Below are 86,501 nucleotides of genomic sequence, written 5' to 3'. Positions count from 1 at the left end.
GGTCGGAGGCGCCGCCCATAGTGGTCTGGACTACCAGGCTTCGCCGGGTGGTCGCGGGCTGCGAGTGGGGGATTCGCCGCATGATGGTGTGGAGATCCCCCTCCTCGTCGCGCAGTGTGCCCCATAGATAGAGCGCCTCGGGCGGCATACCGAACAGTGGTTCGTCGGAATCCATCGAGGCTGCATCGGGTTCGAACGGTGAGACAAGGGCGTGGCCACCGAAGTTCCCGCGCGGTGGAAAAACCTTGTTCTTCCCGGTCGAGGCGGACGAAGTCACCATATTCTCTCCTAAACATAGAACACTGGACGGTTTCGGCGGTTCGGCATCGGTCGTCGAACCGGCTGAAGTGGTCGGCAGTCGCGTTATTCACTCGTCGAGGCCGAATTCTGCGGGTCGGACCACGGGGTCGCTATGGGCGCGGTGTACTCGCGATTCGGCCGGAATTCGACGTCGGACCTTGTTCTTCGACAGGGAAATCTGTACTGGCCGACACCGCCGACCACTCGTCCAATTCGCTGAGGATCGAGGTGCTCTTTGCGCGAAGCGCCTTGGCCGCATCGCTGCCCAGCGGTAAACGCAGCGGCGGTTTCGGGGAGTCGATCAGCGTGACAATCACCGCCGCAGCGCGTTCCGGATCGCCGGGCTGCGATCCGCTCTGCGAGCGCAGCCGCTTTCGGATCCACTCGGTCGAGGGCGCGTATTCCGGAATTTCGTTCTCGGACATGACGAGACCGGGGCCTGCCCAATTCGTCCGGAAACCGCCCGGCTCGACGATGGTCACGCGTACCCCGAGCGGTTCGAGTTCCAGCCGTAATGCCTCACTCATACCCTCGAGCGCGAACTTCGACGCATCGTATAACCCCATGGCCGGCGCACCGCTGAAACCGGCGATCGACGATACGTTGACGATATGCGCGGCCGAGGAGGCGCGCAGGAACGGAAGCGCCGCGCGCGTCAGTTTCCATGGACCCCAGAAATTGGTTTCGAGCTGATGACGCGCCTCGTCCTCCGTTGTCTCCTCGACAGCCCCGATCAGCCCGTAACCTGCACAATTGACGAGGATATCCAGGCCGCCGAGCTGCTCGATCGCCTGCTGTACCGCTGCTGTGACGTTATCGGCACTGTCGGTGAGATCGATTTGCACAGGGATGACCCCGGAGCCCAACTCCGCGAGCCGGTCTCGGTCGGCGGTCTTGCGCACTGTTCCGATAACCTGCTCGCCGTCGGCAGCGAGCTTCTCGAGTAATGCGCGTCCCAATCCGGAGGATACCCCTGAGATCAGCCAGCGGCGGGTGCGATCGGTCATCGGCTCCTCCTGATACAGCTACACGATCGCCAGCAACTGCTCGCCGCGAACGATAACCGTGTGTGATCGATGGTTCGCTACGCGAAATCGTCGCGCAGATGATGTGCCGCTTCGTCGGCAGCGGGCACCTCGCAGAACCTGAGAAAGGCGAGCAGCTCCAGCTCAATATGAGATTAATCATTTATCTATTCTGCTGTCAATGCAGGGAGCCTTACTCCGCCGCTCGGCGTGACGGATCGCCTCGGTCGCATCGGCCGAGGTGGCCGCCGGATATTCCAGCTCGGCAGGGGAGGGTCGCAGACGTCGCAGAGTAGACGTCGTCTCCTTCCTCGGTGAGCGGCACCGCCTCGGCGCGGCACCGGTCACCAGGGCGACCCTGCCCTGCGCTCGCTCATGGCTATTTCTTCGATGCGTTGTGATTCAGTCTTCGGGCAACGGGGCCGGCACTGTCGACGTGGCCGGATCCCACGGCGCGAAGGCGGGCGGGCGCTTCTCCAGGTAGGAGGTGACACCTTCCTTGAAGTCGTGGTGGTTTCGCAGCGTGTCGTACCACCAGCGGATCGCCATGGTGCGCGCTTCCTCGTGCGTGGTCTCCAATGCCTCGTAGACCTGCTGCTTGATCACGCCCATCGCCACCGGAGAGCTGTTGGCGGCCAGTCCGCGCGCGTATTCGAGAGTGCGGGGCATCAGCTCCTCGGGCTCGTAGACCCGGTCGACCAGACCGAGGTCGAGCGCTTCCTGCCCCATCACGATGCGCGAGGAGAACAGCAGATCCAGGGCCCGGGACGTGCCGATCTCGCGAGGCAGGGTGAAGGCCAGACCGTGCTCGGCCATGATTCCGCGCTGCGAGAAAGCGCAGGTCACCTTCGCTTTGGACGACAGGAAGCGGATATCGCAGTTCATCGCGGCGATGAGGCCGATACCGGCGCACGCACCGTTGATGGCCGCGATGATCGGCTTACGGATGGAGCGCGGGGTGGTGATCGGAGCCCGTTTGTGCGGCTCTGTGGTCAGGGTGGGGTCGGCGACCTGGTCCGCGAGCGCCGAGGTATCCATTCCCGGGCAGAAACTGCGGCCGGCGCCGGTGACCACGATTACCCGGACCGCGGGATCGTCAGCGCATTCGCGCAGTAGCCGGTAGTACTCCAGCTCCATGGGAACCGACCACGAGTTGTTGCGGTCTGGCCGGTTGAAGCTCAGGATCGCGACGCCGTCGGTGTCCTCGCGGAGCACGATCGGGGCCTGGGGGGTGGAATCGCTCATGGTTGCCTCCTGGCGTTTTCGGCACGGTCGCGCGCGACGCACCGAAGGGGAATCATTGCGGGCGGGGTTCTCTGGGCAGGCCGAGTACCGACTCGGCGAGGATGTTGCGCTGTACCTGCGAGGTGCCGGCATAGATGGTGCCGGAGATCGCCGCCATCCAGGTCTCGGTCCAGGAGGCCGACGAATTCGGCGCGCCGGGATCGTCCGCCCGATAGTGCCGGATCGGTGAGCGGCCGGTCGGCGCGAGCGCGTCTGCCCCGAGCAGGCCGACCGCGAGGTCCGTGGTCTCGCGGTGATGTTCGCTCCAGTAGAGCTTCGAGATGGAGGCGTCACGGCCGGGGACCTCGCCTTTGAGCCAGCCGGTGAGGGTCCGCAGCCCGAGATAACGCATGATCTCCACCCGGGTGTAGGCGCGCACCAGCTGGTCACGGACCAGTTGGTCTTCGGCGAGACCACGTTCGCGGGCCAGATCGATCAGCCGGTCGACTTCGGCACGGAAGAAGATCGGGTTGGTGGCGACCTCGTCGCCCCGCTCGAGGCCCAGCAGTGCCATGGCGGCCTGCCAGCCCTGCTCGGGGCCGATCACGACGTTCGCCGCCGCCGTGCGGGCGCCGTCGAAGAACACCTCGTTGAAATTGCTGCCGCCCGTCATCATGGTGATCGGCCGGATCGTGATACCGGGCTGGTCCATCGGGACCAGCAGCATGGTGATGCCGCGGTGCCGGGTCGCGTCGGGATCGGTCCGCACGAGCAGGAAGATCCAGTTCGCGGTGCGTGCGTCCGAGGTCCAGATCTTCTGCCCGTCGATGATCCATTCGCCGTCGACGAGATGTGCCCGGGTGCGCAGGCCGGCCAGATCGGATCCGGCGCCCGGTTCGGAAAAGCCCTGGCACCACGTATCGTCCCCGTGCACGATCCGTGGCAGGAAATGTTGCTTCTGCTCCTCGGTGCCGAAGCGCAGCAGCAGGTTGCCGATCATCTTGATCGAGAAATTGTCGTTGAGCCCGTAGGGCGGGACACCGGCCTTCGCGAATTCCTCGGCCAGAACGACCTGGCCGAGCTTGCTCAACCCGGCCCCGCCGTACTCGGTCGGCCAGCTGGGCGCGATGTATCCCGTCTCGGCGAGCCGTCCACGCCACCAGGCCGTGAATTTGCGGGCTTCGTCGCTGTCGAGCGTTCCCAGACCGGCCCAACCGTCGGGGAGCTCCCGGGCGAGGAACTCGCGGACTTCCGCGCGCAGGGTCTCGGCCTCGGGAGGGTAGTCGATATTCATCGCCGCTCCACCTCGAATCGGGGCGCCCGCTTCTCGACGAATGCGCGGAATCCCTCGCGGCCGTCCGCGCTGTCGTGCAGATCGGTGGCCACGGCCCGTTCCCGGACGATACCGTCGGCGACGGTGCAGGTAGCTGTCTCGCGCAGCAGCGTTTTGGTCATCTGCGGGACCAGGGCCGCGCCGGCGACGAGCTCCTCGGCGAGTGCCCGTGCGTCGGAGAGCACCGATTCCGGTGAGTCGCTGAGATGGTTCGCCAGTCCGAGTTCGTACGCGCGGGCTCCGGTGAGGGTCCGGCCGAGCATGATCATCTCCGTGGCGATCCCGCGCGGGAGGAGCCGGGGCAGGCGCTGGGTACCCCCCGCGCCCGGCAGCACACCGAGTTTCGCCTCCGGCAGCGCGAGTTTCCCGGCGGCGTACACCACCCGCAGGTCGCAGGCCAGCGCGAGCTCGAGGCCGCCGCCCATCGCCGCGCCGTCGATCGCGGCGACGAAGGGCAGCGGGCTCGCTTCGATCAGCTCGAGCGCGTCGGTGAACGTGTGAATGAATTGCTCGAACTTGTCGCGGTGATCGAATCCGGCGATCTCGTCGATATCGGCGCCGGCCGAGAACGTGCGCCCGGCACCGTGTACGACGACTGCTCGGACGCGGCGGTCGCCCTCCAGTTCGCAGACCGCCGAGGCGAGCGCGGTGCAGGTCGCGGTGCCGATCGGGTTGAGCCGCGCGGCCCCGTCGAGGATCAGGGTCGCTACGCTGCCGTCACGCACGACCGTGACGCTGGTCGCCGCGGTCATGCCATCGTGAGGCCGCCGCTGACGGACAGCGTCTGGCCGGTGATATAGGTGGCGCCCTCGCTCGCGAAGAACACGACGGCCGGTGCGACATCGTCGGGCTGCCCGATTCGCTTCATCGGTACGGCGCGGCGCGTGGCCTCGAACATCTTCTCGCTGTAGTCGGCAACCTGCTGGAGTAGCGCGGTGTCGGTCGGGCCGGGGCAGACGGTGTTGACGGTGATGCCCTTGGTGGCCACCTCGCGGGCCAGCGCCTTGCCGAAGGCGATGACCGCGCCCTTCGTGCCCGAATAGACGACCTCGCCGGAGGACCCGACCCGGCCGGCGTCGGAGGAAATGTTGACGATACGCCCGGATTTGCGCTCGATCATCCCGTCGAGAACGGCGCGAGTCACGGTGACGGTGCCCAGATAGTTGACCGAGACGATCTTCTTCCAGGTGTCCTCGGTGGACTGGACGAAGGGCTCGATCTTGTCGATGCCCGCGTTGTTCACCAGGACGTCGATCGGGCCGAGGTCCGATTCCACCGTCGCGACCGCGGCCGCGACAGCGGAGCTGTCGGTGATATCCACACCGACCCCGATGCTGCGCGTGGGCAGCGACGCCGCCAGTTCGGCCGCGGCCGCGGCATCCAGATCACCGGCCGCGATCGAATATCCCGCCTCGGCCAGGTGGCGGGCGATGGCGCCGCCGATCCCGCCGCACGCCCCGGTCACGAGCGCGACTTTGGTGGTTCCCATATCAGTTCTCCTCCGGCGCCGGTTCGGTCACGAACTGCGGCGCTCGCTTCTCGCGGTGCGAGGCCAGGCCTTCGCGTACCTCGGGGCCGCCGAATCCGATGAACTCCATACCGAGGGAGGCCTCGAACGCGGGGATCGCCGAGCGGTACCAATGGTTGAGGCTGTGCTTGGTCCACTGGATCGCGGTGGGTGCGCCCTGGGCCAGCCGGGTCGCGATGTCCTCGGCTTTGGCGATCACCTCGTCGTCGTCCACGCAGAGCGAGACCAGGCCGATGCGCTCGGCCTCCTCGCCGTCGAGCGGATCGCAGGTGAGCAGGTAGTACTTGGCCTTGGCCATGCCCATCATCAGCGGCCAGCAGATGGCGGCGTGATCGCCCGCGGCGACGCCGAGCCGGGTGTGTCCGTCGATGATCTTGGCCTTCTTGCCGGCCACCGAAACATCAGCCAGCATGCCGACCACCAGGCCCGCGCCGACGGCGGGGCCGCGAATGCCGGAAACGACCGGCTTGTCGAACGCGACGAGGTTCAGCACGAGGTCACGCGCCTCGCGCATGGTCTGCAGGCGGGTTTCGTAGTCGTTGGTCATCTGCTCGATATGGTCGAAATTGCCACCCGAGGAGAAGGCCTTCCCGGCGCCGTAGACCAGGACCGAACGTACCTCCGGGTCCTGCCCGAGGACAGGCCAGACATCGGCGAGATCGCGGTGCATCTGCGGGCTCACCGAGTTGAGTGCGGGGCCCTCCAGGATGAGGTGCATCACCCCGTGCTTGCCCAGCTCGAGCCTCAGGCTGGGGAAATCGGCGTATCGCTCGCCCATGGAAACTTCCTTCGATAGACCGGATGGCTGGTGCTCTACTGTCGCGGCCGACCGCCCGAGCACCCTGTTGTTCTCTCACCTCGAGAGTCTTTATAGTTCGATCAGGTAGATAATAGTAATACTGTGGTGGTGTCCGCACCCGTTTGCGGAGCCTTCGGTGAGAGGAAGTTATTCGTGACCGGTCACAACATCGACGACGCGAACGGACCGGTGGTCTTCACCGATCTCGAGCAGATCCGGGACTCGGTGGGCAAACACCTGGGGCACAGTGCGTGGTTGACGATCGAACAGTCGCGGATCGACCAGTTCGCCGACGCCACCGGGGATCTGCAGTGGATTCACGTCGACGCTAAGCGCGCCGCCGAGGGCCCGTTCGGGACCACGATCGCGCACGGCTGGCTCACCGCCTCCCTGCTGCCCGTTCTGACCGGTCAGATCTACCGGGTGCAGGCGAAGATGGCGATCAACTACGGCGTCAACAAACTGCGTTTCGTTTCGCCGGTGAAGGTGGGCGCACAGGTCCGCGCCGGATCGACGCTCGTCGACGTCACCGAGCACGGTCCGGCCGTGCAGCTCACCGTGCAGACCGAGATCGAGATCGCGGGTGGCGAGAAGCCGGCGCTGGTCGTCGAATCGCTCGGCCGCTACTACCTGTGACCACCAGCTCATGAGGAGAGATATGTCCGACGTGGTGATCGTCGAAGCCGCCCGCTCCGCGGTGGGTAAGAAACGTGGCGGTCTCGCCCATTACCCGGCACCCGACCTGTTCAGCGATATTCTCGCGGCGACAGTGGAACGGGCCGGGATCGATTCGGCGGTCGTCGGCCAGGTGGCCGGTGGCTGTGTGAGCCAGGTCGGCCAGCAGTCCGGCAACGTGACCCGCAGCGCCTGGCTGGCCGCGGGCCTGGACGAGCGGACCGCGGCGTTCACCGTGCACACCCAGTGCGGCTCTTCGCAGCAGGCGTTCACGCTGGCCTACGGGCTCGTCGCCGGCGGTGTCACCGATGTCGCGGTCGCCGGTGGGGTGGAGTCGATGAACCAGGTGTCGATGACCGCGTCCGTGCTGCCGGAACTGGGTCGTTCCAAGACCGAGCGTTACGAACAGCACTACGAGATCACCACCCAGTTCGAGGCCGCCGAGCGAATCGCCGAGAAATGGGACCTGTCCCGGTCCCAGCTGGAACAGTTCGCCGTGACCTCGCAGGAACGGGCCGCGCGCGCGATCGCCGAGCAGCGGTTCGCGGGGCAGATCGTCCCTGTGTCGGCACCGGTGGTAGACGAGACCGGTGCGGTGACCGGAACGCGGACCATCTCGGTGGACGAGGGCCCACGGCCGACCACCGCGGAAACCCTCGCCGGACTGCGACTCAATCTGCCGGACCGGCCCGGTGCCCGGCACACGGCCGGGACGTCGTCGCAGATCTCCGACGGAGCGTCCGCGCTGCTGCTCATGACCGGGTCACGCGCCGAAGAGTTGGGCGTGCGTCCCCGGGCCCGGGTGGTCGATACCCTGCTGGTCGGCAACGACCCGGTGATGATGCTGACGGGGCCGATCCCCGCCACCCAGGCGCTACTGGAACGCACCGGATTCACCCTTGAGGATATGGACGTCATCGAGATCAACGAGGCGTTCGCGTCGGTGGTACTGGCCTGGGCGCATGAGACCAAAGCCGATATGAGCCGCGTGAACATCAACGGCGGAGCCATCGCGCTCGGCCATCCGCTCGGGGCCACCGGGGGCGTACTGCTGACCAAGGCGCTGAACGAGCTGGAACGCACCGGCGGGCGCTATGCGCTGGTCACGATGTGCGTGGGCGGCGGAATGGGCACCGGCACGATCATCGAGCGACTGTAGATCGCTCACCCACCGACTGGAGGACCGTCACAGTGGATTTGTCACTCACCCCGGAACTCGCGGACTTCCAGCAGGAGGTGCGCACCTGGTTCGACGAGCATGTCGTCGGCGAGTTCGCCCGGCACCGCGGCGTCGGCGTCTCATGGGACGCCGAAGCGTTCGACGTGCGGCTGGCCTGGGATCGGGAACTCGCCGCCGGCGGCTGGTTGTGCATGGGCTGGCCCGAGGAATACGGCGGACGTAATGCCTCCGTCGACGAGCAGCTCATCTACCAGCTCGAATACGCGCGCGCCGATCCGCCCTTCCGGGCCACCACGCAGGGGCAGGACCTCTTCGGTCCGACCTTGCTCGCGTTCGGCACCCCGGAACAGAAGACCCGCTTCCTGCCGCCGATCACCCGGGTGGAGGAGCTGTGGGGCCAGGGGTTCAGCGAACCGGGCAACGGCTCCGATCTCGCCGGATTGCGCACCCGGGCCCGGCTCGACGGTGACCGATGGGTCATCGATGGCCAGAAGGTCTGGACGTCGCACGGCGGATCCGCCGATTGGCTCTACGTGCTGTGCCGGACCGATCCGGACGCCCCGCGCCACCGCGGTATCTCCATGCTTCTCGTCCCCGCCGACCAGCCGGGTGTCGAGATCAGGCCGATCCGCAACATGCTGGGTGGCGACGACTTCTGCGAGGTGTTCTTCAACGGGGCCGTCACGTCCGCCGACCTCGTCGTCGGTGCGGTGAATCAGGGTTGGGGCGTGGCTATGGGCGCCCTCGGCACCGAGCGCGGCACCACACTGCTCGGCGACCATCTGCGGATTCAGCACGAAGTCGACGCGATGATCGAAGCGGCCCGCTCGCACAGTCGCACCCCCAGCGGTGCGCTGCGCCGCGACCTCGTCCGGGCTTGGACCGAGGCCCGCATCATGGAATGGAACGGGCGGCGGCTGATGACGGCCATCAAGGGCCGCGGTATCGACGCCACGGTGCAGGCGTCCTTGAGCAAGGTCTTCGCGAGCAACTCCCACATCCGCATGGGGGAGACCGCCGTGCGTGCGCTCGACGTCGCCGCCGAACTCGTCGGTGACGAGTATGAGCTCAACCGGTTGCAGCAGGTGTTCCTGGGCAGCCGCTCGGAGTCGATCTTCGGCGGCACCACGCAGATTCAGCTGAACGTGCTCGCCGAGCGCACTCTCGGCCTGCCCCGGGAGCCGCGCCCGGCCTGAGTGCGGTCGGCGCCGGAGACGGTAGCGAAGCGTAACCACGTAGGCGCGAGCGCTCAGGCTGATCGGGCACAGCCTGAGCGCGGTCAGCGCTGGAGGCGGTAGCGGAGCGTAACCACGTAGGCGCCGGCGCTCAGGCCCATCCCGCACGGCCTGAGCGCGGTCAGTGCGCCGGAGGAGGCAGCTTGCGCCACCACGCAGCGCGAGCGCTCGAGGCTGATCCCACACCGCCTGAGCGTGTCAGCGCCAGAGGTGGTAGCGGAGCGTCACCACGCAGGCGCCCACGCTCAGGCAAATCCAACACAGCCTGAGCCGGGCACGGACCCGATACCGTCAGATCACTCCGGCTGCGGCCAGGTCGGCGATCTTTTCGGCGTCGTAGCCGAGAAGATCGCATAGCACCGCGTCTCGGTCGGCGCCCAGCGCGGGCGGTGCCGTGTAGTCCGCGACCGGGGTGCCCGACATCCTGATCGGATACCGCAGTCCGGGAATCGGCCCCTCCTGCGGATGCTGCATGGTGATCTGCAGCTCGCGGGAGCGGACGTGCGGGTCGGCCAGTGCCCCGGCGATATCGTTGACCGGCCCCACCGGGACATCGACGGCCTCGAGTTCGGTGAGCCAGTGCGCGGCGGGTTTGCTCCGGAAGATCTTCTCCAGGATCTCCAGCAGTTCGAGCCGGTGGCCGATGCGTGCGGCGATCGAATCGAAACGGGGATCCCGGGCGAGCTCCGGTTGCCTGAGGGCGCCGCAGGCGCGGGCGAACTGGTCGTTGGAGGAGGCCACCAGGAAGATCATCCGGTCGTCTGCGCAGGTGAACGCCTGGGACGGGATTCCGCCGAAGCCACCGTTGCCGCGGCGTTCCGGCACCGTTCCCGATACCAGGTAGTTCTCCGCGTAGTGCGACAGGCTCGCGATACCGCAGTCGAGCAGTGAGACGTCGAGATGCTGTCCCTCCCCGGTGCGGTCGCGGTAGCGCAGGCCGGCCAGGATCGCCGAGGTCGTGTAGAGGCCGGTGAGGATGTCCACCAGCGACAGCCCGGATTTCATCGGCCCGGCGCCGGGTTGCCCCTCGGGTATCCCGGATACGCTCATCATTCCGCTGACCGCCTGGAAGATGCCGTCGTAGCCGGGCCGCGCGCGGTAGGGGCCGTCCTGGCCGAAGCCGGTCACCGAACACATCACCACATGCGGGAACTCGGTGTGGACGTCGTCCCAGCCCAGGCCGTACTTGTCGAGTACACCGGGCCGGAAATATTCCACCACGACATCGGAACACGACATCAGCTCGCGCACGATCTCCTGCCCGCGGGCGGTCTTGAAATCCACCGTCACCGACCGCTTGTTGCGATTGCAGCTGAGGAAGAAGGCCGCCATCCCGCTCTCGGCGCGGTCGCCGAGGAAAGGCGGGCCGTATTCCCGCGCGTCGTCGCCGCGGCCCGGTTGCTCGACCTTGATCACGTCGGCACCGAGGTCGGCCAACTGCTGCGTCGCGAACGGTGCGGCGAGGATCCTGCTGAGATCCAACACCCTGACTCCCTCGAGTGCCTTCGGTGCCATGGTTCGTTACCTCTTTCCGATTCGGCCGGCCGGTCGGGCGGTCCCCGTGTCGTACTCGTGGTTGCACGTCGCCGGGCGGGTGTGACAACTCGAGCAACAGTCGGTATAAATAGTTTTATCTTTCTACTGTTCGGCTCGTCAACGCCACCGGCTACGGGGCGTGGGGAACCGAATTCTGCACCTACTCGCACGAGGAGTGTGAACATGACAGACGAGCCCGTACTCGTCTCCGCGGACGGACCCGTCAGGGTGATCACGCTCAACCGTCCGGACGCGCGCAACGCGTTCAGTTCGGATATGCACTTGGCGCTGCTGGCGGCGCTGCGTGAAGTCTGTGCCGATCCCGGCGCACGCGCGATCGTGCTGACCGGAGCCGGTCGCGCTTTCAGCGCGGGCGGCGATATCGAGGACTTCGCGGTCCTGGCAGATGATCTCGCTCTGCGCCGGTCCCGGTTGCGCGAGGGCCGGCAGATCTTCGAGGACCTGCTCAACGTCCACCTGCCCGTCGTGGCGGCGGTGAACGGCCCCGCCGTGGGATTGGGCTGCACGCTGGCATCTGCCTGCGATATCGTGCACATCTCCGACTCGACCTACTTGGCCGATCCGCATGTGCAGGTCGCCCTGGTGGCCGGTGACGGCGGAGCGGTGGCGATGCCGCTGAGCATCGGCCTGCTGCGGGCGAAGCGCTATCTGCTCACCGGCGAACGCATCCCCGCGGCCGTGGCCGTGGAATTGGGTCTGGCAACCTACGCCGACCCCGCCGACCAGGTGTTCGACAAGGCGATGGCCAGCGCCCGCCAGCTCGCGGAGTTGCCCGCGCAGGCGGTGCAGGACACCAAGATGGTCCTCAACCAGCACCTGCGCCAGGCCTCGGTGTCGATGCTCGGTTACGGCTTGGCCGCCGAAAGCCAGTCCCACGACACCTCCGAGTACCGAGCGGTGCCGGAGAAGTTCGCCGCTCGGAAGGGGTGAGTCGCGGTGGAATTCGCACTCAACGACGAACAGACCACACTGCAGGACGTAGTGCGGGAGTTCCTGACCGAACGCGCCGCCGAGGACGCCGTCCGCGAGCGGATGGCCGAGCCCGCCGGCTTCGACCGTCAGCTGTGGAAGCAGATGGGTACGGAGATCGGTCTCCAGGGCATCGCTGTTCCGGAGGAATACGGCGGCGCCGGGTTCACCTTCGTCGAGCTCGGCATCGTGCTCGAGGAACTCGGCCGGGCGCTGACGGTGTCTCCATTCCTGGCTTCCGGTGTGATGGCCCCGCAACTGCTGATGGCACTCGGAGACGAGGCTGCCTGCGCGCGGTGGTTGCCCGGGATCGCCAACGGGGACCTGGTGGCCACCGTGGCGCTGGCCGAGGAGGCGGGCTCGTGGCAACCGGACGCGGTGGCCCTGGCCGCCCGATCCTCGGGTGACGGCTGGCGACTCGACGGCCACAAGTCTTATGTCGTCGACGGCGCGGGTGCCGATCTGATACTGGTTGTGGCGCGGGCGGGCGAAGAGCTCGGTGTTTTCGCGGTCGACGCGGCCGCGTCGGGGCTCGAGCGGACGCCGCTGCCCACGATGGATCAAACCCGCAAACTGGCCCGCCTGACCTTCGCCGATACGCCCGCCGAGCGGCTGGCGTCCGCCGATGCGGAGGGTGCGGTCGCCCGGATGCTCGACCTGACCTCCATCGCGTTGGCCGCCGACTCCCTCGGGGGCACCGGACGAGTACTCGATATGGCCGTGGATTATGCGAAGGTGCGCGAGCAGTTCGGCCGTCCCATCGGCTCGTTCCAAGCGATCAAACATATGTGTGCCTCGATGCTGGTCGAACTGGAGTCATCGCGGTCCGCTGTCTACTACGCGCTCTGGGCCGCCGCCACCGGGCATGTCGATGTGCCCGTGGTGGCACCGATGGTCAAGGCGCACTGTGTCGACGCGTACCTGCAGGCCGCCGGGGACAATATTCAGATCCACGGTGGTATCGGGTTCACCTGGGAACATCCGGCGCATCTCTATCTGAAGCGCGCGAAGAGCTCCCAGGCTCTGCTCGGCGGTTCCGACTTCCATCGTCAGTTACTCGCCGACCGCCTCGGCATCTGAGGGGGACGGGCGTGGCCCGGTCGCGGATATCCGCGACCGGGCCACGCCCGTTTTGTGCTGGATACGCATTACGCCGGTCGTTCGGTGACCACGCCCGAGTCGATCAGCGTGCCGACCCGCTCAGCGGACAGGCCCCAGTCGAGCAGCACCTCCCGTGAATGGGCGCCCGGCACAGCGGGCGGTCGGGTGATGGCCGCCGGTGTACCGCCCAGGCGGGGTGCCGGCGCCGGCTGCACCACACCGAATTCCTCGACGAAGGTGCCCCTGGCCGCATTGTGCGGATGCTGCCTTGCCTCGGCGAAGTTGAGTACCGGGGTGACGCACGCGTCGGTCCCGTCGAACAGGCCGGTCCAGTGCTCCCGTGGTTTCGTGCGGAAGATTCCGGCGAGCAGTTCCTTCAATTCGGCCCAGTTGGCCGGATCCTCGCGATCGGGCAGTTCGTCGAGCGTCAAGCCCAGCAGCTCGATCATGGTCGCGTAGAACTGTGGTTCGATTGGCGCGACCGCGAGGTACTTGCCGTCCGCGGTCTCGTAGACGGCGTAGTAGGGAGCGGCGCCATCACAGAAATTGGTGCCGGGCCGATCCATGTTCCAGCGGCCCTGGGCCGTCATCGAATAGATCAGCGTCGTCAGTGACGCGACGCCGTCCACCATGGCCGCGTCGACGACCTGGCCGGAACCGGAACGCTGAGCCTCGTGCAGTGCGCTGACGATTCCGAAGGCCATCATCAGTCCGCCGCCACCGAAATCGGCGATGAATCCGGGGGGTGACGGGGGAGGGGAATCGGCGGAGCTCTGCAGGAGCGTCAGGGCGCCGGTGAGCCCGAGATAGTTGAGGTCGTGTCCGGCCATCCGGCTGAAGGGGCCGTCCTGACCCCAGCCTGTCATCCGGGCGTAGACGAGCCGGGCGTTGCGGCTGTGGCAGACGTCCGGGCCGAACCCGAGCCGTTCGGCGACACCGGGCCGAAAACCTTCGATGAGGATATCCGCGGTGTCGACCAGATCCAGCAGCGTCGCCAGGCCCTCGGCCTTCTTCATATCGACCGCCAGCGAGCGGCGGCCGCGGGCCAGCGCGTAGAGCTCCGGCTGCCCGGACACCGGTCCCGGGCGGTCCACCCGCACCACATCGGCTCCCATATCGGCGAGGAGCATCGCGGCGTAGGGGCCGGGACCGAGGCCGGCGATCTCGATCACCTTGACTCCCTGTAGCGGGCCGCGCGGCGCAGGGGACCCGCTGCGATCAGCAGCTGTCACGGCGACCCACCAAGGTATAAGATAGATAAATCATTAAGTTATTATCGCAAGGAGGTTACCTGGCGGGCAAGGACTACGCCCGGAAACCCACGGAGCCTGCGTATTTGGTCGGTGGGAATACTCGGGCGCACACTGATCGCGCACGGCCCCGCTGGCCGGCGAGGGTATGCGGACCTGCTATAGGGTACAGTTGAGTAACTAGATGATCGTGCGACGGAGCGCAATCGACCTGCGAGAGAAACCGAGAGGAAGGCCGTGGTCCAGCTCGATACGGTATCCGCCGAGAGGCTCCAGCCGCCCCGCCTGCCGAAGACCGCGGAACTGATCGCCGACCAGTTGCGCCGGCAGATCGTCCGCGGCGACCTCGCGGAGGGTGCTGCCCTGCCGTCGGAGGCCGAACTCCTCGAACGGTTCAACGTTTCCCGTCCGACACTGCGTGAAGCCTTCCGCGTGCTCGAATCCGAATCTCTCATCACTGTTCGCCGCGGTGCCCATGGCGGCGCTCGTGTCCAGGTGCCGAATATCGATGTGGCCGCGCGGTATGCCGGCTTCGTACTCGAGTTCCGCGGCACCACGCTGGCGGATGTGTACGAGGCGCGGATCCTGATCGAACCGCCCATCATCGGCCTGCTCGCTGCCCGCCGGACCGACGCCGATGTCGAGCGGTTGCGTGCGGCGCTCGACGAACACGAAGCGGCGGCCGATTCCCCTTTGCGCGCGATCAGGACGCACACCGCGTTTCATGCCCTGCTGGTCGAGCTCACCGGGAACCAGACGCTGCGGGTGCTGACCGGTATGGTCCAGCACATCATCGACCGGGCGAATATCGATTGGGTGGAGTCGAAAGTCGCCACACCGGAGGAAACCGGTATGAGCCTGGGGCTCAAGGCACACCATCGGGTCGTCGATCTCATCGAGGCGGGCGTGGAGACCGGTGCCGAGGAGGTCTGGCGCAAGCATCTGACCGAGGCACGCGACTATCTGCTGCGGCCGGATGTCACCACAGTGCTCGATCTGATGGGCTGATTCGCCGACGTTCGTCTTCTTTCGGGAATTCAGGGCGGGTAGGCGCGCGCTGCGCCGAAATCGAGTTGCTCACCGCTGAACCGATCAACGCTCGCTGCCTGCTCGGCGGGTCATGACGGCCGCGGGCGACCCCGCGCGATCGTCCCATCGCAACGTACGGGTTTCGGTGACCCATCATGCCGGGAGAATCTTGGTGAAGCTTCGGTCCGTCCGTGTGCGATCCGATGCCACCGGCGTCATGGCGTTCCGATGTCTCGCGCAGTTCGGGAACTTCTTTGAGGACTTTGGCCCGAGTGAGCTCGGGCGTCCGGTTTCGTAGCATTCGGGTGGATGCCGGGCACCGATGCGGCGCCGCTGCCCAAGTAAAGAGATATCTCATTTACTTGTTGGCCGCGGATTTGATGTTGAAATCGCGCATAAGTGCAGGTGGGCTGGTCAAGCGCCAGCGCTGAGCCGCCGGAAGTATATAACTAATTAAGCGTCTTGGTGTGCGGTGGGGCAAGTTCGGGAAAGAACGGTGTTCCCGTCATTGCGAGCCATGTCTCGTCCTACGGTCTGGTCTACATCTCTTGCTGATGTTCGACCTACGAAGGAAGACGACGTGGACGCAACCAGGTCCAGTCCGCTAGTAGCGGGTGCGGACGATCCGAACCGGCGGTTTCTCCAGCCGGACATCGAAACGATGCCGCGCGAGCAATTGCGCGCGTTGCAGGAGCGGCGGGTGCTCGAGCTGGTGCCTGCCGCGTACGAGAACTCACCGTTCTACCGTGAGCTCTGGTCCGCCGCAGGTGTGAATCCCGCTCGGGTGCGTTCCCTCGACGACTTCTTCGAGTTGGTGCCGACTTTCACCAAGGACGACGTACGTGCCTACCGGGACCGGACCGGCGATCCGTTCGGCGGTTTGCTGCAGGTTCCGACGAGCCGGCTGACATCGATCATGACCACATCGGGTACGACCGGAATGCCGGAACTGGTACCCGAGATCTGGGAAACGGCGCCGCCGCTGCCGGCCTGCTCGGGCCGCGATCTGTGGGAGCTCGGGGTCCGGCCCGGAGATCGGGTCCTGGTGCCGCCGGGCGCGATGCGCGGTTTCTACGACACGTTCTATCAGCAGATGGGGCTCGTCCCGATCTACCTCGACGGCTGGATGGGCCAGGGTGCGGAGATCATTGCGGCCCTGCGCCGCTTCCGGCCGAGCTATCTGCAGTTGCTGATGCCCACGGTTCTCGAATTCGAGCGGCTCGAGGACGCCTACGATCTTCGCGAAGCGTTCTCGTCGCTCAAAGGCGCCGCGTTCGCGGGGCAGCCGCTCGGCGCTGCCCTGGCGGCAAAGGTTCGCGACGAGTGGGGTATCGAGTTGTTCACCTACAGCAGCGCCGGTGATACCGGAACCGCGTGGGAATGCCGGGAACACAACGGTTACCACCTGTGGGAGGACTTTGTCGTCGCCGAGACCCTGGAAACCGACAGCCTCCGAGCTGTTCCGGCGGGTACGGTCGGCGAGCTCGTCGCCACCGACCTGGACAACAATGCTGCCCCACTCATCCGGTACCGCAGCGGTGACCTCGTCCGGATCGATCAGGAGAGGTGCGGTTGCGGTCGTACCCATGCGCGGCAGTGGATCATCGGCCGGCTCGGCGACGAGACGATCGTGCAGGGCCGGCCGGTAGTGGTCGGCCAGGTATGGAAAGCGATCGAAACACAGAACGAGACCCATGACGGGATGTTCCAGATCATTCGTGAGTCGCGGGTGGTCGATCAGCTGCGGTTGCGCGTCGGGTACCAGCCGGCCGGCGGAGTGGACCTCGACGATCTGCGCCAGCGGCTGCGTAGCGCGGTCACCGCGGAGGTGGGCATCGAACCGGAGATAGAGCTGGTGCCGGTCGACGATCTGGTGGCGCGCAGTTCGAGTGTGGCCAAGTTCCCAAGAGTGGTGAAGGCATGAGCCGTGAATTGATGACGAAAGCCATGGCCGGGCGGGATCCGTCTTTGGTGGGTATCGGGTACTTCCCCCGCGCGGGCGGGAGTCTCGCATTCGAGATCGGCTGGCCGGAATACGAGCGCGATACCGCGTGGGCCCGGCGGCTACTGGACATCTGGGGCGTCGGTCCGGGGCAGCACGCAGTGCAGACCGTTCGCAACTCCGAAAGCCCATGGCTCGGCCCGGTGGTGCATGCAATGCGTGAAATCGGTGTCGTGTACAGCAACGCCGAACCCTATGCCTGGGACTCCCGGCGGGTCGCGGCGCTGCTGAGTCTGCTGCCCGTCGAAGCGATTCTCGGACTGCCCGGCGAGACGGCCGAGTCGCTGCTCGCCGATGAAGGTGCGGCAGCGAAATTGGCCGATATGCCGGTGATCTGGGCGCGGCGCGATGCGCTCGAACCGCTCCGCGGGGCCGGGCTGCGACCGGCGGAGATGGCAATGCTCGGTCCTGCGCTCGGACTGTCCTGCCCGGAAGGAACCGGGCTGCATCTCGACCCCGAGGAATGGCAGGTGAACGCCGTCTCGGGGCGGCCCACCCTGACGGTCGTCGGGGACCGGAGGTATCGGGGTCGCGATATCGAGTTGGACGTCGACGGGGTGATCGACCGAGCGCCGTGTGCCTGCGGCTTGCCGGGAGATCGGATTCGTACCCGGTGACACCGGATCGGGCTGCGCCGGCGGGCCCGTGGTCGTGCCGAACGGAATATGGTGCGCCACTTGCTCACCGGCAAGGTCTGCGCGCCGCGAAGGAAGGGTGAGCAGTGGAGAACAACTTCGAGCCAGTGCTCGATCGTCCACTCGGGAGGACGTTGTGACGGGCGCGGGTCATGTTGCCGTCGTGACCGGCGCAGCGGGCGGTCTGGGGCTCGGTCTGGCAGCCGGTCTGTCCGATCGCGGCGCACGGGTGGTTATCGCAGATATCGACACAGAGGCCCTGGGCGAGGCCGAGTCCCAGCTCCGGGCCGCCGGTGCGGAGGTGCTGGCCGTGCCCACAGATGTCACGAAATCCGATTCGGTGGCCGCGCTGGCCGATCGTGCGTTCGAACGGTTCGGTCGCGTGGACGTGGTCTGCCTGAACGCCGGCGTTTCGGTGCGCGGGCGTTCCTGGGAACTGACGGTCGAAGACTGGCGCTGGGTGTACGACGTGAACGTGTTCGGTGTGGTGCACGGGGTACGAAGCTTTGTTCCCCGGCTGCTCGAACAGGGAGCGGGCCACGTTCTGATCACCGCGTCGAACAGTTCGGTGACGACACTGCCGTCGGTGGCGGCCTATATCTCCAGCAAACATGCCGTGCTCTCGCTGGCCGAGACTCTCCGGCAGGATCTGCTGGCCGCCGGTTCGCAGGTGGGGGTATCGGCGGTGCTACCCGGGGCGATTCGGTCGAGGATGGCCGATGCTTTCCGGCGCCGGCCGGCCGAGTACGGAGCGTACCGAGTCGATCCGGAGGTGGTGGACCGGAGCAAGGCGTTCTTGGCGCAGCACGGGATGGATCCGCGGGTGATGGCGGACGGGATCCTGCAGCAGGCGCTCGACGATCACGTGTTCTGCATTTTCACCGACTCCGGTGACAGCGCGATGCTCGAAGCCCGGACCGAAGCGCTCAGCGCCGGCCGTCTTGCCAGTGTCGACATGCTAGTGAACAAGGAGGTCAAGTGAGCAACGAAATCACTGTGGAAGATGCCGAGGCCCGGGCGCGTGCGGCCGGCGTACAGATACTGGACTTCGATCCCGAATGCGACCCGGCGTTCCGCGATGACCCGCTGGGGACGATGCTCGCGGCCCGGCGTGCCGGAGACATCTTCTACAGCACGGCTGCCCGTGGATTCTGGGTGGTGACGAGTTATCCGCTGTGCAGGGAAATCGGCACCGATACCGACAACTTCTCCAACCGGGAGACCTTCACCTTCTACCGGAAGCCGTCACCCGGCATACACATTCCCCCCAATCTCGATCCGCCCGAGCATACGAAGATCCGCAGAATGCTCGCGCCGCTGTTGTCGCCGAGTGCGGTGAAGAAGCTGGAACCGGCGGCGCGGGAATCGGTGCGACGGCTGGCCGATGAGGTGGTGGCGCGAGGCCACTGCGACTTCATGGCCGATGTGGCGCTGCGGGTCCCGGCCGATGTGTTCCTCGAACATATGGGTCTGCCCGTGGAGCACACCGACGACATCGTCGCCACGCGGTTGCTGGCCGGAGAGCTGAACGCGAGCAACGATCCGGACGGTTCGCGCCTCGCGGCGGCGACAACGAAGATCAACCAAATGTTCGTGGAGGTGATCGCCGAGCGCCGCCGGCGCCCTGCCGACGATATTCCGAGCTACCTACTGGCTCAGGAAATCGATGGCAAGCCGTTGACCGATAAAGAGATCTTGACGATGTGCTACACCCTGCTCGGCACGTCGCTGGGGACAACGGCATCGACGATGGCGATGCTGGTCGCGCATCTGGCGCATGAGCCCGGTCTGCGCCGGTCGATCACCACGGACCCGGACATGGTCGGTGGCCTGATCGAGGAAGCGCTGCGCTACTTCCCGTCCATCCCGCTCCTCCCGCGTACCGTGCGCGCGGATATCGATTTCCACGGACTGCCCTGGAAAGAGGGGGATCGCTTGGTGCTGCTGTTGCCCACGGCGAATACCGACCCCGGTGTTTTCGATGAGGCGAGCACCTTCGACGCCGACCGGCGGCCGAACCGGCACATCGGATTCGGGCTGGGTCCGCACACCTGCGCGGGATCGCATCTGGCCCGGATGGAACTGCGCGCGCTGGTAGAGGAATGGCACGCCAAGGTGCCGGACTACCGGGTCGGTGACCTGTCGGAGGTCAAGCACGAGTTGTCGGTGGCGATTCGCATGACGACACTGCCCTTCGTAGTGGGCAGCTCCGTGAACTGACTCGTCCATGCCGGCTTTCGGGCCGGCCTTTCATTGCTCACTCATCGAGGAGTCTTTCTGCTATGCCCCATCTTCGATTGTCATTCGATCTACGGCGACCGTCGTTCGCCTCCGCGACCTCGGCGCAGCTCGCCGAGACGGTCCTCGATATCTGTTCCTGGGCCGATCGGCTCGGTTTCGATCTCACCTATTTCGGCGAGCACCACGGCGCGGCGGACGGGTATCTGCCGTCGCCGCTCGTGGCGTCGGGGGTCGCGGCCGGCCGGACGTCGAGGATGAAGTTCCGCCCGATCCTGTTGACGCCCTTCTACCATCCGATCCGGCTGGCCGAAGACCTCGCGATCGCCGACCTGATGAGTGGCGGGCGGATGAGCCCGGTATTCGCCGCGGGGTATGTCCACTCCGAATTCGAGATGTACGGCGTCGGCCGCAGCGAGCGCCGGGCCCGGGTGATCGAGGCCGTCGAGGTGTGCCGTAAGGCGTGGACGGGCGAACCGTTCGAATTCCGCGGGGAGACAGTGCGGGTCACGCCGAGACCGGCGCAGCGACCGGGGCCGCCGATCATCATGGCCGGGGCGGCCGAGGCCCCGGCGCGGCGCGCGGCGCATCTCGGTGACGGTTTCGATCCGGCCGAGCCCCAGTTCTGGGACTGGTATCGGGACGAGTGCCTCAAACTGGGTAACGATCCGGGACCGTGGGTGCCCCGTGGCCCGACATTCCTGCACGTGACTCACGATCCCGATGCCGCCTGGGCCGAGGTCGGGCCGAATCTCATGCACGCCGGTAACACCTATGCGAAGTGGATCGCCGAATCCGGCCACGGCACGAGTAACTGGTACCCCCCGATCAATTCTGTGGACGAGCTTCGCGCCGGGGGCGCCTACCAGCTGGTGACCCCGGAACAATGTATAGCCATCGCCGACGAACTCGGCGCCGACGGCCACCTCATCTTCCGGCCACTCTTCGGCGGGACCGATCCGGAGCGGGCCTGGGCGAGCCTGCGTCTGTTCGAGTCCGAGGTACTGCCCCATATCGAGGTCACCGAAGCCTGACAAGGCTATGGGGGTATGAGTAGGTGAGGCCTGCTCCTTCGGCGCGGGGACTGCAGCGATCTGTCGCGGCAGTCCCCGCGCTCTGCGTTCTCCGGCCGCTGCCGATGGGATCGAGTGCGCCGGGCGCGTGGCGCAATCGTTGTTGATTCACCGCCCTGACCAGCTCGCGCTGCCCCGGGCGGGTAGCGGGCCGGCCAATTGCTAATCGCTGCTGGATCGCGGGGCACGCGATGAGCCGACGATCACCGGCGGCCGCGTGCTGCGCTGGAACAGGAGCTGATCGTGCCCCGGGCTCGTGCGATGGCCGCCTCAGCACATGGGCGGTGCCTGCTCCGTCGATGGTGCAAGTTTCTCGGTCGCGTCTCCAGCCACCCAGGGCACCTCCGAAGAATCCGGCCCGACCTACGGACCGTGACGGAGCTCTCGTGAACACAACTTGGAGCCGTAGATTCGTCCTATAGTACAATTAGTTAGATAATGCAGGCTGGCTTATGCCCGCGCGGCTCAGTGTGGGAAGGACGCACTCGTGGATTTTGGGATGACCGATGAGCAGGAGATGCTCCGGAAAACGGCCCGGGATTTCGTGACCAAGGTATGCCCGCCGGAGACGGCGAAGCAGTGGGACGAGGAGCAGGTGCTTCCGGCCGAACTGTTGAACGGCTTCGCCGACCTCGGCTGGTTCTCGCTCCCGTTCTCGGAGCAGGACGGAGGCGAGGGCGGGGGGCCGCTCGAGCTCGCCCTGATCGCGGAGGAACTGGGGCGGGCGAGTTTCGATGTGTCCATGTGCTTCATCGGGGTGCTGATTCCCGCCATGACCGTGAACCGGTGGGCGAATCCGGAGCAGAAGCGCTGGGTGCGGGAACAGATCATGACGGGTAAACACCGTCTCGCGGTGGCGATGTCGGAACCGGAGGCCGGATCCGACGCCGCATCGCTGCGCACAAGTGCCACCGACGCCGGCGACCACTACGTGGTGAACGGTCAGAAGATGTGGTGCACGGGCGGGAGTCAGCCCAACACCACGATCGCCATGTACGTGCGGACCGGCGCGCGCGAGCCCAAGCACAAGGGTTTGAGCCTGTTGCTGGTCGACCCGAACGCCGACGGCGTGGAGATCCGGCGCACCCCGACGCTGGCCCGCCACATTCTGGGTACCACCGAGATCACGCTCGAGAATGTGAAGGTGCCCAAGACGGCTCTGGTGGGCCCGGAGGGGGAGGCATGGAAGGTCATGCTCTCGAACCTCGAGCTCGAGCGGGTCCTGCTCAGTGGGGGCTACGTCGGTGCCGCACAGGCGACGCTCGACGAGATGCTCGAATACTCGAAGGTCCGGCATGCGTTCGGACGCCCGATCGGCGAGTTCCAGGCGCTGGCGCACGCGATGGCGGATCTGCAGGTGGAGATCGATTCGGCCCGGTTGCTGACGCGGCGGGCCGCGTGGATGCTGTCGCAGGGGATGTCCTGCTCGCGTGAAGGTGCGATGGCCAAGCTCAAGGGCTCGGAAACCTATGCCAATGCTGCCCGGCTCGGTATGCAGGTGCTGGCCGGGCACGGGTTCTCCACGGAGAGTGTCATGAGTTTCCGCTACCGCGAATCCATCGTGACCACCATTTCCGGGGGGACCAGCCAGATTCAGCGCAACGGTATCGCCCGCAGTATGGGTTTGCGTACCTACTGATCCGCCGGCTCCGAGGATGCCCGGCCGGTTGTCGCCGCACTGCGCGCGGCGGCAGGGCCGGATTCATCCGATGCAAGCCGATATCTTGTGAATAGGTATATCATTAAGATAGAGTCTCTCATGTTGAGGCTGACCGGCATCACCCGATGCCGACGCGACCGACTGTGCGAAGGGATCTCACGATGGCACTGATCGAGAACTCGGTGGGGGAGCTTCCCTACAAGTTGCTGGACTTCGACCAGCATTCCGTCGAAGCAGATGACTGCTTCACCCGGTTCATGCCCAAGGGCAAGCTGGACACCGCGGTCCGGCCGATTCTCTCGGCGGATGGCAGCCGGAAGATCCTGCTGGCCAACGATCGGATCGTCACCGCGCTCGACCATGATCTGGACCAGGCGAACGTGCCGGGCTCGCTGGTCGAAATGCTGAAAGCACGCTCGTCCGGCGACGCGACCGATGCCGAGCGGTTCTACGAGCCGATCCAGAAGGAGTACCGGAACAAGGAAGACCGGCTCGTCCAGCTGACGGAGCAGCAGATCGAGCGGTCGATCATGTACCCGGGCGGCTGGGGACTGTTCGTGTGGGCGTATCTGAAGGGCGAGGCGCTCTTCGACAATCTCATCTCCTTCAACCGGTGGATCGATGAGGACTGGGGCTTCAACACCCAGGACAGGATCTACGCACCGGCTCTGCTGTCGCTGGACAACCTGGATCGGGCCTGCGAGGAGCTCGATCGGGTGCTCGCGGCCGGCGCCAAGTTCATCATGCTTCCGCCGGGACCGGTGAACGGCCGTTCGCCGGGCGATCCCTACTTCGACCCGTTCTGGGCCCGGGTCAACGAGGCGCGCGCGGTGATCTCCTTCCACATCACCGAATATCACTACCAGGAAAATGTTGCCCCCCATTGGGGTTGGGATGCGGTTGCGCCGTTCCAGTTCTCGGCCTGGCAGTGGCAGAACACCTACGGGGAGCGTCCGATCACGGACACGTTGTCGGCACTGATCTTCGACAATCTGTTCGGCCGTTTCCCGAATATCAAGGTGCTGGTCAGCGAGTACGGCGCGGAGTGGGCTCCGCATTTCATCCGGCATATGGACAAGAGCCGCGGGATGGCGCGCGCCGGCCGGTGGCTGGGCGGCCAGCTGACGGAACGGCCGAGTGCAATCTTCAAGCGCCATGTGCGGGTCGTGCCCTATCCCGAGGACGACACGGTGGACCTTGCCGATCGGCTGGGCGGAGTTGATGCCCTGGTCATGGGGTCGGACTGGCCGCACGCCGAAGGGCTGCGCGAGCCCGCCGACTTCTACGCGAAGGTCGAGGGGCTCGGTGAGGAAAAACGCAAGTGGTTCCTCCGCGACAACGGGCTCGAGCTCCTCGGCGCAAAGTAACGATCATGGTTCATCCGCAACCGGCCGGCCGGTGAAAGGGCGCGAACACCAGATGACAGGCAACGAAGCCGTCCCGTCGAGTCGAGAGATCGTCCCGGCCGAAGATGTCGGCATCGACCCCCACCGGCTCGACGTGCTGCTACGCCGGATACGACTCGAGGTGGAGCACGGCGCGCTCCCGTCGGCTCAGGTCGCCGTAGCCCGGGCCGGTCGGCTGGTTGCGAACGAGACGTGGGGTGCCGGGGCGCCCCGGTATCTCCTGCAGTCGGCCGGCCGGACCATCGTGGCGAGTGCCATCTGGAAGCTCGTCGGTGACGGCAAGCTCGACGTCTCCGAGCGGGTCGCGGATATCATTCCCGAATTCGGTACCAACGGAAAAGAAGTCGTCACTCTCGCGCATATGCTCACGCATACCGCGGGCCTCGCGTTCGCTCCGCTGGGCTATCCGAAGATGACCGACCGGGCGGCGCGCCTGGCCGCATTCGCCAAATGGCGGCTCGACAGCCCGCCCGGGGAAGTCCTGCAGTACCACTTGACCTCCAGCGCGTGGATCATCGCCGAGGTGGTCGAACGACGCACCGGACTGTCCCTTGCCGACTACCTGCGCCGGGAGATCGCCGAGCCCCTCGGCCTCGGCTTCGCCCTCGGGCTGACGGAGGAGGAGCAGATCGCGACCGTCGCCCCGATGGTGTGCATCGACGGTGACGGCTCCGACGTAGACCCGTGGGGGCCCTGGTTCTTCCGGGACCGCCGGGTGGTGGCGGCGGGCGAACCGGCGCATTCCGTATGTGCCGGCGCCGCCGATGTCGCGCTGCACTACCAGGCGCTGCTCCACTCACCGCTGTGGTCTCGTGCGGTGATCGAGGAGGCGACCCGGCCGCGGGTGACCGCGGTCCCGGCGGGCGACAAACTCTACGGCGGCGGGACGAAACCGGCCTCGGTCGGACTCTTCGTGAATGTCCGGGGTGACAATCCCGACGGGTGGATGCCGGCGACGGGCTCACCGGCCACCTTCGGGCACTCCGGGTCCGCGTATCAGATCGGATTCTGCGATCCGGTCAGCGGGATCTCGTTCTGTGTGCTGAGCAACGGCTATCCGCAGACCGGCTACGACCTCACGCCCCGGGGTTCGGCAATGTTGACCAACTGGTCGAATCTCGCGGCCGATCTGACCTGACGCATCACCGATCCAACCCTGCCCGAGGGCGCGCGGTCGAGTACGCCGGCGCCGACCGAGAGGAGTGGCCGCGAGGCCATGAACGCCGTGGACAAGTTCGAGTTCATTCGCTACGAAACGCTGGACGAGGGCCGGCTCGCCCGGATCACGCTGAACCGGCCGAAGGCACGCAATGCGCAGAACCGTGGCCTGCTGGTGGAATTGGACGAGGCGTTCGGTCTCGCCGAGGCCGACGACACCGTGCGCGTGGTAATCCTCGCGGGCGCGGGCACGGCCTTCTCCGCGGGCCACGATATGGGATCGGCGGTGCACCGGCAGGAGTCCGAACCGGGGCCGCATGCACACCCGTCGACCCGTGTCCACGGCGGCACCCGCGCGGGTGCGGTAGAACAGCAGATGTTGCAGGAATGGCAGCATTTCTTCGCCAACACGCGCAACTGGCGCAACTTGCGCAAGATCACCATCGCACAGGTCCAGGGCAATGTGCTCGCCGCCGGGCTGATGCTGATGTGGGCGTGCGATCTCATCGTCGCCGCCGAGGATGCCGTGTTCGCCGATGTCGTCGGGACCCGGCTGGGGATGTGCGGGGTGGAGTACTTCGCCCATCCCTGGGAGTTCGGTCCCCGCAAGGCGAAGGAACTGCTGCTCACCGGGGACGCGCTGGACGCCGAGGACGCGTATCGCCTGGGGATGGTCAGCAAGGTTTTCCCGCCCGACGAGCTCGGGGACCGGACCGTGGAATTCGCTCGCCGGATCGCCCAGCGTCCCACGATGACGGCGCTGCTGATCAAGGATTCGGTCAACCAGACGATGGACACGATGGGATTCAGCACCGCGTTGCAGAGCAATTTCTATCTTCATCAGCTGAATCACGCGCACTGGCGCGATGTGAACGGGGACGGTTACCCGGCGGCGAAACCGGGTGTGGACATTGCCGACTGGCGGACCGCGGGACCCCCACGGCTGGCGCGGCGCGATATTCCCTGAACGTGGTGCGCTCGGGCGCCCACTCATCTCATTTTTCCGAATTACGCTGATGAAACGAGGTAGATATGACGGGGACGCGACTTGCCGGACGGGCCGTGCTGGTCACCGGCGCCGGACAGGGGATCGGCCGCGGTATTGCCCTGGCGCTGGCGAAAGAGGGAGCGCAGGTCGCCCTCGCGGGACGGACCGAGAAGAAGTGCGCTGCCGTCGTCGCCGAGATCGAAGCCGTGGGCGGTACCGCGATATCGCTGGCCTGCGATGTGGCGCAGCGATCCGAGGTGGATCGGGCGGTCGAGGCCACGGTCGAACGTTTCGGGGGCTTGTACGGTCTGGTGAACAATGCCGTCGCCTCCGCTCAGCAGCCGATCGAGGAGATCACCGACGCGGACGTCGAACTCTCCTGGCGCTCGGGGGCGATGGGGACGCTGTATGCGATGCAGGCCGCGCTACCGCATCTGCGGGCCGGTGGTGGGGGGTCGATCGTCAATTTCGGTTCGAGCACCGCGGTGAAGGGCAATGGCACTTTCGGCGCCTACGCTATGGCGAAGGAAGCGATCCGCGGGCTTTCCCGGGTCGCCGCCCGCGAGTGGGGACGCTACAACATCCGGGTCAATGTGGTTGTGCCCGTGGCGATGTCACCTGCCTCCGAGGAATTCAGCCGGGACCATCCGGATCGATTCGCGGCGATGCAGAATTCGCTCGCGCTGCGGCGGGTCGGCGACTGTGAAACCGATCTCGGTCGCGGGGTCCTCGCGCTGATGTCGGACGATCTGTCGTACCTGACGGGCGATACGCTGATGCTGACCGGCGGGATGTGACGGACGGTCGGTAGCCGCCGGCAGCGGGTTTGCCGGCGGTGAGCCGAGCGGTGTTGTCACTGTGCACAAGCGGGCCGGTCCCGGTGCGTGTCTCTCGAGGAGACGCACCGGGACCGGCCCGATTCGGTTCAGTGGTGTGCTGCCTCGGGTTCGACGAAGTCGGCTCCCCGGATCAGTCGGACCGGGGTGAACACGAGCACCTCTTCGTCCCGCTGATTCCGCACACTGACATGGGCGGTGACCACGCCGCGGCCGGGCTTGCTGGACGCCCGTGATTCGGTGGTGCGAACCAGGGCATGCAGGGTGTCGCCGACATAGACCGGGCGCTTGACCGTCAGTTCCATGTGCATGAAGGCCAAGCCCGTTCCGTTGAGGACATTGGTCTGCAGGATCAGGCCCTCGGCGAGGCAGTAGATCATCGCGCCGGGGATCAGCCGGCCGGTGTAACCGCCGGCGGAGGCGTGCGAGTTGTCATAGAACAACGGCTCGTTGAACCCGCCCCAGGTGATGAACTGGATGAGGTCCGCCTCGGTGACCGTCCGGCGGGCGGTGCGGAAAATCGAGCCGGGGGTCATTTCCTCCCAGGTCTTACCGCGCACCAGCGGGTCGACCTCGGCGCTGGACAGTTGTTGTTCGATCACGGTCATGGGTCTCCGATTCTGGTTGATGTTTCGATGGTGGGTCAGCCGGGGAGGGGCGCCTCGCGGCGCAACACCACGCCTTGGGCGTTGAAGAAGAAGCCACCGGGCGTGAGCATGGCCGAGGCCGCGCCGTCGACCTGCCGGCTTCCGGCGTCGCCACGTAGTTGGACGACGGCCTCCCGGAGGTGTCCCGCGCCCTGTGAGCCGCCCTCGGACAGACTGCCGCCATGCGGATTCACCGGTACCCGTCCGCGCAGCAGGATCCGGTCCTCTCCGGTGTCCCAGTTGTCCCGCAGGAAGTCACCGGCCTCACCGTCCGCGCAGAACCCGTAGGACTCGAAGGCGCGCAGGGTGATGATCGAGAAGCCGTCGTAGGGGAGGAAGACGTCGACGTCGTCGATCCACAGATCACTGCGGGCACGCAATGCCGCGGCGGTCATCTGCTGACCGGTATCGCGCAGATCTGCGGTGAGATGTTCCTGGGGGTGTGCGGTCATTCCCATGGCGAGCGCATGCACCAGCACCGGGACCGTGGGCAGATCCGCTGCCAGATCCGCCGCCGTGATCACGAAGGCGTCCGCACCGTCGATCGGCACGTCCATGTCGTAGAGGCAGAGGGGTTCCCGGATCATCCGGGCGCCGAAGTAATCTTCGCGGCTCATCGGGGTCCGCATGACCGCGCCGGGATTGTCGGCGGCGTTGCGGCGGCCGTTGAGCGGGATCAACGAGAGATCCTCCCGGGTGCGGCCGAACTCGGTGAGATACCGCGAAGCCCACGCCGCGTAACCGGTCGACCCGAACATTCCCCACGGCTCGCTGTCGGTGTGCCCGTCACCGGTGGACGCGCGGCCGTCGGGCAACCCGAATGCCGCGCGCTCGCGGAACGGGCCGGCCCCCAGCCGATACATCGAGTGGTAGACGACCACCGCCCGGCAGGTCCCGGCGGCCACCGCGTGTACGGCACTCATCAGGGCGTTGACGATCGGCGGCTTCGCGGACGCCCAGAACGTGATATTCGGCAACCCCAGGGCCGAAACCACCGTAGCCGTATCGACTCCGCCCGTCATGACGCCGCTGCCGACGATGCCGTCGATGGCTTCGCGGGGCAATCCGGAATCGCGGATCGCCTCGACGACGGCATCGGTGACCATCGACAATTCGGTGGTGCCCCGGTCGCGTGCATAGGGCGAGCGGCCGATGCCGCTGATCGCCACGGTGTCCTTCAGCGCGGTCATCCTGCCACCGCCCGGAAAGCCGGCCACGGCGCGCCGTCGCGTTCGATCCAGGTCAGCTCCACCGGCTGACCGACCCGCTGCTGTTGCGGCGGGGTCTCGGCCAGGGTGGTCGCGATCCGCAGTCCGGGTTGTTCGGCGAGTTCCACCGCGGCCAGCGGCCACGGTGGTGAGTAGGGAACTCCTGGTGGGCCCTGATGGAGCAGCGTGAGCACGTGAACATGCCCGCGCCCGCTCACTTCCCGCGGTGCGCAGGCGGTGGACCAGCACGCGGGGCAGCGCGACCGCAGTGGTGTATGCCAGGCTCCGCATTCGTCGCAGTGCCCGGCGACCAGCCGGCGCTCGAGCAGGGCCGCGTAATAGGGGACGTTCACCTGGTCGAGCCGGATACCCGGATACGCCTCGAACACTGCGTCGAGTTCTGTCCGGTGTTGTTGCGAAGTAGAGGTTTCCACGTTCAGACACCCATCCGTTCGAGTAGTCGATGGTGCGCCGCGGTAGGGCCACCGAGAAGGTTCTGTGCCGCACGGGCGCGGCGGAAGTACAGATGCGCGGGGTGCTCCCAGGTGAAGCCAATACCGCCGTGCACCTGAATGGTCTCCGCGGCGATGTGCTCGAATGCCTCGGAGGCGGTGATATAAGCAGCGACCGCCGCAGACATGGAATCGGGCCGGTTCTCGGCGACTGCCGTGCACGCCGCCTCGGTGGCCGCGTCGGCCAGTTCCGCCCGCACCAGCATATCGGCGAGTTTGTGCTTGATCGCCTGGAACGATCCGATGGGCCGGCCGAACTGGACGCGTTCCTTCGCGTACGCCACGGAGATATCCAGACAGCGTCGCATACCCCCCGCCTGTTCCGCGGCGAGCGCGAGCGCGGTGAGATCTACCGCGCGCCGCAGGCCCTCGGCGGCACCGCCGGCCGCGCCGACGAGTACCGCGGGAGTGTCTGCGAGGTCCACCTCGCCGAGTGGCCGGGTGCCGTCGAGAGTCTCCAGGGTGCGGACCGCCAGGCCGTCGGCGCCGCGCTCGACGGCGAACAGACTCGGTCCTGCGGGCGTTCGCGCGGCCACCAGGAGAAGATCGGCCGTCCCGGCATGCGGTACGAACGACTTGGTTCCGCTGATCCGCCAGCCTCCTTCCCCGTCGGAGACCGCGGCGGTCTCGCAGGCCTCGGCATCCCAGTTGCCCGCCTCCTCGGCAACGGCGAGGGTCGCGATGGTGGTGCCGGCTCCGATCCCGGGCAGGTAACGGGCGCAGGCCGATTCGTCACCCGAGGCCAGCAGCGACTGTGCGGCCGATACCACCGAGGAGACGAACGGCGAGCACAGCAGCGCCGCGCCCATTTCCTCCAGGACCACGCGCAGCTCCGGGAAACCGAAACCGTCGCCGCCGAACTTCTCGGGGAGGGCGAGTTGCATGAGTCCGAGCTGCTCGGCCATCTGCGACCACACCTGCGGGTCGTAGCCGAGCCGGTCCGGGTCGTCGGCGATCTTGCGGACCGCTTCCTCGTCGGAGTGCTCGGTCAGGAACTCACGCACCATGACACGCAGGTCCGCCAGCTCCTCGGCTCCCGCCGTATTGGTTCCGACCGGTTCGCTCGCTCGATCGACGGTCATCGGGCGCCCTCCTTCGGCATGCCGAGTACGCGCTCGGCCAGGATGTTCTTCATGATCTCCTCGGTACCGCCGAGGATCCGCAGGGCCGGCGCGCTGAGTAGCAGGTCCGCCCAGGCGAAGGTGCCCCAGGCGCCGGTATCGGCGAGGATCCGCGGCCCGAGGGCATCGGCGGCGAACCGGGAGGCGCGGATCAGGTTCTGGGTCAGCGCCAGTTTCGAGATCGAGCCTTCCGGGCCCGGCGCACTACCCGCCCGCAGCCTGCGGGCGGCGCGTTCGTTGAGCGATTTGGCCGCATGCACGCTCGCGAGCAGGGATGCGAGGTCACGGCGCAGCGCGGCGTCGTCCTCCCGGGAAACGGCTCGCAGCAGTGCGGTGAGGCGGTCGGCGGTCAGCGCCGCGGCCGCCGGGCCGCCGGTCTCCCCGCCGACGGTCGCCCGCTCGTTCATCAGGGTGGTCAGCGCCACCTTCCAGCCTTCGTCGACAGCACCGAGCCGTTGCGTATCGGGAATCCGGACATCGGTCAGGAAGACCTCGTTGAACTCGGCGCCGCCGGTCATCTGACGCAGCGGGCGTACCTCCACCCCCGGTGTGTCCAGGTCCAGCAGGAAAGCGGTGATACCGCGATGTTTGGGCGCGTCGGGATCCGTCCGGCACAACAGCTCGCCGAACTGGGCATGCTGGGCCACGGAGGTCCAGACCTTCTGTCCGTTGATCACCCAGTGGTCGCCGTCGCGCACCGCCCGTGTCGTGACGCCCGCCAGGTCGGAACCGGCGGCCGGTTCACTGAACAGCTGGCACGCGATGACCTCACCGGAGTACATCTGCCGCAGGTACCGCTCGCGCTGTTGCGGTGTGCCATGCGTGAGGATGGTGGGCCCGATCATGCCCAGCCCGATCACATCCAGTACGCCGGTGTCGGGAACGTCGTACTCGGCCTCGACGGCATCGTAGGCGAGAGCGTGAACCTGACCGAGGTCTCGGCCGCCGAACTCGGCCGGCCCGGTGATCCAGCCGAAGCCGTTCTCGAAACGGGTACGTTGCCAGGCGCGGGCCGCGTCGACCGCGGCCGCCTCCTCCTCGGCCGGGAGCGTGCTGAAATAGCCGACGCGGTCACTGCCCTGCCCCCAGTGGAACTCCTCGGTGCTGCGCCGCCGCGCATGGGCGTCGAGGAATTCGTGCGCCTCGCGGGTGAAGTCGGCAAGGTCGGTCGCCACGGCGATCCTCCGTCTCTGTGGGATCGGTTCGAGATGAAATGCGAATGCTCGTCCGTCCGGGATATCACCGGATGACGGCCTGACGCACGCTGCGCGACCGGCTGCTTCGCAGACCGGTAGCGCAGCGTGGGGGATGGGTGCGGTGAGCGTTACACACGAATGACGTCCCCGCCGGGATATCCGCCGCCACCGAAGCGCTCATCCAGCGCCGAATAGTCCTTGTCCTCGCCGTTGCGGGGAATCTCGTCGACGAAAACAACGGATTTGGGCTTCTTGTACGAAGCAATGCGTTGTTTGCAGTGGGTGATCAGCTCGTCCTCGGTGACCGTGGCGCCCGGTTCCAGGACGACGACGGCCAGCACGGACTGGACGAAGCGTTCATCCGGTGTGCCGATCAGGGCGGCCTCACGCACGGCGGGGTGGGCCTCGAGGCACACCTCGACCTCTTTGGGGAAGATGTTCTCGGCGGCGGATTTGATCATCCGGGTGCTGGTGCCGACGAACTCGATGGTGCCGTCGGCTTCGCGGCGGCCCAAATCCGTTGTGCGCCACCAGCCGTCGCGCATACGCCGGGCGTTGGTCTCGGGCCGGTTCCAGTACCCGGCGTGCACGATCTCGCCGCCGATGGCGATCTCACCGACCTCGCCGACGCCGAGTTCGTTCCAGTCGTCGTCGAGGATCCGGACCCGCGAGAACGGACCGGGCCGGCCGGAGTTGCCCGTACCGTGTCCGCCGTGGCCGTTGAAGATCGCCAGCCCGGTGACCTCGGTCTGCCCGAAGCCGCCGGGGAACAGCCCCCAGAGTGCTTGCTCGGAACCGACGAGCCCCTCGCCCCAGAGTTGGCCGTAGACGCCGGCCTTCAGGCTCGTCAGATCGTGCCGGGCCGGATCGTACTTCTCCTTCATCTGGATGATCGTCGGTGGCATCAGGAAGGCGGCGGTGACCTTCTCCTTCGTCACGATATCGAGCAGTTCGTCCGCGTCGGCGCGGCGGACGAACACATTCGTCGCGCCCTGGACGAATGCCGCCATCGCCTCCCACTGGAAGTTGCCGATGTGGAACAGCGGTCCGGAGTTGAGGAATACCGAGTTGCTCGTGGTGGAGTTGAGATACGACGACTCGATGCCCATACAGACGAGATTGTGCTGGGTGATCATCGAGCCGTTGGGGTGCCCGTCGATCGCGGCGGTGTAGATGACCAGCAACGGCAGGTCGGCGTCGACGGGGCCCCAGATATCCGTTGCCGGCTGTGCCGCGAGAACCGTATCGACGTTGTCCGCGCCGGGCAGGTCGTGTTGCCACCAGACCGCGCCGCCATCGGAGATCTCCCGGGCCGCTCGGACGACCTCGCCGATCTCCTCGTCCTGCCAGATCACCACGGTTGGTGTGAAATCGTCGATGACGAAAGCCATCTCGTGGGCCGACATCCGCCAGTTCACCGGGCACACCATGGCGCCGAGCTTCGCGCAGGCGCCCAGCAGTTCGAACACCCGTGCCGAGGTCTGGCCCAGCCAGAGGACGCGGTGACCGTTCGCCACGCCCTGCGCGGCGAGGGCGTGTGCCAGACGGTTGACGCGGTCGTCGAATTCCGGCCAGGTGAGTCGGAGGTCGCCGTCGACGACCGCCGTCTTGTCCGGGTAGCTGCGACGGTGTTCGCGGATGACATCACCGATGGTGACGCGCTGCATGGGACCTCCTGGATTCACGTGCTCGCTGCAATGCTTGGGATCAATCAGTTCTATAATTATGCGACATCTTAGGCCAGTAAACCAGGTGGCGGATAGGTGCGCCGTTCGGGTTCGCCCGCGGTGGTGTCCTCGTGCCTCCGGTAGCTACCGGTCCTTGTCGAGCAGTTGCTGTGCCAGCAGTACCTTGCGCACCTTGCCCGACGGGGTCAGCGGAAATGTGTCGACGATGTGCCAGGCCCGCGGGACCTTGAACCCGGCGAGGCGTTCCCGGGCGAATTCTTCGAGGGCCGCGGGATCCGGTGCCGTGGCGACGGGGCGGATGAACGCGACCGGCACCTGGCCCCATTTCTCATCCGGCGCGGCGACGACGGCAGCTTCGGCAACCGCCGGGTGCTGGATGAGGGCCGCCTCCACCTCGGCGGGATAGATGTTCTCCCCACCGCGGATGATCAGCTCGCGCAGCCGGCCGCGGAGCCGGACGATGCCGTCGGCGTCCATCTCGGCGAGGTCGCCGGTGTGCAACCAGCCCTCTTCGTCCACCGCGGCCGAACGTTGGGTCTCGTCCTCGTGCCAGTACCTGCTCATGGTGAGCCTGCCGCGCAGGCACAGTTCGCCCGTTTCGCCCGGTCCGAGCGACTGCCCCGTACCGATATCGGCGATCCGGATCTCGCGGTGCGGGTTGACTCTGCCGATCGTCGCGGCCTTGACCCACGCGGGATCTCCCGCATTCGTCTGCAGTGACGAGGGGGCCTCGGACTGCCCGTAGCCGTTGAGTATCTCGACGCCGAATGCCCGCTCGACCCGGCTGATCAACTCGGGAGCCGAGTCGGAGCCGCCGAGCATCATCCACTTCAGCCGGGGCAGATCGGGTGAATCACCGCAGGCCTCGAGCATCGAGATGAACATCGTGGGTACGCCGCCGAAGTAGGTGACCTCCGCGCGCCGGAGCAGGGCCAGGGTGCCCGCAGGATCGAAACTCGGCAGCACCACGAACGCCGAACCGCGCAGCAGTGCGGCGGAACTGGTGCACACCGACCCGCCCACGTGATGGAAGGGCAGGGGGGAGCAGACGATCTCGTCCTCGTCGAGGCCCATGGCCAGATGTGACAGCGGTCCGACGTTGGCGCCGATGAGGTGGGTGAGCACCGCGCCCTTCGGTGCGCCGGTCGTCCCCGAGGTGTACTGGATCCGCAGTACGGCCTCCGGCGGCACATCGGGTAGTGCCGACGGTGTGATCCGGTCCCCGCGGGTGACCGCCTCTATCGGTAGTACGGCCGGAGGTGGGGTGATCGTCAGTGCCTCGGCGGACTCGAGCAGATTGTGGCCGCGCCACGGGGGCCCGGCCAGGACGACCCGTGCGCCGGCGTCGGTGACGATATGGGCGGCTTCGGCCCGGGTCAGCGCCGGGTTCATCGGCACCAGCGCCATGCCTGCCGCCGCGGCGCCGTATTCGGCCAATATCCAGTCGACAGAGTTGGCGGCCCACAACGCCACTCTGTCTCCCGGGTCGGCCAGCTGCTGGAGCCGGGCAGCGGTCGATTCGACTCGGTCGAGCATGGTGGCGAAGTCCAGGCGGTGCACCTTGCCGTCCTGTTCCCAGAGCAGGGCGGTGGCGTTTCCGCGGCGGCGGGCGGTTTCGGCGAACCGGGCTCCGACGGAGGTTTCGACGAGCGCCGGGCCTGTTCCCGCCCGGCCGTCGCGACTGTGAGACGAGACACTATTCACGGTTAATAGTTAACTATATTTCGAGAGATACGCCTAGTGTCGCGGTCGGATCGGGTGGAGTCGAGTCGAATTTGCCTTATTTCGGTAACTAGTATCACTTTATGAGCTGTGCTGTGGCGGTGCCCGCTTCCCGAGTCCGCACGGTCGGTCGTCTCGCAGTCGGTGTGGCATCGCTGGTGGTCGTGGTCGTGGTCGTGCCGAGCTACCTGACCGGGACACTGGCGGTCTCGATGGGCCCGGAGCTCGGCTTCACGCCCGCCGTCCTCGGAGTGCTGACGGCCCTGCGGTTCGTCGTCGCGGCGGCGGTCTCGGCGGTCGCGGGCCGTTGCGTCGAGAGGTTCGGCGCCACCGGCGGTATCCGCGTCGCGGTACTGACGGTCGCCGTTACCTCGATCGCTATCGGGGTGTTCGTGCGGGACCCGATCGTGTTCGCCGCGCTGTTCTGCCTCAACGGCGTCGCACTGGCGACAGTGCAGCCCGCCGTGGACCTGTGGGTGACACGGGCCGTCCCCGGCCGGCGGCAGGGGCTGGCATTCGGAGCCAAACAGGCCGCGGTGCCGACCGGCGCCCTCATCGCCGGTCTCACGGTGCCGGTGGCTGCCGCGGGCGCGGGCTGGCGGGTGGTCTGGATCGCCGCCGGGATGGCCGCAGTGCTGGTGGCGGCCTTTGTGCCATGGCGGGACGGGCCGAGAAATCCGGCTCCCGCGGGCTCGGCCGACGAGAGCCGGAACCGCGGTTCGGTCGCCGCGCTGGCGGTGCTGGCGGTGTCCTTCGGATTCGGAAGTGCCGCCATCGTCAATCTGACAACCTTCCTGGTCGTCTCGACGGTGCGGACCGGATTCGACGAGGGAACGGCCGGAATGGTTTTCGCGGTATCGAGTGCCGCCGGTATCGCCGCTCGGCTCGCCCTGGGCTACTGGGCCGACCGGATCAGGGGAGACCTGCTCACTGTGCTGGCCGGGGTGCAGCTGGCAGGTGCCGCGGCCTTTCTGCTGCTCGGCCTGGCGTCCGGGCCCGTCTACATTGCCGCAGCGCCGGTCGCTTTCGCCGTCGGGCTCGGGTGGCCCGGTCTGCTGCTGCTCGTCGTGGTGCGGGAGAACCGGCAGGCGCCGGGAGCGGCCACCGGATTCGTCAACACCGGCTCCTATCTCGGGTCGATCGCCGGCCCGGCAATCTTCGGTCTGCTCGCGACACGGATCGGATACTCCGCGGGCTGGCTGTTCACCGCCTGCTGTCTGATCGCTGCGGCCGCGACGGCGCTCGCCGGGCGCACGATGCTGCGGCGGCGGGCCGCGTAGCCGTCCGAGGGTTATCGCTCCGGGCCGTCGGTGGGTGCGAGAAATGCCACCGTGACATCGGCGAGCACGGCCGGTCTGCCGTCGGGCGCGGCGACCTCCCCGCGGGCCACCCCGGATGTCCGTCCACTGCGTATGCGGCGGCCGCGGATCTGCACCGGTTCGGGACCAGGGCCGGCGGCGCGCAGATAGTGGCAGTTCAGCGACAACACCTCCGGCGTGCGCACACCGTCATCGACGGCCGCTACGGCGGCAAGTTCCGCGAGCAGTGCGCCGAGTCCACCGTGCAGGGTTGCCGACCGGTTGTGGAACGGGGTGGGGTCGGCGAGCTCGAACGACGTACCGTCGAGGTCCCGGCGGAACCCGGCGAGGCCGAGCGCGCGGCCGAACGCGGTGCGTGTGGGATCGGCCGGGCAGGTGCCCGGCCCGCTGGATACGGGCGGCGCCGGGTCGAGGCCGGGCGGCGTGCCGGCGGGCGCTTCGCGTGGCCCACGGACTGCCCACCAGCTCGTGGCTCGCGCGAATTCGGTGTCCGAATCGTCCAGCACGCTCGCTGTCGCCAGTACGTAGTCGCCCCGCCGCGCGGTAGGGGCGGCCACGGCCCGGATCTGCCCGGCCGGGTGCGGGTGTCCGGTGACCTGCACACCGAGCATCGCCGTCGACAATGCGCGGTCGGGCTCCAGCGTGCCCACCGCCAATCCGGTGGCGGCATCACACAGCAGCGCGGCCAGTCCCGCGACCCCCGCTCCCGTCCAGTGCGGGCCGAGTTCCAGTGCGGTCTCGACCCGGCCGTCCGCTGTAGGCGCGGAGCGGATACCGAGCCGGGTCAATGCCGGGACCGGCGGCAGGGCGGTCCACCATTGTGTGATCACGTGATCAACCGCCCATGCCCAGGCCGCCGTCGACCGTGAGTACGGAACCGGTGCAATACCCGGCGTCGTTTCCTAGCAGGAAATCGACGGCAGCTGCCAGCTCGTCCGGGTTGCCCCGCCGGCCGACGGGGATCATTCCGAGAATGGCCTGCTGCGTTTTCTCCGGCATCGAGGCGGTCATATCGGTTTCGAACACTCCCGGCACCACGGTGTTCACCGTGATGCCGTGGCGGGCGGTCTCCCGGGCGAGCGACCGCGTCAGCCCGTGCAGTCCGGATTTCGCGGCGCCGTAGGCGGCCTCGCTGGGACTGCCCATGACGGCGGTGACCGAGCTGACGTTGACGATCCGCCCGTACCGCGCGGTGCGCATCAGCGGAATCGCGGTGCGGGACAAATGGAATGCCGCCGAGAGGTTCACCGCCACCACGCGCTCCCATTCGGAGATGCTCGTGTCCGACGAGCGGGATTCGAGCAGCAGGCCCGCGTTGTTCACCAGGTGATCGATGCGGCCGTACTCGGCGTGGACGTCTTCGACGAGCCGGACGCACGTCTCGGGATCGCCGATATCGGCCTGCACTGTCGTGACACCCTCCAGCTCTTCCCGCACGCGCTGCGCGGCGGCGGCATCGCCACGGTAGACGGCGACGACGCGGATCCCGCGGGCCGCGAGCCGCCTGCTGACGGCGGCACCGATGCCTCGGGTGCCTCCGGTCACCAGGGCGACGCGGGAGGTGTCGTGGTGTGGCTCGTCAGCCATCGATCGTTCCTTTCGCGGGTTGGGGTATGGGGGAGGCGGAAGCCGGGGTGACCGACCCCGTGACGGTGCGAGCATCGGGGATGAGGTCCTGGATCCGCGCCGATGCGGCTACCGCGATGATGCCGACGATCGATCCGGCGATCATCCAGAGAGCGGGTGCGACCGGCTGTCCGGACCAGAGCACCAGTTGCGCGGCGATGTACGGGGTGAACCCACCGCCGACGATGAGTCCGAGATTGTGCCCGATCGCCGTGCCCGTGTATCGCACCCGAGTCGGGAAGATACTGGTGTACAGCGAGAACCCGGCCACTGTCTGGATCCCGTTGAGCACCATGATGACAAGGTAGGCCCCGCCGATCGTGAGGGTATCCGAGGTGGACTGCATGAGCAGGAACATCGGCAGGGCCAGGACAGCCATGGTGGCGGTGGCACAGATGCATACCGCACGCCGGCCGAAACGGTCGGTCAATATGCCACCGAGCGGCATTCCGATGACGCACGACACTGCGATGACGATCGCCGAGAGGGTCGAGGCCATGGCGGTGGAGAAGCCGTGGACGTCACGCAGGAATCCGGCGACGTAGGTCAGTCCGACGTATCCGGTGGTGTTCAGCGCGAACGCGAGCACCGTGACGACAACAAGCGCGGCCTTGTGATCCTTCAGCACCTCCCGGACCGGTCGGCGTCCCTCTGTGGTCTGCCGGTCCACCCGTTCGAACTCGGGACTTTCCTCGAGGCCCACCCGCACCAGCAGGCAGATCACCGTGAGCGGCAGGCAGAGCAGAAATGGGATACGCCAGCCCCAGGCCTCCATCGCGTCCTGCCCGACGAAGTACGCGGTGGCTCCGACGACACCGGTGGCCAGTGCGAATCCGAAACTCGAGCCGGCCGGGGTCAGCGAGGACATCAGCCCGCGCCGGCGCGGCGTCGCGGATTCGGCGACGAGCGTGAGCGCTCCCACCAGCTCACCGCCTGCGGAGAATCCCTGGAGCAGCCGGAGCAGCACCAGGAGGATGGGGGCGAGGATCCCGATGGAGGCGTAGGTGGGGAGCAGGCCGATCACCACGGAGGCGAATCCCATGAGGAGCACCGTCGCGGTGAGTGCGGTCCGGCGGCCGGCCCGGTCGCCGATCCAGCCGAAGGCGATCCCGCCGAGTGGCCGCACCAGGTAGGCCGACGCGAAAACCAGCAGCGCACCCAGGGTGGCAACTGCCGGATTTCCCGCCGGAAAGAACGACGGCGCGAAGATAGCGGCGAGGAAGGCATAGACGCTGAAGTCGTAGTACTCGACGAGCGTGCCGAGCATTCCGGCAAGGGACGCGCGCCGGGCCTGCCGGCGTGGTGGTGAGGGGGGCGCGCTCACGGGGGGTCCGGGGGAGTTTCGAACGGCATGGGGTACCTCCGACGCTGGAAGTTGGACCGAGAACCGCGGAACGCGCCACGCGGCGCATCCGCCGCGGGAAGTCTCGTGTGATGCGTCCCACTCTTGGGCGCAATGAGTAAACTGTATAAGCGGCTTGCTGGGCGGTCAATGGCGGAAAGCCGGGACGGCTGCGGTGATAGCAGATAAATTATCTATCGGTTAAGGTTTCTTCTGTTGAGAGATTCGCCGCACATCGGCCGAATCCGCTGAGAAGGGACGGGCGAGACAGTGCCGGACGAGGTTCTCACCGAACGCACGGGCAATATCCTGATCATCACCTTGAACCGGCCCGATGTCCGCAACGCGGTGAACGAGGCTGCCGCGCACGCGGTGGCCGCCGCGGTCGACCGGCTCGACGAGGATCCCTCGCTGGTCCTCGGCATCATCACCGGGGCCGGCGGGACATTCTGTGCCGGAATGGATCTGAAGGCTTTCCTGAACGGTGAGATCCCACGAATCGAAGGGCGCGGGCTGGCCGGTATCGCGATCACCCCGCCGCGGAAGCCGATGATCGCGGCCGTCGAGGGGCATGCCGTCGCGGGCGGCTGCGAGATCGCCTTGGCCTGCGACCTGATCGTCTCGGCACGGGACGCGCGATTCGGGCTGCCCGAGGTCAAGCGGTCTCTGGTTGCGGCCGGCGGTGGACTGCTGCGGTTGCCCGAGCGCATCCCCGCCGGCATCGCGATGGAGTATGCCCTCACCGGCCGATCCTTCGGGGCCGAAGATGCCGCCCGGTGGGGGCTGGTGAATCGGCTGACCGAACCCGGTGGTGCGCTCGCCGCGGCGCGCGAACTCGCGGCGGAGATTGCCGCCAACGGCCCGCTGGCCGTTGAGGCCAGCAAAGCAGTACTCGTCGCGGCACGGAACTGGTCCGGCGCCGAACGCTGGGAGCGGCAACGGGAAATCGCCGACCCGGTGCTGTTCTCGGCGGACGCGAAGGAAGGCGCTCGAGCCTTCGCGGAAAAGCGGTCGCCGGTGTGGCAGGGCCGGTGAAACCCGATCGATCAGGAGGATTACATGGCAACGACCGATGATGTAGTGGTCTACAGCGAGTCCGCTGGGGTGGCGACCATAATGCTCAACCGGCCGTCCGCCCGTAACGCGATCAATTCGGAGCTGGCGGCCGCCCTCACCGCCTGCCTGAGCCGGGCGCAGGCCACGGAGTCGGTTCGCGCTATTTTGCTGACCGCCGCGGGCCCGGCCTTCTGCGCCGGTCTCGATCTCAAGGAGTTCACCCGGACGGGACGTCCACCGGTAGGTGCGACGGCCGTGATCACCGGCATCGCGGAGTCGGCCAAGCCCACGATCGGGGCGATCGACGGTCCGGTCGCGACCGGCGGCCTCGAACTCGTGCTGGGCCTGAATCTGCTCATCGCCTCCGACCGGGCACGATTCGCCGACACCCATGCGAAGGTGGGGATCCTGCCGGGCGGTGGGATGAGTGTGCGGCTACCGCGGGCGGTGGGATGGCGGCTCGCCCTCGATATGTCGCTGACCGGGCGGGTGCTCGACGCCGACGAGGCGTTGCGCAATGGGCTGGTGTCCCGAGTCGTCCCGCATGAGGATCTGCCGGCGGTGGCCCGCGGGATCGCCGAGACCATTGCCGCGCACGACCCGTATGTGGTGCGGGAATTGCTTGCGCTGTACCGGTACAGCGCGGAGCACACCCTGCCGGAGGCGCTGACCCATGAATTCGCCGAACGGGAGGCACGCCGCGCCGCGCGGGGTCAGCTGGTACCCCGGTCGGAAATCGGAACATCGCGCTGAGACGCACCGCGGCCACCGGCTCGTCAAGGGAGTAATGAACAGATGCCCGATCACACCTCGGCGACGGATCCCTGGTGGTACATCCCGGAAGAACTGCGGATCCGCTACGACCTCCGGTGCCGGAACATTCCGAATGCCTTGCGGCAGACCGCTGCGTCCTACCCGGACGGGACGGCGCTAGTCGGTGAGGACGGTCGCCGCACCTTCGCCGAACTCGACGATGAGATGCTGCTCGCCGTGCGCGCTGTGCAGGCGCTGGGTGTGCGCCCGGGTGACCGGGTCGCGATCTGGGCTCCCAACTGCGGCCGCTGGATTCTCGCGGCCCTCGGCGCCCTGGGTGCCGGTGCGGTCCTCGTACCGATGAACACCCGCTTCAAGGGCGAAGAGGCGGCCTACATCCTCCGCAAGAGCGGCGCCCGGCTGCTGTTCGTCGCCGACGATTTCCTCGGCAACGACTACCTCGAGATGCTGCGCCGCGCGGACCCGGACAGCGCGGTGCTGCGCCCCCGGGCGACGGTGCTGCTCACCGGAACCGCAGGCGACGGCCGGATCGGCTGGGGCGAATTCCTCGCCGGTGGCGCGGCATTGCCGGTCGAGCAGGCGGTGGCGGCCATCGACGCGATCGGGCCGGATTCGGTGTCCGACATCATGTTCACCTCGGGGACCACGGGTCACCCGAAAGGTGTCGTGCTCACGCACGGGCAGTCGCTGCGGTCCCATGGCTACTACTCGAAGCTGATGGGATTCCGCCGCGCGGACCGCTACCTGATCATCCCGCCGTTCTTCCACTGCTTCGGATACAAGGCCGGGTGGATGGCGTGCCTGGTACACGGGGTCACCATCCTGCCGCAGGCCACCCTCGACGTCGACGAAGTGATGCGGCGTATCGAACAGGAACGTGTGTCGATCCTGTACGGGCCGCCGACGGTGTTCCAGGCCATCTTGGACTCGCCGCGGCGGCCGGAATTCGATCTCTCCTCCATCCGTAACGTCATGGCTTCCTCGACGGTCGTGGCGCCGGAGCTCGCGTCCCGGATCCGGGACGAGCTGCGGCCCGAGGGGATATGGAGCGGCTACGGGCTGACCGAGGCATCCGCGCTGGTGACGACATCGGTCCCGTCCGACAGCCTCGACCACATCGTGCACACGGTCGGCCGACCGGCCTGGGAGGTCGAGGTTCGGCTCGTGGACGGCGACGGGGCCGACGTCGCGCCCGGTGAGCCCGGGGAACTCTGGGTGCGTGGATACAACGTCACCTCCGGCTACTGGGAGGACCCGGAACGCACGAGCGAGGCGATCGACTCCGACGGCTGGTTGCATACGGGTGATGTCGCCGTACGCGACCAGGACGGCTACTTCCGGATCACCGATCGGATCAAGGACATGATTCTCGTCGGCGGGTTCAATGTGTACCCGGCGGAGGTGGAACGCATTCTGGGGCACCATCCGGACGTGGAGTCGATCGCCGTGGTGGGTGCGCCGGACGCGCGGCTGGGCGAAGTTCCGGTCGCCTATGTGGTGGTCCGGGACGGGGCGACGTTGACCGAGCAGGAGTTCCTGTCCTGGTCGGCCGAGCGTATCGCCAACTTCAAACGCCCGCGCCGGATGATCGCCCTCGATGCGCTCCCACGCAACTCCAGCATGAAGGTCCTCAAGAACGTGCTGCGGGATCGGGCCGCCGCGCTCGACTGAGGCAGGCCCCCGGGCTCCGGGCCCGGGGGCTCAGCGTCCCGGGGAGATCAGCCGGCGACCTCTGCTGCGGCGCGTTCCGCGAGGACCCGGCGCAGGATTTTACCGTTCGGGTTACGGGGCATATCCGCGATGAACTCCCAGGCGACCGGCACCTTGAATCCGGCCAGCCGGGCCCGGGTGTAGGCCCGCAGCGTCTCCGGGTCGGGTTCGGCATCGTCGGCGACGATATACGCCTTGATCGTTTCGCCGAGCCGCCGATCCGGCACACCGACGACAATCGCCTCGCGCACCTGTGGGTGCGTGAGCAGGACTTGTTCGACCTCGAGCGGGTAAACGTTCTCGCCGCCCCGGATGATCTTGTCGCCGCGGCGTCCGACGAGATACAGGTATCCGTCATCGTCGATCCGGCCGAGATCGCCGGTGCGTTGCCAGCCCTGGGTGTCGACGAGGAACGAGTGTGGACACTTGGCCCACACCTCGCCGACGCCCTCCTCGTCCGGTTCGTGGATCCGCAGCTCCACCCCCGGCGCCGCGCGGCCCACCGACTTCAGCAGCTCCGGCCGGGCGCCGGCGGCCAGCCGGTGATCCTCGGGGGTGAGCACGGCGACCGGTGAACCCTCGGTCTGACCGAAAAGATTGACGAACTCCGCGTCGGGCATCACGAGCTGGATCCGTCGCATCGTTTCCGGATGGATCGGGGCGCCGCCGTAGCCGAGCACCCGCAGACTGCTCGACGCCAGGGCGTCCGCCGACAGCAGCATCTCGAAAACCGGGGGAATGGTGACCGCGTGGGTGGGCCGCGCGGCATCGAGCGCCTTCCACGCCTCCACCGAGAACGCCGGGAACACCGCCAGCGATACCCCGTTACCGAGTGCCACCGCGATATTGCCGAGGCCGCCGACATGGTGGAACAGCGAGGTCGTGACGACGCGATCTCCCGGTCGGAGACCGAGGAGGTAACCGTTGACGTCGGCCCGCCGCCCGAGCGCGAAGTCGGCGACCCCGACGCGTTTGGGAAGCCCGGTCGTCCCCGAAGTATGCATCGCCAGCACGACCCGGTCCGGGTCGGTATTCGGCTCCAGCCGGCCGTTCCCGGCGAGCTCTCCGTCGATCACGATGACGCGCTTGCCGGTTTCCGCGCCGAGGCGGGTGGCGAGTTCGGCGTAATCGGGTTCGGTGACCAGCAGATCACCGGTCAGCCGGTTCAAGCAGGCAAGCAGTTCGGGCTCGGTCATCCGGGGCGCCAGCGGAGCCAGCGGGCGGTTGGTAATGGCGCCTGCGACCAGTAGGGCGATCGAGTTCGGGCGGGTGGTCAGCAGGGCCGGCACCAGGTCGCCGGGTGTGGGCGACTCCCGCAGCAGCAGTTCCGCGCCGCCGCTGATCATGGTGCTGAACCTGGCTCGCGACCAGGTGCGGGGACCATCCGGGGTCGCCTCGACCAGTGCGGTCCGCTCCGGATCCTGCCGGAGGTGGCCCAGCACGCGCTGCGTCCAGGTCTGGAGTGGGGAAGGCTGGTAATCCTCGTACATGAATTCTCCGGATTCGGCGACAGGATGGCGAAAATGCCTGCGGGGCTTGATCAGACGGGCCGGGGCTCTTTCGGCAGGCCCAGTACGGATTCGGCCAGGATGTTGCGCTGAATTTCCGAGGTACCGGCGTAGATGGTGCCGGATATCGCGATCATCCAGGTGCCGACCCAGGACCCCGATGAGTTCGGGGCATCGGGATCGTCCGCGCGGTAGTGCCGGATCGGCCGGCGGCCCGTGGGCGCCAGTGCTTCGGCGCCGAGCAGATCCACCGCGAGATCGGTTGTCTTGCGGTGATGCTCGCTCCAGTACAGTTTCGAAATCGACGCGTCGCGACCCGGAGTCTTGCCGGCGAGCCAACCGGTCAGGGTTTGCATACCCAGATAGCGCATGATCTGGGCGCGGGTATAGGCGCGGGCGAGATCGTCGCGGACGGCACCGTCGCGGGCGTGGCCGCGTTCCTTCGCCAGGGCGATGAGCCGATCGACCTCGGCCTGGAAGTAGATCGGGTTGGTGGCTGCCTCGTCGCCGCGCTCGAGCCCGAGCAGGGCCATCGCCGCCGTCCAACCCTCGCCGGGGCCGATCACCACGTTCTCCCGGGCCGTGCGGGCACCGTCGAAGTAGACCTCGTTGAAGTTGTCACCCCCGCTGAGCATGGAGATCGGCCGGACCGTGATACCGGGCTGGTCCATCGGCACCAGCAGCATGGTGATACCCCGGTGCCGGGAAGCGTCCGGATCGCTGCGCACCAGGACGAAAATCCAGTTCGCGGTGCGCGCATCCGAGGTCCAGATCTTCTGCCCGTCGATGACCCAGGTGTCGTCCTCCAGCCGCGCGCGGGTCCGCAGACCCGCCAGGTCGGAGCCGGCGCCGGGTTCGGAAAAGCCCTGGCACCACCGGTCCTCGCCGCTCACGATCCGCGGCAGGAAGCGCCGCTGCTGCTCCTCGGTGCCATAGCGCAGTAGCAGATTGCCGATCATCTTGATCGAGAACACGTCGTTCTTGCCGTTCAGCGGCACACCCGCGGCGGCGAACTCTTCGGCCAGCACCACCTGCTGCAGCCGACTGAGGCCGGCTCCGCCGTACTCGCGGGGCCAGCTGGGCGTGAGGTATCCGGATTCGGCGAGCCGGGTACGCCACCACGCGGTGAACGCACGCGCCTCCTCTTCGTCCAGGTGGCCGAGTCCGCGCCATCCTTCGGGGAGTTCGCGCTCCAGGAAGGCGCGTACCTCTGTGCGGAAATCGGCTACGTCCGGTGGATAGTCGATGTTCATGCCGGACCGGCCCCGCCGGGATGTGTCGTGGACAATTACGGCCCCTTTCGGCGTGATAGAGCTGCGCCGAAGCGCCAACGTCTAGTATAGATGTATCATATAACTATTTGCCGTCGGTGTTCGGCGATTCGTTGATTCGAACCGGGCTACTCCGCGCGGCCCGGACGACGTGGAGCGGGTGCTACATGACGAAGACGGATGGATCTGCGACGAGTGAGCGGGCGGATTCTCTGCGCCCGCTCTCCCCGCGCGGCGTGAAACAGCTGGCCGAGTTCGACGGCAACGCGGTCCGGCCACGGGACGCGGCGACCGTTGTGCTGCTGCGAGATTCACCGCGAGGTGTCGAGACACTCTTCCTTCGGCGCCAGTCCACCATGGCCTTCGCCGCCGGGATGCACGTCTTTCCCGGCGGCGGTGTGCAGGGCTCGGATACCGAGCCGGGCATCCCGTGGGTAGGCCCGTCCGCGCAGGAATGGGCGGACATCCTGGGCTGCCCGGCCGAGCTCGCCGGTGCCCTGGTCGTCGCGGCGGTCCGGGAGACTTTCGAAGAGACCGGTGTCTTGTTCGCCGGCCCGGACGGCGGCACCGTCGTCGCGGATACATCGACGGCGGACCTCCGGGAGGCCCGCGCCGATCTGGAGGCGAAACGCCTGTCGCTGCGGGAATTCCTCCTGGCGCGCGGACTCGTGCTGCGGGCCGATCTGCTGTATGCCTGGGCGCACTGGATCACCCCCGCGCAGGAGCCACGCCGTTTCGATACCCGCTTCTTCGTCGCGGCGCTGCCGGACGGCCAGCGGGTGGGCGCGGTGCCCCGCGAGGCGGATCGCACGCTCTGGCTACCGGTCCGGGCCGCGGCCGATGCGGCCCGCGCCGGTGAGCTCGAGATGATGGCCCCGACCAGTCATACCTGCCGGAGCCTCGACGGTCTCGCCGAGGTCGCCGAACTGGCGGCAGCGGCGGTCCGGCCGCTGGTGACGATCGAGCCGAAAGTCGTCGAGATCGCCGGCCGGTATTACCTGGACTACCCACCGCCGAACGAGTTCTGATCGGGCCCGGAAACCGCGCGCCCGGGGAGCGGTGCCGACCGTACTCGGTGGGTCCGGCGCCGACCCTGCATCGGACGCCGCCGCCCGCCCAACGAGTTCTGATCCGGGCCCGCGCGGAAACCGAGTGGGCCGGGGAGGCGGTGATCGCGGTGGATCACCGGGACCCAGGTACCGCCCGGGAACCGCGTGGGAAGAGGCGGTGCCGGCCACGCTAGGTGACTCCGGCGCCGAGCGGCTAGCGGATGCAGGAGGCGTCTGGTCTGCGGGCATTGCCGACCAGGACTGTAGGCTGTGCGGGCTCATCCGGTGAATGGTGTGGGAGGTGGGGGAGACGGCAACCCGCAGGAGCAGCGCGCAGGTGCGGGAGGCCGCGTTGGTCGCGGCCGGCGCGGTATTCGCCGAGCGAGGCTTCGCCGGTGCCCGGACCCGGGAGATCGCGCAGCGCGCCGGTCTGACCGAGAAGACGCTGTTCCGGCACTTCCCCTCGAAGGTGGATCTGTTCCACGCCGCGGTATTCGAGCCGTTTCGCAAGGTCGCCGAGGCGTTCCTCGCCGAGTTCGAACGCCGCGCGCAACTGAACCTCGACGGCGAGACGCTCGCCTACGACTATGTGTCGGGTCTGTACCGCTTTCTCCGGGACAACCGCGCGAACATCCTGACTCTGCTCGCGGCATACGCGCACGATCCGGAGGTCTTCGGCGTGCGCCGGCCGGGCTCGCTGGGGCAGATGCTGGACGAACTGATGGCGGCCGTGGAGCAGGGAGTCGCCGAACGCGGGCGCAGTGCGGTGCGGCCCCGGTCGGTGGTACGGCTGACCTTCGGGATGGTGTTGTCCGCCGCCGTCACGAACCCGCTGCTCTTGGGCGAGGACGAGGACGACGAGCCCGAGGTGATCGGCGAGCTGGTCGAGTACGTCATCGCGGGTGTGCTACACCGTGAACCCCGGTGCGGAACGTAACTCCTGCGCCGGGGAACCGGTGACCGGCCCTCGTGATCTGCCGGTGCCGCGGTGGGCTGTCTCGTGGACGACTCCACCGCGTGACCCGCTGCGCCTGTCCGCCGGCGGGTGTCCGAACCGCGTGTGCGGGCGGGTCGGTCAGGGCGTGCGCCGGGACCCGCCGGCCGCCGCGATCATGAGATGACCTTCCGGATGGCGCTCTCCACGTCGCTCATCTGGTACAGGTAGGCCTGTTCCAGGGTGGGTGCGAACGGGACCGGCGTGTTGGCCGAGGCCACGCGTACGACCGGGGCGAGCAGTTGCCCACCGAGTTCCTCGGAAATCCGGGCCGAGACCTCGGCACCCACCCCGAACTGCCCGACCGCCTCGTGCACGACGACGGCCCGCCGGGTCTTGGTCACCGAGCTCAGCACGGTGTCGGTATCGAGGGGCGAGACGGTCCGCAGGTCCACCACCTCGACTCCGATCCCCTCCTCGGCCAGCGTTTCGGCCAGCGCGAGAGACTGCCCGACCGGCCTGCCGTAGGTGATCACGGAGACATCGGCGCCCTCGCGGGCGATATTCGCCTTCCGCAGCGGAATACGGGCCCCCGGCTCCGCGGCCGGTCCCTTCGCCCAGTACATCTGATTGTTCTCGACGAAGACGCACGGGTCGTCGTCGAAGATGCACGAAGTCAGCAGACCCTGCGCTTCCGCGGGGGACGACGGAACCACCACCGTGAGCCCCGGCACGTGGGCGAACCAGGCTTCGAGCATATCCGAGTGCTGCCCACCGAATCCGCCGCCGGCACCGGTCGCGGTGCGGATGGTGAGTGGCACGCCGGTCTGACCGCCGGACATGAAGCGAAGTTTGGCCGCGTGATTGACCAGCTGGTCCATGGCCACGGTCACGAAGTTCATCAGCATGATCTCCGCGACGGGGCGCAGACCCGCCACCGCGGCGCCGACCGCGGCACCGACGATGGCCTGTTCGGAGATCGGTGTGGTGCGCACCCGTGTCGTGCCGTATTTCGTGGACAGCCCGGTGGTGACCTTGAAGGTGCCACCGCCCTCGCGATCTCCGATGTCCTCGCCGAGCACGATCACGGAGTCGTCGAGCCCGAGGGCTTCGTCCAGGGCCCGGTTGCAGGCCTGCTGCATGGTGATCTGCGCGGTCACGCCGGCACCTCTTCTCGGTAGACGTCGCGCCGCAGTTCGTCGGCGCCGGGCGGGGGACTGTTCTGCGCGAACACGACGGCGGCCTCGATCGCCTCCTGTTCGGCGGTCTCCAGGGCCGTCAGTTCGGCCTCGGTGGCGAGTTTCTCGGTGAGCAGCCGGGCACGCAGCCGGGGAACAGGATCGGCCTGCTGCGCGGCGCCGAACTCGTCGGCGTCCATATAGGCTCCGCTGTCGCCGAAGTAGTGCCCCATGAAGCGGTAGGTCATCGCCTCGAGCAGCGTCGGACCGCCGCCCGACCGCGCTCGCTCGACCGCATCACGCGCGGCCGCGGCCATTTCCGCGGCATCGTTGCCGTCGACGGTTACTCCGGGGATGCCGTAGGACGCCGCCCGGGCGGCGATCCGGTCGACCGTGGTGCCGTCGGCATACCGCGTGGATTCGGCGTACCTGTTGTTCTGGCACAGGAACACCACCGGCAGTTTCCACAACGCCGCCATGTTGAGGGCCTCATGGAACGCGCCGATATTACTGGCGCCGTCGCCGAAGCAGGCGACGGTCACGCGGTCCTCACCGCGTACCTGCGCGGCCAGGCCCAGTCCTACGCCGATCGGCAGGCCGCTGCCGACCACACCGGTGGTGACCATGACGCCTGTCTCGGGGTGGGTCACGTGCATCGGGCCGCCCTTGCCCTTGCAGGTACCGTCCACCCGGCCGAACAGTTCGGCGAACAGCGGTTCGAGGGGAATACCTTTGGCGATCTGGTCGTGGATGCCGCGGTAGGTGGTCACGAGGTAGTCCTCGCGACGGAGCCGGCTCATCATCGCGGCCGCGACGATCTCCTGCCCGCGGGGCGAATAGTAGGCCACGGCCAGCTCACCCGAGGTGAGCAAGCCGCGGAGTCGCTCGTCGGCTCGATGGATGCGTACCGCGGTGCGGTAGATCTCCAGAAGGTCGGGTTGGTCATTCACCAGTGTCTGCTCCGATCGGAAGGTGCGATTGAGTGGAGGTCCCGCCGGCCGAGGAGCCGGCGGCGTGCCGGGCGGCAATCCAGCCGAAGGCGAACGACACGCCGATGCTCGCCCCCGCGCCCGGATAGTGCCTGCCCACGAGCGAGGCGGTGCCGTTACCGGTGGCGTACAGCCCCGCAACGGGTTCTCCGTCATCCCGCAGGACACGGGCGTGTTCGTCGGTGAGCACGCCGCCGGAGGTGCCCACGTCGCCGGGGTAGAGGGTGAACGCGTAGAAGGGGCCCTTTTCCACCGGTCCGAGACACGGGTTCGGGTGCACGGCCGGGTCGCCGTAGTACCGGTCGTAGGTGCGCTCTCCCTTGTGGAAGTCCGGATCTTCGCCCCGTACCGCGCCGGCGTTGAACCGGTCGGTGGTCGCGCGCAGCCGGGCCGGGTCTATCCCGCAGAGCCGGGCGAGTTCCTCGATACTGTCCGCACGCTTCACATAACCGCTGGTGAGCCATTCACGGGGCGTGATGCCACCGGGGGTGGTGCCCCACAGGTAGCGTGCGCGATTGCGGGAGTCGGTGATCCACCAACTCGGCACCGCGGTGAACCCGTCGGCATGCCGCTCGTACATTTTCCGTCCGACCTCCATATAGGAGGCCGCTTCGTTGCAATAGCGTTCACCGTTGCCGTCGACCATGAACGCGTACGGTTTCGAGCGCTCGTAGACGGCGAACACCGGGCGGCCGTTCGGCAGGATGGAGGAGGGAATCCACCAGGCCTCGTCCATGAGATCGACGGCGGCGCCGTGCTGGATGGCGGTCTCGATCACCTCGCCGGAGTCGCCGGGGTTGGCCGAGGTCCATGCGGCCGACGCGGGTTGCCGTCCGTACTTCTGCCGCATCGCTTCGTTGCGCGCGAAACCGCCTGCCGCCAAGAGGACCCCGCGTCGTGCCCGCACGCGCAGACGGCGGCCGTTCCGCTCGACCACGGCGCCGGTGACCTGTCCGTTCTCCGTGGTCAGATCGCTCATCGGGCTGTTCGTCCACACCGGGATATCGGCGTCGATCAGCGCCCTGAGCAGATATCCCTGCAGCGCCACCCCTGAGCCGCGCAGCCGGCGGCCCCGCAGCGTCGCGGCCGCGAACCGTCCCGCGATCGCCGCGACCGTGCGCAGGCTCTTCGCGGTGCGTGGCGCCACCGACAGCGCAGAGACATCCGCGGTGTAGGCCGGAATCGGCGGCATATCGTCGGTGATCCGCAGTCTGGACTCCCACGGGCCCAGCGTCGCGGTATCGAAGAGGTCGGTTTCCAGGGAACGTCCCCGGGCCTTGCCGCCGGGACGATCGTCGTAGTAGTCCGAGTATCCCTCGCAGTGCCGGAAGGGGACTCCGGCCCCGCGCAGGAACTCGACCATCGGTTCGACCGCGTCCAGGAACGCTTCCCTGCGCACCTTGCTCGTCGCCGGCCCCTCGTCGCCGACCACGGCATCGAAGTACCGCCGGGCGTCCTCGCGACTGTCGGGAACACCGGCGGCCCGGGACACCGGGTTATCCGGTAACCACAGCACACCACCGGACATCGCGGTGGATCCCCCGATTTGCGGGGTCTTCTCGACCACCAGCGCCTGGATACCGTTCGCCTGAGCCGTCAGCGCGGCGCACAGGCCCCCGCCCCCGCTACCCACCACCAGGAGGTCGGTGACGATATCCCAGTCGTCCGAATCGTTCCCGCTGCTCATGACACCACCGGCCGCGTACCGAGGTATTCGTGCAGGGTTCGATGAAAATTGGAGATCGCCTGTTCCTGCACGGGACTCGGCCGCGGACCGGCGAAGCCACGAGACTTCATGCCTTGCTGGACAGCCGACAGGTTCTCGAAATCTTGTTCCAGGATCTTTCCCCACTGGTCGTGGTCGCGCCAATCCGTGAAGAACTCCTTCTCGAGTTTCGGTTCGGCGCCCGGCGCATAGCGGACCAGGGACCAGATATCGAAGACGCACGAATCGGGATCGTTCCCGTTGGGCCGGGCGCGGTACCACAGTGCGCCGTCGGGGTAAGGCAGCACGATCAAATTCGGGAAGATATGCCAGTCCTGGCCGGCCCGGGCCAGGTTCTCCATGGACAGCTTCGGCCAGCCCGCGCCCTCGGCCTCCGCCGCCTCTGCCGCGAAGGCCATCATCGAGCCGAGTACCACCAGGGGATCGGAGCCGTCCTCGAGATCGGTCATGAGCCGCCGGGCGGCGTGCAGATCGCGCGGGGTCCAGATGGCCTTGAGCTGTTCTTCCATCAACTCGACGAACTTGATCACGCCCGGCCGGAGGTCCTCGGGGAAGGGGAGGCCGAGTCGCCGTGACGGGGCACCGAGCGGCCAATTCCCTTCGGCCCCGGCGAACATCGCGTGTTTGCCGTACGCGGCGCTCGTCGTCAGATCATCGTTGTTGCGCAGCAGCTGCGGATGGGTCGTCTGAACGTGATAGCCCTCGTTGAAGGCCTCCAGTGCCGTCTTCCAGTTGCACGGCAGGACGACCGTCTTGTACCAGCGATGGCGGAACTTCTCGAATTCGAAGGCGTCGAACACCTCCGGAACCGGATCGAGGTATTCGCGCAGCGGCTCCGCATCGGGATCCATATTGACGAAAACGAAACCACCCCAGGTATCGACCAGCGGCTGTTTGAGTCGCAGCGATTCACGGTCGGCGCGGCCGGCCCAGTCGCCTTCGTCGACGATCTCACGCACAGTGCCGTCAAGATTCCAGCGCCAGCCGTGGTAGCGGCAGTAGAGATGGTTCGCGGTTCCGCAGCCTTCGGTCAGGCGGCGTCCGCGATGCTGGCAGGCGTTGTAGTGGGCGCGGATGGAGCCGTCGTCGAGGCGGACGACGATGATCGACTCGTCGGCGATATCGAAGGTGAGATAGTCGCCCGGATCGGGAATCTCCTCCTGTCGGCAGGCGACCTGCCATACGCGTGGCCAGAGGCGTTCCTTCTCCAGTCGGACGTAGGCGGGATCGATATAGGAATCCTTGGGTACGAAGTCGTCCCGCACCGTTTCGGTACGGCCGGGCGCGGAACCAGAGTCAGCTCGGGTAAGAGTCACCGGCAGATCCTCTTCATTGAGGGAAATGTGATTTTGGAGACAGTGAACACTGTCTATGACCGGGCGGTGACCTGTCAATGAATCAGGAGGATTAGATTAAGGATTGCTCGGTTTCATGGATGAGGTGGCGATGACAGCGAAGACGACGAATGCAGAGGCCGCGGTCCAGGTCCCCCCGGGCTGCCGGTCTATGGCGGGCGCTCGGCCGGGCGCCGATGCCGACTCGGGAGCAACGATGTTCCGGGTCCCCCTGGCGCCTGCTACCGGGGCCGCCGTGTCTCGCGTCGATCCGCTGACCTTGGCGATCATCGCGGACACCGCTGTCGGGTCCGCGGTGATCAGCAGACAGCCCGGGCGCGCAACCGGAGTAATGGCCGAATTGTGCATCGACCATGTCGGCACACCGGCTGACGAGGCCACCGCGCTCGATATCGTGGCGGAGACCCTCGGGTCCGGGCCGGATACCGGTACCGGCCGGGCGACGGTGCGGGATGACACCGGGGTGGTCGTGGCCCATGTGGTGGGTGTGGTGGCCCTCGATCCCGCGGGCGGCCGGGTTCCGGAGCGCGCGGGATCGAGGTCCTTCGACCCGCCGGACATCCGGTTGGTTCCGCTCGATTCCGACTCCGTCCGGGTGGAGATCCGGCCCGATATGCTGAACGACCGCGGCACTGTGCACGGCGGTGTACTGCTGGGGCTGGCGCAGCGGGCCCAGGAGCTGTTCCAGCTGTACCGCCGGGTCGGTTGCCGGCCGCTGCGGATGAGCATCGACTATCTCCGCCCCGCACCGCCGGACAGGCATCTGGTGTTGCGTTCGTCGTTCGAACGGCGTGGGCGCCGCCTGTGGATCGTGCGCACCGAAATACTGGACCGGGGCGGCCGGACGGTGGCGATCGCCCACGGGACCGGCGTGGTGGCCGATCCTGCCGCGAAAGATTCTCTCGAATCGAGAGGATAGGCTCATGGTGACGGGTACTGTCGCATCCGTCACTGGTTCGAACCGGCTTCACGAGGAGGCTCCTGGGTGGTGGCGTCCGTGCGGAAAGGGCCGGCCGGCAATCTGCCCGCCCGCTTGGACGAGTTCGTCGGACGGCATCAGGAACTCGCCGATGTCCGCCAGGCGATGGAATCCTCCCGTCTGGTCACCCTCGTCGGGCCCGGCGGGGTGGGAAAAACCAGGCTGGCCGTGCAGGTGGCCGCGGATTTGCAGCGTGCTTTCTCCCACGGCGTGTGGTTCGTCGATATCGCGCCGCTGCAGGACCCCGAGTTGCTCGCACCCACCGTGGCATCGGTGCTGGACCTGACCAGCAGGTCCTCGCGCTGGGCGCCCGGCCTGCTCGGACAGCAACTGGCGGATCGAGCGATGCTGCTGGTGCTGGACAACTGCGAGCATCTGACCGAGGCCTGCGCCGAACTGGCGAAAACTCTGCTCGAGGCGGCCCCTTACCTGAAGATACTGGCGACCAGCCGGCAGCCGCTGGAAGTCCGGGGTGAGCATATTCGCGGTGTGCAGCCACTACGGGTACCCGTCGAAGGACAGGAGGCCGACCTCGGCGAACTCGGGCGCTGCGATGCGGTGCGTCTGTTCCTCGATCGTGCCGCGGCGGTGGAGCCCGGTTTCGTGCTCACCACGCACAACGCCGCGGCGGTCGCGGCGTTGTGCCGGCGTCTCGACGGGTTGCCGCTGGCGCTGGAACTGGCGGCCGCGCGGATCCGCCATCTGTCGCCGCAGCAGATACTGAGCCGTCTCGATGGGCGATTCCAGTTGTTGCGTACCGACAGCGCGCTCCCCGCGCCCCGGCAGCGCAGCCTGCATTCGTTGATCGCCTGGAGCTACGACCTGTGCACGCCCGCCGAACGCGAGCTGTGGACCCGGCTGACGGTCTTCTCCGGCACGTTCAGTGCCGCGGCGGCCGAGGCGATCTGCTCGGGGGCGATCCTCCCGCAGGAGGACATCTTCGACCTGCTGGCCCGGCTCGTCGATCGGTCGATCGTCACGACGGTGCGTCAGGCGTCGGAGGTGCGCTATCGCATGCTCGGCACCCTCCGGGCCTTCGGACAGGATCGTCTCGCCGCGAGCGGGGACGAGGTGCGCCTGCGGCAGCGGCACAGCGACTACTTCCGCGACCGCCTCACCGGGCGTTATCCGTACTGGTTCGGACCGGGACAGTACGAGACGATGGCGTGGGTGCGCGTCGAACGCGACAATCTCCGGTCGGCGATCGACTTCTGTCTCACCGAACCGATGGATGCCCGGTCCGCCGCTGCCATCGCCAGCGGCCTCGGTGGAGAGGCGCTGCTCACGGGCAGGTTCGGCGAGGGCAGGCACTGGATCGACCGTGTCGTCGCCCTCCTCGACGAGGACTGCCTCGAACGCGCGATCCTGCTGTGGATCGCCGGGCAGTGCGCCGGGCACCAGGGTGATGTCGCGGCGGCCGAGCGCCTCCTGCGCCGCGCGCAGCAGACGTCCGAGCGTATCGGCGCTCGCCACGAGCAGGCGATGGCGACCGTCTATCTCGGTGTGCTGCGAATGTCCGCCGGGGCCGTGGACGAGGCGGTCGAGCTCTTCGACTTCGCGCTGGATTCGCTGGTGCGCGACGACGACCCCTTGGCTCGCGCGCTGCTTCTCACGCGGAAGGGAAAGGCGGTCTATCAGCTCGGTGACAGGGCCACCGGGCGCCGGCTGTGTCGGGAGTCTCTCGCCTTGTGCGAGCGCCACGGCGAGTACTGGCATCGGGCCGAGGCCCTGTGGGAACTGGCCAATTTCTGCTGGCACGACGGTGAGACTGCCGAGGCGGCCGCGCTGGCTGCCGAAAGTTTGCGGCTGAACCGAGAATTCCGTAACCCCATGGGGATCGCCCGGTGTACGGAAATCCTGGCCTGGATCGCCGCGTCGCGGGCCGAGCACGTGCGGGCCGCGCGGTTGCTCGGCAGCACGGACGCGCTGTGGCGGACGACCGATGCGCTGATGGACCCACAGTCGGTGCACGACCATCAGCAGTGCTGGGACCGGGCGGTGAGCGCCATGGGGGATCGGGCGTTCCGTGCGGAGTTCGAGGCCGGAGTCCGGGCACCGGTCGCCGACACCATCGCCTTCGCGCTGGGCGAGGCCCCCGCGTCGAACGCACCGGCATCCGGCGAGGACGTGCGGCTGACACCGCGGGAGTGGGAGATCGCCGACCTGCTGGCCGGTGGCGCCAGTAACCGCGAGATCGCCTCGAAGCTGGTGATCTCACCACGGACGGTCGAAGGGCATGTGGTGAATATTCTCGGCAAGCTCGGTTTCTCGTCCCGGGTCCAGATCGCGGTGTGGATGGCCGAGCACGGCGCCGCCCGTCACCTCCTTTGAGGCCTCCCGTATATAGTGCAATAAATGTATTTTTAGGCCGAGGAGGATCAACCTATGACCCTGTTACAGGGACGCGTCGCCGTCGTCACGGGCGGTGCCCAGGGCCTGGGCTTGGCCATCGCGGAGACATTCGTCGAGCACGGTGCCAAGGTCATGCTCGCCGACCTCGACGGTGCGGCGGCCGAGCGTGCGGCCGAGCGGCTGGGCGGTGCAGCGCGTCGGTGCGATGTCACGGACGAAGCCGGAATGACCGCCCTGATCGACGACACGGTCGAGCAGTTCGGGTCGGTGGACATCATGGTCAACAATGCCGGGATCACCCGCGACAAGACGATGAAGAAGATGACCTCGGAGGATTTCCGCACGGTCCTCGACGTGCACGTCTACGGTGCCTGGCTGGGTACGCGAGCGGCCGGCGCGGTGATGCGCGAGCAGGGCAGCGGTTCGATCATCACGATGTCGTCGATTTCGGGCAAGGTCGGCAATTTCGGCCAGACGAATTACAGTGCCGCCAAGGCGGGGATGGTCGGCCTGACGAAGGCGGCGGCAAAGGAACTCGCCGGCGCGGGAGTGCGTGTCAATGCCATTCAGCCCGGGCTCATCCGGACCGCCATGACCGAGGCCATGCCGCAGCACGCCTGGGATTCGAAGCTGGCGGAGATCCCGATGAAGCGGGCCGGGGAGCCCGCCGAGGTGGCCTCGGTGGCCTTGTTCCTCGCCAGCGATCTGTCCAGTTACCTCACCGGCACGGTCCTCGAGGTGACGGGCGGCCGGTACATGTAACCGCACGCGGTGGGCTCGGGCTACGCAGGCGGTATAGCCGGTACGCCCTTGCCGAGCGGGCGCGGTGTCATCGCGCCCGCTCCGCGGGCATCCGTTGCCGGAAAGCCGATTCGACGAGGTCGGTGAGGTTCGAGGAGGGATCGGACCGGTCCCAGAAGCGCAATGCCGCACTGAGGCAGGACACCGCGATCGAGGCGATCACCGTGTGCCGGAGCGTGGAGGTCGCGGCGCCTTCTTCGACGGCGAGTTGCAATGCGACCTCGCGTTCCCAGCGCAATCGCATCCGCAGGCTACGGGCCTCGAGTGATCGGGTGGTCATGACCAGGCGGGTCAGGGTCTGCGTGCGTTCGTCCTGGAGTTCGGCGGCGAACTTCGCCATCGGTTCGGCCAGTGCGGCGACCTCGACCGAGCGATCCGGGCGAGCGGCCACACACGCGGCCATCCGCTGGGCAGAATCGTCCTCGTCGCCGAAGAGGATGTCCTCTTTGCTGGGAAAGTGCCGGAACACCGTGGCGCTCGACAGTCGCGCGGCGCGCGCGATCTGCTCGACGGTGGTGGCGTCGAACCCCTGCTCCTCGAACAAAATGAGTGCCGCCGCGGTGATGTCGTTGCGGGCGCGGATGCGGTTGCGTTCCCTGAGCGTGCTCACCTCTTGCCCGCCTCACTTTTGATAGAAATTCTCAAATTGAATGTCTCTAGCGCACCGCAGCTTATCAAGGACCGTCCCTTCCCGCGACAGACAGCGTTGCGTCCAGCCGGGTCGACGCGGTTCGGCCGTTCGCTTCAGGCCGGACCGATTGGTGCGGGGCCGATCGCGCCCTCGGTGCGCAGGCTGTCGATGCTCGCCTCGTCCAGGCCGAGATCGCGCAGGACGGTGCCGGTGTGCTCGCCGAGGGCGGGAATCGGGCCGAGGGCCGGATCGTATCCGCTGATCACCGGGGGTGCCAGCAGTGTGCGCACGGGGCCCGCGGGCGAGCCCACCTCGCGCCACCTGTCCCGGGCCGCGAGATGCGGATGGGCTACGACTTCGGTGGTCGTGTTGTACCGCGCGTTGCCGATTCCGGCGGCGTCGGCGGCTTTCTGGATGTGGGCCAGCGGATGGCGGGAGCACCAGTCGCCGATCACCTGATCCAGTTCGGTGCGATGGGCTACCCGTCCCGGGCCGTCCCGATATCGTTCGTCGGCGGCCAGGTCGTCCCGTTCCAGGAGCTCGGTGGCCAGCCGCTGCCACTCCCGGTCGTTGGTGGTGCCGAGCACGACGACCTGGCCGTCGCTGGTCGGGTAGGAGCCGTAGGGCGCGACGGAGGGCGAGCCCATCCCCACCGGTTCCTGATCCTCGCCGGTGTAGTTACTCCAGGTCAGGGCATAGCCCATCAACTCGGTCATGGTGTCGAAGAGGCTCACCCCGATCTTTGCGCCCTGCCCGGTACGGCCCCGGGCGTGGAGGGTGGCCAGGATCGAGATCGCGCCGTAGAGGCCGGTGCAGGCGTCCGCCATCGGCGGTCCGGGCTTGGCCGGTGCGCCGGGTAGTCCGGTGATCGAGCAGGCGCCGGATTCGGCCTGTGCGAGCAGATCGTAGGCGCGCTTGCCCGAGAGCGGGCCACCACTGCCGTAGCCGGAGATCTCACAGGTGACCAGCCGGGGATGCACTCGTTCGAGGGACTCGGCATCCAGCCCGAGCCGGGCCGTCGCGCCCGGGGCGAGGTTGGTCACGAAGGCGTCGGCCTCGGCGAGCAGCCGGTGCAGGATCTCGAGTCCCTGCGGGGACTTGAGGTTCAGCGTGACGGATTCTTTGCCGCGATTGAGCCAGACGAAGTGGGCCGCCATTCCGTGGACCACGTCGTCGTAGTCCCGGGCGAAGTCGCCGCCCGCCGGGTTCTCGATCTTGATCACCCGGGCGCCGAGATCGGCCAGCGTGCGGGTGCACAACGGTGCGGAGACCGCCTGCTCCATGCTGACCACGGTGATACCCGCCAGCGGTCCCGAACGGTCGGCGAGCTCGTGGTTCTGTGGGGCGGTTTCCCGGCCGTTCACTGGCCATCCGCCTGTGCGGGCGCGGGCCGGTAGCAGATCGCCAGCAGCGCCGCCCCTGCGATCAGGCCGCCGCCGGCGGAGATCGCGAAGCCGGTCAGGCCGGACAGCTGATCGGTGAGTCCCAGCAGGCCGTCGAGCGACCACTCGCCGGGCCCGGTGGTGGCGACCGCGACGCCGATGGCCGCGAGTATCAGGTTGTATTCCCACCCCGAGTTGACCGAGTAGAACCCGTTGGCCCGGTGCACGGTCCACGCGGCCACCAGCATCAGGCCGACGAATCCGGCGCCGGCCAGCGGGGTGAGCAGGCCGAGCGCCAGCATCAGGCCGGTCGCGACCTCGGCGCCGGCCGCGAGGACGGCATGCAACCGTCCCGGCCGCATACCGATGCTGTCGAACCACCGGGCGGTTCCCGGGATCCGCCCACCGGAGAAGAACTTCTGATAGCCGTGGGCGGCCATGGTCAATCCGGCGATCACCCGCAACAGCAGTGCGCCGGCATCGAGTGCGGTCATGGCTATATCTCTCCTTGTCCGGGGCAGGACTGCCCGCTGGCGCCGGGCGGTCCGGTGGGCGGCCGTCGGCAGACCGACTCGACGTCGACCTTCTCGCCAGTAGTTATCGTATTGCACCATATATGGACGCTGAGCCTCCGGATGGGCGGACGGAGCGCAGGCGGCCTGGATAAATAGCTAAACGATTGTTACGATAATCGGTATGACCACGCAAGTACCTGTCGCCGAGGGGCTCTTCACCTGGCCCTCCGACGAACCACGGTTGATCGCATCGGAACGGGACGGCGCCATCGTCTTTCCCGCGGAGCCCGGTGCGCCGGAACGGCTGCTCGGCAATCGCGGAACGTTGTGGAGCTTCACCACCCAACAATTCCGGCCCCCGTCGCCCCCCTACGACGGCGACGATACCGCTGAGACGTTCGTTCCGTACGCGATCGGCTATATCGAACTGCCGGGAGAACTGCTGGTCCAGGGCCGGCTCACCGAATCCGATCCGGCGAAACTGCGGATCGGTCAGCCCATGGAACTGGTGGTCGTTCCGTATACCGTCCGGGCGGACGGCACCGAGGTGCTCACCTATGCCTTCGCTCCCGCTGAGACCACTGGAGGTGGTACCGAATGACCGACGTTGCGGTAGTGGGAGTAGGCCTGCACCCGTTCGGCAGGCACGGCGACAAACAAGCTCTGCTGATGGGCGCCGAGGCGGCGCGCGCGGCCCTGGCCGACGCAGGCGCGCAGTGGTCGCAGGTGCAGACCGCCTATGTCGGCAGCCACGAAGTGTCCAACCCGGATGCGATCGTGGGCTGGCTGGGGCTGACCGGGATCCCGGTCCGCGGTGTGTTCAACGGCTGCGCGACGGGCGGTACATCACTGCAGATGGCCGCGGAGGCGATCCGGCACGGCGAGGCCGATGTGGCGATGGCGATCGGGATGGACAAGCATCCCCGCGGCGCGTTCGCCGCGGACCCCTCCGTGCTCGGGCTGCCCTCCTGGTATGGACAAACCGGAATGTTCCTGACCACTCACTTCTTCGGGACCAAGGCCACCCGGTACCTGCACGACCACGGCGTCTCCGCGGAGGCGCTCGCCAAGATCGCGGCGAAGAACCTGCGCAACGGCTCGATCACCCCGCACGCGTGGCGTCGCAAGCCGTTGACACCCGAGCAGATCCTGGCCGCACCTGTCGTGAACCATCCGCTGACCCAGTACATGTACTGCAGCCCCGACGAGGGCGCGGCGGCCGTGGTGCTGTGCCGGGCGGATCTGGCCTCGAAGTTCACCTCCACGCCGGTGTACCTCCGTTCTTCGGTGCTGCGTAGCCGGCGGGCGGGCGCATTCGACGTGAACAGCCCGTCGATGCCGTTGGACGGCGCGCCCAGCCCGACGGTCGACGCCTCCAAGGCCGCCTTCGAGGAGGCGGGCCTGGGTCCGGACGAGATCCGGGTCGCCCAGCTGCAGGACACCGATGCGGGATCGGAACTGATCCACATGGCCGAGAACGGTTTCTGCAAAGACGGCGAACAGGAGCAGTGGATCGCCGAGGGCGCCACCGAGATCACCGGCAAGCTTCCGGTGAACACGGACGGTGGGCTCATCGCCAACGGCGAGCCGATCGGCGCTTCCGGATTGCGGCAGGTCTACGAGATCGTGCTGCAACTGCAGGGCCGGGCGGGCGATCGGCAGGTTGCCGGCGACCCCAAGACCGGCTACACCCACCTGTACGGCTCGCCGGGAGCCTCCGCGGTCTCCATCTTCTCCCGGTGATCGACGAACCAACAGAATCGAGGATCGACGGTGCGTGACGCCGTAATCTGTGAGCCGCTGCGAACCCCGGTCGGCGGGTTCGGCGGTGCGTTGAAGGACGTGCCCGCCCACGAGCTGGCGGCGACGGTGATCCGGGCGATCATCGAACGGACCGGCATACCACCCGAGACCGTCGACGATGTGTTGCTCGGCAACTGTTACCCCTCCATGGAAGCGCCCGCGATCGGCCGGGTCGCGGCGCTGGATGCGGGACTTCCGGTGAGTGTCACCGGCTTGCAGATCGACCGCCGATGCGGGTCGGGCCTGCAGGCGGTGCTGTACGCGGCCGGGCAGGTGAGCTCGGGAGCCAGCGAGGTCGTGCTGGCCGGTGGTGCGGAGTCGATGAGTACCGCGCCGTTCTATTCGACCTCCATGCGCTGGGGTGCGAAGTCGGGGCCCGGCGTGCTGCTCAACGATTCGCTCGCGCGCGGGCGGGTGACCGCCGGGGGAGCGAATTACCCGGTTCCGGGCGGAATGCTGGAAACGGCCGAGAATCTGCGTCGCGAGTACGGCATTTCGCGGCTCGAGCAGGACGAGTTCGCCGTGCGCAGCCATCACAACGCCGCGGCGGCGCAGGCGGCGGGCCGATTCGCGGACGAGATCGTGCCCGTCACGGTGCGGGGCCGTAAGTCCGATACCGTCGTCGACAGCGATGAGCACATCCGCCCGGATTCGTCGGTCGAGACGCTGGCGCGGCTGCGGCCCGTCCTCGCCGCGAGCGACGCCGAAGCGACGGTGACCGCGGGTAATTCGTCAGGGCAGAACGACGGTGCGGCGATCTGCGTCGTCACCCATCCCGCGAAGGCCGCCGAACTGGGGTTGCGTCCGCTGGTGCGGCTGGTGTCGTGGGGCGTGGCCGGCGTGGCGCCCGCGACGATGGGGATCGGCCCGGTGCCGGCCGTGCAGCGTGCGCTCGCGGCGGCGGAGCTGGGACTCGAGAAGATCGATCTGGTCGAACTGAACGAGGCGTTCGCGGCGCAGGCGCTGGCCTGCACCCGGGAATGGGGTTTCGCCCCCGCCGATTACGATCGCCTCAACGTGAACGGCTCCGGGATCTCGCTCGGGCACCCGGTCGGTGCCACCGGTGGCCGGATTCTCGCCACGCTGGCGCGGGAGATGGTGCGCCGGGACGCGCGGTACGGCGTGGAGACGATGTGTATCGGCGGCGGGCAGGGCCTCGCCGCGGTCTTCGAGAAAGTGGCCTGAAGGCCGGCGACGGTCTCACCCGGCCGTCGCCGGCTCTGCCGGATCACGAATTCATCAGCTGCTGTTTCAGCTCGTGCTTGCGCATCTTTCCGGTGGGGGTGCGTGGCAACTGTCCTGGGAACCGGATATCGCGGGGCACTTTGAAACCCGCCAGTTTCGTCCGGGCGAAGGTGATGAGCTCGGCGGCGAGCTCGGGTCCCGCCGCTTCCGGGTGCTCCAGCTGCACGGCAGCGGTGACCCGTTCGCCCATCTCGGGATCGGGCAGCCCCACGACCCCGACGTCGGCGACCGCGGGGTGCATCAGCAAGACGTCCTCGATCTCCCGCGGATAGATATTGACCCCACCCGAAATGATGAGGTGGGTCCGGCGGTCGGTGAGGAACAGGTAGCCGTCGTCGTCCAGGAAGCCGGTGTCGCCCACGGATGCTCCGCCGCGGGCATCCCGGGTAGCCGCGGTCTTACCCGGGTCACCGTGGTAGGTGAACTCGCCGCTGTCGGCGAACCAGACCGTGCCGGTTTCGCCCGCGGGTAGTTCGTTGCCGTCGTCGTCGGTGATATAGGGCCGGCCGAGGATCGGTTTGCCGACCGACCCGGGCTTGCGGAGCCATTCCTCGGCGGTGATGATCGTGGCGCCCACACCTTCGGTACTGGAGTAGAACTCGAACAGGATCGGTCCCCACCAGTCGATCATCGCTCGCTTCACCTCGACCGGGCACGGGGCCGCGGCGTGGACGGCGTGGCGCAGGCTCGACAGCGTGTAGCGGGCGCGCACGTCGGCGGGCAGTTTCAACATCCGGACGAACATGGTGGGCACCCACTGACTGTGGGTTACCCGGTGGCGCTCGATCGCGGCGAGCGCGAGTTCGGGGTCGAAGAGTTCGAGGACCACCACGGTGCCTCCGCTGCGATGCACGCTCATGGTCCAGGCGAGCGGTGCAGCGTGATAGAGCGGTGCGGGGGAGAGATAGACGTCGCCGGGCACGAAGCCCAGCAGGTCGCGCAACCACCGTCCCGGAACATCGGGATGACTGCCCAGCGGGAGGCCGGACAGCGGCCGCCGGATACCTTTCGGCCGGCCCGTGGTGCCCGAGGAGTACAGCAGGAAATCTCCCTCGGATTCGTCCGGGATCGGGGTGCGTGGCCGCGACGAGAGTTGCCGTTCGTAGCTTTCCCAGCCCGCGCGGGGTGTGCCGAGCATCAGCCGGCCGCGTGGTGCGAGCTCGGGGTCGGCCAGTAGCGCGTCCGCGAGGGCGGCCAGCGCGTCGGAGGCGACCACCAGCTGGGCACCGCTGTCGCGCAGGATATAGGCGGCCTCGTCGTCGGTGAGATGGGCGTTGATACCGATGTAGTACAGCCCGGCTCGCTGGGCACCCCATGCCAGCTCGAAATACTCCGCGCGGTTGTCCGCGAGGATGGCCACGCAGCTTCCCGCGGTCAGTCCACGATCGCGGAACAGATGTGCGACCTGGTTCGATCGGGCATCCAGCTCCCCGTAGGTGACAACCTCGCCGCTCGGTTCCACGACGACCGCCGGCTGCGCAGGATCGACGCTGCCGAAGGGGGAGTGTGGCATATTTCCTCCTCGTCACATGCAGTGGACTAAATGATATAACTGTTAATTGGGATGCCGCAGGTGGATTCCGGAACTCCCGAGATCCGCCGGGGTCCCTGGAGGAGGAACGGATATGAGTGAGCCTGCGGCGCGGGTGGAATGGACGATGACCGGTGGGATCGCCGACGTACGGCTCAACCGTCCGGAGAAACTGAACGCTCTCGACGATGAGATGTTCACCGCACTCCTTCGTACAGCGGCCGAGTTGCGCGCGGCACCGGATCTGCGGGTTGTGGTGCTCTCCGGCCGGGGCCGCGGTTTCTGTGCGGGTCTGGACCTGAACGCCTTCCGCGCGCTGGCCGAGGGGCGCGACTTCCGGCCGGCCGATTCCGACGTCCGCGCCGCCGAACTTGGCGGCGACCCGGAACTCACCCGCGGGCAGCGGGCGGTACTCGGCTTCCCCAATCTTCCGGTGCCGGTGATCGCGGCGGTGCACGGTCCGGCGCTCGGCGGGGGACTGCAGCTCGCGCTCGCCGCGCATATCCGATTCGTGGCGCCTACCGCGATGCTCGGATTGCCGGAGATGGGATGGGGTGTCGTACCGGATATGGCGGGTACGCAACTGCTGCCGCGCCTGGTGGGCCCGGATGTCGCCGCCGAAATGATCCTGACCGCCCGCCGGGTCGACGGTACCGAAGCCGCGCGAATCGGCCTGGCCACCCGAGTGGTCGACGAACCACTCGCCGCCGCCATGGAGCTGGCGCGCACGGTGGCCGCGCGGAACCCCGACGCGGTCCGCGCACTGACCACGACCTTGGCGGCACCGTCGTTCGCCGAAGGGCTGGCCGCCGAGCGGGCGGCGCTGCGCACGGTGACCGGTGCCCCCAATCAGCGCGAGGCAGCCGCGGCCGCGCTGGAGAAGCGTGATCCGGTATTCGTCACGGGAGCCGGAAACGCGCGCAGCTGAGCGATCGCGGAGGAGGTCCTGGGGTTGCGGAACTCGGTAGGAAAGGGCCGGTCAACGGCTGCGGTTGAGCTCGGCGACGGCAGGCAGCCAGATTGCGGGGTCGTGATCATAGGGTGCGTAGAAGCTGAAACGTTGTACGAGGTCGCCGAACCTGTTCCGCACGGCCGCGCCGAGCCGGTCGGGTTCGGCCACCACGGCGAAGGTGTTCAGTACGTCGTCGTCGATGAGGTCGCCCATGCGCTGCCAGCGATCGTCGCCCCCGCTCTTGGAGAGAGTCGTCAATTCATGGCCGAGGTCTTCCCATCCGTGTGAGGCGAGAACGGACTGGTAGGCAGGTGTGCTGCCGTAGAAGGCGATCTGGCGGCGCACCGCCGCGACGGCGCGTGCCATGTCCTGTTCGGTCGCGCCGGTCGCCACCAATCCGGACAGGCTGACGGAGAATTCGGCCGGGTCTCGATCCGATTCCGACATTCCCTTCGCCAGCGTCGGTAGCGTCCGCTCGCGGAGGAACCGTTCGGTGGTGAACGGGTGCGGTAGCAGGCCGTCGCATACGGCGCCGGCTACTTCGGTCATCCGGTCGCCCAGGGCCGCGAGATAGACCTTCGGTGGACCCCACAGACTGGGCTCGGGAGCGAAGAACGGGGTCATGAGTGTGTGGGTGTAGAACTCACCGCGAAAGTCCAGTTCCGCGCCGGTCTGCCAGGCGGTCCAGATCGCCCGCAGGGCCTCGACGAATTCCCGCATACGCGGAGCCGGATTGCTCCACGGCATCCCGAAACGCCGTTCGATATGTGATCTGACCTGGCTGCCGAGCCCGAGAAGTAGCCGCCCGCCGCTGAGCAGTTGCAGATGATGCGCGGTATAGGCCAGCGACATCGGGTTACGGGCGAAAGCGACCGCGACCGCCGTGCCGAGCATCAGGTTGCCGGTGCTCTGTGCCGCGGGTACCAATGGCAGGAACGGGTCGCCGGACGATTCCGCGCTCCACACTGCGGCGTACCCGTCACGCTCCGCTCTGCGGCCCTCCTGTGCCAATCCGTCCAGGCTCGTCGTGCCCGGTGCGGGTTTCGCCAGTTTCATATCGACATACATGGTCGCCTTCCTCCGCGCCTCTGCTAGACAGTATAATGAGTTAACTAAAAGGAAAGGATGGCGGCCAGACTATGCGACGCACGATTCTGGAACCCGAACACGAGCAGTTCCGGCAGACCGCACGCACCTTCTTCGAGAAAGAGTGTGTTCCCTACGTCGACGAATGGGAGAAAGCGGGCCGTACGAGCCGCGAGGTCTGGCTCAAGGCCGGGGAATTGGGGTTGCTCTGCTGGGAGGCGCCCGAAGAATACGGTGGGGCGGGAATCAAGGACTTCCGGTTCAACTCCATCCTGAACGAGGAATACTGGCTCTCCGGTTCGGTGGGCGTGGGTTTCGGGGTGCAGAACGACATCCTGGCGCCGTACTTCATCGAGCTGACCACCGAGGAGCAGCGGAAGCGCTGGCTGCCGGGCATGGTCTCGGGTGAGCTGATCACGGCCATCGCGATGTCCGAACCCGGCGCGGGTTCCGATGTGCGCGGTATCCGCACCACGGCCCGCCGCGACGGCGACCATTACGTCATCAACGGATCGAAGACCTTCATCTCCAACGGGCTGCTCTGCGACCTCGTGGTGCTGGCATGCAAAACCGATCCCGCGGCCGGGCACAAGGGCATCAGCCTGATCGTCGTGGAGGCGGGCACCCCCGGTTTCACCAAGGGCCGCAAACTGGACAAGATCGGCCAGCATTCCGCGGATACGGCGGAGCTGCACTTCGAGGATGTCCGCGTTCCGGTGGAAAATCTCCTCGGTGAGGAGAACAAGGGCTTCTACCACCTGATGCGCAACCTGCCGACGGAGCGGCTCGGGATCGCTGTCCACGCGGTAGCCGGCGCGCAGCGCGCCTACAACCTGACCCTGCCCTACGCGCGCGAGCGTCAGGCCTTCGGTCAGCCGATCGGTACTTTCCAGGTGAATCGCCACTTCCTGGCCGAAATGCAGACCAAACTCGAAGTCATGTGGGCCTACCTGGACACGTGCATCGCGGCACTGAATGCCGGCGAACTGACCGCGCAGGAAGCGGCGGGCGCGAAATGGTGGGCCACCGAAACCCAGTGGGAGATCCTGGACCGGTGCCTGCAACTGCACGGCGGCTACGGCTACATGAACGAATACGAGATCGCCCGGCTGTGGCGGGACGCGCGGGTGCAGCGCGTGTACGGCGGAACCAACGAGATCATGAAGGATCTCATCGGCCGATCGATGGGGCTGTAGCGGTCTTGGCCGGCGACTCCTACTCCTCGGCGCTCCTGACCGGCGCGGAGACGACGGGCGAGCTCCTGGCGCTCAGCGCGGTCGAGGCCGGACTACGGCTCACCGGGGTGCGGACGGGTCCGGGCCGGGCGGAGTTCCGCGCGCCATTGGCGCCGGATTCGCTCGGCCCCGGCCGCCGGCTGCCGCCGACGCTGCTGGCGGTCGCGGCCGACGCGGCCGTCGCGAGCGCGGTGTTCGCCCATCCGGCCAGTTCGCCCACCGGCGTCACCGTGGAACTGCGGGTGGACCAGCTGGCGCCGGTGGCACCGGAGGCGCGCCACCTCGACGTGACCGCCGTCGCGCTGGGGGTGACGGACGGATTCGGGTCGGGTCGCGCCGAGTTCCGGGACGACCGGGGAGCCCTGATCGCTCATGCGGTGGGCATGATGGTCGGCGACTCCGACGGACGGGCCCCGCTCGGTCCCGGTAGCGACGCGCGCCCGCCGATGGACCCGGAGGCCGTCCGGATCCAGCCACTGGGGGACGGTTCGGCACGGGTGGACGTCTCCGAGGGCCTGCTCAACTCTCGGGGCATGCTGCACGGCGGACTGCTCATGGCGCTCGCCCAGCTCGCACAGGAGCATTGTCATGCCACCGCCGGCGCCACCCTGCGGCCACTGCGGCTCGGCGTCTCCTACCTGAGGCCGGCTCCCGGGGAGGGTTCTCTGCACTTCCGCTCCGAATACGTGCGCCGGGGCCGGCGACTGTGGACCCTGCGTACCGAAGTGCTGCGCAGCGACGGCACAATCGCCGCGATCGCGACCGGGACGGGAGCGATTTCCGGCGTCCCGGTGCGGGCCTGACCCGGTCCGGTCACCGCCCACGCGGACCACGTAGTGCATCCAGGTGTTTTCACGGGGTCGCGCCGGCGATCCTTCGGGCACGGTGGTGCTGTGACCGGGATCATGGTCTGCGAGAGGAATCAATGATGATGAACGACGTCTCTGCCCAGGAATCGTCCGTCCGGACCGACGAGCACTCGGCATCGGTGATCGCGATCGTGAACCTGATGCTCGACTGGGATCTCCTGGACCTGGAACTCTCCCTGGACGAGCTGGCGGAGTGGCTCGAGGTGTACCCGGCCGAGGCCCGGCGGGCATTGCAGGAGCTGGGGACGTTGCCCGGGGTGGACGTACTGGCACCGGAGGAGCCGCACGCGCTGGTCCGAGCGGCGGTGGATATCGACCGCTGTCCGCTCACCGCGGAACGTCCCGGCACATTGCGGCTGGTGTACAGCCGGGCGGAGGGAGTCGAGCGCGGCGCATTCGCCGACGCCCGGCCCTGCGGAGAGGCTGTCGCTGCGGGGTTGCGCCGCCGAGCATGAGGACAACGGTCTCGACGTGCACCGGTGTGCCGGGCACCGGAGCGTGCGGGGCCCACGCCGGAATGGCGGTTCAGCGAAATCGACCTCAAAATAGTTAAACTATTTTAGAGTATGTGGTGTTGATTGAACCGCGGTCAGGGTGCCGCCGATCGGTCGGTCGTGTGCGCGGGGTGTGATTCGCAGCGATCCCGACCTGTCGGTGCCCGGCCGTGCCGTGACATAGGAGGCACCGATGAGCGATTCGACCGGGCGTGTAGGGATGGTGGGCCCGAGTGGCGCGGGGGCGGGGAAGTGACGGCGAGCGGGGCGGGCGGTCACCTCGACGGTCACGGAACCCGGCTGCGGGGCCTGGGTGCGCTGGTTTCGGGGGCGGGGAGTTCAGGAGAGTTTCTCGGCACCGGGGCCGCGACGGCGGTGCTGTTCGCGGCTCAGGGTGCCGTAACCGGTGTGCTGGATGTATCACCCGAGCGCGCGGCCGCCACCTGCCACCTGATCGAGCGGCAGGGTGGTACCGGGATCGCGTTGACGGCCGATATCGCCGATCAGGAGTCGGTGCGGGCGGCGGTGGAGAAATTCGTTGCCGCAGCAGGGCGACTCGATGTAGTCGTCAACAACACCGGTGTCACCACCGGCGAATGGGACCAGGTGTTCGCGGTGAACGCGAAGGGCGCCATGCTCGTCAGCGAGGCGGCGCATCCGCACCTGGTACGCAGTCCGGCCGCGTCGGTCGTCAATGTTTCCTCGATCGCGGCGATCCGTGGGTTCGGAGCGGGAGCCTACGCGGCCAGTAAAGGCGCGGTACTCGCGCTGACCACCGATCATGCCTATCGCTGGGGGCCGGACGGGATCAGGGTCAACTGCCTGGTTCCGGGGCATCTGAACACTCCCATAGGCAGCCAGGGTGGCGCCGGGGCGCGGGAGACCCGCCGCCGGGCGAATCTGCTCGGCACCGAAGGCACCGCATGGGATCTCGCGTGGGCCGCACTGTTCCTCGCCGGTCCGGAATCGCGGTGGATCACCGGTGCGATATTGCCCGTCGATGCCGGTACCACCATGGCGACGGGGCTGGGAATGTTCGGCAGGCTCACTCAGCAGTGATCACGATAACCCCGAAGCCTTGACCCAGTGATCTAATTCATTTTACTATATCAAGGCCGATGTGATCGGCATCATAACCACGATGCTTTCGGCCTGTTGTTGCCGCCGGCCAGCCGTCGAGCCTCGGCGGCGGACGCACCGTGTTCGCCCGTGTTCGGGTCGGACGATGTACCGGCGCCGTTCGAGCCGCCGGCAGCGGATTCCGGCCCCTCGCCTGCCTGTGCGATGGGGTCACAGCCTGGTCGGGAATGAGGAGGAACTCGATCTTCTGCCGGTCTTTACCCGAAGTCCCGCCGGATCCGGCCCGCGTCCGTCACTGACACGGACGAGGTCTGTCCTCTCGCGGCAGCGGTCGAGCGGTGGCCCCGGCAATCCCGCATCGCCCGTTCGTGCGACGCGCAACAACGCCGGGGGCTCGATGCGTCACCTCGACCGGTGCCGCGTTCCAAGAAGGGAATCATTCCATGAAACGCATTCTCGGCAACGGAATGGATATCCGGAAAGTCAGATCGGTCCCATGGATAGTCACGGGCTTGGTCTTCGCCGAGTTGGTAGGCGCGTTCGAAAGCGGTATGGCACTGCAGTTGCTGTACTCCAACGATCCGTTCTTCGGTACCGATATCGCCCAGCTGAGCTGGATCATGACCGCCTACACGCTTATCGCGGCCGCCTCGGTGGGGGTGTGCGGCCGTCTCGGTGACCAGTTCGGCCGGAAACGAGTACTGATCGCGGTGCTCATCATCTCCACAATCGGCACGTTGGTCAGTGCGCTGGCGCCCTCTGTGGAGGTCGTCATCGTCGGCCGCGCTATCCAGGGCGTGTCCGCGTCCATCCTCCCACTGACCTTCGGTATCGCCAGAAGCGCACTGCCTTCCGCGCGGGTACCGCTGGCGATCACGCTGCTCGGTATCACCGCGTCGGGTGCGGGCGCCGGCGGCATCCTCATCGCCGGGGTCATCATCGACCACTTCACCTGGCACCTCATGTTCTATGTGTGTGCGGTGCTGTCGGTTGCCGCCGGTATCACAACGGTTTTCATGATCCCGAAAGATTCCACGGTGGTGAAAGCGGGCGGCAGGATCGATTACGTCGGCATGGTCCTGTTCAGTCTGGGAATCTGGCCACTCCTCTACGCCGTGACGAAGGCCGGCGATTGGGGGCTCGGCGCGCCCCGCACGTTGATCTTCGCCGCGGTCGGCGCCGTGATCCTGCTTCTCTGGGCACGATGGGAGCTGAATTTCGGCGATCCGATCGTCGACATCCGCCGCTTCCGCGACGCGAAATTCTCCCTGACGATGCTTGCCACGGCTATGTCGGGCGCGGTGCTGCTCGGCATGCTGGGGGTCTTCAACAAGGCCGTTATGCGCACCCCGGAATCCATCACATCGCCGGACGGATCGATCGTGGACTTGCCTGTGGGGCTCGGCTTCTCCGCTACCCAGGCCGCGATTCCGAGTGTTCTCGGTGCGGTGGTCGGTTTCACCCTGTCTCCCGTGACTGCTCGTCTCGCCCACAGTCTCGGTGCCACCCCGGTGGCGATGCTCGGCTTCGGTACGGGAATCGTCGGTTATTTCAGTGTGCTGTTCACCCATCAGTCACCGGTCGCCTTCGTCATCAACATGGTCGTACTGTCCGCAGGTGGCGTCGCGCTCACGATGGCCGCGCTGCCGATGATGATCATCGAATGTGTCCCGGAGGTCGACACCAGCGCCGCGACCGGGATGCAGCTGGTGACGCGCAGTACGTTCCAGGCCGTCGGCACCGCGCTGATCGGTGTCGTGCTCGCGATCGGAACCCTCGGCTTCGGATCGCAATCGTTCATGTCCCAGACGGGTTTGACCACCGCCGTCGTCGTCGGCATCGCCGGATCCGCGATCGGCCTGGTCATGGTTGTCGCCGCCGACCGCTGGCGACCGAACGGGTCCGGCGAAGCATCGATGCCGACGGAAACGACAGTGCCCGAGCAGGTTCCGGGTGAGACCGGCGTCGGCGAGCGGATCGACGACGGCGAGCCCCAGCCGAAGGGTGTGTAACAGTCCGGTGAAATGCTGCCCCCGCACACCGCTGCCCGAACCTTTTCAGATTCCGGGAAAACACATATCCGTTTCATCGACGACTGAAGGAAGTGATATCGAATGATCTCGCGAATCAAGATCCCCAAGCTGGGAATGTCCATGCAGGAGGGGACGATCGCCGAATGGCACGTCGCTGACGGTGACACGGTCGAGGCGGGCCAGGTGCTCTACACCATCGAGACCGACAAGGTTCAGAACGAAGTCACCTCTCCGCTCGGTGGAGTCATCACACTCATTGCGGTCGAGGGGCAAACCTATGCGGTGGGCGAAATTGTCGCCGAACTGAAGAATTGATGGCAGCAGCGCGGCCATGATGTGGTGACCGCGTAGAATCTGTGGGGAAACACAACTCGGCCCTACCGAATAGAGGATTCGGTAGGGCCGAGTTCGGTAAGAATTCAGTTGTTTCACAACGGCGTGAGGCGCCGCCTTTTCAACCGGCGGTGCGGCCGCCGTCGATGAGATAGCACTGTCCGATGATGTGGGTGGATTCGTCGGACGCGAGGAACAGCGCCAGGTTGGCAACCTCCTCGGGCGTTCCCAGTCGTCCTTCCGGAGCGCGGGATTCGAGTCGCCGAACAGTTTCGGCGGGGACATGGTCCAGGATCGGCGTGCGGATGGTGCCCGGCGCGACCGCATTGACCCGGATGCCCTTGTCCGCGTATTCGAAGCCGGCCTGCCGGGTCATCATCACCATGCCGCCCTTGGACACGATGTAACCGGAGGAGCCGGGCGTGGCGCGGAATCCGCCGGTCGAGGCGGTGTTGACCACCGACCCGCCGCCGCTTTCGAGCATCAGCCTGATTCCGGCCTGTAAGACCAGGAATGCGCCGCGGACATTGACCCGGTGTACCCGGTCGAACTCCTCGATCGGATACTCGTGCAGCAGAACTCCGGAGCCGCCGCCGATACCCGCGTTGTTGGCGAGGATATCGAGTCCACCGAAACGGCGGCGGGCTTCGGATTCGAGGCGGCGCACCTCCGATTCCTCGCCGACGTCGCATCGGAACGCGTGGATGGCATCCGTTCCGGCGGCGAGATCGTCCACTGCGTCCGTGACATCCGCCGCGATGACCTGGGCGCCCTCCGCGGCGAAACGGGTCGCGATCGCTCGTCCGATGCCCGAACCGGCGCCGGTGACGATGGCGGATTTTCCTTGTAGCCGGTCTCCCATGACCGTCTCCTTTGCTGACAGCCGGCGCATACAGGGGCGCCGGAACGTATATGTGTGCGGTTGCCGGTGAACGGCGCCGTGGTCAGAGCAGACTGCCGCCGGCGGCGGGTGCGGTCGACCCGTACTTCTCGTATGCCGACAGCACGTTCTTGCCGATGCGCCAGCGGTGGACTTCATCGGGACCGTCGACCAGATGTTGCATTCGCGCTTCCGCATACCAGGCGGCGAGCGGAGTATCCATGGTGTAGCCCAGCGAGCCGTGGATCTGCAGCGCGGTATCCACGACTTTGCTGAGCATATCGGCCACAAAATTCTTGGCGATCGAGTTCTCCTGGGCGATATCGAGTCCGTGCTCCATGCGATAGGCGATGTGCAGGACCATCAGCCGCGCGATATAGAGGTCGCGGGCGCAATCCGCGAGCATCCACTGCACCCCCTGACGGTCGCTCAGTGGCTTCCCGAAGGTCGTGCGGGACAGCGCTCGTTCCGCCGCCAAATCCAGGGCCTGCTGGGCGCGTGCGATGCTCCACATACCGTGGCGGATTCGTCCATAACCCAATCGGTGCTGCCCCGCCGCGAACCCACCGCCGAGTTCACCGATGATATTCGCCGCCGGCACCCGGACGTCGGTCAAGGTGATCTCGGCGTGGCCGGTCACGTATTCTTCGTTCCATTTCGGCTCGATCCGGTCGTGCAGTGTCGGTATGTCGCGCACGATCTCGAAACCCGGCGCGGGCAGTTCCACCAGGAACGTGGTGAACTGCCGGTGGCGGGGTGCTTCCGGGTCCGTTCTGGCCATCAAGAGCACCAGGTCCGACTTGCTCGCCCCGCTGGTGAACCACTTCTCGCCGTTGATGATCCAGTGGTCGCCGTCGCGCACGGCGGTCGTTCGCATACCTGTCGCGTCCGCGCCGGCGGCTTTCTCGGTCATCGCGAAGCAGATGCGTTTCTCGCCCTCGATGAGGGGACGGAGATACTCCTCCTTCTGTTCGTCGGTGCCGAGTTCGAGCAGTGTGAGCATCGTGGCGTCCTGCGGACCCATACAGTTCATCGCCCATGCCGCGAGGTGCGTCCGGCCGACCTCCAACTGGACAACGGCGTTGGCCAGATGTCCCAGGCCCATACCGCCCCATTCGACCGGGACGAATGGGCACCAGAGGCCGGCCGCGCGCGCTTTGGCTTGGAGTTCGCCGACGATCTCGGAGAACGGCCGGGTGCCGACTTGCACTTCGTAGGGGAGCACCTCGCGGTCGATGAAATCCGCGACCCGGGTGCGTAGTTCCCGAGTTTCGTCGGGCAGAGAGAAGTCGATCATCGTGTTCCGTTCCTGTCTGCTAGCTTGTCTGGCGGTACCGGCCGCCGTCGACGCGGATCAATTCCCCGGTGACGAACGCGGCGGCGTCACCGGCGAGCCAGGTAGCGGCGCCGATGAAATCCTCGGGCCGGCCGATTCGCTGCAACGGAGTGCCGTCGATCGCCTGTTCCATCACTCCGGGGGGCCAGTTGGCCGCGATATCGGTTGCGACCCCGCCGGGCAGGATCGCGTTGACGCGCACTGTGGGCCCGTAGGCTTCGGCGAGGCCGATGGTCAGCGCGTTGAGTCCGGCTTTCGCGCAGGCGTAGACGAGTTCGTCGGCGCCGGGGCGCAGCGAGCCGATGGTGCTCACATTGATGATGCTGCCGCCGCCGTTACGGGCCATATGGTCCCCGAAGAGAGCGCCGAGCCGGAAAGGCCCTTTGAGGTTGACCGAGCTGACCTTGTCGTAGTACTCCTCGCTGACTTCGGTGAGCGAGGGGTAACGAGGAGACATTCCGGCGTTGTTGACGAGGATGTCGCAGTGGCCGAATTCGGCGATCACGCGCTCCACCAGTGCGTCGCAATCCGCCCAGCGACCCACATGACAGGCCACGGCGGCGGTGGAAACTCCTGTAGCCGACCGGATTTCCTCGGCGGCTTGTTCGCAGGCTGCCGCCTTCCTGCTGGCGATCACGACCGCCGCTCCGGCCTCGGCGAACCCTTGTGCGATTGCCCGTCCGATTCCGCGGCTGCCGCCGGTGACGACGGCGACTTTTCCGGTCAGGTCGAAGATCCCGGCGCCCCGTAACCGATGTGATGCCGGGGGAGTGGTCTCATTCATCGAGCAGATCCCATCCTGAGGTCAATAGTGAAAATGCTTCCGCCAGCTGGTCGGCCGGGTCGGTGTCGCCGCCGTGGAAGACCCAGCGAGTCCAGGCTTCGGCGGCGACGGCGGAGAGCGCGGTGGCGATCACGCGGAGCTGCCACTCGTACTCGCCGGGATCCGTTCCGGACCGGCGCAACGCGAGGACTCCGGTGATGTCGTCGACCCCCGCCGTTCGTTCTCCGCTGGCACGCGAACGCAACGCCGGGCTCGCTGCAAGCAGCTGTCCGCGCCGCCGTATCCGGGCGCGGTGGCCGGCGGTTGTGGTGGCGGTTTCGAGGTAGGCGCTCCGAAGCGCGGTCACCGGCCCCTCCTCGGGCGGTCGCTGCGCGAGCGCAGCGAGCAGGCGCGCGTGTAGCGACCTTTCGTACTGCAGGACCAGATCGTCCTTGGACTGGAAGTAGCGGAAGAACGTACGCTGCGAAACGCCCGCGATCGCAGCGATGTTGTCGACGCTGACCGCGTCGTATCCGTTGTCGTCGAACAGTCGTAGGGCGACCTCTGTCAGATGTTTGCGGATCTCCTGTGTGCGTAGATCCCGCAGCCCGGTCGGTCCGGTGTTCACTGCCGGCGCCCGTGTGCGAACTGATGACCGTGATCGATGAGGCGATCAACCATGCCCGACCACACAGCTATGTCCGCGGCGGTGCCCTTCCGGGCGGCGCGCGCCACCCGCCCCTCGAGAATCGACGCCAGCTTGAACAGGGCCAGAGCCTGGTAGAAGGGCAGATACGTCAGATCCCGGCCCGACCGCTCGACGTATCGGCGCGCCATCGCGGCCCTGGTGGGAAGGCCGGCCCGCTCTTCGGCGATGCCCTCGCCGATATCCCAGGTCCCGATTGCCGGTTCCTCGCCGGGTTCGGTCCAGCGCGCCAACAGGTGCGCGATATCCATCAGCGGGTCACCGATCGTGCCGGTGTCCCAATCGACGACCGCCGCCAACCGCGTGGGGTCGTGCGGAGTGGCCATCACATTGAACGGGCTGTAATCGCCGTGCATCAGGCCGACCTCGTACTGCTGCGGCCGGTTGTCGTCCAGCCAGGAGGCGAGCGTGTCGTAGCCCGGAATATCGCGGGTCCGGTAGCTGTCGACCTGCCGGCTCCACCGGGCCACCTGCCGTTCCAGAAAACCCTCGGGCTTGCCCAGATCCTCGATACCGCGCGAGCGATAGTCGATCCTGCCGAGGTCGGCGACGGCGTCGACCATGGCGAATCCGAGTTCGGTGCGCGCCGCGGGCGCCGTATACGGCGGCGGCAGGACACCGACCGGGGTGAAACCGTCGACCGCGGCCATGATCACGAAGTCCACCCCGAAAGGGCCGTCTTCTGCGGTGCCCAGCAGCAGTGGCTGCGGATGCGGTACCGCGGTACCTTCCAGCGCGGTCAGGATGCGCCACTCTCGCGTCATATCCGACGCGCCCGGGGTGTTCGTCTCGGCCGGCGGGCGGCGGAGTACCCAGGTATTTCCGCCGCGGCGAAGCCAATAGAGGGCGTTGGCGATTCCGGTTCCGGCCCCCATCCGCTCAACTTCCAAGGCGGCACCGTGCCCGGGTAGCCGGTCGCCGATCCAATCGTCGAGCGCTGCGGGGTCTACCCCGTCCTCGTCTGCCCCCGAACTACTTGTGATTGCCACCGGCCCACCTTCCTCCGGGCCCATAGCAGGGCCCCGTAGCGCTGATTACAATGAATAATCTAACTAAATGTCAGCCTCTGTCAATGGGGCGGTAGCGGGCCAGGGCATTCGGGGTTCACCACCCGTGCCGGCTGAGCCCTCCGTGCCGCGGACAAACGAAAGCGGGCCATCACCCGAGGCGATGGCCCGCTTTCGGAGCGTCGTCGCGCTCCTGCAGACAGAGATCAGGAATTCGTCCGGATGCCCGGCCGAATCACCCAATCAGAGCCGGACTTTTCGGCCTTGCCACTGAAACCGGTGGCCACGTCCCGGAGTTCCGTGCTGCGGGTGGCGCCGGAGGACACCACGATCTGCCCGTGCTCGGAGCGCAGAATCCACTGGTCCCCGTCGACGTACACACCCTCGCCGCCGGGAAGCCCGAGGCCCAGAGCGGGTCCCAGCGTGACGAACGGAAGGCATTCGATGCCGGCCTGTTCCAACTCGCCCACGGCATCCGGACGGGCCCAGATGATCCGTGGTTTCGCGAAGAACTCACGGAGATCGGGATTCTGCGCCGCGACGGCGGCCACCGTTTCGGGCCAGAGGCCGAATATCACGGTGATCGGCAACCGGTTGAGGACCGAGGTGAATCGGGGCGCGTCCCATCCGTGTTGTTCGACAGGGATGAATACCGCGCCCACCTCGCGGAATGCCCGGATGAACGGGCCGGTCCAGGGCAACTCGTGGTTGGGAGTTGCGCAGAGGATGTGGTCGCCCGGGCCGATGCCCGCGCGGCGGATGATGTCGAGCGCCCACCGGAAATCGCGCTCCGCGTCGTCCCAGCTCACCTCGTATTCGAGAAGCTCGCCACCGATTTCGAGGCTGACGATGCCATAGATGGGTGCGGCAGCGATGCGGCCGGTTGCCTCGACCATCGACTGTCTGCTCATTTCTTCACCACTCTCGGAAATTTCGCCACGCTGGAGCTGAACGTGAGGATCTCGTCGGTCGTCATCAGGTCCACGTCCACGCCGACACCCAACTCGGATTCCAGCAGTGAAACGAGTCGGTGTGCGAGTTCGCCGAGATCACCGGTGCGTTCGGGGGCGTAGCCGGCCCGGAGGCGCAGCCGGTCCATACTCGGCGCGTAGCGGATTATCTGGAACATTCCGTCGCTCGTCTCGGGGAGGGTCTCGACGATCCGCCAGACATCGCCTACCACCACGGCCTTCCCGTCGATCATCGTTTCGTCGCCCATGCGTCCGGCGACCCACATGCGGGAGTGGTTGCGTCCCAGTGCCGAGGTTTGTTTGGTGCGGCGTACGAGATCCCCGGACCGGAACCGGATGTAGGGTGCGACCCGATTATCGATGTCGGTGGCCACCAGTTCGCCGATCTCGCGGTCGCCGACTTCGCGGTGGGTATCCGGGTCCACGATCTCGGGGTAGATCGTGTCTTCCCACAACGTATAACCCTCGCAATCGGTGCCCTCCCATGCCAGCCCGCAATCACCGGCGCTGGTGTAGGTCGCTATGTTCACTCCCCAGTCCTCGGTGACCTTCCGGCGCAGGACCGCGCCCATCGGCTGCCCGGCGAAGGAGATGTATTTCAGGGAGGACAGCATGTCCCGGATGTCATAGCGTGCCTCCAGCGACTCGATCTCCAGAATCTGGGGCATCACGAGCTGAACGAACGCGACTCGGTGGCGCTTGATTGCCTGGAGCAGGCGTTCACCGTTGCCCATCCAGGCGTCCATGTAGATCGGTACGAGACCCATCGCGCTGTAGAGCGTGTCCCAATAGTTCTTGAACGTGCCGGTCGGAATGACGACTCGATCGCCGGGGCGCAGGCCCCATTCCCATTGGTCGCGCAGGCATGCGGTGGGGATGGGGGGTATCCGGTCCCACCGTTCGGCCATGAGTTCGGGTTCGCCCGTCGTGCCGGAACTGGTCACGATCGAGGTCAGTTCCGACCGGTCGACGCACAGCAATCCGCCGAACGGATCGCCCGTCCGGTCCCGGTATGCCCGGATATCGTCCTTTGTCAGCAGCGGGATCCGGGTCGAGAAGTCGTGCAACGACGTGATGTCGTCCGGTGATACACCTGCGCTACCCCAGAATTCGCGATAGAAGGGGGAGTGCTCCCACGCGTAGTGCACGAGCTCCACCACTGCGTGTTCTTGGTTCTGCTCGATTTCCCGGCGCGACATGAGTTCGACGTCCGGCTCCAGAAACCGGCCGTAGGCCCGATCGTCCACCGCATCCTGCGCCTCTGGCGTGACATGTCTTGTCAACGTTCCTCCGTCTGTGGGTTGGCCGTCCCCCTGATAGGCCCCGCTCTCCCCAGAGCGTAAACATCGGCGGGCCGTAGTGTGTAATTATTGCACTATAAAGGTCGGTAACCGGCAACTGCGCAGCTCGCCCAGCGGGGCTTGCCTTCGCGGTTACCGGGAATGGAGTCGGTGCACGATCGGGTGGCAGTGCGACCCGATCGTGCACCAGCCCCGCTCATATCCGCGCCCTGGTCGACAGACCTTCGTTACGGAGCGCATGTCGTCTTCAGGCCGTTCGGGGCCGTCAGCTCGCCGTCTTCGGCGCGGAGCTCCCAGAAGCATTTGTTGAGACGGGGCCCGTCGCCGACGTAAGAGACGTTCGGGAGCAGGCCGTTCGCGGTGAAGTTGTCGATCTTCTTCAGTCCGGCCAGGATGTCCGCAGGCCCGAGGATGTCCTTCGCGCCCGCGTTCTTCACCGCCTCCTCGAGAACCAGGCCCGTCATCCAGGCCACGCTCGTACGCGGACCGAACTTGGCATCGTCGGGCCCGCGGTAATCGGTATCCATCGATGCGCGGTAGTTCTCGGTCTCCGGAATCTCGAGGAAGAACGGGAACGAGGCTGACGGCGCCAGCAAATGCGACATCAACACCTTGTGGTTCAGCACACCTTCGGGAAAGGACTCGTTGGTGTACACCCAGCGCGGGTCGAAACCCTGCTGGTCACAACCGGTCGCGATCCGCTCGGCGGGTACACCCGCCAGGACGACGGCTTCGGCGCCGGCATTCTTCGCCGCCAGGCATGCTGCCGTGAAATCCGGTTGACCCGGATCGATAGCCGCGTCGTACACCGTCTCGAGGCCGACGCCGGCGTTGATCTTCTCCTTGACCCGCGCGCCCTCGACCGCGGCAGGAACCTTCGACGTATAGAACGTCGCCATCCGCTTCACCCCCGCGTTCTTCGCAACCAGCGACTGCGAGTACAGCAACCCGGAGATTGTCGTTGCTACGGGAAAGAGCATTCCGCCCTTCTCCACAGCCGGGTCCGACGACTGGCCGCCGAGAACCGGAATCTCCTTCTGGTTCGCATAGTCCGCCCATGCCGCGACGAAGGACGACCACGAAATGAGAAGCGCGACCCTTTCCTGCTCGACCAGTCGCTTCGCCGCTGTCAAAGCTTTCGCGGGATCGGAACCGTCGTCCTCGACCACGATCTCGACGGGGTGTCCGCCGAGGCCGCCCTTGCCGTTCGTCGTCGCGGCCCATGCTTTGAAGCCCTCGACCGCATCCTCGTACGGGTCATCGTGGTTCGACAGCGTCGCGACGACACCGACCTTGATCGGCGTACCGGTCGCCGTCGATTCGGTCACCGGTTTGTCGGCAGCGCAGGCCGTGACTGCCGAGAACAGTGCACCCACCGTCACCAACACGAGAGCGACCCGCGCTCTCGTTTTTATGAATCCGACCATGGAACTCTCCTACTGACGGCAGGCCACAACGACCCGCACTCGTTACCGAAAGGTGCACTCGAGAATCCGACTCGACTCGATGAGCCACCTGGATAGATGATTTGTTTCAGTGGCTTGCGGCGGACAGATAGGTGTCGAACACCTGACTGCTCGACGCTTCCTGGGGTGTCCCACTGAACGCGATCTCACCTCGGTTCAGCACATACACATGCGACGCGATGGCGAGGACTCTGCTGACGTACTGCTCGACCAGGAGAAGGCTGGTGCCTTGTGCTGCGATCTGCTCGATGAATTCGAAGATCTGGTCGACGATGACCGGCGCCAGCCCCATGGAGACCTCGTCGATGAGCACCAGCTTCGGCGACTGGATATAGGCGCGAACGACGGCCAGCATCTGCTGTTGACCACCACTCAAACTGCCGGCGATCTGGGATCGCCGCTCTCCCAGGACCGGGAACGCTTCGACGGCCTTGTCGAAACTCTCCGATTCTTTGCCGCGGGGACCGGCCAGGAGGATGTTCTCCTTGACGGTCAGTGACGGAAATACGCCGTGACCTTCCGGGATATGACAGAGACCGCGCTTGGCACGTTGCGCTATCGCACGCTTGGTGACATCCTCACCGCCGAGCACGACGCGGCCGCTCGATGGCTGGAGCACGCCGGTGACCACGTTGAGGAGCGTGGTCTTTCCCGCTCCGTTGGGGCCGAGTAACGCGACGACGGAGCCGGGGCCGACACCGAGCGACACATCACGCAGAACGATCGCATCGTCGTAACCGGCTGTCACAGAGTCGACTCGAAGAACATTCTCAGTCATTTCTACGCTCTCGCTGTAGTAGTGATAGTCGACGGTGCAAGGGGAGTCTCCTCACCGAGATACGCGGCGCGAACCTCTGCGCTCGACGCGACCTCGGACGGTGTTCCCTCGAAGATCAACACGCCGAAGTCGAGAACATACAGGTAGCTGCAGATGTCCATGACCAGGCTCATATCGTGCTCGACCAGCAGTATTCCGATCCTTCGATCTCGGACTACTGTTCGGAGGATCTGCCCGAATGCCTCCGTTTCGCGGCGGTCGAGCCCCGAGGACGGCTCATCGAGGAGAAGAACGTCGAAGTCTCCCGCCAACGCTCGCGCGAGCTCGACCAGCCGACGTTGACCGACCGACAGCATTCCCGCCTGGTGATCTGCCAAATGAGTGATGCCGCAGAGCCGCATGGCATCGGCGGTCTCTTCGGCCAGTACGACCCGGTCGCGAGGTGAGCTTGCGAACTGGGTCAGGACGTTACTGCCGGCCATACCGGCCTCACGCCCGAGAGCGATGTTCTCGGCGACGGTCATACTGTCGAACAGTTGCATGCGCTGAAAGCTTCGGCCGAGACCCATCCGTGCTCGGACGGCGGGCGGCTTCGACGAGATGTCCTGCCCTTTCAAAAATACTCGGCCCTTTGTCGGCTCGAGCAGACCCGAACAAGCGTTGAACATCGTGGTCTTGCCTGCGCCGTTCGGGCCGATGAGTCCGGTGATACGTCCGAGCGGAGCGTCGAGTGAGACGTCGTCGACCGCGACGTGGCCACCGAACCTGATCTGCAGTCCTTTGACCTGTAATCCGCTTGCGGCAGACTCCGGGCCGTGGGGAACGGCAACCGGCGGGTCCGTGGGTGTGTCCGGTCCGATTTCCCGCTCCGCCGCGACAGTCTCCGGTTCCGATTCCACCGGCCGCCGTCCGCCGACACGGTCCAGGAAGTCGGTGACGCGTGGCGGCAATGAGGGTGTTTTCCCGCCCTGCAGCCCGTTGACGATGACCGCGATACCGAACAACATCGTCAGAAGTTCGCTTGTGGTCGCGCCTCCCGGCAACCACGTCGGCAGCAGAATCAGCATGAACGCGCCCATCACCGCGTACCACGGCATCCCGCCCAGCATCAGCAGGAGTAGGACGAGCAGGGTCAGCGAGTTGAAGGACGGGAAAGACGTGCTGCCCGTCGACCCGAACGTACCGACGAACAATGCGCCTGCGAGTGCCGCGACCGCCGCGGACAAGCAGAAGACGATCAGCTTCATCACTCGGACAGACGCGCCGTGGGTCTCCAACGCCACGGGGGCTTCCCCGAGTCCACGCAGCAACCGGCCGAGCCGGCTCCTATGGACAGCCACCAGTGCGACCGCACAGATCGCGGCGATCGACAAGACCAGATAGTAGTAGCCGCGGTCGGAGTCGAACCCGAGGAAACTCGGGCGTTCGACCCGCACACCGGCGGTGGTCGGGCCGAACATCAACGTACTGTTGTAGAACATCGTCTCGAGAATCAACCCGAATGCGAAGGTCGCCAACGCGAGGAAGACACCGCTGAGCCGCAATGCGGGGAGCGCGATGACGGCTCCGATCGGGATCGCGATGACGATGGCGGCGATCAAGGCGAGAAGCCACGGGAGCCCCCACTCGTTCTGGGCTTTGGCGAAGACCACACATCCGATCGCGGCAAAACCGATATGCGCCAAGGACACCTGGTTCGAGCTCTTCACCAGCAGCCCCAGCGACATGAACAGAATGACGTATGTCAACGCGACAGTGAACGACGACAGCCGATACCCGAACCAGAAGGGGCCCGCCGCCAAGAGGACGAGCAAGATCGCCGCGCCGATCAGCTGAACCCTGCCCGGAGCCCGCCACACTCGATGCGGCCGCTTCAGGGTGAGACGCCGATCCATGAGCTTGGCGCGCGGCGTGATGATCAAGACGATGAACAGCACGATGTACGGCAGGCTCTGGCTCAGTCCCGCGAGGTACTGGTTCTCGCTGCTGACGTAACGAGTGATCAGCGCGGAGGCGATTCCGATGACGAGCCCGCCGGCGTAGGTGAGTGGAATATTCGAGAATCGTCCGATGGCCGCAGCGCCGAATGCCTGCACAACGAGGAGGGTCAGGACCGCAGCATCGAGATTGACGCTCGGCGCGAGCAGTACGCCGGACAGGCATACGAAGATCGAGCCCATGATCCACGCGATGCGGCGGACTGTGTTCGGGGAGGTGCCCGTCATTGCGAGCAGAGTCGGATCGTCGACAACTCCGCGCATCGCGACCCCGAGGCGAGCGATCCGGAAGAAGATACTCAGTCCGGCCGTCGCGACCAACGCGATTCCGACGATGATCAACTGTGCGTAGCTGACCGCAACACTGCCGAGATTCACGATGCCGGAGGGCATGTAATCCGGGAAGGTCATCGGGTTCGATCCGAACCAGAGCCGCGCTACAGACTGTGCAACGAGGATCAAACCGACTGTGGCGGCGACTTGAAGGGCCACCGGGACCTCGGACAGGCTCCGCGACAGTCGCTCCATCCCGAGCCCCAGTACGACGCCCACGCCGAGCACACTGATGAGCAGGCTGAGAACCAGCGACAACTCGAGCTCGTTGTACAGGTAGTAGAAGACGTACACGGCGACGGTGGCGAGCGCACCGTGCCCGAAATTGAAGATGCCGGATGTCTTGTATGTCAAGACCAATCCGGTGCCGGCGAGACCATAGGCAGAACCCATGGCCAGCCCGGCTATGACAAATGGCAACAGCTCGGTCACTCTACTACTCCTCAGTGATTGCCATGGGCCGCGAAGACCGGCCGCGACAACAGTGCGACGTTACGAACTCCACTCGGACGGCCGAGGTGGTGACATCGGTGGACGAACCGGCAGAACGTCGACACCATATGTATATATGATTTAGCTAACAATATCCATGCCTCAGTGTGACGTGGCATACTCCGAGCATCCGTTCGTGACCCGGTCCGCATGGTTGCGCAGGCGATGGCGAAGCCCCTGGGTACGAGGTCTCATCGGTCGGATCTTGCCCGCCGGTGAGCATGTCCCGGTGGCACGGTTCGCGGAGCGTCTTCGGCGCAGAAGAGGAGCGCAGAAATGGTTAGATCATTCACGCGGAGAGTGCGTGTCGCGCTCACACTGGGAGTCTGCGGCGCTATGACCGCAAGTCTCGTCTCGTGTGGCGAGGACAGGCCGACGACACAGTCGACCGCGACCGGCACGCCCATCACGATCGGCGTGGTCGCCACGATGTCGAACAATCCGGGTCTGGCGCACGGAGCATCTGCCGAAGGGCTGAAGGCGTGGGCCGCGACAACGAATGGCCGCGGCGGATTGGACAATCATCCGATCGAGATCGTGGTCAAGGATGACGGCAACGACCCGGCCAAGTCGCTCACGGCGGTCAAAGATCTGGTCGAGAACGAGAAAGTCGACGCGATCGCCGCCTGGTCGACCCAGAGCGCGGCGTGGTCCGATTACGCCGCTCAGACGAACATCCCGTTCATCGGCGGGCAGGCGTCGGGTCCCATGTGGCAGGAGGGCGGCAACCTGTTCCCGGTCCAGACGACCGTGTACGGAACCTCCTACGCCCAGGGCATGGTCGCGCAATCGGCCGGTGCGCAACGGATGGGGATCTTCTACACCTCCGCTCTGTCTGTCGCCGTCGAGGCCGCAAGGCAGAAGAAGCCGATCTTCGCGGATCTCGGCCTGGAGTCGGTGTACGAAGCCGCGATCGATCCGAATCAGTCGGACTACACCGCTCCGTGCCTGGCCGCGAAGGACGCCGACGCCGAGGCCGTCGTGCTGTCCGGCGTGCCCGCCGAGCGCGTGACCCCGTCCTGTAAGCAGCAAGGATATGAACCGATCTGGGTCTATCCCGTCGAGGTGATCTCCGAGACCGTGCTGGAGACACCCGCGCTGTCGAACGCACTCGTCCCGCAGGCTTCGTTCCCGTACTTCCTGGACGTACCGGAGACCCAGGACTACCGCGCGTCGATGGATACCGACTACCGAGGACCCGAAGACGAGAAGTTCGGTCCACACACGGCGACATCGTGGATGGTGGGTCTCGTCCTGCGGGAAGCGATGAAGAACGTCGGCTCGAAAGACGTCGTCGCCGCCGGTGACCTCATGGCGGCGCTGACCGAGATCGACAACTACACCGCCGACGGACTCCTTCCCGGCCTGACGTACACAGATCCGACTGCACGCATCAATCGATGCTTCTGGGAGTACAAGATCGCCGACGGCGGACTGGTCGCACCGAATGGCCTGAACACCACCTGTGCCCCGGAACCGAAGCGGTAGTACAGCCATGGCCGGTCGACCGGTTCGGCCGGCTGGCCGCCCACACAGCGTATACAGTCCAATAAACTAACTATATATCCCACTGTGGTCCCGATCGACTCGGCAGCGCCGTAGTCGGCAGCTCGGTGTGCGCTCGGCGGAACGACTTCGGGCGGTACCGGCACAAGCTACCCCGGTTCACAGAGGATGAAGGAGCGAAGATGACAGGCACCAGATTGGCCGGAAAGACCGTACTCGTGACGGGGGTCGGACAGGGGATCGGCCGCGGTACCGCACTGGCCCTCGCCAAGGAGGGGGCTCAGGTTGTCCTCTGCGGCCGGACGAAGTCGAAATGCGACGCGGTAGTCGGCGAATTCGAGTCGTTCGGCGGCGTCGGACTGTCCTTGGCCTGCGATGTCGCGAATCGGGCCGATGTCGACCGTACTGTGGCTGCGGCAGTCGAACACTTCGGAGCCCTCGACGGCCTGGTCAACAACGCCGCGGGTTCGGTTCACCGTCTGCTCGCCGATACCACCGACGAGGATGTCGAC

The 86,501-nt window shown here is 66.7% G+C and carries 76 protein-coding genes and 1 pseudogene; 37 read left to right on the top strand and 40 right to left on the bottom strand.

Going from position 1 to position 86,501, the window contains the following annotated elements; genetic code table 11:
- The 7 genes and pseudogenes from NFL01S_RS32055 to NFL01S_RS32025 all read right to left on the bottom strand — a co-directional run.
- Positions 1 to 280, bottom strand: a pseudogene (locus tag NFL01S_RS32055) (hypothetical protein); the annotation flags it as partial.
- A gap of 130 nt (positions 281 to 410) precedes the next feature.
- Positions 411 to 1,307, bottom strand: a complete 897-nt coding sequence (locus NFL01S_RS32050) for an oxidoreductase (RefSeq protein ID WP_063916115.1) — start codon at positions 1,305 to 1,307, stop codon at positions 411 to 413.
- Between the two features lie 420 nt (positions 1,308 to 1,727).
- A complete protein-coding gene (locus NFL01S_RS32045) occupies positions 1,728 to 2,570 on the bottom strand; it encodes an enoyl-CoA hydratase-related protein (RefSeq protein WP_062980076.1) in 843 nt (280 codons plus the stop codon).
- A 52-nt stretch (positions 2,571 to 2,622) separates the two neighbouring features.
- Positions 2,623 to 3,843, bottom strand: a complete 1,221-nt coding sequence (locus NFL01S_RS32040; protein WP_062980075.1) for an acyl-CoA dehydrogenase family protein — start codon at positions 3,841 to 3,843, stop codon at positions 2,623 to 2,625.
- A complete protein-coding gene (locus NFL01S_RS32035; RefSeq protein WP_062980074.1) occupies positions 3,840 to 4,634 on the bottom strand; it encodes an enoyl-CoA hydratase/isomerase family protein in 795 nt (264 codons plus the stop codon). Before NFL01S_RS32035 ends, NFL01S_RS32040 begins: the two co-directional genes overlap by 4 nt.
- Positions 4,631 to 5,371 (bottom strand): SDR family NAD(P)-dependent oxidoreductase, encoded by a 741-nt coding sequence (locus tag NFL01S_RS32030; protein ID WP_062980073.1) that lies wholly within the window; start codon positions 5,369 to 5,371, stop codon positions 4,631 to 4,633. Before NFL01S_RS32030 ends, NFL01S_RS32035 begins: the two co-directional genes overlap by 4 nt.
- A gap of 1 nt (position 5,372) precedes the next feature.
- Complete coding sequence (locus NFL01S_RS32025; RefSeq protein WP_062980072.1) at positions 5,373 to 6,188, bottom strand: enoyl-CoA hydratase/isomerase family protein; 816 nt, start codon at positions 6,186 to 6,188, stop codon at positions 5,373 to 5,375.
- A 210-nt stretch (positions 6,189 to 6,398) separates the two neighbouring features.
- On the opposite strand from NFL01S_RS32025, the gene NFL01S_RS32020 reads away from it, so the two are divergent.
- Genes NFL01S_RS32020 through NFL01S_RS32010 form a run of 3 tightly spaced genes read left to right on the top strand, consistent with a single transcriptional unit; the run spans position 6,399 to position 9,260 of the window.
- The gene (locus tag NFL01S_RS32020) at positions 6,399 to 6,845 is read left to right on the top strand and encodes a MaoC family dehydratase (RefSeq protein ID WP_218019651.1); all 447 of its coding nucleotides are present in this window, start codon (positions 6,399 to 6,401) and stop codon (positions 6,843 to 6,845) included.
- Positions 6,846 to 6,867: 22 nt separating this feature from the next.
- A complete protein-coding gene (locus tag NFL01S_RS32015; RefSeq protein WP_062980071.1) occupies positions 6,868 to 8,043 on the top strand; it encodes an acetyl-CoA C-acyltransferase in 1,176 nt (391 codons plus the stop codon).
- Between the two features lie 32 nt (positions 8,044 to 8,075).
- A complete protein-coding gene (locus NFL01S_RS32010; protein WP_062980070.1) occupies positions 8,076 to 9,260 on the top strand; it encodes an acyl-CoA dehydrogenase family protein in 1,185 nt (394 codons plus the stop codon).
- A 330-nt stretch (positions 9,261 to 9,590) separates the two neighbouring features.
- Here NFL01S_RS32010 and NFL01S_RS32005 read toward each other — a convergent pair whose 3' ends face one another.
- Positions 9,591 to 10,814, bottom strand: a complete 1,224-nt coding sequence (locus NFL01S_RS32005) for a CaiB/BaiF CoA transferase family protein (protein WP_062980069.1) — start codon at positions 10,812 to 10,814, stop codon at positions 9,591 to 9,593.
- A gap of 204 nt (positions 10,815 to 11,018) precedes the next feature.
- On the opposite strand from NFL01S_RS32005, the gene NFL01S_RS32000 reads away from it, so the two are divergent.
- Together NFL01S_RS32000 and NFL01S_RS31995 are read left to right on the top strand one after the other, a co-directional pair.
- Positions 11,019 to 11,786 carry an enoyl-CoA hydratase/isomerase family protein gene (locus tag NFL01S_RS32000; RefSeq protein WP_062980068.1) on the top strand — a complete coding sequence of 256 codons (768 nt, stop codon included), beginning with the start codon at positions 11,019 to 11,021 and terminating at the stop codon, positions 11,784 to 11,786.
- A 6-nt stretch (positions 11,787 to 11,792) separates the two neighbouring features.
- The gene (locus NFL01S_RS31995; RefSeq protein ID WP_062980067.1) at positions 11,793 to 12,905 is read left to right on the top strand and encodes an acyl-CoA dehydrogenase family protein; all 1,113 of its coding nucleotides are present in this window, start codon (positions 11,793 to 11,795) and stop codon (positions 12,903 to 12,905) included.
- 68 nt (positions 12,906 to 12,973) lie between these two features.
- On the opposite strand, the gene NFL01S_RS31990 is transcribed toward NFL01S_RS31995, so the two are convergent.
- Positions 12,974 to 14,158 (bottom strand): CaiB/BaiF CoA transferase family protein, encoded by a 1,185-nt coding sequence (locus tag NFL01S_RS31990; protein ID WP_062980066.1) that lies wholly within the window; start codon positions 14,156 to 14,158, stop codon positions 12,974 to 12,976.
- A 255-nt stretch (positions 14,159 to 14,413) separates the two neighbouring features.
- Here NFL01S_RS31990 and NFL01S_RS31985 point away from each other — a divergent pair, with 255 nt between their 5' ends.
- From NFL01S_RS31985 to NFL01S_RS31935, 11 genes are all read left to right on the top strand, one after another.
- Positions 14,414 to 15,184, top strand: coding sequence for a FadR/GntR family transcriptional regulator (locus NFL01S_RS31985; RefSeq protein WP_062980065.1), 771 nt, complete (start codon positions 14,414 to 14,416; stop codon positions 15,182 to 15,184).
- Positions 15,185 to 15,785: 601 nt separating this feature from the next.
- On the top strand, positions 15,786 to 17,129 hold the full coding sequence (locus tag NFL01S_RS31980; RefSeq protein WP_062980064.1) for a phenylacetate--CoA ligase family protein: 1,344 nt from the start codon (positions 15,786 to 15,788) through the stop codon (positions 17,127 to 17,129).
- Complete coding sequence (locus NFL01S_RS31975; protein ID WP_062980063.1) at positions 17,126 to 17,824, top strand: hypothetical protein; 699 nt, start codon at positions 17,126 to 17,128, stop codon at positions 17,822 to 17,824. Before NFL01S_RS31980 ends, NFL01S_RS31975 begins: the two co-directional genes overlap by 4 nt.
- A 181-nt stretch (positions 17,825 to 18,005) precedes the next feature.
- Positions 18,006 to 18,824: an SDR family NAD(P)-dependent oxidoreductase gene (locus tag NFL01S_RS31970; protein ID WP_168433972.1), complete on the top strand. Its 819-nt coding sequence runs from the start codon at positions 18,006 to 18,008 to the stop codon at positions 18,822 to 18,824.
- Positions 18,821 to 20,062 carry a cytochrome P450 gene (locus tag NFL01S_RS31965; RefSeq protein ID WP_062980061.1) on the top strand — a complete coding sequence of 414 codons (1,242 nt, stop codon included), beginning with the start codon at positions 18,821 to 18,823 and terminating at the stop codon, positions 20,060 to 20,062. Before NFL01S_RS31970 ends, NFL01S_RS31965 begins: the two co-directional genes overlap by 4 nt.
- Positions 20,063 to 20,124: 62 nt before the next feature.
- Positions 20,125 to 21,114, top strand: a complete 990-nt coding sequence (locus NFL01S_RS31960) for an LLM class flavin-dependent oxidoreductase (RefSeq protein WP_063916114.1) — start codon at positions 20,125 to 20,127, stop codon at positions 21,112 to 21,114.
- A gap of 538 nt (positions 21,115 to 21,652) precedes the next feature.
- Positions 21,653 to 22,792 (top strand): acyl-CoA dehydrogenase family protein, encoded by a 1,140-nt coding sequence (locus tag NFL01S_RS31955; protein ID WP_210745252.1) that lies wholly within the window; start codon positions 21,653 to 21,655, stop codon positions 22,790 to 22,792.
- 182 nt (positions 22,793 to 22,974) lie between these two features.
- On the top strand, positions 22,975 to 24,180 hold the full coding sequence (locus tag NFL01S_RS31950; RefSeq protein ID WP_062980058.1) for an amidohydrolase family protein: 1,206 nt from the start codon (positions 22,975 to 22,977) through the stop codon (positions 24,178 to 24,180).
- Between the two features lie 52 nt (positions 24,181 to 24,232).
- Complete coding sequence (locus NFL01S_RS31945) at positions 24,233 to 25,357, top strand: serine hydrolase domain-containing protein (protein WP_084493434.1); 1,125 nt, start codon at positions 24,233 to 24,235, stop codon at positions 25,355 to 25,357.
- 78 nt (positions 25,358 to 25,435) lie between these two features.
- Positions 25,436 to 26,344, top strand: coding sequence for an enoyl-CoA hydratase (locus NFL01S_RS31940; RefSeq protein WP_062980057.1), 909 nt, complete (start codon positions 25,436 to 25,438; stop codon positions 26,342 to 26,344).
- Between the two features lie 65 nt (positions 26,345 to 26,409).
- Complete coding sequence (locus NFL01S_RS31935; RefSeq protein ID WP_062980056.1) at positions 26,410 to 27,162, top strand: SDR family NAD(P)-dependent oxidoreductase; 753 nt, start codon at positions 26,410 to 26,412, stop codon at positions 27,160 to 27,162.
- A 128-nt stretch (positions 27,163 to 27,290) separates the two neighbouring features.
- Here the strand turns inward: NFL01S_RS31935 and NFL01S_RS31930 are convergent, their stop codons facing one another.
- The 7 genes from NFL01S_RS31930 to NFL01S_RS31900 all read right to left on the bottom strand — a co-directional run bounded on the left by NFL01S_RS31930 (position 27,291) and on the right by NFL01S_RS31900 (position 35,277).
- Positions 27,291 to 27,809 (bottom strand): MaoC family dehydratase, encoded by a 519-nt coding sequence (locus tag NFL01S_RS31930; RefSeq protein WP_062980055.1) that lies wholly within the window; start codon positions 27,807 to 27,809, stop codon positions 27,291 to 27,293.
- A 35-nt stretch (positions 27,810 to 27,844) separates the two neighbouring features.
- Complete coding sequence (locus NFL01S_RS31925) at positions 27,845 to 29,038, bottom strand: thiolase family protein (protein ID WP_063916116.1); 1,194 nt, start codon at positions 29,036 to 29,038, stop codon at positions 27,845 to 27,847.
- Positions 29,035 to 29,490, bottom strand: coding sequence for a Zn-ribbon domain-containing OB-fold protein (locus NFL01S_RS31920; protein WP_063916113.1), 456 nt, complete (start codon positions 29,488 to 29,490; stop codon positions 29,035 to 29,037). Before NFL01S_RS31920 ends, NFL01S_RS31925 begins: the two co-directional genes overlap by 4 nt.
- A gap of 2 nt (positions 29,491 to 29,492) precedes the next feature.
- Complete coding sequence (locus NFL01S_RS31915) at positions 29,493 to 30,650, bottom strand: acyl-CoA dehydrogenase family protein (RefSeq protein WP_062980053.1); 1,158 nt, start codon at positions 30,648 to 30,650, stop codon at positions 29,493 to 29,495.
- Complete coding sequence (locus NFL01S_RS31910) at positions 30,647 to 31,864, bottom strand: acyl-CoA dehydrogenase family protein (RefSeq protein ID WP_062980052.1); 1,218 nt, start codon at positions 31,862 to 31,864, stop codon at positions 30,647 to 30,649. Before NFL01S_RS31910 ends, NFL01S_RS31915 begins: the two co-directional genes overlap by 4 nt.
- A 149-nt stretch (positions 31,865 to 32,013) precedes the next feature.
- The gene (locus tag NFL01S_RS31905; RefSeq protein WP_062980051.1) at positions 32,014 to 33,552 is read right to left on the bottom strand and encodes an AMP-binding protein; all 1,539 of its coding nucleotides are present in this window, start codon (positions 33,550 to 33,552) and stop codon (positions 32,014 to 32,016) included.
- Between the two features lie 144 nt (positions 33,553 to 33,696).
- Positions 33,697 to 35,277: a class I adenylate-forming enzyme family protein gene (locus NFL01S_RS31900; RefSeq protein ID WP_062980050.1), complete on the bottom strand. Its 1,581-nt coding sequence runs from the start codon at positions 35,275 to 35,277 to the stop codon at positions 33,697 to 33,699.
- A 101-nt stretch (positions 35,278 to 35,378) separates the two neighbouring features.
- Between NFL01S_RS31900 and NFL01S_RS31895 the strand changes: the two genes are divergently transcribed.
- Positions 35,379 to 36,575, top strand: a complete 1,197-nt coding sequence (locus tag NFL01S_RS31895; RefSeq protein WP_084493431.1) for an MFS transporter — start codon at positions 35,379 to 35,381, stop codon at positions 36,573 to 36,575.
- A gap of 11 nt (positions 36,576 to 36,586) precedes the next feature.
- On the opposite strand, the gene NFL01S_RS31890 is transcribed toward NFL01S_RS31895, so the two are convergent.
- Genes NFL01S_RS31890 through NFL01S_RS31880 form a run of 3 tightly spaced genes read right to left on the bottom strand, consistent with a single transcriptional unit; the run spans position 36,587 to position 39,564 of the window.
- Complete coding sequence (locus NFL01S_RS31890) at positions 36,587 to 37,444, bottom strand: PaaI family thioesterase (protein WP_062980048.1); 858 nt, start codon at positions 37,442 to 37,444, stop codon at positions 36,587 to 36,589.
- A 4-nt stretch (positions 37,445 to 37,448) separates the two neighbouring features.
- Complete coding sequence (locus NFL01S_RS31885) at positions 37,449 to 38,201, bottom strand: SDR family NAD(P)-dependent oxidoreductase (protein WP_062980047.1); 753 nt, start codon at positions 38,199 to 38,201, stop codon at positions 37,449 to 37,451.
- Positions 38,194 to 39,564 carry an MFS transporter gene (locus NFL01S_RS31880; protein WP_245670978.1) on the bottom strand — a complete coding sequence of 457 codons (1,371 nt, stop codon included), beginning with the start codon at positions 39,562 to 39,564 and terminating at the stop codon, positions 38,194 to 38,196. The genes NFL01S_RS31885 and NFL01S_RS31880 overlap by 8 nt, the downstream gene beginning before the upstream one ends.
- A 288-nt stretch (positions 39,565 to 39,852) precedes the next feature.
- Here NFL01S_RS31880 and NFL01S_RS31875 point away from each other — a divergent pair, with 288 nt between their 5' ends.
- Genes NFL01S_RS31875 through NFL01S_RS31865 form a run of 3 tightly spaced genes read left to right on the top strand, consistent with a single transcriptional unit; the run spans position 39,853 to position 43,083 of the window.
- On the top strand, positions 39,853 to 40,617 hold the full coding sequence (locus NFL01S_RS31875; protein WP_062980046.1) for a crotonase/enoyl-CoA hydratase family protein: 765 nt from the start codon (positions 39,853 to 39,855) through the stop codon (positions 40,615 to 40,617).
- Positions 40,618 to 40,641: 24 nt separating this feature from the next.
- A complete protein-coding gene (locus NFL01S_RS31870; RefSeq protein ID WP_062980045.1) occupies positions 40,642 to 41,391 on the top strand; it encodes an enoyl-CoA hydratase in 750 nt (249 codons plus the stop codon).
- Between the two features lie 42 nt (positions 41,392 to 41,433).
- Positions 41,434 to 43,083 carry an AMP-binding protein gene (locus tag NFL01S_RS31865; protein ID WP_210745251.1) on the top strand — a complete coding sequence of 550 codons (1,650 nt, stop codon included), beginning with the start codon at positions 41,434 to 41,436 and terminating at the stop codon, positions 43,081 to 43,083.
- Between the two features lie 47 nt (positions 43,084 to 43,130).
- Here NFL01S_RS31865 and NFL01S_RS31860 read toward each other — a convergent pair whose 3' ends face one another.
- Together NFL01S_RS31860 and NFL01S_RS31855 are read right to left on the bottom strand one after the other, a co-directional pair.
- Positions 43,131 to 44,612, bottom strand: coding sequence for a class I adenylate-forming enzyme family protein (locus NFL01S_RS31860; protein ID WP_062980044.1), 1,482 nt, complete (start codon positions 44,610 to 44,612; stop codon positions 43,131 to 43,133).
- 50 nt (positions 44,613 to 44,662) lie between these two features.
- Positions 44,663 to 45,883 carry an acyl-CoA dehydrogenase family protein gene (locus NFL01S_RS31855; RefSeq protein ID WP_062980043.1) on the bottom strand — a complete coding sequence of 407 codons (1,221 nt, stop codon included), beginning with the start codon at positions 45,881 to 45,883 and terminating at the stop codon, positions 44,663 to 44,665.
- A gap of 185 nt (positions 45,884 to 46,068) precedes the next feature.
- On the opposite strand from NFL01S_RS31855, the gene NFL01S_RS31850 reads away from it, so the two are divergent.
- Together NFL01S_RS31850 and NFL01S_RS31845 are read left to right on the top strand one after the other, a co-directional pair.
- Positions 46,069 to 46,929: an NUDIX hydrolase gene (locus NFL01S_RS31850; RefSeq protein WP_157117233.1), complete on the top strand. Its 861-nt coding sequence runs from the start codon at positions 46,069 to 46,071 to the stop codon at positions 46,927 to 46,929.
- A 322-nt stretch (positions 46,930 to 47,251) separates the two neighbouring features.
- Positions 47,252 to 47,887 (top strand): TetR/AcrR family transcriptional regulator, encoded by a 636-nt coding sequence (locus NFL01S_RS31845; protein ID WP_168433971.1) that lies wholly within the window; start codon positions 47,252 to 47,254, stop codon positions 47,885 to 47,887.
- Positions 47,888 to 48,060: 173 nt separating this feature from the next.
- Here the strand turns inward: NFL01S_RS31845 and NFL01S_RS31840 are convergent, their stop codons facing one another.
- From NFL01S_RS31840 to NFL01S_RS31825, 4 genes are read right to left on the bottom strand one after another with little or no spacing between them, the layout of a single operon-like run.
- Positions 48,061 to 49,026, bottom strand: coding sequence for an alpha-ketoacid dehydrogenase subunit beta (locus NFL01S_RS31840; protein ID WP_062980078.1), 966 nt, complete (start codon positions 49,024 to 49,026; stop codon positions 48,061 to 48,063).
- 14 nt (positions 49,027 to 49,040) lie between these two features.
- Entirely contained in the window at positions 49,041 to 50,015 is a 975-nt protein-coding gene (locus tag NFL01S_RS31835) for a thiamine pyrophosphate-dependent dehydrogenase E1 component subunit alpha (RefSeq protein ID WP_084493433.1), read from the bottom strand.
- Positions 50,005 to 51,738: an FAD-binding protein gene (locus NFL01S_RS31830; protein ID WP_062980040.1), complete on the bottom strand. Its 1,734-nt coding sequence runs from the start codon at positions 51,736 to 51,738 to the stop codon at positions 50,005 to 50,007. Before NFL01S_RS31830 ends, NFL01S_RS31835 begins: the two co-directional genes overlap by 11 nt.
- On the bottom strand, positions 51,735 to 53,093 hold the full coding sequence (locus tag NFL01S_RS31825; protein ID WP_062980039.1) for an aromatic ring-hydroxylating oxygenase subunit alpha: 1,359 nt from the start codon (positions 53,091 to 53,093) through the stop codon (positions 51,735 to 51,737). The genes NFL01S_RS31830 and NFL01S_RS31825 overlap by 4 nt, the downstream gene beginning before the upstream one ends.
- Before the next feature lie 235 nt (positions 53,094 to 53,328).
- Here NFL01S_RS31825 and NFL01S_RS31820 point away from each other — a divergent pair, with 235 nt between their 5' ends.
- From NFL01S_RS31820 to fabG, 3 genes are all read left to right on the top strand, one after another.
- The gene (locus NFL01S_RS31820) at positions 53,329 to 54,051 is read left to right on the top strand and encodes a PaaI family thioesterase (protein WP_062980038.1); all 723 of its coding nucleotides are present in this window, start codon (positions 53,329 to 53,331) and stop codon (positions 54,049 to 54,051) included.
- A 66-nt stretch (positions 54,052 to 54,117) separates the two neighbouring features.
- Positions 54,118 to 56,442 carry an ATP-binding protein gene (locus NFL01S_RS31815; protein ID WP_062980037.1) on the top strand — a complete coding sequence of 775 codons (2,325 nt, stop codon included), beginning with the start codon at positions 54,118 to 54,120 and terminating at the stop codon, positions 56,440 to 56,442.
- Positions 56,443 to 56,496: 54 nt separating this feature from the next.
- Positions 56,497 to 57,225 (top strand): 3-oxoacyl-ACP reductase FabG, encoded by a 729-nt coding sequence (gene fabG / locus NFL01S_RS31810; protein WP_062980036.1) that lies wholly within the window; start codon positions 56,497 to 56,499, stop codon positions 57,223 to 57,225.
- Positions 57,226 to 57,292: 67 nt separating this feature from the next.
- Here the strand turns inward: fabG and NFL01S_RS31805 are convergent, their stop codons facing one another.
- The 3 genes from NFL01S_RS31805 to NFL01S_RS31795 form a co-directional block, all read right to left on the bottom strand.
- On the bottom strand, positions 57,293 to 57,874 hold the full coding sequence (locus NFL01S_RS31805; protein WP_062980035.1) for a TetR/AcrR family transcriptional regulator: 582 nt from the start codon (positions 57,872 to 57,874) through the stop codon (positions 57,293 to 57,295).
- Positions 57,875 to 58,008: 134 nt separating this feature from the next.
- Positions 58,009 to 59,259 carry a CaiB/BaiF CoA transferase family protein gene (locus NFL01S_RS31800; RefSeq protein WP_281181561.1) on the bottom strand — a complete coding sequence of 417 codons (1,251 nt, stop codon included), beginning with the start codon at positions 59,257 to 59,259 and terminating at the stop codon, positions 58,009 to 58,011.
- On the bottom strand, positions 59,256 to 59,771 hold the full coding sequence (locus NFL01S_RS31795; RefSeq protein WP_062980034.1) for a DoxX family protein: 516 nt from the start codon (positions 59,769 to 59,771) through the stop codon (positions 59,256 to 59,258). Before NFL01S_RS31795 ends, NFL01S_RS31800 begins: the two co-directional genes overlap by 4 nt.
- A gap of 202 nt (positions 59,772 to 59,973) precedes the next feature.
- Between NFL01S_RS31795 and NFL01S_RS31790 the strand changes: the two genes are divergently transcribed.
- The 3 genes from NFL01S_RS31790 to NFL01S_RS31780 are packed head-to-tail and all read left to right on the top strand — an operon-like array spanning position 59,974 to position 62,780.
- Positions 59,974 to 60,393, top strand: coding sequence for a Zn-ribbon domain-containing OB-fold protein (locus tag NFL01S_RS31790; protein WP_062980033.1), 420 nt, complete (start codon positions 59,974 to 59,976; stop codon positions 60,391 to 60,393).
- Positions 60,390 to 61,535, top strand: a complete 1,146-nt coding sequence (locus NFL01S_RS31785) for a thiolase family protein (protein WP_062980032.1) — start codon at positions 60,390 to 60,392, stop codon at positions 61,533 to 61,535. The genes NFL01S_RS31790 and NFL01S_RS31785 overlap by 4 nt, the downstream gene beginning before the upstream one ends.
- A gap of 30 nt (positions 61,536 to 61,565) precedes the next feature.
- Positions 61,566 to 62,780, top strand: a complete 1,215-nt coding sequence (locus tag NFL01S_RS31780; RefSeq protein ID WP_062980031.1) for an acetyl-CoA C-acetyltransferase — start codon at positions 61,566 to 61,568, stop codon at positions 62,778 to 62,780.
- Positions 62,781 to 62,823: 43 nt separating this feature from the next.
- Here NFL01S_RS31780 and NFL01S_RS31775 read toward each other — a convergent pair whose 3' ends face one another.
- On the bottom strand, positions 62,824 to 64,353 hold the full coding sequence (locus NFL01S_RS31775) for an acyl-CoA synthetase (protein ID WP_062980030.1): 1,530 nt from the start codon (positions 64,351 to 64,353) through the stop codon (positions 62,824 to 62,826).
- Between the two features lie 112 nt (positions 64,354 to 64,465).
- On the opposite strand from NFL01S_RS31775, the gene NFL01S_RS31770 reads away from it, so the two are divergent.
- Positions 64,466 to 65,299: an enoyl-CoA hydratase-related protein gene (locus NFL01S_RS31770; protein WP_062980029.1), complete on the top strand. Its 834-nt coding sequence runs from the start codon at positions 64,466 to 64,468 to the stop codon at positions 65,297 to 65,299.
- 51 nt (positions 65,300 to 65,350) lie between these two features.
- Here NFL01S_RS31770 and NFL01S_RS31765 read toward each other — a convergent pair whose 3' ends face one another.
- Positions 65,351 to 66,391, bottom strand: coding sequence for a TIGR03617 family F420-dependent LLM class oxidoreductase (locus NFL01S_RS31765; RefSeq protein ID WP_062980028.1), 1,041 nt, complete (start codon positions 66,389 to 66,391; stop codon positions 65,351 to 65,353).
- 71 nt (positions 66,392 to 66,462) lie between these two features.
- On the opposite strand from NFL01S_RS31765, the gene NFL01S_RS31760 reads away from it, so the two are divergent.
- The 6 genes from NFL01S_RS31760 to NFL01S_RS31735 all read left to right on the top strand — a co-directional run bounded on the left by NFL01S_RS31760 (position 66,463) and on the right by NFL01S_RS31735 (position 72,435).
- Positions 66,463 to 67,605, top strand: coding sequence for an acyl-CoA dehydrogenase family protein (locus NFL01S_RS31760; RefSeq protein ID WP_062980027.1), 1,143 nt, complete (start codon positions 66,463 to 66,465; stop codon positions 67,603 to 67,605).
- 5 nt (positions 67,606 to 67,610) lie between these two features.
- Positions 67,611 to 68,447 (top strand): PaaI family thioesterase, encoded by an 837-nt coding sequence (locus NFL01S_RS31755; RefSeq protein ID WP_062980026.1) that lies wholly within the window; start codon positions 67,611 to 67,613, stop codon positions 68,445 to 68,447.
- A 128-nt stretch (positions 68,448 to 68,575) separates the two neighbouring features.
- On the top strand, positions 68,576 to 68,968 hold the full coding sequence (locus tag NFL01S_RS31750; RefSeq protein WP_218019648.1) for a hypothetical protein: 393 nt from the start codon (positions 68,576 to 68,578) through the stop codon (positions 68,966 to 68,968).
- 291 nt (positions 68,969 to 69,259) lie between these two features.
- Positions 69,260 to 70,066 (top strand): SDR family NAD(P)-dependent oxidoreductase, encoded by an 807-nt coding sequence (locus NFL01S_RS31745; protein WP_062980024.1) that lies wholly within the window; start codon positions 69,260 to 69,262, stop codon positions 70,064 to 70,066.
- A gap of 464 nt (positions 70,067 to 70,530) precedes the next feature.
- Positions 70,531 to 72,099 (top strand): MFS transporter, encoded by a 1,569-nt coding sequence (locus tag NFL01S_RS31740; protein ID WP_062980023.1) that lies wholly within the window; start codon positions 70,531 to 70,533, stop codon positions 72,097 to 72,099.
- Positions 72,100 to 72,201: 102 nt separating this feature from the next.
- Positions 72,202 to 72,435 (top strand): lipoyl domain-containing protein, encoded by a 234-nt coding sequence (locus tag NFL01S_RS31735; protein WP_062980022.1) that lies wholly within the window; start codon positions 72,202 to 72,204, stop codon positions 72,433 to 72,435.
- Between the two features lie 139 nt (positions 72,436 to 72,574).
- Here NFL01S_RS31735 and NFL01S_RS31730 read toward each other — a convergent pair whose 3' ends face one another.
- The 10 genes from NFL01S_RS31730 to NFL01S_RS31685 all read right to left on the bottom strand — a co-directional run bounded on the left by NFL01S_RS31730 (position 72,575) and on the right by NFL01S_RS31685 (position 84,423).
- Entirely contained in the window at positions 72,575 to 73,315 is a 741-nt protein-coding gene (locus tag NFL01S_RS31730; RefSeq protein WP_062980021.1) for an SDR family NAD(P)-dependent oxidoreductase, read from the bottom strand.
- Between the two features lie 82 nt (positions 73,316 to 73,397).
- Entirely contained in the window at positions 73,398 to 74,630 is a 1,233-nt protein-coding gene (locus NFL01S_RS31725) for an acyl-CoA dehydrogenase family protein (protein ID WP_062980020.1), read from the bottom strand.
- A gap of 19 nt (positions 74,631 to 74,649) precedes the next feature.
- Positions 74,650 to 75,453, bottom strand: coding sequence for an SDR family NAD(P)-dependent oxidoreductase (locus NFL01S_RS31720; RefSeq protein ID WP_062980019.1), 804 nt, complete (start codon positions 75,451 to 75,453; stop codon positions 74,650 to 74,652).
- Entirely contained in the window at positions 75,446 to 76,060 is a 615-nt protein-coding gene (locus NFL01S_RS31715; RefSeq protein ID WP_062980018.1) for a TetR family transcriptional regulator, read from the bottom strand. The genes NFL01S_RS31720 and NFL01S_RS31715 overlap by 8 nt, the downstream gene beginning before the upstream one ends.
- Positions 76,057 to 77,127, bottom strand: coding sequence for a phosphotransferase family protein (locus NFL01S_RS31710; RefSeq protein WP_245670976.1), 1,071 nt, complete (start codon positions 77,125 to 77,127; stop codon positions 76,057 to 76,059). Before NFL01S_RS31710 ends, NFL01S_RS31715 begins: the two co-directional genes overlap by 4 nt.
- 224 nt (positions 77,128 to 77,351) lie before the next feature.
- Positions 77,352 to 78,056: a hypothetical protein gene (locus NFL01S_RS31705; RefSeq protein ID WP_157117229.1), complete on the bottom strand. Its 705-nt coding sequence runs from the start codon at positions 78,054 to 78,056 to the stop codon at positions 77,352 to 77,354.
- Complete coding sequence (locus NFL01S_RS31700) at positions 78,053 to 79,399, bottom strand: phenylacetate--CoA ligase family protein (protein WP_245670975.1); 1,347 nt, start codon at positions 79,397 to 79,399, stop codon at positions 78,053 to 78,055. Before NFL01S_RS31700 ends, NFL01S_RS31705 begins: the two co-directional genes overlap by 4 nt.
- Positions 79,400 to 79,644: 245 nt before the next feature.
- Entirely contained in the window at positions 79,645 to 80,844 is a 1,200-nt protein-coding gene (locus NFL01S_RS31695) for an ABC transporter substrate-binding protein (RefSeq protein ID WP_084493429.1), read from the bottom strand.
- Positions 80,845 to 80,950: 106 nt separating this feature from the next.
- Positions 80,951 to 81,631 carry an ABC transporter ATP-binding protein gene (locus tag NFL01S_RS31690; protein WP_245670974.1) on the bottom strand — a complete coding sequence of 227 codons (681 nt, stop codon included), beginning with the start codon at positions 81,629 to 81,631 and terminating at the stop codon, positions 80,951 to 80,953.
- Positions 81,632 to 81,663: 32 nt separating this feature from the next.
- Complete coding sequence (locus tag NFL01S_RS31685; RefSeq protein WP_062980012.1) at positions 81,664 to 84,423, bottom strand: branched-chain amino acid ABC transporter permease/ATP-binding protein; 2,760 nt, start codon at positions 84,421 to 84,423, stop codon at positions 81,664 to 81,666.
- A 396-nt stretch (positions 84,424 to 84,819) separates the two neighbouring features.
- On the opposite strand from NFL01S_RS31685, the gene NFL01S_RS31680 reads away from it, so the two are divergent.
- Positions 84,820 to 85,971: an ABC transporter substrate-binding protein gene (locus NFL01S_RS31680; RefSeq protein ID WP_168433969.1), complete on the top strand. Its 1,152-nt coding sequence runs from the start codon at positions 84,820 to 84,822 to the stop codon at positions 85,969 to 85,971.
- Between the two features lie 200 nt (positions 85,972 to 86,171).
- Positions 86,172 to 86,501 (top strand): SDR family NAD(P)-dependent oxidoreductase (locus NFL01S_RS31675; RefSeq protein WP_157117227.1); only part of this gene is annotated, 330 nt, incomplete at its 3' end.

It is taken from the genome of Nocardia flavorosea NBRC 108225 (assembly GCF_001613385.1).
In the GTDB taxonomy this organism is placed as follows: domain Bacteria; phylum Actinomycetota; class Actinomycetes; order Mycobacteriales; family Mycobacteriaceae; genus Nocardia; species Nocardia flavorosea.
Note: the sequence above shows the minus strand (reverse complement) of the source record. Positions and strands in the feature narration are given on the sequence as shown.

Coding starts and splice junctions, on each gene's coding strand:
- NFL01S_RS32050 (WP_063916115.1), bottom strand. CDS start 1,307: ATGACCGATCGCACCCGCCGCTGGCTGATCTCAGGGGTATCCTCCGGA.
- NFL01S_RS32045 (WP_062980076.1), bottom strand. CDS start 2,570: ATGAGCGATTCCACCCCCCAGGCCCCGATCGTGCTCCGCGAGGACACC.
- NFL01S_RS32040 (WP_062980075.1), bottom strand. CDS start 3,843: ATGAATATCGACTACCCTCCCGAGGCCGAGACCCTGCGCGCGGAAGTC.
- NFL01S_RS32035 (WP_062980074.1), bottom strand. CDS start 4,634: ATGACCGCGGCGACCAGCGTCACGGTCGTGCGTGACGGCAGCGTAGCG.
- NFL01S_RS32030 (WP_062980073.1), bottom strand. CDS start 5,371: ATGGGAACCACCAAAGTCGCGCTCGTGACCGGGGCGTGCGGCGGGATC.
- NFL01S_RS32025 (WP_062980072.1), bottom strand. CDS start 6,188: ATGGGCGAGCGATACGCCGATTTCCCCAGCCTGAGGCTCGAGCTGGGC.
- NFL01S_RS32015 (WP_062980071.1), top strand. CDS start 6,868: ATGTCCGACGTGGTGATCGTCGAAGCCGCCCGCTCCGCGGTGGGTAAG.
- NFL01S_RS32005 (WP_062980069.1), bottom strand. CDS start 10,814: ATGGCACCGAAGGCACTCGAGGGAGTCAGGGTGTTGGATCTCAGCAGG.
- NFL01S_RS32000 (WP_062980068.1), top strand. CDS start 11,019: ATGACAGACGAGCCCGTACTCGTCTCCGCGGACGGACCCGTCAGGGTG.
- NFL01S_RS31975 (WP_062980063.1), top strand. CDS start 17,126: ATGAGCCGTGAATTGATGACGAAAGCCATGGCCGGGCGGGATCCGTCT.
- NFL01S_RS31960 (WP_063916114.1), top strand. CDS start 20,125: ATGCCCCATCTTCGATTGTCATTCGATCTACGGCGACCGTCGTTCGCC.
- NFL01S_RS31955 (WP_210745252.1), top strand. CDS start 21,653: ATGACCGATGAGCAGGAGATGCTCCGGAAAACGGCCCGGGATTTCGTG.
- NFL01S_RS31950 (WP_062980058.1), top strand. CDS start 22,975: ATGGCACTGATCGAGAACTCGGTGGGGGAGCTTCCCTACAAGTTGCTG.
- NFL01S_RS31945 (WP_084493434.1), top strand. CDS start 24,233: ATGACAGGCAACGAAGCCGTCCCGTCGAGTCGAGAGATCGTCCCGGCC.
- NFL01S_RS31940 (WP_062980057.1), top strand. CDS start 25,436: ATGAACGCCGTGGACAAGTTCGAGTTCATTCGCTACGAAACGCTGGAC.
- NFL01S_RS31935 (WP_062980056.1), top strand. CDS start 26,410: ATGACGGGGACGCGACTTGCCGGACGGGCCGTGCTGGTCACCGGCGCC.
- NFL01S_RS31930 (WP_062980055.1), bottom strand. CDS start 27,809: ATGACCGTGATCGAACAACAACTGTCCAGCGCCGAGGTCGACCCGCTG.
- NFL01S_RS31925 (WP_063916116.1), bottom strand. CDS start 29,038: ATGACCGCGCTGAAGGACACCGTGGCGATCAGCGGCATCGGCCGCTCG.
- NFL01S_RS31915 (WP_062980053.1), bottom strand. CDS start 30,650: ATGACCGTCGATCGAGCGAGCGAACCGGTCGGAACCAATACGGCGGGA.
- NFL01S_RS31905 (WP_062980051.1), bottom strand. CDS start 33,552: ATGCAGCGCGTCACCATCGGTGATGTCATCCGCGAACACCGTCGCAGC.
- NFL01S_RS31895 (WP_084493431.1), top strand. CDS start 35,379: ATGAGCTGTGCTGTGGCGGTGCCCGCTTCCCGAGTCCGCACGGTCGGT.
- NFL01S_RS31885 (WP_062980047.1), bottom strand. CDS start 38,201: ATGGCTGACGAGCCACACCACGACACCTCCCGCGTCGCCCTGGTGACC.
- NFL01S_RS31870 (WP_062980045.1), top strand. CDS start 40,642: ATGGCAACGACCGATGATGTAGTGGTCTACAGCGAGTCCGCTGGGGTG.
- NFL01S_RS31865 (WP_210745251.1), top strand. CDS start 41,434: ATGCCCGATCACACCTCGGCGACGGATCCCTGGTGGTACATCCCGGAA.
- NFL01S_RS31860 (WP_062980044.1), bottom strand. CDS start 44,612: ATGTACGAGGATTACCAGCCTTCCCCACTCCAGACCTGGACGCAGCGC.
- NFL01S_RS31855 (WP_062980043.1), bottom strand. CDS start 45,883: ATGAACATCGACTATCCACCGGACGTAGCCGATTTCCGCACAGAGGTA.
- NFL01S_RS31850 (WP_157117233.1), top strand. CDS start 46,069: ATGACGAAGACGGATGGATCTGCGACGAGTGAGCGGGCGGATTCTCTG.
- NFL01S_RS31840 (WP_062980078.1), bottom strand. CDS start 49,026: ATGCAGCAGGCCTGCAACCGGGCCCTGGACGAAGCCCTCGGGCTCGAC.
- NFL01S_RS31830 (WP_062980040.1), bottom strand. CDS start 51,738: ATGAGCAGCGGGAACGATTCGGACGACTGGGATATCGTCACCGACCTC.
- NFL01S_RS31820 (WP_062980038.1), top strand. CDS start 53,329: ATGTTCCGGGTCCCCCTGGCGCCTGCTACCGGGGCCGCCGTGTCTCGC.
- fabG (WP_062980036.1), top strand. CDS start 56,497: ATGACCCTGTTACAGGGACGCGTCGCCGTCGTCACGGGCGGTGCCCAG.
- NFL01S_RS31795 (WP_062980034.1), bottom strand. CDS start 59,771: ATGACCGCACTCGATGCCGGCGCACTGCTGTTGCGGGTGATCGCCGGA.
- NFL01S_RS31790 (WP_062980033.1), top strand. CDS start 59,974: ATGACCACGCAAGTACCTGTCGCCGAGGGGCTCTTCACCTGGCCCTCC.
- NFL01S_RS31785 (WP_062980032.1), top strand. CDS start 60,390: ATGACCGACGTTGCGGTAGTGGGAGTAGGCCTGCACCCGTTCGGCAGG.
- NFL01S_RS31775 (WP_062980030.1), bottom strand. CDS start 64,353: ATGCCACACTCCCCCTTCGGCAGCGTCGATCCTGCGCAGCCGGCGGTC.
- NFL01S_RS31770 (WP_062980029.1), top strand. CDS start 64,466: ATGAGTGAGCCTGCGGCGCGGGTGGAATGGACGATGACCGGTGGGATC.
- NFL01S_RS31765 (WP_062980028.1), bottom strand. CDS start 66,391: ATGTATGTCGATATGAAACTGGCGAAACCCGCACCGGGCACGACGAGC.
- NFL01S_RS31760 (WP_062980027.1), top strand. CDS start 66,463: ATGCGACGCACGATTCTGGAACCCGAACACGAGCAGTTCCGGCAGACC.
- NFL01S_RS31750 (WP_218019648.1), top strand. CDS start 68,576: ATGAACGACGTCTCTGCCCAGGAATCGTCCGTCCGGACCGACGAGCAC.
- NFL01S_RS31740 (WP_062980023.1), top strand. CDS start 70,531: ATGAAACGCATTCTCGGCAACGGAATGGATATCCGGAAAGTCAGATCG.
- NFL01S_RS31735 (WP_062980022.1), top strand. CDS start 72,202: ATGATCTCGCGAATCAAGATCCCCAAGCTGGGAATGTCCATGCAGGAG.
- NFL01S_RS31730 (WP_062980021.1), bottom strand. CDS start 73,315: ATGGGAGACCGGCTACAAGGAAAATCCGCCATCGTCACCGGCGCCGGT.
- NFL01S_RS31725 (WP_062980020.1), bottom strand. CDS start 74,630: ATGATCGACTTCTCTCTGCCCGACGAAACTCGGGAACTACGCACCCGG.
- NFL01S_RS31720 (WP_062980019.1), bottom strand. CDS start 75,453: ATGAATGAGACCACTCCCCCGGCATCACATCGGTTACGGGGCGCCGGG.
- NFL01S_RS31705 (WP_157117229.1), bottom strand. CDS start 78,056: ATGAGCAGACAGTCGATGGTCGAGGCAACCGGCCGCATCGCTGCCGCA.
- NFL01S_RS31695 (WP_084493429.1), bottom strand. CDS start 80,844: ATGGTCGGATTCATAAAAACGAGAGCGCGGGTCGCTCTCGTGTTGGTG.
- NFL01S_RS31680 (WP_168433969.1), top strand. CDS start 84,820: ATGACCGCAAGTCTCGTCTCGTGTGGCGAGGACAGGCCGACGACACAG.